General features: G+C 67.7%; 93 protein-coding genes and 1 pseudogene (1 of these 94 running past the window's edge). 27 read left to right on the top strand and 67 right to left on the bottom strand.

The window, feature by feature from the left end; all coding sequences use genetic code 11:
• The 3 genes from mftR to LQD00_RS16875 all read left to right on the top strand — a co-directional run.
• Window positions 1-139, top strand: the 3' portion of a protein-coding gene (gene mftR, locus LQD00_RS16885; protein WP_232718297.1) for a mycofactocin system transcriptional regulator. 488 nt of this gene lie to the left of the window's left edge; 139 of the gene's 627 nt are visible here — the last part of the coding sequence; the start codon falls outside the window, past its left edge; its stop codon occupies window positions 137-139.
• A gap of 127 nt (window positions 140-266) precedes the next feature.
• Window positions 267-1,325, top strand: coding sequence for a ferredoxin--NADP reductase (locus tag LQD00_RS16880; protein ID WP_232718296.1), 1,059 nt, complete (start codon window positions 267-269; stop codon window positions 1,323-1,325).
• A gap of 96 nt (window positions 1,326-1,421) precedes the next feature.
• The gene (locus LQD00_RS16875) at window positions 1,422-1,751 is read left to right on the top strand and encodes a DoxX family protein (RefSeq protein WP_269785132.1); all 330 of its coding nucleotides are present in this window, start codon (window positions 1,422-1,424) and stop codon (window positions 1,749-1,751) included.
• Window position 1,752: 1 nt separating this feature from the next.
• Here the strand turns inward: LQD00_RS16875 and LQD00_RS16870 are convergent, their stop codons facing one another.
• The 10 genes from LQD00_RS16870 to LQD00_RS16825 form a co-directional block, all read right to left on the bottom strand.
• A complete protein-coding gene (locus LQD00_RS16870) occupies window positions 1,753-2,499 on the bottom strand; it encodes a DNA alkylation repair protein (RefSeq protein WP_232718294.1) in 747 nt (248 codons plus the stop codon).
• Window positions 2,500-2,504: 5 nt separating this feature from the next.
• Entirely contained in the window at window positions 2,505-3,710 is a 1,206-nt protein-coding gene (locus tag LQD00_RS16865; RefSeq protein ID WP_232718293.1) for an NAD(P)/FAD-dependent oxidoreductase, read from the bottom strand.
• A 70-nt stretch (window positions 3,711-3,780) separates the two neighbouring features.
• Window positions 3,781-4,344, bottom strand: coding sequence for a hypothetical protein (locus LQD00_RS16860; RefSeq protein WP_232718292.1), 564 nt, complete (start codon window positions 4,342-4,344; stop codon window positions 3,781-3,783).
• Window positions 4,341-5,009 carry a hypothetical protein gene (locus LQD00_RS16855; RefSeq protein WP_232718291.1) on the bottom strand — a complete coding sequence of 223 codons (669 nt, stop codon included), beginning with the start codon at window positions 5,007-5,009 and terminating at the stop codon, window positions 4,341-4,343. The genes LQD00_RS16860 and LQD00_RS16855 overlap by 4 nt, the downstream gene beginning before the upstream one ends.
• A 92-nt stretch (window positions 5,010-5,101) precedes the next feature.
• Window positions 5,102-5,611, bottom strand: coding sequence for a hypothetical protein (locus tag LQD00_RS16850; protein ID WP_232718290.1), 510 nt, complete (start codon window positions 5,609-5,611; stop codon window positions 5,102-5,104).
• Window positions 5,608-6,204, bottom strand: coding sequence for a hypothetical protein (locus tag LQD00_RS16845; RefSeq protein ID WP_232718289.1), 597 nt, complete (start codon window positions 6,202-6,204; stop codon window positions 5,608-5,610). The genes LQD00_RS16850 and LQD00_RS16845 overlap by 4 nt, the downstream gene beginning before the upstream one ends.
• 13 nt (window positions 6,205-6,217) lie before the next feature.
• The gene (locus tag LQD00_RS16840; RefSeq protein ID WP_232718288.1) at window positions 6,218-7,117 is read right to left on the bottom strand and encodes an SDR family oxidoreductase; all 900 of its coding nucleotides are present in this window, start codon (window positions 7,115-7,117) and stop codon (window positions 6,218-6,220) included.
• Window positions 7,118-7,192: 75 nt separating this feature from the next.
• Entirely contained in the window at window positions 7,193-7,840 is a 648-nt protein-coding gene (locus LQD00_RS16835) for a TetR/AcrR family transcriptional regulator (RefSeq protein ID WP_232718287.1), read from the bottom strand.
• A 5-nt stretch (window positions 7,841-7,845) separates the two neighbouring features.
• Window positions 7,846-9,183: a cytochrome P450 gene (locus tag LQD00_RS16830; protein ID WP_232718286.1), complete on the bottom strand. Its 1,338-nt coding sequence runs from the start codon at window positions 9,181-9,183 to the stop codon at window positions 7,846-7,848.
• Window positions 9,184-9,273: 90 nt separating this feature from the next.
• On the bottom strand, window positions 9,274-10,248 hold the full coding sequence (locus LQD00_RS16825) for an o-succinylbenzoate synthase (protein ID WP_232718285.1): 975 nt from the start codon (window positions 10,246-10,248) through the stop codon (window positions 9,274-9,276).
• Between the two features lie 100 nt (window positions 10,249-10,348).
• On the opposite strand from LQD00_RS16825, the gene LQD00_RS16820 reads away from it, so the two are divergent.
• Window positions 10,349-11,287 carry an oxygenase MpaB family protein gene (locus tag LQD00_RS16820; protein WP_232718284.1) on the top strand — a complete coding sequence of 313 codons (939 nt, stop codon included), beginning with the start codon at window positions 10,349-10,351 and terminating at the stop codon, window positions 11,285-11,287.
• Here LQD00_RS16820 and LQD00_RS16815 read toward each other — a convergent pair.
• From LQD00_RS16815 to LQD00_RS16770, 10 genes are all read right to left on the bottom strand, one after another.
• Window positions 11,284-12,030, bottom strand: coding sequence for an alpha/beta fold hydrolase (locus tag LQD00_RS16815; RefSeq protein WP_232718283.1), 747 nt, complete (start codon window positions 12,028-12,030; stop codon window positions 11,284-11,286). The two genes, LQD00_RS16820 and LQD00_RS16815, sit on opposite strands and share 4 nt — an antisense overlap.
• Window positions 12,031-12,089: 59 nt before the next feature.
• On the bottom strand, window positions 12,090-12,740 hold the full coding sequence (locus tag LQD00_RS16810) for an SHOCT domain-containing protein (protein ID WP_232718282.1): 651 nt from the start codon (window positions 12,738-12,740) through the stop codon (window positions 12,090-12,092).
• A 191-nt stretch (window positions 12,741-12,931) separates the two neighbouring features.
• Complete coding sequence (gene tuf, locus LQD00_RS16805; RefSeq protein WP_232718281.1) at window positions 12,932-14,122, bottom strand: elongation factor Tu; 1,191 nt, start codon at window positions 14,120-14,122, stop codon at window positions 12,932-12,934.
• A gap of 113 nt (window positions 14,123-14,235) precedes the next feature.
• The gene (fusA, locus tag LQD00_RS16800; protein ID WP_232718280.1) at window positions 14,236-16,341 is read right to left on the bottom strand and encodes an elongation factor G; all 2,106 of its coding nucleotides are present in this window, start codon (window positions 16,339-16,341) and stop codon (window positions 14,236-14,238) included.
• 88 nt (window positions 16,342-16,429) lie between these two features.
• Window positions 16,430-16,900, bottom strand: coding sequence for a 30S ribosomal protein S7 (gene rpsG / locus LQD00_RS16795; RefSeq protein ID WP_006434721.1), 471 nt, complete (start codon window positions 16,898-16,900; stop codon window positions 16,430-16,432).
• A 6-nt stretch (window positions 16,901-16,906) separates the two neighbouring features.
• Window positions 16,907-17,278 (bottom strand): 30S ribosomal protein S12, encoded by a 372-nt coding sequence (rpsL, locus tag LQD00_RS16790; protein WP_004020596.1) that lies wholly within the window; start codon window positions 17,276-17,278, stop codon window positions 16,907-16,909.
• Window positions 17,279-17,689: 411 nt separating this feature from the next.
• A complete protein-coding gene (locus tag LQD00_RS16785) occupies window positions 17,690-18,490 on the bottom strand; it encodes a hypothetical protein (RefSeq protein ID WP_232718279.1) in 801 nt (266 codons plus the stop codon).
• Between the two features lie 8 nt (window positions 18,491-18,498).
• Complete coding sequence (locus LQD00_RS16780) at window positions 18,499-19,161, bottom strand: class I SAM-dependent methyltransferase (RefSeq protein ID WP_232718278.1); 663 nt, start codon at window positions 19,159-19,161, stop codon at window positions 18,499-18,501.
• Between the two features lie 81 nt (window positions 19,162-19,242).
• The gene (locus tag LQD00_RS16775) at window positions 19,243-19,845 is read right to left on the bottom strand and encodes a hypothetical protein (RefSeq protein WP_143932473.1); all 603 of its coding nucleotides are present in this window, start codon (window positions 19,843-19,845) and stop codon (window positions 19,243-19,245) included.
• Between the two features lie 162 nt (window positions 19,846-20,007).
• On the bottom strand, window positions 20,008-20,928 hold the full coding sequence (locus tag LQD00_RS16770) for an exodeoxyribonuclease III (RefSeq protein ID WP_232718277.1): 921 nt from the start codon (window positions 20,926-20,928) through the stop codon (window positions 20,008-20,010).
• A gap of 23 nt (window positions 20,929-20,951) precedes the next feature.
• On the opposite strand from LQD00_RS16770, the gene LQD00_RS16765 reads away from it, so the two are divergent.
• Entirely contained in the window at window positions 20,952-22,622 is a 1,671-nt protein-coding gene (locus LQD00_RS16765; RefSeq protein WP_232718276.1) for a sigma-54-dependent Fis family transcriptional regulator, read from the top strand.
• A gap of 14 nt (window positions 22,623-22,636) precedes the next feature.
• On the opposite strand, the gene LQD00_RS16760 is transcribed toward LQD00_RS16765, so the two are convergent.
• Entirely contained in the window at window positions 22,637-23,788 is a 1,152-nt protein-coding gene (locus tag LQD00_RS16760) for an HPP family protein (RefSeq protein ID WP_232718275.1), read from the bottom strand.
• A 260-nt stretch (window positions 23,789-24,048) separates the two neighbouring features.
• On the opposite strand from LQD00_RS16760, the gene LQD00_RS16755 reads away from it, so the two are divergent.
• Together LQD00_RS16755 and LQD00_RS16750 are read left to right on the top strand one after the other, a co-directional pair.
• Window positions 24,049-25,545 carry an aldehyde dehydrogenase family protein gene (locus LQD00_RS16755; RefSeq protein ID WP_232718274.1) on the top strand — a complete coding sequence of 499 codons (1,497 nt, stop codon included), beginning with the start codon at window positions 24,049-24,051 and terminating at the stop codon, window positions 25,543-25,545.
• A gap of 52 nt (window positions 25,546-25,597) precedes the next feature.
• Window positions 25,598-26,716 carry an NDMA-dependent alcohol dehydrogenase gene (locus LQD00_RS16750; RefSeq protein WP_232718273.1) on the top strand — a complete coding sequence of 373 codons (1,119 nt, stop codon included), beginning with the start codon at window positions 25,598-25,600 and terminating at the stop codon, window positions 26,714-26,716.
• 37 nt (window positions 26,717-26,753) lie between these two features.
• On the opposite strand, the gene LQD00_RS16745 is transcribed toward LQD00_RS16750, so the two are convergent.
• Window positions 26,754-28,835, bottom strand: a complete 2,082-nt coding sequence (locus LQD00_RS16745; RefSeq protein WP_232718272.1) for an FUSC family protein — start codon at window positions 28,833-28,835, stop codon at window positions 26,754-26,756.
• A 112-nt stretch (window positions 28,836-28,947) separates the two neighbouring features.
• On the opposite strand from LQD00_RS16745, the gene LQD00_RS16740 reads away from it, so the two are divergent.
• Window positions 28,948-29,574 (top strand): Pr6Pr family membrane protein, encoded by a 627-nt coding sequence (locus tag LQD00_RS16740; RefSeq protein ID WP_232718271.1) that lies wholly within the window; start codon window positions 28,948-28,950, stop codon window positions 29,572-29,574.
• 99 nt (window positions 29,575-29,673) lie between these two features.
• Here the strand turns inward: LQD00_RS16740 and LQD00_RS16735 are convergent, their stop codons facing one another.
• From LQD00_RS16735 to LQD00_RS16715, 5 genes are all read right to left on the bottom strand, one after another.
• Complete coding sequence (locus LQD00_RS16735; RefSeq protein ID WP_232718270.1) at window positions 29,674-30,318, bottom strand: TetR/AcrR family transcriptional regulator; 645 nt, start codon at window positions 30,316-30,318, stop codon at window positions 29,674-29,676.
• A 10-nt stretch (window positions 30,319-30,328) separates the two neighbouring features.
• The gene (locus tag LQD00_RS16730; RefSeq protein WP_232718269.1) at window positions 30,329-31,501 is read right to left on the bottom strand and encodes an acyl-CoA dehydrogenase family protein; all 1,173 of its coding nucleotides are present in this window, start codon (window positions 31,499-31,501) and stop codon (window positions 30,329-30,331) included.
• Between the two features lie 47 nt (window positions 31,502-31,548).
• Window positions 31,549-32,712 carry an acyl-CoA dehydrogenase family protein gene (locus tag LQD00_RS16725; protein ID WP_006866119.1) on the bottom strand — a complete coding sequence of 388 codons (1,164 nt, stop codon included), beginning with the start codon at window positions 32,710-32,712 and terminating at the stop codon, window positions 31,549-31,551.
• A 67-nt stretch (window positions 32,713-32,779) separates the two neighbouring features.
• Window positions 32,780-33,583: a TIGR03084 family metal-binding protein gene (locus LQD00_RS16720; RefSeq protein WP_232718268.1), complete on the bottom strand. Its 804-nt coding sequence runs from the start codon at window positions 33,581-33,583 to the stop codon at window positions 32,780-32,782.
• A gap of 179 nt (window positions 33,584-33,762) precedes the next feature.
• Window positions 33,763-34,704 carry a PaaI family thioesterase gene (locus tag LQD00_RS16715; protein ID WP_232718267.1) on the bottom strand — a complete coding sequence of 314 codons (942 nt, stop codon included), beginning with the start codon at window positions 34,702-34,704 and terminating at the stop codon, window positions 33,763-33,765.
• 103 nt (window positions 34,705-34,807) lie between these two features.
• On the opposite strand from LQD00_RS16715, the gene LQD00_RS16710 reads away from it, so the two are divergent.
• From LQD00_RS16710 to LQD00_RS16690, 5 genes are all read left to right on the top strand, one after another.
• Entirely contained in the window at window positions 34,808-35,269 is a 462-nt protein-coding gene (locus LQD00_RS16710) for a hypothetical protein (RefSeq protein ID WP_232718266.1), read from the top strand.
• A gap of 231 nt (window positions 35,270-35,500) precedes the next feature.
• On the top strand, window positions 35,501-37,090 hold the full coding sequence (gene fadD1, locus LQD00_RS16705) for a fatty-acid--CoA ligase FadD1 (protein WP_232718265.1): 1,590 nt from the start codon (window positions 35,501-35,503) through the stop codon (window positions 37,088-37,090).
• Window positions 37,091-37,094: 4 nt separating this feature from the next.
• The gene (locus tag LQD00_RS16700; RefSeq protein ID WP_232718264.1) at window positions 37,095-38,177 is read left to right on the top strand and encodes a TIGR03857 family LLM class F420-dependent oxidoreductase; all 1,083 of its coding nucleotides are present in this window, start codon (window positions 37,095-37,097) and stop codon (window positions 38,175-38,177) included.
• Window positions 38,174-39,229, top strand: a complete 1,056-nt coding sequence (locus tag LQD00_RS16695) for a phosphotransferase family protein (protein WP_232718263.1) — start codon at window positions 38,174-38,176, stop codon at window positions 39,227-39,229. Before LQD00_RS16700 ends, LQD00_RS16695 begins: the two co-directional genes overlap by 4 nt.
• On the top strand, window positions 39,226-40,224 hold the full coding sequence (locus LQD00_RS16690; RefSeq protein ID WP_232718262.1) for an NAD-dependent epimerase/dehydratase family protein: 999 nt from the start codon (window positions 39,226-39,228) through the stop codon (window positions 40,222-40,224). Before LQD00_RS16695 ends, LQD00_RS16690 begins: the two co-directional genes overlap by 4 nt.
• 93 nt (window positions 40,225-40,317) lie before the next feature.
• Here LQD00_RS16690 and LQD00_RS16685 read toward each other — a convergent pair whose 3' ends face one another.
• Genes LQD00_RS16685 through LQD00_RS16650 form a run of 8 tightly spaced genes read right to left on the bottom strand, consistent with a single transcriptional unit; the run spans window position 40,318 to window position 47,259 of the window.
• Window positions 40,318-41,211: an SDR family NAD(P)-dependent oxidoreductase gene (locus LQD00_RS16685; RefSeq protein ID WP_232718261.1), complete on the bottom strand. Its 894-nt coding sequence runs from the start codon at window positions 41,209-41,211 to the stop codon at window positions 40,318-40,320.
• On the bottom strand, window positions 41,208-42,476 hold the full coding sequence (locus LQD00_RS16680; protein ID WP_232718260.1) for a hypothetical protein: 1,269 nt from the start codon (window positions 42,474-42,476) through the stop codon (window positions 41,208-41,210). The genes LQD00_RS16685 and LQD00_RS16680 overlap by 4 nt, the downstream gene beginning before the upstream one ends.
• A gap of 6 nt (window positions 42,477-42,482) precedes the next feature.
• Window positions 42,483-43,028 carry a Cif family virulence factor gene (locus tag LQD00_RS16675; protein ID WP_232718259.1) on the bottom strand — a complete coding sequence of 182 codons (546 nt, stop codon included), beginning with the start codon at window positions 43,026-43,028 and terminating at the stop codon, window positions 42,483-42,485.
• Between the two features lie 11 nt (window positions 43,029-43,039).
• Window positions 43,040-43,237, bottom strand: a complete 198-nt coding sequence (locus tag LQD00_RS16670; protein ID WP_232718258.1) for a ferredoxin — start codon at window positions 43,235-43,237, stop codon at window positions 43,040-43,042.
• Window positions 43,237-44,604, bottom strand: a complete 1,368-nt coding sequence (locus LQD00_RS16665; RefSeq protein WP_232718257.1) for a cytochrome P450 — start codon at window positions 44,602-44,604, stop codon at window positions 43,237-43,239. Before LQD00_RS16665 ends, LQD00_RS16670 begins: the two co-directional genes overlap by 1 nt.
• A complete protein-coding gene (locus tag LQD00_RS16660) occupies window positions 44,601-45,434 on the bottom strand; it encodes an SDR family oxidoreductase (RefSeq protein ID WP_232718256.1) in 834 nt (277 codons plus the stop codon). The genes LQD00_RS16665 and LQD00_RS16660 overlap by 4 nt, the downstream gene beginning before the upstream one ends.
• On the bottom strand, window positions 45,434-46,678 hold the full coding sequence (locus tag LQD00_RS16655) for a cytochrome P450 (protein ID WP_154882148.1): 1,245 nt from the start codon (window positions 46,676-46,678) through the stop codon (window positions 45,434-45,436). Before LQD00_RS16655 ends, LQD00_RS16660 begins: the two co-directional genes overlap by 1 nt.
• The gene (locus LQD00_RS16650) at window positions 46,678-47,259 is read right to left on the bottom strand and encodes a TetR/AcrR family transcriptional regulator (protein ID WP_005201400.1); all 582 of its coding nucleotides are present in this window, start codon (window positions 47,257-47,259) and stop codon (window positions 46,678-46,680) included. Before LQD00_RS16650 ends, LQD00_RS16655 begins: the two co-directional genes overlap by 1 nt.
• A gap of 64 nt (window positions 47,260-47,323) precedes the next feature.
• On the opposite strand from LQD00_RS16650, the gene LQD00_RS16645 reads away from it, so the two are divergent.
• The 5 genes from LQD00_RS16645 to LQD00_RS16625 are packed head-to-tail and all read left to right on the top strand — an operon-like array spanning window position 47,324 to window position 52,166.
• Window positions 47,324-48,790 carry an aldehyde dehydrogenase gene (locus LQD00_RS16645; RefSeq protein WP_232718255.1) on the top strand — a complete coding sequence of 489 codons (1,467 nt, stop codon included), beginning with the start codon at window positions 47,324-47,326 and terminating at the stop codon, window positions 48,788-48,790.
• Between the two features lie 22 nt (window positions 48,791-48,812).
• Complete coding sequence (locus LQD00_RS16640; protein WP_232718254.1) at window positions 48,813-49,553, top strand: SDR family oxidoreductase; 741 nt, start codon at window positions 48,813-48,815, stop codon at window positions 49,551-49,553.
• Window positions 49,550-50,431: an NAD(P)-dependent oxidoreductase gene (locus LQD00_RS16635; RefSeq protein WP_232718253.1), complete on the top strand. Its 882-nt coding sequence runs from the start codon at window positions 49,550-49,552 to the stop codon at window positions 50,429-50,431. The genes LQD00_RS16640 and LQD00_RS16635 overlap by 4 nt, the downstream gene beginning before the upstream one ends.
• Window positions 50,428-50,817, top strand: a complete 390-nt coding sequence (locus LQD00_RS16630; protein ID WP_006866137.1) for a carboxymuconolactone decarboxylase family protein — start codon at window positions 50,428-50,430, stop codon at window positions 50,815-50,817. Before LQD00_RS16635 ends, LQD00_RS16630 begins: the two co-directional genes overlap by 4 nt.
• Window positions 50,814-52,166, top strand: a complete 1,353-nt coding sequence (locus LQD00_RS16625) for an alpha/beta hydrolase domain-containing protein (RefSeq protein ID WP_232718252.1) — start codon at window positions 50,814-50,816, stop codon at window positions 52,164-52,166. Before LQD00_RS16630 ends, LQD00_RS16625 begins: the two co-directional genes overlap by 4 nt.
• Before the next feature lie 167 nt (window positions 52,167-52,333).
• Here LQD00_RS16625 and LQD00_RS16620 read toward each other — a convergent pair whose 3' ends face one another.
• The 4 genes from LQD00_RS16620 to LQD00_RS16605 are packed head-to-tail and all read right to left on the bottom strand — an operon-like array spanning window position 52,334 to window position 57,421.
• Window positions 52,334-53,506, bottom strand: a complete 1,173-nt coding sequence (locus LQD00_RS16620; RefSeq protein WP_232718251.1) for an alpha/beta hydrolase family protein — start codon at window positions 53,504-53,506, stop codon at window positions 52,334-52,336.
• Window positions 53,503-54,951: a wax ester/triacylglycerol synthase domain-containing protein gene (locus tag LQD00_RS16615; protein ID WP_232718250.1), complete on the bottom strand. Its 1,449-nt coding sequence runs from the start codon at window positions 54,949-54,951 to the stop codon at window positions 53,503-53,505. The genes LQD00_RS16620 and LQD00_RS16615 overlap by 4 nt, the downstream gene beginning before the upstream one ends.
• A gap of 3 nt (window positions 54,952-54,954) precedes the next feature.
• Window positions 54,955-56,604 carry an AMP-binding protein gene (locus LQD00_RS16610; RefSeq protein WP_232718249.1) on the bottom strand — a complete coding sequence of 550 codons (1,650 nt, stop codon included), beginning with the start codon at window positions 56,602-56,604 and terminating at the stop codon, window positions 54,955-54,957.
• A gap of 19 nt (window positions 56,605-56,623) precedes the next feature.
• Window positions 56,624-57,421, bottom strand: coding sequence for a 1-acyl-sn-glycerol-3-phosphate acyltransferase (locus LQD00_RS16605; RefSeq protein WP_232718248.1), 798 nt, complete (start codon window positions 57,419-57,421; stop codon window positions 56,624-56,626).
• Between the two features lie 194 nt (window positions 57,422-57,615).
• Between LQD00_RS16605 and LQD00_RS16600 the strand changes: the two genes are divergently transcribed.
• The 4 genes from LQD00_RS16600 (at window position 57,616) to LQD00_RS16585 (ending at window position 61,207) form a co-directional block, all read left to right on the top strand.
• Window positions 57,616-58,257: a PaaI family thioesterase gene (locus tag LQD00_RS16600; RefSeq protein ID WP_232718247.1), complete on the top strand. Its 642-nt coding sequence runs from the start codon at window positions 57,616-57,618 to the stop codon at window positions 58,255-58,257.
• A 3-nt stretch (window positions 58,258-58,260) separates the two neighbouring features.
• Entirely contained in the window at window positions 58,261-59,262 is a 1,002-nt protein-coding gene (locus LQD00_RS16595) for an alcohol dehydrogenase catalytic domain-containing protein (protein ID WP_232718246.1), read from the top strand.
• 46 nt (window positions 59,263-59,308) lie between these two features.
• Window positions 59,309-60,229, top strand: a complete 921-nt coding sequence (locus tag LQD00_RS16590) for an amidohydrolase family protein (protein ID WP_232718245.1) — start codon at window positions 59,309-59,311, stop codon at window positions 60,227-60,229.
• 174 nt (window positions 60,230-60,403) lie between these two features.
• Window positions 60,404-61,207, top strand: coding sequence for a FadR/GntR family transcriptional regulator (locus tag LQD00_RS16585; protein ID WP_308195995.1), 804 nt, complete (start codon window positions 60,404-60,406; stop codon window positions 61,205-61,207).
• Window positions 61,208-61,211: 4 nt separating this feature from the next.
• Here the strand turns inward: LQD00_RS16585 and LQD00_RS16580 are convergent, their stop codons facing one another.
• The 6 genes and pseudogenes from LQD00_RS16580 to LQD00_RS16550 all read right to left on the bottom strand — a co-directional run bounded on the left by LQD00_RS16580 (window position 61,212) and on the right by LQD00_RS16550 (window position 68,953).
• Window positions 61,212-61,958 (bottom strand): amino acid ABC transporter ATP-binding protein, encoded by a 747-nt coding sequence (locus LQD00_RS16580; protein WP_006866147.1) that lies wholly within the window; start codon window positions 61,956-61,958, stop codon window positions 61,212-61,214.
• Window positions 61,959-61,961: 3 nt separating this feature from the next.
• Window positions 61,962-63,743, bottom strand: coding sequence for an ABC transporter substrate-binding protein/permease (locus LQD00_RS16575; protein ID WP_232718243.1), 1,782 nt, complete (start codon window positions 63,741-63,743; stop codon window positions 61,962-61,964).
• A 994-nt stretch (window positions 63,744-64,737) separates the two neighbouring features.
• A pseudogene (locus LQD00_RS16570) lies at window positions 64,738-66,869 on the bottom strand (TPR repeat region-containing protein).
• A 266-nt stretch (window positions 66,870-67,135) separates the two neighbouring features.
• The gene (locus tag LQD00_RS16560; protein ID WP_232718240.1) at window positions 67,136-67,432 is read right to left on the bottom strand and encodes a hypothetical protein; all 297 of its coding nucleotides are present in this window, start codon (window positions 67,430-67,432) and stop codon (window positions 67,136-67,138) included.
• Window positions 67,433-67,657: 225 nt separating this feature from the next.
• A complete protein-coding gene (locus tag LQD00_RS16555; protein WP_232718239.1) occupies window positions 67,658-67,927 on the bottom strand; it encodes a DUF2277 domain-containing protein in 270 nt (89 codons plus the stop codon).
• Between the two features lie 57 nt (window positions 67,928-67,984).
• Complete coding sequence (locus tag LQD00_RS16550; protein ID WP_232718238.1) at window positions 67,985-68,953, bottom strand: NADPH:quinone oxidoreductase family protein; 969 nt, start codon at window positions 68,951-68,953, stop codon at window positions 67,985-67,987.
• Window positions 68,954-69,002: 49 nt separating this feature from the next.
• Between LQD00_RS16550 and LQD00_RS16545 the strand changes: the two genes are divergently transcribed.
• Window positions 69,003-69,695, top strand: a complete 693-nt coding sequence (locus LQD00_RS16545; RefSeq protein WP_232718237.1) for a class I SAM-dependent methyltransferase — start codon at window positions 69,003-69,005, stop codon at window positions 69,693-69,695.
• Window positions 69,696-69,788: 93 nt separating this feature from the next.
• Here LQD00_RS16545 and LQD00_RS16540 read toward each other — a convergent pair whose 3' ends face one another.
• From LQD00_RS16540 to LQD00_RS16530, 3 genes are read right to left on the bottom strand one after another with little or no spacing between them, the layout of a single operon-like run.
• Window positions 69,789-70,556, bottom strand: coding sequence for an SDR family NAD(P)-dependent oxidoreductase (locus tag LQD00_RS16540; protein ID WP_232718236.1), 768 nt, complete (start codon window positions 70,554-70,556; stop codon window positions 69,789-69,791).
• On the bottom strand, window positions 70,553-71,494 hold the full coding sequence (locus tag LQD00_RS16535) for an alpha/beta hydrolase (RefSeq protein ID WP_232718235.1): 942 nt from the start codon (window positions 71,492-71,494) through the stop codon (window positions 70,553-70,555). Before LQD00_RS16535 ends, LQD00_RS16540 begins: the two co-directional genes overlap by 4 nt.
• Window positions 71,491-72,882 carry a flavin-containing monooxygenase gene (locus LQD00_RS16530; protein ID WP_232718234.1) on the bottom strand — a complete coding sequence of 464 codons (1,392 nt, stop codon included), beginning with the start codon at window positions 72,880-72,882 and terminating at the stop codon, window positions 71,491-71,493. Before LQD00_RS16530 ends, LQD00_RS16535 begins: the two co-directional genes overlap by 4 nt.
• Before the next feature lie 169 nt (window positions 72,883-73,051).
• Between LQD00_RS16530 and LQD00_RS16525 the strand changes: the two genes are divergently transcribed.
• Window positions 73,052-73,654 carry a TetR/AcrR family transcriptional regulator gene (locus LQD00_RS16525; protein ID WP_232718233.1) on the top strand — a complete coding sequence of 201 codons (603 nt, stop codon included), beginning with the start codon at window positions 73,052-73,054 and terminating at the stop codon, window positions 73,652-73,654.
• A gap of 26 nt (window positions 73,655-73,680) precedes the next feature.
• Here the strand turns inward: LQD00_RS16525 and LQD00_RS16520 are convergent, their stop codons facing one another.
• The 6 genes from LQD00_RS16520 to LQD00_RS16495 form a co-directional block, all read right to left on the bottom strand.
• Window positions 73,681-74,544, bottom strand: a complete 864-nt coding sequence (locus LQD00_RS16520; RefSeq protein WP_006866157.1) for a mycofactocin-coupled SDR family oxidoreductase — start codon at window positions 74,542-74,544, stop codon at window positions 73,681-73,683.
• Between the two features lie 58 nt (window positions 74,545-74,602).
• A complete protein-coding gene (locus LQD00_RS16515; RefSeq protein WP_006866158.1) occupies window positions 74,603-75,460 on the bottom strand; it encodes an LLM class F420-dependent oxidoreductase in 858 nt (285 codons plus the stop codon).
• 114 nt (window positions 75,461-75,574) lie between these two features.
• Complete coding sequence (locus LQD00_RS16510) at window positions 75,575-76,630, bottom strand: prenyltransferase/squalene oxidase repeat-containing protein (RefSeq protein WP_232718232.1); 1,056 nt, start codon at window positions 76,628-76,630, stop codon at window positions 75,575-75,577.
• Window positions 76,627-77,355: a class I SAM-dependent methyltransferase gene (locus LQD00_RS16505; RefSeq protein WP_006866160.1), complete on the bottom strand. Its 729-nt coding sequence runs from the start codon at window positions 77,353-77,355 to the stop codon at window positions 76,627-76,629. The genes LQD00_RS16510 and LQD00_RS16505 overlap by 4 nt, the downstream gene beginning before the upstream one ends.
• A complete protein-coding gene (locus tag LQD00_RS16500) occupies window positions 77,342-78,619 on the bottom strand; it encodes a glycosyltransferase family 4 protein (RefSeq protein ID WP_232718231.1) in 1,278 nt (425 codons plus the stop codon). Before LQD00_RS16500 ends, LQD00_RS16505 begins: the two co-directional genes overlap by 14 nt.
• Window positions 78,620-78,621: 2 nt before the next feature.
• Window positions 78,622-80,310, bottom strand: a complete 1,689-nt coding sequence (locus tag LQD00_RS16495; protein WP_232718230.1) for an FAD-dependent oxidoreductase — start codon at window positions 80,308-80,310, stop codon at window positions 78,622-78,624.
• A 100-nt stretch (window positions 80,311-80,410) separates the two neighbouring features.
• Here LQD00_RS16495 and LQD00_RS16490 point away from each other — a divergent pair, with 100 nt between their 5' ends.
• Window positions 80,411-81,244 (top strand): acyl-[acyl-carrier-protein] thioesterase, encoded by an 834-nt coding sequence (locus tag LQD00_RS16490; protein WP_232718229.1) that lies wholly within the window; start codon window positions 80,411-80,413, stop codon window positions 81,242-81,244.
• Window positions 81,245-81,259: 15 nt separating this feature from the next.
• On the opposite strand, the gene LQD00_RS16485 is transcribed toward LQD00_RS16490, so the two are convergent.
• The 9 genes from LQD00_RS16485 to LQD00_RS16445 form a co-directional block, all read right to left on the bottom strand.
• Window positions 81,260-81,811: a DUF3558 domain-containing protein gene (locus LQD00_RS16485; RefSeq protein WP_155225516.1), complete on the bottom strand. Its 552-nt coding sequence runs from the start codon at window positions 81,809-81,811 to the stop codon at window positions 81,260-81,262.
• Window positions 81,808-82,692: a DUF3558 family protein gene (locus LQD00_RS16480; RefSeq protein ID WP_232718322.1), complete on the bottom strand. Its 885-nt coding sequence runs from the start codon at window positions 82,690-82,692 to the stop codon at window positions 81,808-81,810. The genes LQD00_RS16485 and LQD00_RS16480 overlap by 4 nt, the downstream gene beginning before the upstream one ends.
• Before the next feature lie 182 nt (window positions 82,693-82,874).
• The gene (locus LQD00_RS16475; RefSeq protein ID WP_005201466.1) at window positions 82,875-83,069 is read right to left on the bottom strand and encodes a hypothetical protein; all 195 of its coding nucleotides are present in this window, start codon (window positions 83,067-83,069) and stop codon (window positions 82,875-82,877) included.
• A gap of 191 nt (window positions 83,070-83,260) precedes the next feature.
• Window positions 83,261-85,090 carry a hypothetical protein gene (locus LQD00_RS16470; protein WP_232718321.1) on the bottom strand — a complete coding sequence of 610 codons (1,830 nt, stop codon included), beginning with the start codon at window positions 85,088-85,090 and terminating at the stop codon, window positions 83,261-83,263.
• A gap of 220 nt (window positions 85,091-85,310) precedes the next feature.
• Window positions 85,311-86,981: an allophanate hydrolase gene (gene atzF / locus LQD00_RS16465; RefSeq protein WP_232718228.1), complete on the bottom strand. Its 1,671-nt coding sequence runs from the start codon at window positions 86,979-86,981 to the stop codon at window positions 85,311-85,313.
• Window positions 86,978-89,032 carry a 5-oxoprolinase/urea amidolyase family protein gene (locus LQD00_RS16460; protein ID WP_232718227.1) on the bottom strand — a complete coding sequence of 685 codons (2,055 nt, stop codon included), beginning with the start codon at window positions 89,030-89,032 and terminating at the stop codon, window positions 86,978-86,980. Before LQD00_RS16460 ends, atzF begins: the two co-directional genes overlap by 4 nt.
• Before the next feature lie 51 nt (window positions 89,033-89,083).
• The gene (locus LQD00_RS16455) at window positions 89,084-89,752 is read right to left on the bottom strand and encodes an urea amidolyase associated protein UAAP2 (protein ID WP_232718226.1); all 669 of its coding nucleotides are present in this window, start codon (window positions 89,750-89,752) and stop codon (window positions 89,084-89,086) included.
• A 27-nt stretch (window positions 89,753-89,779) separates the two neighbouring features.
• On the bottom strand, window positions 89,780-90,628 hold the full coding sequence (locus LQD00_RS16450; protein ID WP_232718225.1) for an urea amidolyase associated protein UAAP1: 849 nt from the start codon (window positions 90,626-90,628) through the stop codon (window positions 89,780-89,782).
• 106 nt (window positions 90,629-90,734) lie between these two features.
• Window positions 90,735-92,279, bottom strand: a complete 1,545-nt coding sequence (locus LQD00_RS16445) for an amino acid permease (protein ID WP_232718224.1) — start codon at window positions 92,277-92,279, stop codon at window positions 90,735-90,737.
• Between the two features lie 218 nt (window positions 92,280-92,497).
• Here LQD00_RS16445 and LQD00_RS16440 point away from each other — a divergent pair, with 218 nt between their 5' ends.
• Window positions 92,498-93,139 carry a TetR/AcrR family transcriptional regulator gene (locus tag LQD00_RS16440; protein WP_232718223.1) on the top strand — a complete coding sequence of 214 codons (642 nt, stop codon included), beginning with the start codon at window positions 92,498-92,500 and terminating at the stop codon, window positions 93,137-93,139.
• A gap of 96 nt (window positions 93,140-93,235) precedes the next feature.
• Here the strand turns inward: LQD00_RS16440 and LQD00_RS16435 are convergent, their stop codons facing one another.
• Together LQD00_RS16435 and LQD00_RS16430 are read right to left on the bottom strand one after the other, a co-directional pair.
• Window positions 93,236-94,225, bottom strand: a complete 990-nt coding sequence (locus LQD00_RS16435) for a hypothetical protein (protein ID WP_232718222.1) — start codon at window positions 94,223-94,225, stop codon at window positions 93,236-93,238.
• A gap of 101 nt (window positions 94,226-94,326) precedes the next feature.
• Window positions 94,327-112,623, bottom strand: a complete 18,297-nt coding sequence (locus tag LQD00_RS16430) for an amino acid adenylation domain-containing protein (protein WP_232718221.1) — start codon at window positions 112,621-112,623, stop codon at window positions 94,327-94,329.
• 882 nt (window positions 112,624-113,505) lie between these two features.
• Here LQD00_RS16430 and LQD00_RS16425 point away from each other — a divergent pair.
• The gene (locus LQD00_RS16425; protein ID WP_005201490.1) at window positions 113,506-114,009 is read left to right on the top strand and encodes a MarR family transcriptional regulator; all 504 of its coding nucleotides are present in this window, start codon (window positions 113,506-113,508) and stop codon (window positions 114,007-114,009) included.
• A 50-nt stretch (window positions 114,010-114,059) separates the two neighbouring features.
• On the opposite strand, the gene LQD00_RS16420 is transcribed toward LQD00_RS16425, so the two are convergent.
• Window positions 114,060-114,932, bottom strand: a complete 873-nt coding sequence (locus LQD00_RS16420; RefSeq protein ID WP_232718220.1) for a type IV toxin-antitoxin system AbiEi family antitoxin domain-containing protein — start codon at window positions 114,930-114,932, stop codon at window positions 114,060-114,062.
• A 130-nt stretch (window positions 114,933-115,062) separates the two neighbouring features.
• The coding region (locus LQD00_RS16415) for an NAD-binding protein (RefSeq protein WP_232718219.1) at window positions 115,063-115,343 on the bottom strand (281 nt) is incomplete at its 5' end.

The raw sequence follows: 115,343 nt of genomic DNA, 5'->3' as shown, positions 1-115,343 counted from the left end.
CGGGTGGCTGTGCCTGGGTGCCGCGCTCGCCGCCTACGAGCAGTGGCTGGCGGACCCCGACGCCGACCTCGAGCAACTGATCACCGACGGCGCGCGGACCGTCGCGAACGGTGTCGCATCGCTGACCCGCGTGCCATGATCGGCACCGCGACCACGTCGGCCCCGAGCGGGCCTCGTGGCGCACCCACCGATTGGGCTATCCTGAAGTAGAACGTGTTCTAATTCGGCCCGGTTCGCCCCGGTCCTCGACGTCGGAGAGCTGCCACATGTCTGACCTGACCCCTCACGGCTCACGAAGCGTGATCCTCACGGTGGCCGAGGTGATCGATGAGACGTCCGATGCCAAGTCCATCGCTTTCGAGGTTCCCGAGACATCGTCGTCGGCATTCACCGACTACAAGCCGGGACAGTTCCTCACGCTGCGCATCCCGAGCGAGCAGACCGGTTCGGTCGCGCGCTGCTACTCGCTGGCATCGTCGCCGTACACCGACGCTCGCCCCAAGGTGACCGTCAAGCGCACCCTCGACGGATACGGCTCCAACTGGGTCTGCGACAACCTGGCCCCCGGCTCCCAGGTCGAGGTGCTGCCGCCGTCGGGCGTCTTCACCCCCAAGTCCTACGATGACCCGCTGCTCCTGATCGCCGCGGGCAGCGGCGTGACGCCGGTGATGTCGATCCTCAAGGCGGCGCTGAAGAAGAGCAGCGCACCGATCGTCTTCTTCTACGCGAACCGCACCGAGAGCGACGTGATCTTCGCCGCCGAGCTGCGCGACCTCCTCCACGCCCACGCCGACCGGCTCACCGTCGTGCACTGGCTGGAGAGCCTGCAGGGGCTGCCCAGCGCAGCAGCTCTGGCTTCGGTGTTCGCGCCGTACTCGACCACCCACACCGCCTACATGTGCGGCCCCGGTCCCTTCATGGATGCCGTCCACAAAGCCTTGGCGCAGGCCGACTTCCCGCACCACCACGTCCACACCGAGGTGTACAACTCGCTGTCCGGCGACCCGTTCGCCGACGTCGAGCTCGAGGAGGTCAGCGAGGAGGACCAGGCGTCCGCCGCCACGGTCGAGGTCGAACTCGACGGCGAGACCCACACCCTGAGCTGGCCGCGCAAGCGGACACTCATCGACGTGATGCTGGCCGCCGGGCTCGACGCCCCGTACTCGTGCCAGGAAGGCGAATGCGGTTCGTGCGCCTGCACTCTCACCGAGGGCTCGGTCGACATGGACAACGCCGGCGCGCTCGACCCCGAAGACATCGAGGACGGGTACATCCTGGGTTGCCAGGCCCACCCGACCTCGGACTCGCTCAAGATCGAGTTCTGACCGGAAGCCCCGAACAACCCGAAGGAGCACGACGACGTGGCCACCATCCGGAAGTCTCGGCTGAACCCGCTCCAACTCGCGCGCGGTCTGGCGGTGATGCTCCTCGGCATCGGAGTGCTCCATTTCGTCGCACCCAAGCCGTTCGACGAGATCATCCCGGAGGAGATCCCCGGCGATCCGCGCACACTGACCTACCTGTCCGGTGTCGCCGAGATCGGCTTGGGCGCCGGACTTCTCGTGCCGCGTACCCGCCGCCTGTCCGGGGCGCTGTCGGCACTGTTGTTCCTCGCCGTCTACCCCGCCAACCTCAACATGGTGCGACTCTGGTGGGACAAGCCGCTGCCCTACCGGATCGTCGCCCTGGCACGCCTGCCGTTGCAGTTCCCGATGATCTGGGCGGCCATCCGCGTGGCGCGCGAGGGCTGACTCACCTCAGCCCGCGGAAGTATGCGCGCTCCTCCGGGCTGCGGTGCTCGATCGCGTAACCCAGTGCGGTGCGGCCCATCCGGGCGGCGTTCTCCTCGAGGTACGTCAGGAGTGTCTTCTCGTCGACGCGCTTGCCCGTCTCCCGGAGCATCCATCCGAACGCCTTCTGGATGAGGTCCCGACGATCGTCGCGGACAAGGGGCGCAACCGCCAGAAGTACCGATGCGTCACCGTGTTTGATGTGGGCGAAGGTCGCGATGATCCCCACACGGCGCCGCCACAGGTCGTCATCGGCGGCATGTTCGACGATGACGTCGGAATCGTCGCGCAGGTGGCAGTACTCACCGAGTACGGGATCGGCCGAGGAGTCCACGAGATCCCAGTTGTTCACCCGGCCCCGACGGACCGCGTCGAGGTACATCTCGACCCACCCCGCGGCCTCGTCCCGGTCCGGGCCGGAACGCTGCCGCAGGGCTTGTTCGAACTCGCCGCGGAGCAGGGCCAGCGCGATGAACCGATGTTCGTGGACCGGCGAATCCAGGAGGGAGACAACCTCACCGGCGTCGATGCCGCGGAAGCGTTTGGCGATCGCCCGCTGCTGCGGCACACGTAGGCCGATGAACTCGTCGCCCTCGCCGTAACCGCCTGGGCGGACCTGGAAGAACCTGGCGAGGTCGACGGCACGCTGCGGGTCGGCGACCTCGGCAGCGGCAGCGCGCACCGCCGCAGCCGTCAGCTCGGCACCCACCGGTGCTAGAGCAGGTCGGCGATGGGTGTCGGCGTCTGCAGTTTCGGCCGCGTCTTCATCACCGCACCGACCTTGCCCGCGCCGACGACGCCGGTGAGGATGCCGTCCCGGCTGTAGTAGGCCACGAACTTCTTGCCGTCGTCGGAGACGATGTGCACGGTGTCGTCGGCGCGAGGCGCACCGAGCACCTGGATCTTCACATCGAACTGGTCGCTCCAGAAGTAGGAGACCGCCGCGGTCACGGCGTCACCGCCGGTGATCTGGTGCGCGACGACCGAGGCCTGATCGACCGTGTGATTCCAGTGTTCGACGCGCTGCGGGGTGCCGTCGTCGTCGCGCCAGTTGGCGACGTCGCCGAGGGCGTAGACGTTCTCGGCGCTGGTGTGTCCGGTTGCATCGCAGGCGATTCCGCCGCCCACCTCGCGCGGCGCCAGTTCGACCCCGGAGCCTTCCAGGTAGCCGGTGACGGGCGTGGAACCGATGCCGACCACCACGAGGTCGGCGGGGAGTTCGGTGCCGTCGGCGAGTCTCACCGCGGCGACCTTCGGCCCGTTCTCACCGTCGGTGACGACGATCTCGGCCACACCGACCCCGGTGCGCAGATCCACGCCGTTGTCGGTGTGGAGTCGGGAGACCAGCTTGCCGATCTCCTCGCCGAGCGCCACCGCCAGCGGGGTGGGGGCGGGTTCGACGAGGCTGACGCTCAGCCCGCGCGAGGTGAGGCTCGCGGCCACCTCGCAGCCGATGAAACCGGCGCCGATGACCACGGCGGTCGAGGCGGAATCGATCTCCCCGCGCAACGCGACCGCGTCGTCGTAGGTGCGGATCATGTGCACCCCCGCGACGGCGTCGGCGAGGCCCGGGAACGGCCGCGGATCAAGACCGGTGGCCAGCACCAGGGTGTCGTAGGCGAGCGTGTCGCCGGACGCCAGAGTGACGGTCTTGTCCGCCGGCGACACCGAGGTCACCGCGGAGCCCAGACGCAGGGTGATGTCGGATTCGCCGTAGAACTCCGCCGGTTTGAGGTCGACGCGATCGTCCTTGCCCAGGAGCACCGACTTCGACAGTGGCGGACGATCGTAGGGCGGATGGTCCTCGGCCCCCACCAGGGTGATCGGATCGGTGAACCCGTTGTTGCGCAGGTTCTCCGCGACCCTGATCCCACCCAGGCCCGCCCCGACGATCACGACGCCCGCGCCTGATCCACTCATCTTCCGTCCCCTCTCACCCCGCGGTCACCGTTCCCCTCGGGATGCCCGATGGCACCCCGGCGACGGCGCCTCAGCGGGTCACGTCTCCGACCGGTTGCAGGTCGGACAACAGCCAATTCCCGTCGACCTTACGCATAAGTGCCCACCTCGCGGTAGGGGTCGTTTCACCCTTCGCGTCGGCTGGTTCCCCAGAGCCCGTGGATTTTTCGCCGTCGCCGACCGACACTGCCTGGTCCACGAACACGAGGACTCTCGCGCGTTCGGCGGAGCTGTCGTTCAGACCGGTACCGACGACTCGTCCGACCATCGACACCGAGGCGGCCCGCGCTCCCGGGACCACCACGTCCACGCCGCGATTGCGGTACTCGAGTCGCAACGGATCGGCGAGCAATGCGTCTGTTCGTCGACGCTGGTCGGGTGGTTCGTCGGGCCCGAACGTCATGAGCGCAGCGACCGCCCCGCCCGCAGCGGACAGGATCGCGGCGCGCTCGTCCTCTCCGGGCTCCGGGTCCGATCGCAGTACCGCGATCCACGCGACCAGCGCGACGACGAGCGCCACCACCGTGACGGCGGCCAGGATGGCGAACCGGCGACGTTGCCGGCGAGTGGGGCGCGGTTCCAGCAGGTCACTCACGGCTGACGCGCCCCCGCGATCTTCCAGCCGTCACCGGTGCGTTCCATGGTGATCAGCGCGGTGATCCGTTCGGCGGTCGTGTCGACGGAAGCGGCCTGCTCATCCGTTCCATCGGAACCCAGCAGCAGCGGATTGGTGGCGTCGGCGACGACGAGTACATCCACGGTGGTGCCCGCATCGTCCGACGGCGGATCGGTCACCAATCCGGCCGAGACCACTTGTCCGACACTGCGCCCGGTCTGTGTACGCACCTCGGTGATCAGCGCGTCACGCGCGCTCTCGATGCGGTCGCGCTGCGCGCCGGTGCTCGCCGCGAGTACGCCGTCCACGAAACCCACCGGATCGGCCGGGTCGGCGGTCAGCATGGCCGCGACGCCCGCTCGCGCGGAATCGAGCACCTCCGTCTGGCGTTCGACCTCGGCCCCCTGACCGCGGATCTGCCATCCCAGGACCGCACCCACGATCACGAGGATCGCGACGGCGACCGCCGCGGCGATGAGGACCGTCCGTAGAAGTCGGGTCCGTCGCACGGCACGTGCCCGGAGAGCGGGTGCGGCGGCAATCCGGGTCGCGCGCGCTTCCCGTCGAGCCTCGTCGACCCGATCCCGGGCGAGCTGCACACGCGCCGTGACCGCCGAGTCGGTTGTCGTCGAATCCGTTCTCACAGCATCGGTTCCAGTGGTATCGGTTCCTGCGGCATTGTTTCCTGGGGCATCGTTTCCTGGGGCATCGGTTCTCCCGGCATCGGTCACCGCCATCACCCGACCACATCGGCCGCGGCGAGGAGCCACTCGTCGTCGGCACGGATGAAGCGGGCCAGCACCGATCGGCGGATCGTCGTCGCAGCGGCGTCGGTTCGGGCGGGGGCGTCCGGCCGTACGGTCACCGCCACCCGGAGGAGCGCCTGCCCTTCGGTGGCGTCGGCGTCGACCACGCTGACGATCTCGGGCCGCCACACCACGGCGGCTGTCCCCTGCTCCGGGGGCCGGGTGAGCTGTGCACCGTAGCTGTCGAGGAAGTCGCGGGCGACGAGCGCACGAGCCCGTGACCGATCCTGCTGCCACCGTGAGGAATCCACCGAGAAGACGTCGGCGACGATCGTTCCCGCGCGTTCACGTAATTGCTCGCGGCTCTGCTGGAGAGCATCGCCCGCCGCGTGTGCACGCCACGCGAATCCCACGGCGACGAGCGCCGCGGCCAGCACCACCGCTGCCACCAGCAGCCGGAGAGCTCCGGCGCGCGCCGAGATGTATCCGGATGGGGTCATGGAAGGTATTGCACCGCCCCGAGTTTCAGTGCGCCGTCGTCCGGGGTCACGAGCACACGAAGCCGGAACCGGCGTGCCTGCCCTTCCCCGGTCTCGCCGGCGGCGTCGAACACGACGGTCGCGGCGACGAGAACCGTGGCACTGTCTCCGTCGCGGGCGGAGACCCCGGTGCCGTCCACCGAGGACTTCGACACCGATCCGTTGGCCTGCACGAAAGCGCTGTAACTGTCGGCGGACTGGGCGAATTCGTCGTAAAAGGTACCGGTGGCACCGGCGAGGATCTTGCGCGCGCGACTCGGATCGCGATGGTCCGGTCCGATCAGCACCGCGACGCGGTCGGCCGCCGCGCGCTCGAAGTCGTCGTCGGTCGGGGCATTCCGCGCGTCGGACCACGCCACCACCGCGACACCGGCGAGCACGACGGCGACGACCGCCGCCAGCGTCGCCAGAATCCACCGGCGCTGCGGCACCCGCCGACGCAGGCCGGCGTCGACCTCGCGCGCGTGCAACTCTTCGACCGCCTCGCGCAGATCACGCCGGGCGCTACGTTCCGCGGCGATCTCCGCGCCGCCCGACCGCGCCTCTCCCCTCAACGACTCGCTCTCTCTACGACGACAGGCGCGTGTTCGGCTTGTTCTCGATCTTCTCCCCGCGGATCCGACTCGCATAGGCGGCGCGCGCCTCCTGGTCGGGGCGCAGGAAGATCGAGTCCAGCTTGGTGAGCTTGCGGGTGAACCGCTTCATCGCTTGCGGGAACAGCGGACTGGAGTCGGCCCAGCGCATCGACCGCGGAGCGTACACGCGGGTCACCGGGCGGGCGATGGTCTCGACCACGATCGCCGCGACCTCCTCGGGCGCGACGGTCTGGATGAACTTGTTGGTCTGCAGGCCGGAGATCAGGGCTGTGCGGGTGAAGGTCGGGAGGACGGCGCTGACGGTGACACCCTCCGGCTCCAGCTCCGCGCCGAGGGCCTCGGAGAACTCGATCACCGCGGCCTTCGCGCCGTTGTAGATGGTCAGACCCGGGGTCGGGATGCGGCCTGCCGTCGACGCGATGTTGACGATGTGGCCGGTACGACGCGGGGCCATCCGGCGGGCCGCTTCCTGACAGCCGATGATGACGCCGAGGACGTCGATGTCGTAGGTGCGTCGGATGATCGTGTCGTCGTAGGACAGGAACGGGCCGACCGGCATGATGCCGGCGTTGTTCACGAGGACGTCGATCGGTCCGAGCCGGGATTCGACCTCGGAGAGGAAGGCGTCGAAGGACTCCCGCTTCGTGACATCGACCTCGATGCCCTCGATGCCCAGGTCGGCGGCGGCCTTGCCCACCGCCTCGCCGTCGACGTCACCGATGGCGACCTTCGCACCCGCCTGGAACAGCTGCGTCGCGGTCTCGAATCCGATTCCGCGTGCACCACCGGTCACCACGACGACCTTGCCCTTCAGCGCCGTTCGGATGGCGTCGTGATCAGGCTTCCGGGACAGCTTGTCGCGCAGGCTCATTGGTTCCCCCTCGGGTGGTTGTCGTTGAATCGAAAGCGAGCGACGGCGCCACGGCCGTCGAGAGTCAGGTGCCGATCACCAGATCATCGGGGCGAGGAATTTCGTGGCGAATACACGGGCCTGCTGCGGATCGGTACGGGCCGGGTCCGACGGCGGGGTCTCCAGGAGCGAGATCACCAGGCGCACATGAATTTCGACGGCCTCGAGCAGGTCCTCCACCGGCATCTGCGCACCCTCGTCGCGCAGCGTGGCGGCAACCCGGTCGGTGACCATGTCGATGAACAGCGACGTCATCTTCGCGGTGACGCTCTTGATCTCGGAGTCGGTGAGGACGATCCGACTCAACAACGGATCGGACTTGACCAGCTCGGCGCCCACCGCGAAGGCCTCGACCAGGGCGTCCTTGGGGCCCATGCCCTTGACCGATTCCTCGAGCTTCTTCATGCCGCGCTCATAGGCGTCGTTGGCGACGGCGTAGAGGAGGGCCTCCTTGTTGGGGAAGCGTCGGTAGAGAGTGCTGCGGCTGACGCCTGCACGGGCCGCGACCTCGTCGATGTTGGCGCGCCGCACCCCGACCTCGGCGAACTCCGAACCCGCGGCGGCGAGGATCGCCGCCTCCTGGTCGGCCGGGCTGGCGGTGTTGCGCACCTTGCGGTTGGACGAGCGAGCGCCCTTTCCCTTTGCAGCGCTGTTCACGGTGTCCTTCACGAGATTGTCCGACACGTGACTCACCGACGCCGGAGGGTCACGGGGAGCTTGTCCTTGGGCACGGGCAGCGCGCTGTAGTCCATGGGCAGCACGTAGTCGGCCGGTACCGACCACTCGTACCCGCGGAGCAGGTGATGCATGATCGTCTTGATCTCCATCTGGCCAAAATACAGGCCGATACATTTGTGAACGCCACCACCAAATGGCATCCAGGCGAACCGGTGGGACTTGTCCTCGGCGCGTTCGGGACCGAACCTCTCCGGGTCGAACATGTCAGGGTTGGTGAAGAACTCCGGATCCCGGTGGCTGGACAGAGATGACGTGGTGACGATGGTCCCCTCGGGCACATAGAAGCCCTCGATCGAGGTGTCCTTGACCGCCATGCGGGGCTGCGCCGGGACCGGCGGGCACAGTCGGAGCGACTCCTTCATCACCAGGTCCAGGGCGGTCATGCCGGCGAGAGCGTCGTAGCCGAGTTCCGGTCCGAGTTCGAGAGACTCGGCGCGGGCGCGGTCCTGCCATTCGGGATGCTTGGCCATGTTGTAGGCCATCTGGGTCATCGTGATGGTCGAGGTGTCGTGCGCGGCCATGAGCACGAAGATCATGTGGTTGACCACGTCCTCGTCGGAGAAGCTGTGCCCCTCATCGCTTTCCGCGTGACACAGGACCGAGAAGAGATCCGGTGTCTCCCGTGCACGCTTGGCCGCGATGTTGGCGTAGAAGAACTCCTCGAGGACCTTGCGAGAACGTAGACCCTTCCACCAGCGTCCACCGGGTACGGGTTTGCGCACGTAGGCAACGCCTGCGCGGACGGTGTCGATGAACGCCTTGTTGATCCGGTCCGCCTCGTCCCTGGGCAGGTTCAGCCCCAGGAAGACCTCGAGCGCAAGGTCGAGCGTGAGCGCCTTGAACTGCTCGAACAGCTTCACCGAACCGACCGGGAACTCCGCGACGCGCTCGGCGATCATCGGCTGCATCTCCTGCATGTAGCCCTTGAGCGCCGTGGTGCTGAACGCCTGCTGCAGTATCTGCCGGTGATGACGGTGCTCGTCGAAGTCGAGCAGCATGACGCCGCGGTTGAAGAAGGGGCCGATGAAGTAGCTCCACGCCGGACCGTTGGCGAAGGCCCGGTCCTTGTTCATCAGGAGCTCCTGGGCGGCGCGCGGATTACCGGTCATGACCATCTGCACACCGAAGGCGTTCAGTCCGGAGACGCTGCCGTACTGCGCCCGGCGACGGTCGGCGAAGGCGAACGGGTCACGCCGCATCGACATGATCTCGAGGAAGCTGTTGCGGTCGGAGCACGGAATGGCCTGGAGGTCGCTACCCGCCGGCGGGGTTGCCAGTACCGATGCCATGACCGTCTCCTTCCGAACGGAGTCCTACGCAATGTGATCCACATCGCATACTAGACCATATTGAGACGATTTGGGAAAAGCGTTCCTAACTCATCCCTCGGCGAGCAGGCGATGACATCGACGCAGCCGATTCACCCACCACTGCTTCCGGTCCTCCGGGGCGGCATGGGCAGCGGCGTCGACTTCGGTACCGGGCCCGATCCACCGCGGTTCGACGACGCCGTCGCGCATCAGGAACGACGGTGCGACGTCGGCAGTGAAGAGCGAGCCGGTGCCGAGTCCGCACGCGAGGTCGAGTCGAGGCAGTGCCGCGGCCGCGGCGACCCCCGCCGCGATACCGACCGCAGAATCGAGGGCGCTCGAGACCACGACCTGGAGGCCGAGGGTGTCGGCCAGTTCGAGCGTGGCTCGCATCCCCCCGAGGGGCGCAACCTTGACGACCGCGACATCGGCCGCATCCGCCGCCACCACGCGCAAAGGGTCGTCGGCCTTGCGGATGGATTCATCGGCAGCGATCGGAACGTCGACCGCACGCCGCACCTGCGCCAGTTCTTCGACCGTGCGGCAGGGCTGTTCGGCGTACTCGACGTCGCCGATCGCGCGCAGGGCGGAGATCGCCTCGCCCACCGACCAGCCGCCGTTGGCGTCGACCCGCACCCGCCCGATCACCTCACGCGTCGCCGCGACCCGCGCGACGTCGTCGTCGAGGGTCTGCCCCGGTTCGGCGACCTTCACCTTCGCGGTCCCCGCGCCGGGATACCGCTTCAACAGGTCCGCCACCTCGTCGGCCGGGATCGCGGGCACCGTCGCGTTGACCGGCACGGTGTCCCGGGCCGCGGGCGGCGGACCGAGGTAGGCGGCCTCGATGCCTGCGCGTAGCCAGGCGGACGCCTCCGCGTCGTCGTATTCGACGAACGGACCGAACTCGCCCCAACCGGCCGGGCCGGCGAAGACCATCGTCTCGCGGGAGGTCAGCCCGCGAAACCTGGTCCTCATCGGAAGGCGGACCACCACGGCCGCCGCGAGCAGGTCCTCCACGTCCGGGATCTCCCACTCGCCTGTCATCGCTTCCTCCTGCGTCACTCGCGTCAACTTTGAACGAGGGTTATGTGAATTCGATGGAACAACCTTTTCAGTTTGTTCCAAGTCCGCTACCCTCGCTCTCATGTCAGTCAACCAGGGATTCGATGCCGGTATCCGCGAGGCGGAACCGATGATCGTCGACGACACCCCGGACACCGCCGGCGAGATCGTGCGGCCGCGGCTCGGAGCCGACTCACTCGTGTGGAAGTTCTACGGCGACTCGCGGGGCATCCTCGGCTTCCAGCGCCTGGCCGGCACCGAGAACTGCATCGAGCAGCTCGGGCAGGCCGTCCTCGACCACTCGGTGATCTTCAGCGACTTCCTCGGCCGCGCGAAGCGCACCGGGCCGCCGGTGATGAAGACCGTGTACAGCACCGAACCCGAGAAGTGGGGCCGCACGGTGCGCGACTTCCATCGCGACATCAAGGGCACCATCAGCGACGGCTCGCGCTATCACGCGCTGAACCCGGAGCTCTTCTACTGGGCCCACGCGACCTTCGTCGACCAGGTCCTCTATATCACCGACACGTTCATCCGCCGCCTCAGCTACGCCGAGAAGGTCCAGATCTTCGAGGAGAGCAAGGTCTGGTATCAGCTCTACGGCGTGAGCGACCGCGGTCAGCCCCAGACGTACGAGGAGTTCGTCGCCTACTGGGAGGACATGCTCAACCGCTTCGTCCCCCACAAGACGATCGTCTACGCGACCGGCTACATCCGCCAGGGGCTGCCACGGCCGAAGAAGATCCCGGCCCCGGTCTGGAAGGTCCTGTCGGCTCCGCTCAACGCGTTCATCCGCACGGTCATCGTGGGGACGCTCCCCCAACAGATGCGCGATGTCTGCGACCTGGAGTGGAACGACAAGAAGGAGAAGAACTTCCAGCGCTTCGCCGCATTCATGCGCGCGATCAACCCGCTGGTCAACCGGCTCCCGCTCAAGTACCTCTACGTCCCCTGGGCCTACGAGGCCTGGCAGAAGGTCGGCATCGATCCCCGACCGTTGCACAACAAGCCCGCGGCCTAACGCCCCAGGAACTCCTCGACGTGCCGGATGAACTCCGCACGGCGGTCGCGGTGCACACTGTGCCCGGCGTCGAGGGTGACGAAGCGTGAGTCGGGCAGGGCCTCGCTGACGGTCCGTAGATGGTGGGGCGGCAGGAAGCTGCGCTCACCACCCGAGATGACCATCGTCGAGGCAGTGACCCGCGGCAGCTCCGACCACCACTCCGGGGCGCAGACGTCGAACTCGGCGACGATCTCGTCGCCCATCCGGCCGTCGAATCGGATGACCGGCCACGGGTTGCGTGCGAGCGCGACGAAACCGCGGATCTGCTCACCGAGCGTCGCCTTCATGGCGATGCCCTCGGACAGATCGGCCTCGTCCCGCGGCATCGGCGGGACCTCCTCGAGGACCATCCGACGCACGCGGGACGGTTCGTACATCGCCAGACGCAGCGCGGTGTGGGCACCGAGTGAATGACCGACAACGTCGGCCACGTGGATACCGAGGTTGTCGAGCACGTAGACGAGGTCGTCGCGGAAGTCGTCGAGCCGATACGGGCCCTCCGGCCGGCCGCTGCGGCCGTGACCGCGCAGGTCGACGCTGACCACACCGCGACCCTGCCGGCGCAACGACGCGGCGAGCGGCCGCCAGGTCGAATGATCCGACGCCATCCCGTGGACGAGCACCACCGGCACGCCACGGTCGGGTTCACCGGCCACCCGGACCGCCAGGTCGGGTTCGGCACGTCGACTGAGCACACGCATGGAGACGAGCCTACGAAAGGCTCCCGGGCGGACCGCGTCACACTCGGGATATGCCCGGTTCAGAGTTGATCGACTATCCGTTCACGGGCACGTCGGTACTCGTCATCGGTGAGCGCACCGCTTTGATGCAGGTCGTCCAGAGACGACAGTCGGTCGGCGACCGTACGGGACCCACTCGATGCCATCCCGGGCGACGGAATCGGACCGACCATCGATTGCGTTGCGTCCCAGTCGATCTCGAAACTCTGGTTGACGGGGTCGACCAGCACGACCAGCCTGCGCTGATACAACGCCGGCTGCCGGAAGATCGGGACCACCTTTCGGGTGTTCACCTCGAAGGGCACCAGACCCGGTGCGGAGATCCGCAGTCCCAATGACATGAGCGGCTGGTTGTTGATCTCGACGCCGGTCTGCTCGACCGACGTCACCTCGGCGACACCCCGGACGCCGGTGGCACGGAGCTGCTCGGAACGGACTCCGCCGGTGTACGTCACCGTGGCGACGACGATACCGAACAGGACATCGAGCAGAGTGATCCCGATGCCGGTCCACAGCATCCATTCGGTGCCCGGGAGGTCGAAGAGGAAGTAGCAGACGAGAAAGATCGGCCCGACTATCCCGCACAGCATGACGAACATGAAGCTGCCCACCGCACGCAGGAGAGGCGCCGAGGCCTGGGGCCCAGCCCCCGATTCGCCGAACATCGTCATGCGGGCACTGTAGTCGCCAGCAGCCCGCTGAGCAGGTCAATAGGCTGCCGGGCGCTGCTCTCGACGACGCGACATCGATCGAGGTCGCGTCGTCGAAACGAGGTTCGGCGGTGCCGCAACGACAAAGGCGCCCGGCCGCTTTCGCGACCGGGCGCCTTTCGACTCAGTGAGTCAGTGCGTCAGAGCAAGAATCACTTGTTGATCTTGGTGACTCGACCCGCACCAACGGTGCGGCCACCCTCGCGGATGGCGAAGCGCAGGCCCTCGTCCATGGCGACCGGCTGGATGAGCTTGACGCTCATCTCGGTGTTGTCGCCCGGCATGACCATCTCGGTGCCCTCGGGGAGGGTGACGACGCCGGTCACGTCCGTGGTACGGAAGTAGAACTGCGGACGGTAGTTGTTGAAGAACGGGGTGTGACGGCCGCCCTCGTCCTTGGACAGGATGTATGCCTGGCCCTCGAACTCGGTGTGCGGGGTCGTGGTGCCCGGCTTCACGATGACCTGACCGCGCTCGACGTCCTCACGCTTGAGGCCGCGGAGCAGCAGACCGGCGTTGTCGCCTGCCTGTGCGGAATCGAGGAGCTTGTGGAACATCTCGATACCGGTGACGGTGGTCTTGGTGCTCTTCTCGCGGATGCCGACGATCTCGACTTCCTCGTTCACGTTGACCTCGCCGCGCTCCACACGACCGGTGACCACGGTGCCGCGGCCGGTGATGGTGAAGACGTCCTCGACGGGCATGAGGAACGGCTTCTCGGTCTCGCGAACCGGATCCGGGATCGACTCGTCGACGGCAGCCATGAGCTCCTCGACCGACTTGGCCCACTCGGGGTCACCCTCGAGAGCCTTGAGAGCCGAGACCTTGACGACCGGAGCTTCCTCGTCGAAGTCCTGGGCGGCCAGCAGTTCGCGGACCTCCATCTCGACGAGCTCGATGATCTCGTCGTCATCGACCATGTCGGCCTTGTTCAGGGCGACGAGGATGTAGGGCACACCGACCTGGCGGGCCAGCAGCACGTGCTCGCGGGTCTGCGGCATCGGACCGTCGGTGGCGGCAACCACGAGGATCGCGCCGTCCATCTGAGCCGCACCGGTGATCATGTTCTTGATGTAGTCGGCGTGACCCGGGGCGTCGACGTGAGCGTAGTGACGCTTCTCGGTCTCGTACTCAACATGCGAGATGTTGATCGTGATACCGCGCGCCTTCTCCTCAGGAGCCTTGTCGATCTGGTCGAACGCGAAGCTCTTGTTCAGCTCCGGGTACTTGTCGTGCAGCACCTTGGTGATCGCCGCGGTCAGGGTGGTCTTGCCGTGGTCGACGTGACCGATGGTGCCGATGTTCACGTGCGGCTTGGTCCGCTCGAACTTCGCCTTCGCCACTTGATTGTCCTCCTGGACTGTCGTTCTCTACTGGGCGGATCCCAGCAGGGGTTTTCATTTACGTTGTTGCGCCCGCTTGTCGGCCAGCGCGTGTCGCCAGGGCGACCGGGGAATTACTCTCCGGTGGCCTTCGCGATGATTTCCTTCGACACGTTCGCGGGAACTTCCGCGTAGGAGTCGAACACCATGGAGTAGTTTGCACGGCCCTGGGTCTTCGACCGAAGGTCTCCGATGTAGCCGAACATCTCCGACAGCGGAACCTGTGCCTTCACGACACGAGCACCACTGCGCTCCTCCATGGCCTGGATCTGGCCACGGCGGGAGTTCAGGTCGCCGATGACGTCGCCCATGTAATCCTCGGGAGTCGTGACCTCGACGGCCATGATCGGCTCCAGGATGACGGGGCTGGCCATCCTCGCGGCTTCCTTGAGGGCCTGCGAGCCGGCGATCTTGAAGGCCATTTCCGACGAGTCGACGTCGTGGTACTGACCGTCGAGCAGGGTGACCTTCAGGTTGACCAGCGGGTAACCGGCGAGGACACCGTACTGCATGGCGTCCTGGGCACCGGCATCCACCGACGGGATGTACTCGCGCGGGACTCGACCACCGGTGACGGCGTTGTCGAACTCGTAGGTTGCACCGTCCTCGGCGTCCACGAGGGGCTCGAGCTTGATGATGACCTTCGCGAACTGGCCCGAACCACCGGTCTGCTTCTTGTGGGTGTACTCGTGCTTCTCGACCGTCTTGCGGATGGTCTCGCGGTACGCCACCTGCGGCTTGCCGACGTTGGCCTCGACCTTGAACTCGCGCTTCATGCGGTCGACCAGGATGTCGAGGTGGAGCTCGCCCATGCCGCCGATGACGGTCTGGCCGGTCTCCTCGTCGAGCTGGACCGAGAAGGTCGGGTCCTCTTCGGCGAGCTTCTGGATCGCGGTGCCGAGCTTCTCCTGGTCGGACTTGGTCTTCGGCTCGATCGAGACGTTGATGACCGGGTCCGGGAAGCTCATCGACTCGAGCACGATGGGAGCGCTCGCGTCACACAGGGTGTCGCCGGTGGTGGTGTCCTTGAGGCCGATCATCGCGTAGATGTGGCCCGCGGTGGCGTCCTCGACCGGGTTTTCCTTGTTGGCATGCATCTGGAAGAGCTTGCCGATGCGCTCCTTCTTGCCCTTGGTGGCGTTGAGCACCTGGGTGCCGGCGTTGATCCGGCCCGAGTACACGCGCACGAAGGTGAGCTTGCCGAAGAAGGGGTGAGCAGCGATCTTGAACGCGAGAGCCGAGAACGGCTCGTCGGCGGACGGCTTGCGCGAGAGGATCTCCTCCTCGTCGCCCACGGCGTGACCCTCGACCGACGGCACGTCCAGCGGGGACGGCAGGTAGTCGATGACCGCGTCCAGCATCGGCTGGACACCCTTGTTCTTGAACGCGGAGCCGCACAGCACCGGGTAGAGCTCGCGGGAGACGGTCAGCTTGCGGATCGCAGCCTTGATCTCCTCGACGGTGAGCTCTTCGCCGCCGAAGTACTTCTCCATGAGGGCTTCGTCGGACTCGGCGACGGTCTCGAGGAGCTGCTCGCGGTATTCCGCGGCCTTCTCGACGAGGTCGGCCGGGATCTCCTCGATGGTCGGCTCGGCACCGGTCGGCACGACGCCGCGCCAGGTGATGGCCTTCTGCTCGATGAGGTCGACGACGCCGTCGAAGTTGTCCTCGGCACCGATCGGGAGCTGCAGGACCAGCGGCTTGGCGCCGAGGCGGTCCTTGATGGTCTGAACGGTGAAGTAGAAGTCCGCGCCCAGCTTGTCCATCTTGTTGACGAAGCAGATACGGGGAACTTCGTACTTCTCGGCCTGACGCCACACCTGCTCGGACTGCGGCTCGACGCCTTCCTTGCCGTCGAAGACAGCAACTGCGCCGTCGAGGACGCGGAGGCTGCGCTCCACCTCGACGGTGAAGTCGACGTGTCCGGGGGTGTCGATGATGTTGATCTGGTTCTTGTTCCAGAAACAGGTCACGGCCGCGGAGGTGATGGTGATACCACGCTCCTTCTCCTGCTCCATCCAGTCGGTGGTCGAGGCACCGTCGTGGGTTTCACCGATCTTGTAGTTCACACCGGTGTAGAAGAGGATTCGCTCGGTCGTGGTGGTCTTGCCGGCATCGATGTGGGCCATGATGCCGATGTTGCGAACCTTGTTCAGGTCGCTGAGCACTTCCTGTGCCACTTAATCGCCTCGCAATTTCGCTAGAGAGCTGTTGGGTCTGAGGTGGGTCCGGCCGCGGCGACCCGTAGGCCGCCGCGGCCGGCAGTGATCACCAGCGGTAGTGCGCGAACGCCCGGTTGGCCTCGGCCATCTTGTGGGTGTCCTCGCGGCGCTTCACCGAAGCACCCAGGCCGTTGGAGGCGTCGAGCAGCTCGTTGGCCAGACGCTCGACCATCGTCTTCTCGCGACGCTGACGGCTGAAAGTGACGAGCCAGCGGAGCGCCAGGGTGTTGGCGCGGCCCGGCTTGACCTCGATCGGCACCTGGTAGGTGGCGCCACCGACGCGGCGGCTCTTCACCTCGAGGGTGGGCTTGACGTTGTCGAGCGCACGCTTGAGGGTGACGACCGGATCGGTGCCGGTCTTCTCGCGGGCCTGCTCGAGCGCGCCGTAGACGATGCGCTCGGCGGTCGACTTCTTGCCGTCCAGCAGGATCTTGTTGACCAGCTGGGTGACCAGCGGCGAACCGTAGACCGGGTCGTTGATCAGGGGGCGCTTGGGTGCGGGTCCTTTACGTGGCATGACTTATCAGTTCCCCTTCTTCGCGCCGTAGCGGCTACGTGCCTGCTTGCGGTCCTTGACACCCTGGGTGTCGAGCGAGCCGCGGATGATCTTGTAGCGCACACCCGGGAGGTCCTTCACACGACCGCCGCGGACGAGCACCATCGAGTGCTCCTGCAGGTTGTGGCCTTCGCCGGGGATGTAGGCGGTGACCTCGACCGAGCTGGTCAGACGCACGCGGGCGACCTTACGCAGCGCGGAGTTCGGCTTCTTGGGGGTGGTGGTGTACACGCGGGTGCACACGCCACGACGCTGCGGGCTGCCCTTGAGGGCCGCGGTCTTGGTCTTCGCAGCCTTGTCATGACGGCCCTTGCGGACCAGCTGATTGATGGTTGGCACTAGGTGTTCATTCCTCTTTGTTGTCTGTTGTGGTTGGTGCTCCGGGCAAACACGGTGAACTCGGTTTCTCAACCGACTTCCGGCGCGCTTCCACAACTCGCCCCACCAGCGCATTCACGCTGGTCAGTACATTTTCGCTACCCCGGGGTCGGGCGTGTCATACACTCGACAGCGGATTCGCTTGTCAGCCCACGGGCCGCCCGTGCCCCGAGTTCACTCGATCTCAGGGCCGACTCGAGAGCCGTTGGCCGGGCATGCGGACTGGCCCAGCATGGGCCGGGCACCGACGATCCACTCTACCGATCGGGTTTGCACAGGTCAAAAAACGGATCCTCCGCGCGACCTGCGGAGGAACAGGTCGTGTGCGCTGGGGTCCGGCGACGCTGAGACATGGCATTACCTTGTCCACTCTTACACCCCGGAACCCGGCGCGTCGAGACTTCGGCGAACCGCAGCCCGGCCGGTACCCGCCGGTGCCCCGTCATGGGCCCGGACCTGCGCGATCGATGCCGCGAACGGACTGTCCGGATCCATCGGCCGTCCGGTCGGCGAAGTCTGGCCGCCGAACCACCGGTCGACGATCGTCGCCTGGCGTTCGAGGTTGTGGCCGGCCCCGGCGTGGCGAGCATCACCCGACCCTCGGATGCCGTAGACGTCCTCACCGAGTTCGTGCCGCGCCTGGACCGCGAGCGCCTCGGCCAGGAACGATGCCGGAGAACGGGCTCCGACGATCTGCCGGGCGTGGACGAGTTCGTGGACCAGCAGCTGGCCGGGCACCGGATAGACCCCTGGACCGGGACCCAGGGGCGCGTCGAACGTCGCGCCGAGATTGCAGAGGATGCGTCCGTCGACCGCGGGCACGGTGAACGCGCGTCCCCCGCGTCCGGCGAGATCGGTGAGGATCACGTCGTCAAGCCATCCGGCGGGCCCGAAGACCTGTTCGACGGTTCGTCGTTCGTCGTCCGACAGGGGGCGGTGCCGAATCCCGACGCGGGCGACGAGCCCGGCACCCGCGCCGACCACCCCGGCGGCCGCGAGACCGAGGGGCCCCAACCAGACCGTGACGATCGCGACGTGCGCGGCCACCAGTACCCCGGCTGTCGACGCCGGACCCGCGGACCACCGCGGGCCGGCGCGCCGAGCGACCGACACCACGACGCCGAGGAACCACCCATAGCCTCGGGCCGCTGCGATCAGGAGTCGGTTCGGCACGAGTGTCCTCAGTCCTTGGCCGCCATGACGACCAGCCCCGGGCCGACGTGCTCGTCGGCGGGCAGTCGGAGTTCGGCGACCGGGCACAGACCGGCCAGTTCGATCAGGCCCACGTACATCTCCGGCGACCACTGATGGGTCGTCCACTCCACCGGGCCGCCGTAGGCCTCGGTGCGTCGCACGTCCTCGTCACCGACGTGCGTCCCGGTGATGAGGTGGCCGCCTGGCCTCAGCGCACGAGCGAACGACCCGAGCACCTGTGGGAGGACGTCGCGAGGGAGGTTGAACAACGACCACCAGGCCACGATCCCGCCCAGCGACGCGTCGGCGAGATCGAGCTCGGTCGCGGAGCCGACCTCGAACCGACAGGACGGGTACAACCGCCTCGCGTTCTCGACCATGCGCGGCGAGAGATCCACACCGGTCACGTCGAGCCCGGCCTCGGCGAGATATGCGGTCACTGTTCCGGGCCCGCACCCGACGTCGAGCACCGGGCCGAGGTCCCGCACGGTGTCGACGAATGCATCGACCGACGCCTTCAGCCACGGGCGAGTCCGGACGTCACCGATCCCCGTCTCCACCACCATGCGGACGTAGTTGTCGGCGATCCGGTCGTAGGACTGTCGGACCGCGTCGAGATCTCCCGGGCGATCGATGGGGTCGGCTCGCATGCGCCCACGATAGGACCCGGATACGACACCGCCCCCGGTCCGGAGAACCGGACAGGGGGCGGATCGTGGAGATCCGAGCGACTACGGGGTGTTGAACCAGGCGACGACCGACGGCCACGCCTTCGGGTTCGACTCGCCGTAGCCGATGTAGGCGCCGATGAACGCGCCCACGCCCGCACCGATCCAACCGAAGACGATGAAGCCGATGAGGCCACCGATCAGCGTGTACAAGGGCGTGTTCCCCCGCCAGCCCTTGTTCAGTTCCGCCCACATGATGTCGTAGCGCTGCGCTTTGGTGATCCGCTTGGCGACGTCCTTTCTGGCCACGCCATCGAGGAGCGCACGATGGTCCGGGCTGACGGTCGGGGTCAGAGTGGCCTGCGATCGGTCAGCGCTGACCGCGGCACGCAACGGAACAGTGAACCCGTCGATCTGCCCCGACAGCGGCATCGATGTGACTGTGCGACCGCGCCCGTCGAGGATCTGGAGCACACCCGCCGGGGTGACTGCGAGGCTTCCGCCGCGCACGTCGACGATCACGCTCTTGTGGTCGCCGGCGATCGCCGCGGACGCCGTCGGGAGCCCCACCGTCGCCGGTGCTGCATGTGCCGTCGCCACGGGGACGGCTATGAGTACTGCACCCATCATGGCCAGCGCCATGATCCCTGCCCTGAGGTGCTTCATGTGTGAATTCTCTTTCTCACGAGGAACTTCGGCCCGTACTCGGGCCGCGGTGATCATATCGGAGAAGAGACATGCGCCCGCAATCGTCTCAACAGGCGAATCCTGTGCCGCATGCTGCTGAATCACATTGCAGCACAGATCAATTGAATATAGTGAGCGGGGTCACTCCGGGGTCTGGGGCAGCTTGACCTTCGCGGCACCGGGTTTCGCCGGGTTCGACGGGGGCGGGACCACCGGCCCGATGTCTCCGTCGGGTGCCTCGTCGAGGTCGACGATGACCGGGGCGTGATCGCTGGGCTTGCTGCCCTTGCGCGCCTTCCGGTCGATCCACGCTGCTTCGACCCGGCCGGCGGCGAACTCCCCCGCCAGGATCAGGTCGATCCGCATGCCCAGGTCCTTGTGGAACATTCCGGCACGGTAGTCCCAGTAACTGAAGACCCGGTCGTCCGGCCAACGGTCGCGGACGACGTCGCGCAGCCCCAGGGCCGCGAACTCGGCGAGCGCGGCGCGCTCCGGAGGGGTGACGTGCGTGTGCCCGGCGAAGGCGTCGGGATCGAACAGGTCTGCGTCGGCGGGGGCGATGTTCATGTCGCCGCAGAGGAGCGTCGTCGACGGGTCGGCGACCGCCTTCGCGAGAGCGGCGAGCCATTCGAGCTTGTATGTGTAGTGATCGGAGTCGGGGCTGCGACCGTTCGGGACGTAGAGCGAGTGGATGCGCAGACCGCCGCACACCGCGGACACCGCACGGGCCTCGAGCGTCTCCGGCGTCGGATAGCCGGGCATGCCGTCGAAACCGACGCGCACGTCCTCGAGCCCGACCCGTGAGAGCAGCGCGACACCGTTCCACTGGCCCTGCCCCGCGTGCGCGATCTCGTAACCGCGTTCGGCGAGATCGGCGCCGAGAACCTCGTGGAAGGCGTCGTCGGAGAGCTTGGTCTCCTGCAGGCAGACGACGTCTGGGCGTCGTTCGTCGAGCCATGGGAGAAGGCGCGGAATCCGCTGTTTCACCGAGTTCACGTTCCAGGTCGCGACGCGCATGGGCCCACGGTAGTACGACGCACCGACGACGATCCGACGCGGCATCCGGGCTTTCCTTCGTCGGTGATGTGTGTCACGTTGGTCTCATCGACACTCTCCCGTCCCGTCCCGATCGCACGCCGCATCGCCCTGTCATCGAGCACTCCTGGCGTCGGTCCGCGCTGTCCGGAGTACGACCGGAGGACAACACCCCCGCGCGTCTGCACGACATCGGTTCCGCCGACCCGCTGCTCGACGCGGCGCGTCCTGTCCTCGACGACGCGGCGGCCCGTCTCGCCGGCACCGACGTGTCCCTGCTCCTCGTCGACCACGAGTGCCGCATGGTGACGCGGGTGGCGTTCGGGACGACCGTCGAACGCAGCCTCGACGCGATCGGCGCGGCGCCCGGGGTCCCGTTCGGCGAGGACATGGTCGGGACCACCGCGCTCGGGACACCCGCGGAGACGCGCGGCGGGGTGATCGTCAACAGCTCTGAGCACTACCTCGAGCAGTTCCGGTCGATCAGCTGCTTCGGACAGCCGATCATCCATCCCACGACGCGACGTCTGGCCGGGATCATCTGCATGTCCGAGATCGCCGACCGCATCAACCCGCTCGCGGTGCCGGTCGTCAACGGCATCGTGGCCGACATCGCCGACCGTCTCCTCGACCGGTCGCGGGCGCACCAGCGCCGCGTGCTCGACGCCTTCCAGCGCGCCGCCCCGCGCCGGGACGTCGCGGTGGCCGCGATCGGCGACGACCTGCAGCTCACCAATGCCCTGGCCGCCGAACTGCTCTCCCCCACCGACATCGGCGCGCTCCGAGCGATCGCCACCGACCCGGCGCTGCGCGCGACGACGCTGCCGTTGACGCTCGTCTCGGGTGCGGAGGCCGAGATCGCCGTCGAACCGGTGGCCGGCACCCGCGGCGCCGCGCTGTTCCGCTTCCGTCCCCTCCTCACGCCGACGCCGACCCGCTCGGCCACGGTTCGGGCGTCGTCGACGACCATCGCCGTGTCCGGTGAGCCCGGTACCGGGCGCACGACGCTGGCCCTCGAGCTGGCGGCAGAGACCTCGGACCCCGAGGCGGTCGACACCGAGTGCGCAGCAGTCGTGGTCGACGTCGCCGACCAGCTGATCAACGGCCGGCAGGTGGACGTCATCGCCGACCTCGGGCGGGCCAGATCGTCGGGCGTCCCACTGGTTGTCGACGGCGTCGACCTCCTCGACGACCGGTCGATCGCGCTGCTCACCCGCGCCACCGCGTCGACGCCGGCGGCGTCTCCCCTGATCCTCGTCAGCGGTCCTCGCGCGCAGGCGTCACCCGCGGTCGCCGCCCTGCTCGGTCGCTGCGCGAGACGCGTCGATCCCGCGCCCCTTCGCCACCGCAGCTCGGAACTCGCGGCCATCGCGAGCGGCGCCCTCGGTGATGTCGATCCGGAACTCACCCTGTCCGGACCGGCGACCGACGCCCTGCTCAGCCAGGACTGGCCGGGCAACTTCACCGAGCTGATCGCGGTCCTGCGTGACGCCGCGGCTGCGTGCCGGACTCGGACGGCACGCGTGATCGAGGCGGCCGATCTGCCGTCTGGTTACCGCACGACCAGTCGGGCAGCCCATCTCTCGGGACGGGAGCAGGCCGAGCGCGCCGCCATCGTCGATGCTCTCGACCGAGCCGGCGGCAACAAGGTCCACGCCGCACGGGACCTCGGGATCAGTCGCACCACGCTGTACGCACGGATGCGAGCACTCGGCATCTAGGCGACGGCCGAACGTCAGTCGACAAGCGGGTCGGCCAGGGTCTGCCGGGCGAGCGCGGCGATGAGGTCGGTCTGCGTGACGATGCCGACCAACAGGTCCCCGTCGAGCACGGGCACGGCGTCGCAATCGCTGCCGGCGAGCATCGGGAGCACCGCGGTCACCGGAGCGTCCGGCGACGCGATCGGCAAGGTCGTGTCCATGACGTCGGCTGCGGTGAGAACGCTGCCGTCCCGGCGCAGCAACCGACCGAACATGCGGTCCGGGCCGCGTCGTGCCGCACCCCCGCGTAGCCGGGAGACGAGATGGATCTGGAAGACGACCCCCAGGAACCGGCCGCCGCGCGTCACCACGGGTAGCGAGGTGAACCGGTGGGTGTCGAACATCTGGGCCAGTTCGGTGAGGGTCGAGTCCGGGCCCACCGTCACGAGGTCCCGGGACATGACGTCACCGGCGACGAGCGGGTCGGCGCGGTGTCCGGCGACCTGCAGTTCGGCAGCCCCGATGAGACGCGCGAGGTCGGCGACCCCGAGGTTGAGGGACTGGCTGTACCGGTCGAGGATGTCGGTCAACTCGGCCTCGTCCAGCCCGATCCGCGCGGTGGCCGAGGACTCGTCGTCGAACCGGCGAGCCGGGTACCGGCGCCCGGTCAGGCGTGCGTACACCGCCGCGAGCGCAACCAGCGCGATCGTCCCGACGGCAACGGGAGCCAGGGCGAACCGGAACCCGACGGCGTGGACCAGGTCCGGGCTGAGTCCGGCGGTCATCGCGACCGCACCTCCGGGTGGATGCACCGCGCGACAGAGCACCATGGCCAACACCGCCGCACCGACCGCGAGCGGGACCCGCAGCTGACTCGGCGAGACCAGCAGGGTCACCGCGACGCCGGCGAACGCCGACACGGTGTTGCCGACCACTGCCGACCACGGCTGGGCCAGCGGACTGTTGGGCGCGGCGAAGAGCAGGACCGCCGACGCCCCGAACGGCGCGATCAGGAAAAGGCCCGTCGTCAGGTCGACTCCGGACGTGGCGAGCACGAGGCCGACCAGTCCGAGGCCCAGGGTCGAACCGACCCCGGCACGCACCGCCTCGCGGGGCGACACCGACGCCCCCGACGGACCCCACGCCTGCAGCACACCGCGGAGACGATCGGCCATGCGCGCTGCCATCGGGTCCCTCTCTGCGTGAACGGGCGGCCATCGCCGCCCCCGGACACGCTAGCGACGTCGCGCCGCGCACTTTCCCCGACCTCCTGTTCACGGCAGCCGTTCAGGACAAACCGGAGGTGTTCAGTTTCTGGACACGGCAACCACCCCGATAGGTGGCAGAAATGAGTCAGGTCACAGCTATGACCCAGATCACGCCTGACCGTCTCATCTCGATCCGCTCGATCCGCCCCCGACGTCGAGCGCTTCACCAGGAGGTTTTCATGACCGCAGTCGCCACCGAACTGCTACCGAAGGTCCGCGACATCATCGGCTCCGACCGTCCGATGCTGATCGGCGGTGAGTGGGTGTGGTCGGCGTCGGGCCGCACGTTCGAGACCCTCGACCCCGCGACCGCCCGTCCCCTCACCTCGGTCGCCCACGGCGACGCCACCGACATCGACCGCGCGGTCCGCGCCGCCCGCGAGGCCTTCGACTCCGGCCCGTGGACGCGGGTGAAGCCGAACGAACGCGAACGGCTGTTGTGGCGCGTCGGCGATCTGCTCACCGAACGGGCAGCCGAGTTCGGTCAGCTCGAAGCACTCGACAACGGCAAGGCCGCGACCATCGCCGCTGCCGTGGACACCGCCTGGTCCGCCGACATCTTCCGCTACAACGCCGGCCTCGCCACCAAGATCACCGGTTCGACGGTCGACGTCTCGATGCCGTTCGTGCCGGGCGGCGAGTTCCACGCCTACACCCTCCGCGAGCCGGTCGGGGTGTGCGGGCTGATCGTCCCGTGGAACTTCCCGCTGCTGATGGCCGCCTTCAAGCTGGCACCGGCGCTGGCCGCGGGCAACACCGTCATCCTCAAGCCCGCCGAGCAGACACCGCTCACCGCACTGTTGCTCGGTGAGATCTTCGACGAGGCCGGGTTCCCGCCGGGCGTGGTCAACATCGTCACCGGTTACGGCGAGGCCGGCGCCGCCCTCGCCGCCCACGACGACGTCGACAAGATCGCCTTCACCGGCTCCACCGAGGTCGGCAAGAAGATCGTCGAGGCGGCCAAGGGCAACCTCAAGAAGGTGTCGCTCGAACTCGGCGGCAAGAGCCCCAACATCGTCTTCGCCGACGCCGACTTCGAGAAGGCCGTCGCCGGCTCGGTGGCCGCCTGGATGTTCAACCACGGCCAGTGCTGCGTCGCCGGCACCCGACTCTTCGTCGAACGCCCCATCTTCGACGACTTCACCGCGGCGGTCGCCGAAGCGGCATCCCAGGCGAAGATCGGGCCGGGCCTCGATCCCGCCACCGAACTCGGTCCGCTGGTCAGTCAGGAACAGTTCGACCGCGTGTCCGGCTATCTCGCGGCCGGTATCGCCGACGGAGCCCGTGCGCTGACCGGCGGAAAGCGTTGGGGCGACGAGGGATTCTTCATCGAACCGACGGTGTTCGTCGACGTCGAGCCGGACTTCTCCATCGTGCGGGAGGAGATCTTCGGACCGGTCGTCGCCGCACTGCCCTTCGACGCCGACACCGGGGTCGCGGCCGCCGCGAACGACTCCATCTACGGCCTCGCCGCGGGCATCTGGACCACCGACTTGTCGAAGGCCCATCGGACCGCCCGGCAGATCAAGGCCGGTTCGGTCTGGGTCAACCAGTACAACGGCTTCGACACCGCGATGCCCTTCGGCGGTTACAAGCAGTCGGGCTGGGGCCGCGAACTCGGCTCCTCGGCCATCGACCTCTACACGCAGACGAAGGCCGTGAACATCGCGCTGTGACCGGCCGTCCCGCTTACCTCCAGAGTTTCCCCCAAGTGCAAAGGAGCACAACATGACACTGACCACCAAGGCCGCTGTTCTCACCGCCCCCGGAAAGCCCTTCGAGATCGTCGAACTCGACCTCGACGAGCCCCGCGAGGGTGAGGTTCTGATCAAGTACACCGCTGCCGGTCTGTGCCACTCCGACCTCCACCTCACCGACGGCGACCTGCCGCCGCGCTATCCGATCGTGGGTGGTCACGAGGGCTCCGGGATCATCGAGGCCGTCGGCCCCGGCGTGACCAAGGTGCAGCCGGGCGACCACGTCGTGTGCAGCTTCATCCCCAACTGCGGCACCTGCCGGTACTGCTCGACGGGACGACAGAACCTGTGCGACATGGGCGCGACCATCCTCGAGGGATCGATGCCCGACGGCACCTTCCGATTCCATTCGGGCAAGGACGATTTCGGTGCGATGTGCATGCTGGGCACCTTCTCCGAGCGGGCCACCATCTCCCAGCACTCGGTGGTGAAGGTCGACGACTGGCTGCCGCTGGACAAGGCCGTGCTCGTCGGCTGCGGTGTGCCGTCCGGCTGGGGCACCTCGGTGTACGCCGGCGGTGTGCGTGCCGGTGACACCGTGGTGATCTACGGCATCGGTGGTCTCGGCATCAACGCCGTCCAGGGCGCGGTGTCGGCGGGTGCCAAGTTCGTCGTGGTCGTCGATCCGGTCGCCATGAAGCGCGACGCCGCACTGAAGTTCGGTGCGACACATGCTTTTGCCGACGCGCAGGAGGCGGCCGCCAAGGTCAACGAGCTCACCTGGGGACAGGGCGCCGACCAGGCACTCATCCTGGTGGGCACGGTCGACGAGGAGGTCGTGTCGAACGCGACGGCCGTCGTCGGCAAGGGTGGCACGGTGGTCATCACCGGGCTCGCCGATCCCGCCAAGCTCACCGTGCACGTGTCGGGCACCGACCTGACGCTGAACCAGAAGACGATCAAGGGCAGCCTGTTCGGCTCGGCCAACCCGCAGTACGACATCGTCAAGCTGCTGCGTCTCTACGATCAGGGTCAGCTCAAGCTCGACGAGTTGGTCACCACGACCTACACCCTCGACCAGGTCAACGAGGGCTACCAGGACCTCCGTGACGGAAAGAACCTGCGCGGGGTCATCATCCACGGCGAATGAGCCGATGACCGGAACACGCGAACAGCTCGTCGGCGGGTCACTCGTCGGCGAGCTGTTCGTCTGTACGAGAAGTGCCGGCGGGCCCGGCGATCGCCTCGCGCATGCGCTGCACCGATGCGATGGTCCGTCGGGCCTGCCGGGCCGGTGAGACGTCGGCGGGCTCCGTCGCATGGACGGTGTTCTCGACCTTGACGTCTTTCGTCAGCTTGCCGATCGTCGACGCCCCGGCACCGCCGTGTTCGATCGCCGACACCGTCGCGTCGGCGGCACCCCGGAGTTCGTCGACGAGATCCTGTTCGCTCTCCGGGTCGACTCGATCGCTGCTCCCGGTGTGGTCGGCGGACCGCGTCAGACCGATCGCCGACCACGCGAGTCCCCTTGCCTCGCGTGTCGTCTCGTGGAGGTGCGGCCGCAGACGACGCAACATCGATCGGTGGAACCGGCTGAGCGAGAACACCGCAGACGTCGCGGTGTCGAGCATCGCGGCCTCGGCCCCGTCGAGCACCCGTACGGCGGCCAGCGCCGCGTCGGAATCGGCCTCCCCCGGCCGGTTCTCGCCTCTGCGCAACGCGACGGAGGCCATCTCGACGAGGGCGTCGAAGTACGCCCGGAGCTTGGTGTCGAGGACGGGTGAGGTCGGCGTGCTCAAGATGAGGAAGGCCGCGGCCGCGCCGACCAGGGCACCGCAGAGGGTCTCCTCGATACGCCACTCGAGGACATGGCGGTTCAGGACACCGAGCAGGTCGTAGCTGTTGGTGAGGACGATCGTGATGAAGAGGATCGTCCAGGTGTAGGAGATCGCACCGAGATAGAAGGCGAAGAAGACCGCGCAGACCACGATCACGTACTGCACGACGGGGTGTTCGCCGATCATCAGCACGGCGGCGACGCCGATCACCAGCCCGACCGCGGTGCCTTGCACGCGTTTGACGGCCTTGGTGAGAATGGCTCCGCGAGTGGCCATCCCGTTGAAGACCATGAAGGCGCTGAGCACCGCCCAATACCAGCGGCTCGCCGAGATGAGCTCGCCGACGGCGAGTGCCACCGAGCAGGCGACCATGACCTGGAGTGCGAATCGGGTGGTGTCGGGTCTGGGTGCCTTCGTCGTCGGCGTCGGCGCCTCACCGGTCGATGCCGCCCCGGTCGATGTCCGGGGCGTGGTCGACTTTCGGTGTCCGACGGTGATCGAGCGCAGATCGGCCGTGGCCGACACGACGATACGCAACGTCTCGATGGTCGGGTCCGGCCCGACGAGCGCCGAGGAGGCAGCATCACCCGGCGACCTCAGTGCGTCGCGAACCCGGGACACCGCCTGGGCGACGGCGGGATCCGCGCGGCGCTCGGCCACCCGGAAGGCTGCTTGCTCGCTCGACAGATGCAGCATCGAGACCCGGCGCGACAGGGTCGTGTCATCCAGATCCGTGTACTGAGCGGCGTCGTAGTTCTTCTGCCATCCGGCGACCGCGCTCGTCGCGGCCGACAGTCGTGTCACCGCCGCCGCCACACGCTGCTGCCCGGTCTCCGGTTCACTCGCGACCCGGAGCAGGTCGTCGGCGCAGATCTCCACGCTCCGCAGGAGGCGCCCGAGTTCCTCGCCTGGCCGGTCGGGGATCAGCACCAGGCGCACGAAGAGTGCGGTCGCCACGGCGATGACGACGAGGCCGCACAGCACCGGCAACGTGTGCAGGTCGGCCCCCATCACCACGGCGAAGAAGAAGGCGAAGAACCCGAAGAAGCCGAGCGCACTCCCCCGCGGCCCGTAGCGCGTCGTCCAGGCGGCGAGACCGGCGATCGCGACGAAGGCGACCGCCCGCGCCGCGGGCCACGGATGCAACAGGGACGCGAGAAGTGCCGCCGCGAAGCCGGGGACGAGCAGCGCGACCGTCGTGACGATCCGGGCCCGCGCGGTCGTGTCCTTGACCGCGCCGACCGTTGCCCACAGCGACAGGAAGCCGGCCGACAGTTCCGCCGCGACCGGGATGCTCACCACCGACCGGATCGCGAGGACCACCAGTGCACCGATGGCGACGGCCGACGCACCGCGCGCGGCCTTGACCAACCTCGCCGCACCCGGATCGTGCGTCGTCAGCGGTGCGGTCAGTGCGAAGGGCGGCGCCATGAGAGGAATCTTCTCATCGCCGCGTGGGATCGCAGGAGGGCGGCGACGCATGTTCGTGCCACCGACGGCGGGGTGCATGCGCGGCGCGTGATCCCGGTGCTTCAATCAGCGTGTGACAGCGACCTGGTGGATTCGTGTTCTCCGCATCGTCTTCGCGGCTCTCGGTGCCGCCGCCCTGATCTATCAGGTCGCGGTGCGGTGGGGCGATGCCGATTTCTCGCTCGGGAACTTCTTCGGCTACTTCACGGTGCTCAGCAACATCGCCGCCGCTGTGGTCCTGCTCGTCGGCGGGCTGCTCGCCCCGACCGGACCGATGTGGGAGTGGGTGCGCGGGGCGGTGACCACCTGCATGGTGATCACCGGCATCGTCTACGCGCTGCTGCTCAGCGGGGTCGACGTCGACGTCACCTACAGCTGGGTGAACGACGTGCTCCACCGCATCATCCCGCTCGTGATGCTGGTGGACTGGGCTCTGGTGCGCGCCAAGCGGCTTCCCGAACGCAGTTGGCTGACCTGGCTGGCCATCCCGCTGGTGTACGGCATCTACTCGCTGATCCGCGGCCCCATCGTCGACTGGTACCCGTACCCGTTCCTCGACCCGCGCGAGCAGGGTTATGTCTCGATGACCATCTCGCTGGTGGTCGTGTTCGTCGGTATGACGCTCATGTCCTTCGGCGTCTACTGGGTCGGGACACGAGGACGTTCGAGGGACGTGACCCCGTCCCCCTTTGCCGCCTGATCCGAAAGAACGCAACGCACCCAGCTCTGCTGCCTGAGGTGCGAGGAGCGCAGCGACGAGCCTCGAAAGCCCGGTGAGACAACACCCCGACTCTTCGAGTCAGGCCTTCCCGTCCGCACCCAATGCGACGGCTATCTGTTCGCACCAGGTGTCGACGACCTGCGCACGACGCGCCGAATCGTCGGTCAGGGTGTCGGCCAGGCCGAGCCCGCGCGCGAAGTCGAGGGTCGCCTGCACGAGACGATGCCCCTTTTCGTCGGCCGGCGAGACCCCCATCGCCGCCATCGTGCGCTGATGGGCCGCACGGGCGAACTTCGCCTCCAACGGCAGGATCAGGGTGCGCAGAGCGGGATCGGAGGCCGCGGCCGCCCACACCTGCAGGGCCGCTTTGAATTCCGTTCCGGTGTAGACGTCGACCACGCGTTGGACGGCTGCCAGCACCCGCGCCGGGGTGATCTGCTCGTCCGGCGCGGCCGCCGCCCCGAACTTGCTGTCCGCGGCCGTCGTGAGGTCGTCGAAGACCTGCTCGAGTGCAGCGGTGATGAGCGACTCCCGTGTCGGGAAGTGGTGCTGCGCAGCACCTCGTGAGACGCCGGCGCGTTCGGCGACCGCGGCGACGGTGGCCGCCGCCCAGCCGTCCGCCGCGAGCGCGTCGATCGTCGCCCGCAGCAGACGCTCACGCGTCAGGCGTGAGCGTTCCTGCTGCGGTTCACGACGATTCGACGACACTCGCGCGGACACCATCGGTGCTACCTCAGTACGACTTCGGAAGGCCGAGGCTGGCCTGCGCGACGAAGTTGAGGATCATCTCGCGGCTGACCGGTGCAACGCGGGCGATGCGGACGAGGCTCAGCATCGGCGCGATGCCGTATTCGGTGGTCAGCCCGTTGCCGCCCATCGAGTGCACGGCCTGGTCGACGAGCTTCACCGCGGCCTCGGCGGCGGCGTACTTCGCCATGTTCGCCGGTTCGGCGGCACCCCAGTCGTCGCCCGCGTCGTACATCGTCGCGGCCTTCTGCATCATGAGCTTGGCCATCTCGAGCTCGATCTTGCCCTGCGCCAACGGATGTGCGATTGCCTGGTGCGCGCCGATCGGCGCCTTCCACACGGTGCGCTCCTTGACGTAGGCCACCGCCTTGTCGAGCGCGAAGCGTGCCATGCCGACGGCCGACGCCGCGGCCATGATCCGTTCCGGGTTCAGGCCGGCGAACAGCTGGCTGAGTGCCGCGTCCTCGTCGCCGACGAGCGCGTCGGCGGGCAGCCGGACGTCGTCGAGGAAGAGCTGGAACTGCTTCTCCGGGTTCTGCAGCTCCATGTCGATCATGGTGTAGGAGAAGTTCTCTGCGTCGGTCGGCACAATGAACAGCGCCGGCTTCAGCTTGCCGGTCTTGGCGTCTTCGGTGCGCGCCACGATGAGGACGGCCTGCGCCTGGTCGACACCGGAGATGTAGACCTTCTGACCGGACAACAGCCAGTCCGAACCGTCACGACGGGCGGTGGTGGTGATGTTGTGGGAGTTCGATCCGGCGTCGGGTTCGGTGATGCCGAACGCCATGGTGATCGAGCCGTCCGCGAGGCCCGGCAGCCAGCGCTGCTTCTGCTCGTCGGTACCGAAACGTGCGATCACGTTGCCGCAGATGGCCGGCGAGACCACCAGCATCAGCAGGCCGGTACCGGAGGCGGCGATCTCCTCCATGACGATCGCGAGCTCGTACATGCCGGCACCGCCGCCGCCGTACTCCTCGGGGAGGTTGACGCCGATGAAGCCGAGCTTGCCCGCCTCCTGCCAGAGCTCATCGGTCTTGCGTCCCTCGCGGGCGCATTCCCGGAAGTACTCCTGGCCGTACTTCGCGGCCAGACCGGCGACCGCGGAACGCAGCGCGGCGCGCTCCGGGGTCTCGACGAAGGGGTTCTCCAAGGCTGTCATCGCGTCTTTTCCTCTGTGTCGTTTCGGGTTCGGATGTTGGCGTCGGCTCAGGCGTGGAAGCCGAGTCGCTTGGCGGCCAGACCGTTGAGAATCTCGGTGGTGCCGCCGCCGATGCCGATGATGCGCATGTCGCGGTATTGGCGTTCGACCTCGGTGCCGGTCATGTAACCGAGCCCACCGTGCAGCTGAACGGCCTTGTTGGCCACCCATTCTCCGGCTTCGACCGCGGTGTTCTTGGCGAAGCACACCTCGGCGATGAGGTCGTCGTGCGAGGTCACCTTCCGCTCGACCACTGCACGCGTGTAGACGCGGGCGATGTCGATGCGACGCGCCATCTCGGTGAGGGTGTCCTGGACCGACTGACGCGCGATGATCGGCTTGCCGAAGGTCTCGCGGTCGCGGGCCCACTGCACGGTGAGGTCGAGGCATCGCTGGGCGCTGGCGTAGGCCTGCACGGCCAGACCCGAGCGCTCGGTCACGAAAGCCATGGCGATCTGGGCGAATCCGGAGTTCTCCGGGCCGACGAGGTTCTTCACCGGGACGCGTGCGTCGACGAAGGACAGCTCCGCGGTGTCCGAGCAACGCCAGCCCATCTTGTCGAGCTTGCGGGTGACGGTGAACCCGGGGGTGTCCTTGTCGATGACGAGGAGGGAGACGCCACCGGCGCCCGGTCCGCCGGTGCGGACGGCCGCGACGACGAAGTCGGCCCGGACAGCCGAGGTGATGTACGTCTTCGAGCCGTTGACGACGAAGAAATCGCCGTCGCGCTCGGCCTTGGTGGTCAGGTGGCCGACGTCGCTGCCGCCGCCGGGCTCGGTGATCGCGAGGGAGCCGATCTTCTCACCGGCGAGGGTCGGGCGGACCCAGCGGTCGATCTGCTCCGGATCTCCGGCGGCGATCAGGTGCGGCAGGGCGATGCCGTGGGTGAACAGGCCGGAGAAGATGCCGCCGGCCGCACCGGCGTAGTGCAGTTCCTCGGCGAGGATCGTCGTGTCGATGATGTCGCCGCCGGAACCGCCGACCTCCTCGGGGATCCCGAGGCCGAACAGGCCGAGCTTGGCGGCTTCGAGGTGCAGCGAACGCGGGATCTCGCCGTCGCGTTCCCAGTCGTCCTGGAAGGGCAGGATGTGCTTCTCGACGAACTTGCGGACCATCGAACGCAGTTCGAGACGTTCCGGCGTGTCCCAGACGTTGGGGCTGGCAATGGGCACCCGAGGCTCCTTAGGTGATGTGACGGTGAGAGATGGTGTGGATCGAGCAGAGGGTTCGACGCTGCGTTCAGGCGCCGCGCGGTTCGCGGCCGGCTCCCGGAGGGCCGGCGAAACACTGTGCGATACCGGACCATTCGAGCGCGTCGTGGCCGACGAACTCCAGGTCGAGGTCGGCGACGGCACGTCGCTGGGTGACGAGCTGGCAGAAGTCCAGTGCCGAGCCGCGCACGATGTTCGACGCGTCCTCGGGGCCCCAGGTCCACAGCTCACCCGACGGCGAGGTGAGGGCGTAGTGGAACGGTTCGGCCGGCGGGACCTTGTTGTTGACGATGTAGGCGAAATCGCGTGTGCGCACGCCGATGTGCGCGACGTGGCGGATGCGGTCGCTGGGCAGCACCGTCACCCCCAGGGCGTCGGCGACGTCGAGACCGTGCGCCCAGGTCTCCATCAGCCGCGCGGTCGCCATGGACGCCGCCGACATCGGCGGGCCGAACCACGGGATCTTCACGCCCTGGGGCACTTCCCGGAGCGCGTCCGCCAGCTTCGCTCGCGCGAGCCGCCAGCCGGCGAGGATCTCCTCCACCGGGGCACCCGCCCCGGCCTCGGCGGCATCGTCGACGTAGGTCTCGGGACTGTTCTGCAGGGCCTCGGTCACCAGCTCGGTGAAGCGGTCGGGATCGGTCGCGGCGATGGCGGCGACCTCGTCGGTCCACGCGAGGTGCGCGATCTGGTGGGCGATGGTCCACCCCGGGGCTGGTGTGGGCGTGGCCCATCCCGCGTCGTCGAGGTCGGCGACCAGTGCATCGAGCTGGTCGGACTCGGCTTCGAGGTCTGCCACGACGCCGTAAACGGCCGCTGCTCGATCGGTCATGCGCCATAGCGTCACACAGGACCGCAGAAGAATCAAGCGTGCTTGATTGTTTCTTCGTCGACGCACAGAAAACCGCCCCTGCGATCCACCCTCAGGAGCGGGTCCGCCGGCGATATGTCGACAGCCTCGCTACAGGGGGTGCAGCTCAGGGGCGGTTTCGGAACGGAGGTGCCCCGCCCTCAGTGGTAGTGGACGTCCAGCGTCGCGCGGCTCAGCAAGACGTCGTCGTATGAGGTCATGGTCGCCTCGAACGAGGAGATCCGACGCCCGGTCTTGATCGGCGTCACCTCGACGGTCACCTCGCTGCCGTCGACCGCCGGCGATCGGTAGAAGCCGATCGCCATGTCACCGATCGAGTACTCCTGCCCTGCCCCGGCGTGCAGGTGCCCGGCGAAGGAGCCCGCCTGGCCGACGATCGTCGCGATGACGCCGCCGTGCATGGTGCCGAACATGTTGCCCATCCAGGGGTCGGTGGCGCTGCGGAACCGGATGCCGGCGTCGCGCTCGGTGGTCCCGTCGAGCACCTCGACCGTCCCGTTGAGCATCTCGACCATCGGTCCGGGATCTCGCTGCTTGGTGGCGATCTCCTCGACCACCGCCCGCCCGGTCAGATCCGCGGGGATGGCGGCCGGGAGCGTCACGCCGTGGTCGTCGTCGCAGCCGGGCATCGCCATCCCGATCTCGGTGGACGGAGTCTGACCCGTCAGTGCACGCCCGACGCGAACATTGCGGGCGGTGCCCACACAACACAGTTGCCCTGCCCCGGAGCGGATCTCGACGTATGTCGAGCCCCAGCCGTCGTCGTGCATCACCACCTCGGCACGCGCCGCGAGCAGGTCACCGATGTTCGCGCGACCGTGCGTCGACAACGACAACCGCGCCTGCAGCGTGGCGGCCGCCGGGTCGTCGTGGGTGCGATGGAACGGGATGCCGCCGCAGTGATCGAACAGAACGGCGAGCGCGGGCAGCTCGATCAGGCCGCGATGGTCGGCGAACTGCGAGCAGAGCAACTGAGCGGCGCGCACGCCCTTGCCCTCGACGGCGAGGTCGCCGAGATGGAAGGCGGACAGCGGGTCGTGTGGCCCCGGGTTCGATGACTCGGCGTGATGCGGATCGCTCATACGTCTTCTGTATCAGCAGAATGCCGCCGACCTCACCTTGAGGAGTCCAACATCACTCCCGTACGCTGTGGATTCGAAGTGTCCAAAGTGACGGGAGATACACATGGGACGCAAGACCATTGCTGGACTCGGAGCCGTTGCGGCATTCGGTGCGATGACGCTGGGCGCTGCGACCGCGCAGGCCGCCCCGGGTGAGCAGGCGCTGAGCGTTGAACAGGTCCCGAACACGGGCATCACCGTCGGCTCGAACGGCGTCAGCGGAGGCTTCCTCGCCTCGATCCTCGCATCCGCGACCGAACCGGGTGTCACCCAGGTCGCACTGAACACGACGCCGACCGAGGCCTGCGCGACCAACCTCAAGGACGCACGCGTCGGCATCAGCTGGACCAACAAGTCCACCGGCCGGTCCGGCAGCGACGTCTTCGACGCCTGCAGCGACGCACGCCCGTCGGACGGCGTGGCCCTCGCGACCGGCGCCGGCTCGATCGAGTTCACCACGACGATCATCGGCAAGAACGACCGCACGTTCACCGTCGTGCCCGGTAGCGGCTCGTTCAAGCGCTAGCAGCAGACAGCAACACCTGTTCGGTCGGGGACGCTTCGGCGTCCCCGACCGAGTTGTTTCCGGGGACCCCGGCCGTGGTGCGCGAACGTCTCCGACTGTCCTGCCCAGGCGTCTCGGACTGTCATGCCCAGGCGTCTCCGACGGCCACACCCAGGCGTCTCCGACGCGGCGCAGTAGACAATATTTCAGATCTGTACACGCACCTGGTGAACACGTTCTAGATTTGGCCGCATGGCCGAGACAGTGACCCAGCTCCTCCAGGCACGAGCCGACGACGACAACCTGGCGATCACCTACGAGGGACGCCGCTGGACGTGGCGCGAGTACGTCCGCGATGCGGAGAAGACCGCTGCCGCAATACTGTCCGTGGCCGACGCCTCTCGACCGATGCACATCGGCACCCTGCTGGGGAACACCCCGGACATGCTCATCGCCCTCGCGGCCGGAGCCCTCGGCGGCTACGTCACCGCCGGCATCAACAACACCCGACGCGGCGACGGCCTGGCCGCCGACATCCTGCGCGCCGACTGCCAGATCCTGATCACCGACGCCGAACACCGCCCCCTTCTCGAGGGCCTGGAACTCCCCGGCGTGACGGTCCTGGACACCTCGACCTCCCAGTGGACCGACCTCATCGCCGGGGCGGGTGACCTCACCCCGCACTCCGTGCCGGGAGCGATGGACACGTTCATGCTGATCTTCACCTCGGGCACCAGCGGCAACCCCAAGCCGGTTCAGTTCGCGCACATGATGATCCCGTTCGCCGGCCCCGTCCTCGCCGACAAGTACGACATCGGACCCGGCGACGTCTGCTACCTGTCGATGCCGCTGTTCCACAGCGCCGCGCTGATGGGTGGTTATTGCGTCGCACTGTGCGGCGGTGCCGCGATCGCACCGGCCAAGTTCTCCGCGTCGACCTTCCTCGACGACATCCGCCGCTACAACGCGACGTACATGAACTACGTCGGCAAGCCTCTCGCCTACATCCTCGCCACCGAGGAGAAGCCCGACGATGCCGACAATCCCCTGCGCGTCGCGTTCGGCAACGAGGCCACCGACCGGGACATCGACGAGTTCTCGCGCCGCTTCGGCTGCACGGTCTGGGACGGGTTCGGCTCCACCGAGCTCGCGATCATCATCACCCGCGAACCGGGCACCCCGCACGGTTCGATCGGCCGCGGCTTCCCCAACGTCGCGGTGTACAACTCCTCCACGATCACCGAGTGTCCGACGGCCGAATTCGACGACACCGGAGCACTTCTCAACCCCGACGAGGCGATCGGCGAGCTGGTGAACGTCGAGGGCGGCGGGATGTTCATGGGGTACTACAACGACTCCGACGCCACCAGCGAGCGTCTGCGTCACGGGATGTACTGGTCCGGCGACCTCGCCTACAAGGACGCCGACGGATGGATCTACCTGGCCGGCCGTACCGGCGACTGGATGCGGGTCGACGGTGAGAACCTGGCCGCCGGGCCGATCGAGCGAATCCTCCTCCGGGTACCCGAGCTCAACCGTGTCGCGGTGTACGCGGTGCCCGACGAACACGTCGGTGACGCCGTGATGGCCGCCGTCGTACTCCAGGACGGCGTCGAACTGAGTCCGGAGTCCTTCGCCGAACAGCTTGCCGCGCAGGCGGACCTGTCCCCGAAGGCCTGGCCACGGTACGTCCGGATCGCCGACGACCTGCCCACCACCGCCACCAACAAGATCCTCAAGCGCACCCTGAAGCAGGAAGGTGCGACCGCCGGCGACGGCACCCTCTGGGTGCGCGAGGCGCGGTCGCAGGAATACCGCGAGGCCGTCAGCGCGAGCGCCTGAGTACATGGATCAGCTCACCGAGCTCGGGTACTACGCACTGTCCCGCCACCCGGTCGCCCCGCGCGAGCTCGCCGGCGAGGCCCGGTTCGCCGACGAGATCGGACTCGGCACGGCCTTCGTGTCAGAACGGTTCAACGTCAAAGACGCGGCCACCCTGTGCGGCGCCCTCGCCGGAGCCACCGAGAACCTCGGGATCGCCACGGCGGCAACCAACCACAACACCCGGCACCCCATCGTCACCGCGACGATGGGCGCCACCCTGGCCGAGGTGTCCGGCGGCCGTTTCGCTCTCGGACTCGGACGCGGGATCACCCCGCAATGGCAGATCCTCGGCGTCCCGCTCGTCACCGGCGCGGCGCTACGCGACATCACCGGGCTGCTCCGCAGGCTGTGGGCCGGCGAGATGGTCGTCGGCCACGACGGGCCCGTCGGCTCGTACCCGTTTCTCAGCCTCGGGGTGACCCTGGACTCCCCTCCGCCGATCCTGCTCGTGACGATGAGTCCGAGGACACTCGAGCTGGCCGGCGAGATCGCCGACGGCGTGGTGCTGCACACGTACTTCAGCGCCGACGCCACCCGGCGGGCCGTCGCGCATGTGCGCGATGCAGCCGAACGTGCCGGCCGCGATCCGGCGTCGATCCGGATCTGGTCGGTGGTGGCGACGGTGTCCGACGATCTGGACCCGGCCGACCGGATGCGCCGCTTGTACGGGCGCCTCGCGACCTACCTGCAGGGTTACCCCGACCAGCTCATGGGCGCCAACCAGTGGGATCCCGCCGACCTCGAACGCGTTCGCGCGACAACCGCTTTCACCGGCGCCCGCGGGCCGATCGATGCCACCGCAACCGACGACGAACTCGCCGAACTGGCCGAGACCATCCCCGAGGGGTGGGTAGCAGACTCCGCGACCGGGTCGCCGTCGGACTGCGCGAAGACGGTCGCCGAACAGTTCGACCTCGGCGTCGACTCGGTGATCCTGCATGGCGCGACGCCGACCGAACTGGCGCCGGTGGTCTCGGCGTACCGCGACATTCGTCCCGACCGCGCGGTCGGACTACCGGCCAACCCCGGAAGGATGCCCTCGTGACGGAAACCCTCGAGATACCCACGAGCGTCGAGCAACTCACGGCGACGTGGCTCACGGATTTCCTCGGCGAGAACGGCCACGACGCGGCGATCACCGCGGTGACCTCCGAGGCCGTCGGGACCGGACAGATGGCCGGGTCCTATCGCCTGAAACTCGAGCACTCCGGTCCCACGGACCTCCCCGACACCATGGTCGCCAAGCTGGCCACCGGCGCGCCCGAGCAGCGGGAGTTCGGGTCCGGGGTGTTCCGCAACGAGGTCCGCTTCTACCGCGATCTGGCCGCCGGTTTCACCGTCCCGATGCCGCAGTGTTACGCGGCAACGATCTCCGATCCCGGCACCGAGTTCGTACTCCTACTCGAGGACATCGACGAGGCGGTCCAGGGCGATCAGATCATCGGATGTACACCTGCTCAGGCGGAGTCGGTCGCTGTGGCCGCTGCCGGTCTGCACGCACCGCGCTGGAACGACGCCGCGCTGCTGGAGGAGATGCCGCTTCCCGGTGCCGCCGAACGCGAGATGATGGAGTCGATCCTCGAGCCGATGGCCGACGTCTACCGCGACCGATTCTCCCCCGACGCACGGAGTTCTGCCGCCATCGACTGGCTGGTCCGCGAGGCCGGCGACTGGCTCGTCGCGCCACTGCGGAACACCGCACTCATACACGGCGACCTCCGTGTGGACAACGTGCTGTTCGGCCCGTCCGGCGAGGTCACCGTCATCGACTGGCAGACCATCACCACCGGTAACCCGCTGCGCGACATCGCCTTTCTGCTCAGCACCAGCCTGACCACCGAGGATCGTCGGAAACACGAGCGAGGCATCGTCGCGTCGTATCACCGTGCGGTCGTCACCGAAGGAGTCGCCGACTACACGCTCGACGAGTGCTGGGACGACTACGTCGCCAACCTCATCCAGGCACCGCTGATCATCGTCTTCGGTTCGGCCGCCGCGCAACCCACCGAACGCGGCACCGCCATGTTCTACGCAATGCTGTCGCGCAGCGCAGCCGCAATCGAGGACCTCGTGCCGGGTGGTCTGGCCGGCCGATGAAGCTCGTCATCGGCGGCAACGGTTTCCTCGGTTCCCGACTGGTCCGACAGCTCGTCGAGAACGGCGAGGACGTCCGCGTCCTCACGCGAGAAACCAGCGATCTCCGCACACTGTCCGGCCTCGACTTCGACCACGCCACCGGCGACCTCTTCGACGCCGCCTCGGTGCGCACGGCGATGAACGGCTGCGACGTGGTTTTCCACTGCGCCGTCGACACCCGTGCGTGGCTGCGGGACCCGGCACCGCTGTACCGCACCAACGTCGACGCCCTGCGGGCGGTGCTCGATGTCGCCGCCGGTCAGCCGCTGCGCAAGTTCGTGTTCACCAGCACTGCCGCCACCATCGGGCGGGTGCAGGGGCGCCGGGCCACCGAGGACGACGCCTTCAACTGGGCGGACCACGCACCCGAGTACGTGAAGAGCCGTGTCGCCGCCGAGGACCTACTGCTGGACCGCGCCCGCGACGGGGCGGTGCCGGGGGTCGCGCTGTGTGTCGCCAACACCTACGGTCCCGGCGATTGGCAACCCACTCCCCATGGTTCCTTCGTCGCCGGTGCGGCACTCGGCAAGCTGCCGTTCACCATTCGCGGCTGCCGAGCCGAGTCGGTGGGCATCGACGACGCGGCGCGCGCACTCGTCCTGGCGGCCGAGCGAGGTGAGGTGGGCGAACGCTACATCGTCGCCGAGCGGTTTCTCGACACCGGCGAGATCGTGGAGATCGCCGCCCGCACCGCCGGCCGGGAACCTCCCCGGCTCGTGCTCAACCGGGCGGCGCTCTACGCAGCCGGTGCGGTCGGCTTGGCGCGGGCCGCCATCACCCGCAAGCCCGTCCAGCTGACCGTGCCGTCGGTGCGGCTGATGCACTTCATGTCCGAGATGGACCACGGCAAGGCCGAACGCGATCTGGGCTGGCACCCGCGGCCCGTCACCGAGGCGATCGCCGAAGGCGCCAGGTTCTGGCTGGAGCGTAAGCGACCTGCACCTTCTGCTGGTTGAGTAGGTCCGAGCCGCCAGGCGAGGACTGTATCGAAACCAGTTGCCGAGGATCTTCTGCGCGCCAGTTGGTTTCGATACGAACCAGCAGGATACTCAGCCGAGCAACTCCGCCAGCTCGCCGAGGCTGTACGGCGAGGTGTCCTGGTGATCCCGGTAGGCGATGAAACTCGCCTGCTGTTCCTCGTACCGGCCGATGAAACCGCCTGCGGCAGAGAAGATGTTGCCGGTGAGGTGGTCGGCGGCGTCACTGGCGAGGAACACGTACAGCGGGGCCACGTACTCGGGCGGCGCCGGGTCCAATGCGGCCTCTCGGGTCAGGTCGTCGAGAATTCCCCGACGATGCAGGGCCTCGATGTGGGCGACGTAATCCGCTCCGGTCGACAGTCGCGACTTGGCGCCGGGCATCACGACGTTGACCCGGACGCGGTGTTCGGCGAGGTCCGCGGCGGCGGCGAGGGCCAGCGCGTTGACGCCACCCTTCGCTGCGGGATAGCCACTGCCGCCGAACATCCCGAGCGATGCGGCCGAGCCGGTGAGCACGATCGACCCCGAACCCTGCTCGACGAAGACCCGTCCCGCGGCCTGGAGCAGGTGGAACGCCGACATGAGGTGTGCGTCCAGCTGCGTCCGGAACTCGTCAGGGGTGATGCTGAGCACCGTCGACCCGGCGGGTTCGGCGATGCCGGCGCAGTTGACGGCGATGTCGAGTGCGCCGAACTCGGCGAGGGCGGCATCGACCATCTGCTGGGCGACGCCGTCGTCGCCGGCCGAGCCCCGGATGCCGACGGCCTGTCCCCCGCCGCCGCGGATCTCCGCGACGGTCTCCTCGAGCGCATCTGCATCGCGCCCGTTGACGACGACCGAAACCCCCTGACCTACCAGCGCATACGCCACCGCGAGGCCGATGCCGCGGGTGGCGCCCGCGATCACGGCGACCCGGCCGCCCAGTCCGGCAGCCCCGGGGGACCAGCCGCCGTTCGGATTCACGCCGAGCTGCCGACCGGCGTGATCGGGATCGAACGGCCTCGGTCGACGAACTCGAAACTCGCGCCGCCGCTGAACCGGGCGACGGCCACCTCGCCGCTCTCCTTCTGCGCGGTGTCCGACGTGACGATGCGGATCTCGAGCGCATCGTCGGTCTCGACGGCACCCTCCACGCTCAGGTACTGGCTGACTCCGGTGGCGGCAGCCTGCAGCGGTTCCAAGTGGTCCGGTGTGAGGATCGACAGCCACCCGCCGTCGGTCATCGCGTCGGACTCACGGGGCAACCGTACGACGACGGTGTCGCCGTCGGCCGTTGCGGTCAGACCGGTGTACTGCGCCGGCCCGAAGCACGGATGCAGGGCCAGGACCTGCGCCAGGCCTTCGGCGTCGGTGGACAGATCGAGGGCAGCGCGAATACGGTCCGCCGCGAGTCCGGCGATCCCGATCAGCTGCTTACGGAAGATCTCGACGACCTGCTCTTCGCTCTCGGCATACCGCCGCAGGCTGATCAGGAAGCCGAGAGACAGCAGCTGATGTTGCAGCGCAACCTCTTCGGCGATCCGCACCAGTGCCGACGTCGACCACTCCGCGAACTGCAGATCCTCGACGAGTGGGCCTCGGTAGTCGACCCAGCCGTCGGTCGCCGACGCGTCGATCGCGGACAGTTCGATCTGGCCGGCGCGCGTCCCGAACATCTCCTCCGCGTCCGGCGGAAGCGGCAGCTCCTCGCGGTCCGGTTCGATGGTGACCGTCCACTCGCAGTGCGGTGTCCGATCGACGGGGCGTCGAGGCGGCCGATGTACCGGTCGGATTCGCGCTCGGCGGTTGGTCGCGATGGCGGTCGCGTCGAAGGTCGGGTCCTCGATGTCATGGCACATCGTCGTGACGTAGTCGTCACCGAGCGGTTCGACGTCGAGCAGGGCGCCGCAATGATCGAGGACGAACGAGCCGTGGTACTTGTCGTCGACCCGGTACCGGAAGTCCATGAACTGCGGCGGTGCACCGATGTCGAGCTGGAGACACTTGAACATGTCCTCGACTCCGTCGCCGTCGACGCCGAACACGGTCCGGACGCGGCTCGTGTAGACCGGGCTCGCGGCCATCCATTCCTCGATCGCGATCCGGCCCATGACGTCCCGCCCGAAAGCGCTGATGAGGTGCGCCATTCCGCTGCGGTCGATCATCTGACCGGACAGCAGGAGTTCGGGGACCAGGACGGCGAGCTGTTCCTGACCCAGACCTGGATACGTGGGGGCTGTGGTTGTCATGTCAGGTCACCAGAACGCGACCGGCGCCTTACCGAAGTCGTACCACCCCGGCAGGTTGCCCGGCGCCGCCTTCTCCACCCGCTTGAGCATGCCCGCGCTCATGGCGTTGTTCTGCATCATCTCGATGAACAGTGCAGAGACGTTGCCGTAGTCGAAGAAGTCACGCTGCCAGGAGAACTGGAAGTTGCCACCGTATTTGAACCAGCTGCCCTGGATGCCCTCCAGCGCATAGTGGCTGCCGTCCTCACGGGTGCCCTCGTAGATCTGCTTCCAGAGCCCGATCATGTCGCCGGTCTTCTCGTCGATGACCCATGCCTGATACGGGTACTCCCAGCCCTCGAGACCTTCCATCTCCTGGCCGAGGGCGAGTTCGCGGATCTCCTCGCGACCCACGGCCATGAAGTCCTTCTTCGGGCCGTAGTTCCAGCCGTAGGTGGCATCCTCGGTGTAGAACTCGGCGAGCGGCTTCCAGTCCCCCGCCTTCTCCGCCTCGATGTTGGCGGCGAGCCACCGCTCCTTCATCTCTTCCAGTTCCGCACGGTCAAAAGACATGTGTTCCACCTTCACTCGTCATCTTCGATGAGACGCAACGCTTGCGTCGGGCAGTACTGCACGGCGGCCTCGACCTCGGCTCGCCGGGATTCGTCGGGGTTGGCGTCGAGGATCTCCACGTGGTCCGTCTTCGCGGCGAAGACCTCGGGGGCCTCCAGCTCACACATGCCGTGCCCCTGGCACAGATCCAGATCGACCTCGATGCGCATCAGCGATCCTGACGCTTACGGTAGGCAACGCGGCACGGCTGCTGCAGCTGAACGACCATCTTGGAGTGGTCGTTCCGGTAGGTTTCCGAGGGCTGCAGCATCTCGAACTCGTAGTTCTGGAACAGGACCGAGAAGATCGCCTTGAGCTGCATGATCGCGAACTGCGCACCGACACAACGATGACGACCCGCACCGAACGGAATCCAGGTCCAGCGGTTGACCAGGTCCTCCTGCCGCGGCTTGTCGTACCGGTCGGGGTCGAAGGCACCCGCGTCCGGGAAGTCCTCGGGCAGACGGTTCGAGATCGCCGGCGACACCGCGATCGACTGACCGGCGGCGACCTCGTAGTCCTCGACGTGGAAGTTCTTCTGCACCACGCGCATCAGGATGATCAGCGGCGGGTGGAGTCGAAGTGCCTCTTTGAGCGCGTTCTCGAGCTGCGGCATCTGTCGGGTGTGCGCGAACGTGTACTCAGGACGCTCCCCGTCCGGGGTGTCGCCGTAGATCTCGTCGAGTTCGTCGTAGACCCGCTTCATGTACTCCGGGTTGCGCAGCAACTCGATGAGCGTCCACGCCGCGGTGCCCGACGTCGTGTGGTGGCCGGCGAACATCATCGAGATGAACATGCCGGTGATCGTGTTCGCGTCGAAGCCGACCTGGACCAGGACGTCCATCAGGTCGCGATCTTCCTTGTCCTCGGTCGGATTCGCGATCCGCTCGTCCATCACACCCTGGATGAACTCGACCAGCTCGGCCCGTGCCTCGTCGCGCTTGCGGAAGCTCTCGATGTCGGCGTTGTAGTCGACGTAGGCGATCGGGTCGGTGCCCTTCTCCAGGTCGTGGAAGAGATGGGCGATGTGCCCGTTGAGCCGCTCGCGGAACTTGCGCCCGATGAGGCACGCCGACGAGGTGTACAGCGTGAGTTCGGAGAAGAAGTCGAGGAGATCGATCTCCCCCTCGTCGCCCCACTCGGCGATGATGCGTTCCGCCTCGTTGGGGATCGTCACCGCATGCTGCTTCATGTGGGCGCCCTTGAGGGCGGAGTTGTGGATCGCCTTGGAGCGTTCCTCGGGACTCGCGTCGAACACGACGCCCTCACCGAACACCGGGGTCATGAACGGGTAGGCGGCCGCCTGGTCGAGGTCCTCCTCCGGTGCCCGGAAGAACTCCTCGTTGGCCGCGGCCCCGGACACCAGCACCACCTCGCGGTCGGCGAGCTGGAACAGGCCGACGTCGCCGCATTCCTCGCGGACGCGCCAGAACAGCGAAATCGGGTCGGAGGCGAGTTCGTCGAGATGTCCGTGTTCGCCCTCGCCGCCGGAAACGCGAGGCGGCTTCTTCAGGCCTGATTCGGTGATGGCGGTCATCGATCGGTCCCCTTGTCCTTCGTCGACTGTGGGTCTGCTGTCTTGCCGGAACTCCGGTCGCGGGGGACGGCCCCTTCGGCCTCCACCTCGACCGCGCGCATGTGGGCACCGCGCGGCATGGTGACCATGGCTGCGACGGCGAGCGCGATGTGGTGCGGTTCGAGGAAGTTGCCGTGACGCGCCAGACCGTGCTTGATCCAGTCGTTGAGCATGTCCTCGGTTGTCTTCGGATCGAGGTTCATGCCCATGCCGGTCAGGGTCTGTCCCGGCCGGACCACGCCCGCACGCACGCCGGTGCCCTCGAGTTCGAGCTGGATGGTCGCGACCAGGCCGTCGATGCCCGACTTCGCGGCCACGTAGGCCGACGACCAGGGTCGCGGATGAAGCACCACATCGGAGCCGATGAAGACGAAATCGCCGCGCGCACGGTCGATCATGCCGCCGATGACCGCGCGGTAGATGCGGTAGGCGCCGGTGAGGTGGATGTTGACCTGGTCGGCGAAATGCTCCGGGCTCGTCTCGTAGGAGAGCCCGACCGCGAGGTCTCCGGCGCCGGCGACCACGATCTCGAGTTCACCGAGGGCGGCCTCCGCCTTCGCGACGCAGTCGACGACCGACTGCTCGTCGGTCACGTCGAGCGGCACCGCGACCGCTTCGCCACCCGCCGCGCTGATCTTGTCGGCCAGCTCCTGGAGCTTCTCGACGCGTCGGGCTGCGAGGGCAACCGGATGGCCGGCGGCGGCGAGGTGTTCGGCGGTTGCCGCGCCGATACCCGAGGACGCTCCTGCTACGAGGACCGGTCGACGCTCGGGGTGGGGACGAAAAGCCATCAGCGCACCGTCACTTTCACGGGGAGTTCGGCGAAACCGCGCACGTTGACCGAGTGCACCCGGACCGCCCTGTCGATGTCGATGTCGACCGCGCGGATCGACCGGATCACCTCGCCGAGACCGATGTTGGCCTCGAGACGGGCGAGGTGGGCTCCGAGGCAGAAGTGCGCACCGAGGCCGAAGCTCATCAGTGCCTGCCCGTTGTCGCGTCCGATGTCGTACTTGTCGGCGTCCGGACCGAAGACCTCTTCGTCGCGGTTCGCCGAGCCGACGAGGAGGAGCACGCGGTCGCCGGCCGGGATCACGTGATCACCGTAGGGAGCGTCCTCGAGCACGCGACGCACGACGATCTGCGTCGAATTGTCGTAGCGGAGCGTCTCCTCGGTCCACTGCGGGACGGCGAGCTCGGGGTCGGCGAACACCTTGGCCAGCTCGTCGGGATTGCGCCAGCCCCAATACAGGGCGTTGGCAAGGAGTTTGGTGGTCGTCTCGTTGCCCGCGACCACCATCAGCACCATGAAGCCGACGATCTCGTCCTCGGTGAGCTTGATCCTCTCACCGGTCTCGTCGTCGTCGATCTCGGCCTCGATCAGTGCCGAGACCAGATCCTCGCCGGGGTTCTTCCGCCGGTCGGCGATGAGTTCCGAATAGTACTTGTGCAGTTCGATGTACGCGTAGATCGCGGCCTCGGGGATGTCGAGGACGCCGTCCTCGCGGTGGAGTAGCAGATCGGACTGGTGACGCAGGTGTGTGCGGTCGGCCTCGGGGACGCCCAGCAACTCGGAGACCACATCCATCGGCAGGAGCGCGGCGAAGTCGTGGACGTAGTCGAACTCGCCCATGTCGAGGCACTTGCTCCAGTGCTGGTGGGTCAGCGCCGTGATCCGGCCGGTGAGGTCGTTGACCCGGCGCGGCGTGAACCCCTTCGACACCAGCTTGCGGATCCGCATGTGCTTCGGGTCGTCCATGGCGAGGAAGGACATCGACTTGTGGGCGTCGGGTCCGTACGCCGACGGGTCCATCGACACGCCCCAGCTGTTCGAGAACCGTTGCACGTCACGGAATCCCGCGCGGACGTCGGCATGGTTGGCCAGCGCCCAGAAATTCATCTCGGCGTTGTAGTAGACCGGCGACTCCCGGCGGAGCCGCGCGTAGGTCGGATACGGATCCTCGTGAAAGTCGTAGGCATACGGGTCGAAGGGGAGCGCTCGCTCCATCCCCGGCACCGATGTCGTTTCGGTCATCACTTCTCCATCAGTAGATGTGCTGCGGCAACAAGTCTTTCGGAGGTCTGCTCGTAGGTCATGTGGCCCATGCCGGCGTAGACGAGGCCGCCGGAGTAGATCATCTCCAGGGCGTCGAGCAGCGGTCCGGGATTCTCCGGGTCCACCTCCAGCGCGGCTGCGAGGCGTCGGCGGATGAACACACCGATGCGCACGCGGAGGTGCTCGACGTCGGGATCGGTACCCAACAGCGCGACGGTGACCGCGCCACCGAGTTGCCCCTCGCCGGCGACGACCAGCGCGACCTCGCGGAGCACCTGGGCGACCCGCTCCGCGGGCGTCGCAGCGGGGTCGGGTTCGGACACGCCCGCGGACAGCCGACGCCAGAACACCTCGGCCACAAGGTGACTCTTCGACGAGAAGTAGGTGTACGCCGTGGCGGGCGCGACCCCCGCGAGCTTGGCCACCGAGCGCACGGTGAGCCCGTCGAACCCCTCGGCGTTCAACACGTCCACCGCCGCATCCGTGAGTCGCGCGACCGTCTCGGCTTGCTGCTGTGTCAGGCGGCGACGTGTGGATTCCTGGGACACGGGGCTGGACATGTGAGCCACGCTACACTAGGTTTGAACGCGAGTCCAGACACCTGTCCAGATGGAGTTCCAGCTCATGCCCCTTCGCCCCGAATCCGCGTCGGACCTGTTGATCGACGGCAAACTCACCCCCGGAAGCGGTGGTGTCTTCGACGTCGTCAATCCGGCGACCGAGGAGGTCATCGGGCAGGCCGCCGAGGCCACCGCGGCCGACATGGACGCCGCGATCGCCGCCGCCCGCACCGCTTTCGACACCACCGACTGGTCGCGCGACCACGCCTTCCGCGCCCGCTGCCTCCGCCAGCTCCGCGACGCCCTGCTCGCCCATGCCGACGAGTTCCGGGAGCTGACGATCGCCGAGGTCGGTTGTCCGTCGTTCCTCACCCACGGTCCGCAGTTCGAGGGTCCTGTCACCGACCTCGGTTACTTCGCCGACCTCGCCGAGAGTTACGAGTGGACCCGCGATCTCGGCACGGCCAAGCCGATGGGCATCAAGAACCATCGCGAGCTGCGGTCGGAGGCGGTCGGCGTCGTCGGCGCGATCACCCCGTGGAACTTCCCGCACCAGATCAACTTCGCCAAGATCGGGCCTGCCCTCGCCGCCGGATGCACCGTCGTCCTCAAGCCCGCGCCCGACACCCCGTGGTGCGCGGCGCTGGTCGGCAAGGTCGTCGCCGAGGAGACCGACTTCCCGCCCGGCGTGCTCAACATCGTCACCTCGACCGATCACCGGCTCGGTGAGCAGCTCAGCACCGATCCACGCGTCGACCTCGTCTCCTTCACCGGCTCCACCGCGACCGGAAAGAAGGTGATGGCGGCCGCATCGGAGTCGCTGAAGAAGGTGTTCCTCGAGCTGGGCGGCAAGTCCGCGTTCATCGTGCTCGACGATGCCGACATCGGTTCCGCCTGCGCGATGGCGGCTTTCAACGTCGTCACCCACGCCGGCCAGGGGTGCGCGATCACCACCCGACTGGTGGTCCCCCGCACCGCGCTCGACGAGGCGATCACCGCGACCCGCGATGCACTGGCAGGCCTCCCGGCCGGGGACCCGACGAGTTCGGGAACCATCTGCGGGCCGCTGATCTCCGAGCGCCAGCGTCAGCGCGTCGAGTCCTACATCGAACTCGCGAAGCAGGAGGGCGGGACGATCGAGATCGGCGGGGGTCGCCCGAACGACAAGCCCAAGGGCTTCTTCGTCGAACCGACACTCATCTCCGGACTCGACAACTCGGCACGCGTCGCACAGGAGGAGATCTTCGGCCCGGTGCTGGTCATCATCGCCCACGACGGCGACGACGACGCCATCCGTATCGCGAACGACTCCCCCTACGGATTGTCGGGGATGGTCTACGGCACCGATGAGGACCGGATCACCAAGGTGGTCAACGGTGTTCGCACCGGAACCATGGGCGTCAACGGCGGCATCTGGTACTCCGCCGACGTCCCGTTCGGCGGTTACAAACAGTCCGGCATCGGTCGCGAGATGGGCGTCGCCGGATTCGAGGAGTACCTGGAGACCAAGGCCGTCGCCCGGCCCGCCTAGTACCTACACAGAAAGCAGGACAATGAGTTCCAAGCGTTTCGAGAACAAGACCGTCATCGTGACCGGGGCCGCGGGCGGTATCGGTGAGGCCTATGCGCGGGCACTGGCCGCGGAGGGCGCGAACGTCGTGGTCGCCGACCTCGCCGACGACAAGGGCAAGCAGGTCGCCGCCGACATCGGTGGCCTGTACGTCAGCACCGACGTCGCCGACGAGGACTCGGCGAAGGCTCTCGCCCAGGCGACGGTCGACGCCTACGGTTCGATCGACGGCCTGGTCAACAATGCCGCCATCTACGGCGGCATGAAGCTCGACTTCCTCATCACCGTGCCGTGGGACTACTACAAGAAGTTCATGAGCGTGAACCTCGACGGTGCGCTCAACGTGACCCGCGCGGTCTACCCGCACATGACCAACGGCGGCGGCGCGATCGTCAACCAGTCCTCCACCGCCGCATGGCTGTACAGCGGTTTCTACGGCCTGGCGAAGGTCGGTGTCAACGGCCTGACGCAGCAGCTCGCCACCGAGCTCGGCGGGCAGAACATCCGCGTCAACGCCATCGCACCCGGCCCCATCGACACCGAGGCGACACGCACGACCACTCCCAAGGAGATGGTCGCCGACATCGTGAACCGGCTCCCGCTCAAGCGGTTCGGCACACCTGAAGACCTCGTCGGCATGTGCCTGTTCCTGCTGTCCGACGAGGCCGGCTGGATCACGGGGCAGATCTTCAACGTCGACGGTGGGCAGGTCATCCGGTCATGAGCGAGGACACCCCGATCCGCCTGGGGTATGTCGGCCTCGGCAACATCGGTGGCCCGATGGCCGGCAGCCTCGCCGCATGGCCGGGCGGTCTCACCGTGTTCGACCTGTCCGACGAGGCGATCGCGAAGGTCGTCGACAAGGGCGCGAAGGCGGCCGGTTCGCTCGCCGAACTCGCCTCCGGTGCCGACATCATCGGCATCTGCGTTCTGAACGACGAGCAGGTCCGCTCGGTGGTCACCGGTCCCGATGGCCTGCTGTCGACGGCCCGCCCGGGCACCATCATCACGGTCCACTCGACCATCGGTCCGGACACCGCGATCGATCTCGCGAGACAGTGTGCAGAACGCGAGGTCATCCTGCTCGACGCCCCGATCTCCGGCGGCGCGATGGGCGCGGCGTCGGGACGGCTGGCGATCATGGTCGGCGGCCCGCGGGAGGCCTACGAGAAGCTGAAGGAACCCTTCCGGCTCACCTCGGACATGCTCGTGCACGCGGGGGCCGAGGTCGGCGCGGGCACCAAGATGAAGCTCGCCCGCAACCTCCTGCACTTCATCTCGTTCACCGCCACCACCGAGGCGGCTCGTCTCGCCGAGGCCGCCGGGCTCGACATCACCAAGCTGGGCAAGGTCGTTCGGCACACCGACGCCATCACCGGCGGTGCCGGCGCGATCATGCTGCGGGAGACCACGGCGACGCTCGACGCCGACGATCCGTGGTACGGCATCTTCACCGGCGTTCGTACACTGGGCGAGAAGGACCTGTCGTTGGCACTCGCACTCGCCGACGACCTCGGCGTCGATCTGCCCCTCGGCCAGATCGCACTCCGCGAGCTGGCCCCCGGACTCGGTGTCCCCCATCTCGAAGGAGAAACCGCATGACCCGATCCAACATCTCCGACGAAGCACCCGACGAGGTGCGCAAGCGCGGTCTCAAGCGGATGTCCGAGGTCTACGGCTGGGAGATGAGCGACGGTCCCGGCGACTATTTCGCGCACACCGCCGATCAGGTGTTCGCCAACGTGTGGGCGCGCGAGGGCCTCTCCGACCGGGATCGGCGACTCATCCTGCTCGGCGCTCTCGCTGCGAGCAACAACATCGACGTCGCCGAGATCCAGGCCGGCGCCGCGCTCGGCAACGGCGAACTGACGCCTGAGCAGCTCGAGGAGATCAGCCTCTTCCTCTGCTACTACATCGGCTGGCCCCAGGGAACCAAGATGCACTTCATGTTCGGTGAGGTCATCAAGAAGCACCGGAAGCAGAAGTGAACCGACAGATCACGTTTCGACCCCTGACCGACGGCAAGGGCTCCTCACTCCTGAGCGCCTCGCCGCTCCCCGACCTCGCGGCCGCCGGATACACCGACACCGAGTACGCGGCGTCGGGAATTGCCCGTCGCCTCATCGGCGACGCCGACGCCCTGCCGGCCGAGTTCACGACCCGGCTCGTCGTCCGACGCCCCGCCGACGCCGCGGCGTTCAACGGCTGCGTCGTCGTGGAGTGGCTGAACGTGAGCAGCGGCAGCGATGCCGCACCGGAGTACTCGTATCTCGCCGCCGAGCTGGTGCGTGCCGGCTACGCCTGGGTGGGGGTGTCAGCGCAGTACGTCGGCATCGAGGGCGGCGCCGGATCGGTGGGCGTCGCGACCGGCGAACCCCAGAGCCTCGCCGCCAAGGACCCCGATCGCTATGCCGGACTACATCATCCCGGCGATGCGTACTGCTACGACATCTTCCGTTCGATCGGCATCGCGGTCCGCGGTGACCACTCCGGCGAGAGTCCGACCCCGGACCACCCGCTCGCCGGGCTGGCCGTCGGCTCGGTGCTCGCGGTCGGCGAATCCCAGTCCGCAATGGCCCTGACCACCTACGTGAACGCTGTCGCAGGCGACGGGGATTTCGACGGGTTCCTCATCCACAGCCGTGCCGCTGCAGGGTTACCCGCGGGCGAGGTCGGCACCGGTATCGACGTGAGCACCGTGTTCAGCGGCGAACCCACCACGATCCGCACCGATCTCGACGCACCGGTCCTCGTCGTGCAGACCGAGACCGATGTGCTGACCAACTTCCGCTACCACCTGGTGCGCCAGCCGGACACCGACCGTCTGCGCGTCTGGGAGATCGCCGGTACCTCACACGCCGACCTGCATCAGATCGGCGACTTCGAGGAGTTCCTCGGCTGCCCCGACCCAGTGAACCGGGGCCAGCAGCGCTTCGTGCTGCGCGCCGGACTCCGCCACCTCCGCGCCTGGGCCGACGGCGGGGACCCGCCACCGTCCGCCGACCCGTTGCGTCTGCGAGGTGTGACGACTCCCGAACCCGAGTTCGAGGTCGACGACATCGGCAACGTCCTCGGCGGCGTCCGCACCCCCTGCGTCGACGCACCGGCCCAGGTGTTGAGCGGCGTTGTCCCTGAGCCGATCTCGCGGATCTGCCTGCTCTTCGGGTCGACCCACCCGGTGCCGGAGCATCTCCTCGCCGAACGCTACGGAACCCGCGACGAATACGAGAAGCACTACCGCGACGCTGCCGACGCGGCCATCGCCGCAGGGTTCGTACTCGTCGAAGACCGCGACGAACTGATCGCCGACGCGAATCCGGAGTTGGTGCCCGAGTAGGCGAACCCCCGCCGAAATCCGCCCCCGAAAAGCACCCTGTGTAGCGACGCCGGCGACATATCGTCGCCGGCACTCGCCTGGAGGGTGGTTATCGGGGGCGGATTTCAGACGCGCTTTTCGAGGGCGGATTTCAGACGCGCTTTTCAGGGGCGGATTTCAGACCAGGCTCAGAACGCCGCGCGCTTGCCTTCCTCGGCCGGTCCGGCGGGGCGGGCGGGTTCGCTGAGGAAACCGTCCGTCGCGTGCCGAATGCCGGTCGAGATGGCGTGGCCGACATGGCTTCCGGGGTACCAGTGGATACGTCCGCCCCAGTGTTCGTGGAGTTGTTGTGCCGCCGACACCCAGGTCACCCGGTCGTTGAGAGCCGCGACGACCATCCGACGATCCGGCGGCGCGATCGGCGTGACCCGCAGCGGGCTGATGACACTCGCGACCTCGCGTACCGACTCGTCGCGCATCAACGACGCCAGGTGCTCGCCCTTGGGTCCACCGCGGGACATGTGATGGGCCAGCGTCGCGTGCATGTCCAGCATCGGGACCACCGCGAGAACGGTGGCGACCCGCGGGTCCATCGACGCGACCAGCGCGGCGATCGGCCCGCCGAGAGATGTTCCGGCGATGGCGATCTCGGCAGGTTCGTGCTGCTCGATCCAGGAGACCAGCGACCGGATCTCGGCGACGGCGCGGATGGTGATGAGCGTGTTCACGAGCGGGTCGAAACCCGGGTAGGACACCTTCGCCATGCGCCGACCACCGTGTGCGGGCAGCACCGGGAAGGCGACGTCGTAGCCGAGCTTCTTGTGCAGGTGGGCCGCCCGGAAGGCGTAGAGATCGTCCGGCCGGCCCTGTGCCGCACCGTGCACCCAGATCAACCATCGTGCTCCGGGCCTGTTCTTGGTCATCACCCGGACCGACGAGATGCCGTCGACATACGGGTCCAGTGACGCCACCGACGCCGGCAGCTTCGCGTCGACGGAGTAGTCGATGTGCTCGAACGTCGTGGTGCCGAAGGTCTTCCGGTCGCGCGACAGGATGCGGGGCGGACCCGGATCGCGGTGCACCCCGGCAGGTCCGAGGCGTACGAATTCGTCGGCGACGTCGGCGCACCGCGCCACCATCTCCTCGACCGACTCCATCGGCGGGATGTCCCGGATCACGGAGTTGATCGCGATGAACATCTCGTCGATCGCGGTCTCCCCGACCTGGCGCGGCCCGCAGCCGGCAGCCGGGATACCCGTTTGCGGATTCCCTCGTCGCGCGGCCAGCGAGCTGCCGATCGCGCGGGGCAATACGCCCGCGAACAATCCCAGCCGGGCGCGCTCGGTCTCCCAGTCGATCAACTGGCCTCCTGTGCCATGGCACCGATACCGAGCGCATCGGTCGCCTCGTCGACGGCCTCGACGACCCGCCGGAGGAACCCGGCCGGGTCCGGCATCGATTCCGGTGTCGCGATGAGTCCCATGCTCAACCGTCCGGCGTAACTGTAGGTCGTCAGGTTCACATCCGCGGGCGCAATGGCCAGGGCGAAGGAGATCCAGTCGACCACTTCGATGTCGCCGATCCAGCGCGTCGTCCGCGGGCCGGGCATGTTGGCGGTGGTGATGTTGTTCATCACCAGCGGCATCACATTGGCAGCCAATCCGCGGAACAACGGGCCGAGCCGGCCGGTGTAGGTCGAGAGCTTCTCGGTCAGTTCGAAACCGACCTCTCGACGGCAGGCGACGGTGGCCCCGCAGCTCTCGCCGGTCGCGACGATCCGCTCGACGGGATCGGCCAGGTCGGAGCGCAGGTACGCCATGGCGGTGGCGATCTCGTTGCCGTGCACGCGGTTCGACGCGAGGTCCTTGCAGACCCCGAAGATGGTCACCGAGTTACCCGGCTCCTCGCCGCGGGCGAGAAGCTCGTTGCGGATCGCGCCGGCGATCACGCCGTGCAGTGCACCGTTCACCGTGGTGCCGGCGGCCAGGGCGATTCGCTGGATGTCGGCGAGCGCGATGTCGGCCGACGCGCACACGCGGTCCGCCCCGCTACGTGCGTTGAAGCTGGTACGACGCACCGTCAGCGGCTTGGGGATCAGGTCGCCGTCGGCCACCCGGCGTCGTGCCCGCACAGCGCGCCGCCCGGCCGAGATCGCAGCCGGCACACCGCGGAACAGTCGTCGCGACTCGGCGCGGGCCGCCTTCGTGAGGCTCTTCGTGTCCGGGGCGAGGGCCTCGGGGATCGGTGCCGGGTGAACCCGCTCGCCGGGTTCGGCGGTGGCCGCCATGAAGGTGTTGAGCGCAGCCAGCCCGTCGGCCACCGCGTGGTGGACGCGGACCACGATCGCCTGACGGCCTCCCTCGAGACCGTGGACGAGGGTGAGCCCCCAGAGCGGTAGCTCGCGGTCGAGCTGCCGCACGGCGAGTTCGGACAGCACCGCGTCGAGCTCGGCGCGCCCTCCCGGGGCGGCGACCTCCGTCTCGTCGATGTGACGCGTGATATCGAAGGCGGTGTCGTGCACCCAGAACGGGCGAGCAGAGCATCCGGGTACCCAGCGCACCCGCTGGGTGGCGCGCGGGAACATCCCGAGATGGCGCGGGATCACGTCGGCGATCTCGTCGAGTGTGAGTGGACGGTCACGCCGGCTCGTGTCGAGCACCGCGACCTTCAGCGTGTGCATCGGATTCGACGGGGACTCCATGTTGAGCATCAGCGAATCCGGACCGGTCATCCGCTCGGCGTCGTGCGGGACGCCGCCGGCGCCGGCGAACAGCTCGGTGACGCGAGGCGTGTTGCGTGCGTTCATCGTTCAGCTCACCTTTCGTTCCGGGACGGCGGAGAGCAGATCACGCTTGAGGATCTTGCCGGTGGCGTTGCGGGGCAGCTCGTCGAGGAAGTGGACGTCGCGGGGGACCTTGAACCCGGCCAGCTGTTCCTTGACGTGCTGTCGGATCTGGTCGGCACCGATGAGGGTCTGCGGGGCGCGCACCACGTAGGCGGCCAGGCGCTGGCCGAACTTCTCGTCGTCGACGCCGATCACCGCGACCTCGTGGACCTCGTCGAGCGCGCCGATGACCTGCTCGACCTCGAGCGGGTAGACGTTCTCGCCGCCGGACACGATCATCTCGTCGTCGCGGCCCACGACGAACAGCCGGCCGTTCTCGTCGATCCGTCCGACGTCACCGGACACCATGTGCCCGTCGCTGAACGCCTTGGTGTCGGCGGTGGTGTAACCGTCGAACCCGGAGTTGTTGGCGACCACGATGCGACCGATCTCGCCGGTCGGCAGCCCCCGATCGTCGTCGTCGAGGATGCGGACGCTGGTGCCCGTCAGCGGGCGACCCGCGGTGTCCGGCGCGATGCGCAGGTCCTCCGGGGTGGCGGTGCTGATCAGGCCGGCCTCGGTGGCGTTGTAGCTGTTGTAGACGACGTCGCCGAAGCGGTCGAGGAACGCGATCAGGGCGTCGGTCCGCATCCGCGAACCGCTGGCCGTCGCGAAGCGAAGACTCGGCACCGGGTGGGCGTCGAGAACGTCGTCGGGCAGATCCATGATGCGTTCGAGCATCACCGGCACGACGGCGAGCCCGGTCGCCTCGTGGTCGCGGACGAGGTCCAGTGTGGCCTCGGGGTCGAAGCGCCGACGCATGATCATCGTGCACGTCATCGTCGCCGAGATCGCCACCTGCCCGAATCCCCAGGCGTGGAAGATCGGTGCGGCGATGACCGTGGACTCACCTGCGCGCCAGGGGATGCGGTCGAGCATGGCGGCCAGCGACGCGATGTCGGTGCTGCCACCCCGCCGCGCACCCTTCGGGGTGCCGGTGGTGCCCGAGGTCAGCAGCACGATGCGGCCTGCACGTTCGGGGCGCGCGGGGCGTCGACCGAGGTTCGCCGCGATGAGCGAGTCGGTCGTGTCCCCGGCCACCGGGCCGGTCTCGGTCCAGGCGTGGATGCGACGGATCTTCGGAAGCCGTTCTGCCGCAGGGGCGATGACCGCGTCGAACTCATCGTCGGCGATCAGGACGTCGGCGCCCTCGCGTTCGAGGACGTCGGCGAGCTGCGGCCCGGCGAACCCGGTGTTGAGCAGCACCGCGTCGGCGCCCAGACGCGATGTCGCGGCAAGGGCCTCGATGAGCCCGCGGTGGTTGCGGCAGAGGATGGCGACGGTGTTCACCGCCGTGTCGGGAAGCTCACGCAGTCCGACGGCCAGTGCGTCACAACGCGCGTCGAGTTCTCCCCAGGTGAGTTCGCCGGCCTCGTCGACGAGGGCGAGCCCCTTCGGGGCGCGGGCTGCGGCCAGGCCGATGCCGCTGACCGGGGACGCACCGCCGTGGCGACGCAGGTTGAGCCCCATGCGGATGTACCGGTCGAGTCGCAGTGTGCCGAGGAAGCCACTGCGGATGAGGGTGCGTACGAGCCACGTGTAGGTGGTGATGCGATCGCGAAGGCGCGTGATCATCGTCGATCTCCTTTCGTGGTCAGCCGAGAACCGGGAACCGGCGCTCGCGGGCAAGCCCGTCGAGGGCGTGCTGCATGCGCTTGCGGATCATCTGGTCCACCTCGTCGTGGTCGGGATTCGTTCCGAACTCGGCGGTGATGTCGATGGGGTCGAGCACCTCGGTGACGAGCTTCGAGGGCAACGGGATGTTGGGCGGGAAATGGGCGGTGAGGCCGAACGGGAAGCCGAAGGCGAACGGCGCGCTGTCGATGCGCAGCAACTTGTCCAGCTTGAGCAGCTTGGCGAGGCTGTCACCGCGGTTGAGGAAGAGCTGGGTCTCCTGGCCGCCGATGGTGACGATGGGGACGATCGGGACACCCGCCTCGAGGGCCGTGCGGATGTAGCCGGTGCGGCCGTGGAAGTCGATGGTCGCCGACTCGCTGGTGGGACGCAGCACCTCCCACTCGCCGCCGGGGAACACGATGGTCGCGGCGCCCGCCTTGAGCGCGGCGACGGCGTTCTTCGGATGGGCCGGAAGAAAGCCGAACTTCCCGAAGACGTCCTTGCCCGCGCCGGTGAAGATCAGGTCGTGGGCCAGCGTGTAGAGCGGGCGGTCGGCACCGAACTCGTCGGCGAAGGCCACGCTGATCACCGGGACGTCGAAGGCCATCAGGCCACCCGAGTGGTTCGAGACCAGCAGGACGCCCCCGTCGGGGACCTTGTCCATGCCCCGGACCTCCGAACGGAAGTACTTCTTGGCCACGAGCTTCAGGACGGGCAGGACCCGCTTGACCCATGTCTCGTCGCGGGCGGTGAGGTCGAAGGTGCCGGCACTCATCGTCGTAACTCCTGTGGTTGCGTTTCCGGGTTGGGGATCACCGCCCCGGAATGTCACCCACGGGCTGGATGACCTGGTGGTCGATGTCCACGAAAGCGGAAAACTAGAACACGTTCTAGTGTTGAATTAGAACACGTTCTAGTGGGAGTCGCCACTCGGCGTTACCTATGCCACACCTACTGATGGGTAGCCATATGCAGTTCATCCTCGAGGACATCACCGAAGCCGAGGTCGAGCGCCGTCGCGGGGTCTACACACCGCTGACCGACACCGTCCGCGACCTGGTCGACGCGGTGATCAGGACCGAGGTCGGCGAGGACGCCCTCGCCGACGCCCAGCGGCGGATCGCCGAGATCGTCGCCGACCTGCGGTCGGAGCAGATGGACGGGCCGTACGGGGTCCGGCACACGCGCGAGAACACCGGGATGGCCTGGGGCAATGCTGTGATCGGGGTACGCAACGCCCTTGCGCCGCCGCTGAATGTCGAGCATGTCGACGACGGGGTGCGCTGCGACTTCACCCTGGGCGCGGCCTACGAGGGGCCACCGGGATGTGTGCACGGCGGGGTGTGCGCGATGCTCCTCGACCATCTCCTCGGCAACGCCGCCAGCTACGAGAGCGCCTGCTACACCGGGACCATCACCATCCGCTACCTCCGTCCGACGCGCCTGGGCGCGCTGACCGCGCGGGCCTGGGTCACCGAGGAGACCGGCCGCAAGCGGATCGCACGCGGCACCATCTCCGACGCCGAGGGCGTGACCTGCGAAGCCGAGGGCGTCTTCATCGTGCCGCGATCGGCGGTCGACACCCCGCGGGTGCGCTGGTCGGCGGGCTGAGTCATGAGGGCTGCAGTGACCTCGGCGGACGGATTCGAGGTCGTCGAACTCCCCGATCCGACACCCGGCCCCGGTGAGCTCGTGCTCCGGGTCGCCGCGAACGGCATCTGCGGCTCGGACCTGTCGACCGCACCGTTCCTGCCCGCCGGCACCGTGATGGGTCACGAGTTCGCCGGCGAGGTCGTCGCGATCGGTCTGGATGTTCCCGACGTCGCGCCGGGGTTCCGCATCGGTGACCAGGTCGCGTCGATGCCCGTCCGCGGCTGCCACCGGTGTCGCGCCTGCCTGACCGGCGACATCGCCCGGTGCCCGGCCGCGCGCACGCTGGGACTGGGCGTGCTGCCGGGCGCGTTGGCCGAATACGTCGTCGTCGGTGCCGCCGAGAGCGTGCTCGTCGACGGCATCGACCCGGCCGAGGGTGCACTGGTCGAACCCCTCGCGGTCGGCCTGCACGCCGTGACGCGCGCCGCGGTCGAACCCGGCGACCGCGTCCTCGTGCTCGGCGCCGGGCCGGTGGGAACGGCTGTGCTGCACTGGTTGTCGCGCAGTGTCGCCGGCGAGGTGACCTGTTCCGACCCCTCCCCCGGTCGTCGCGCCGCGGCACTCGACGTCGGCGCATCCGAGGTGCACACACCGGAATCGGTGACCGCGCAGATCCGGGACGGCTTCGACGTCGTGATCGAGTGTGTCGGCAAACCGGGGATGATCGCCGCGGCGCTCGATGCGGTGCGCACCCACGGGCGCATCGTCGTCGCCGGCGTGTGCCTGCACGACGACCACTTCATGCCCGTCGCCGGCATCGTCAAAGAGGCCTCGATGGACTTCGTCTCGTACTACACGAAGGCCGAGTTCGGCACCGCTGCTGCCGAACTGAACCGCGGCGCGGTCGGCTCGTCGACGCTGGTCAGCCAGATCGTCGGGCTCGACGCCGTGAACCGCGTCTTCGCCGAACTGTCCGCGCCCAACGACCACCGGAAGGTGCTGATCGCCCCGGCCGTCGGCTGACCGGCCTCCGTGTCCCGGGCCGGGCGCCGGGCGTACCGTCGTACGGGTGAACAGTGCCGTTCCAGAGTCCCCAGTACCGTTCAGTTCCCACGAGGCGGAGCGCGTCCGCGCGGTCTGGCAAGACCTCGATCTGCCGGGCATCGTCGACGTCCACACGCATTTCATGCCGCGTCCGGTGATGGACAAGGTCTGGGCCTACTTCGATTCCGCGGGTCCGCTCGTCGGACGCGAATGGCCGATCACCTACCGCGCCGACGAGGACGTCCGGGTGTCGACCCTGCGCGATTTCGGGGTCCGCGCCTATTCGTCGCTGGTCTACCCCCACAAGCCCGACATGGCGGAGTGGCTCAACGGCTGGGCGAATGATTTCGCCGCCCATCACGAGGACTGTCTGCACACCGCGACCTTCTATCCGGAGGAATCGGCCGCCGCGTACGTCTCCCGTGCGATCCAGGCCGGGACGCGGGTGTTCAAGTCCCACATCCAGGTCGGCGACTACTCCCCGATGGACTCGCTGCTCGACGGCGTGTGGTCGCAGATCGCCGACGCGCAGGTGCCGGTGATCATCCACTGCGGTTCGGGCCCCGCACCCGGGCACCACACCGGCCCGGAACCCATTCGCGCTCTGTTGCACCGGTTCCCGTCGCTGCCGCTGATCATTGCGCACATGGGCATGCCCGAATACGAGCCGTTCCTCGACTTCGCGCTCGAGTACCCGAACGTCCATCTCGACACCACGATGGCGTTCACCGACTTCGCCGAGGAGAACGCCCCGTTCCCCGACGGCCTGCGCTCACGTCTCGCCGACGCCGGGGACAAGATCCTGTTCGGCAGCGACTTCCCCAACATCCCGTACGGCTACACACATGCGCTCGAGGTGATCACCGGCCTCGGCGTGGGCGATGACTGGCTGCGCAATGTGTTCTACCGCAACGCCGCTCGGCTGTTCCGCCTCGAGGAGCAGTGAACCGCCGGCTCCCACGTCCTCTGCACGGATGACAGGTGCGTGCTAGAACGGTGCGGGGGTTTCATCCACTCATACGATTTATCCCGGTCTCGTCCCGCGACCACGTAGAGTGCAACCGATCGGATTCCAGCCAGCGGCTCCGTGCCAGTTTCACCGAATCTGAAGAGGTCGATGATGACACGCGAAATCGTCCGCGCGGGCCTGCCGATCATCTACCGGCCGGGCGACATCCATTCGTCGGCGAAAGCCGGCGAGACCACCCGTGCCCCGAAGGCGTCGGAGACCACCGCTGCGGCCATCGTCTCCGACATCGTCAGCCTCGGCCTACGACGCGGCGACCGACTCCCCGCCGAGAGCGACATGCTCGCCAACTACTCGGTCAGCCGGGAGAGCCTGCGCGAGGCGCTGCGCATCCTCGAGGTCCAGGGCCTGATCACACTGAAGCGCGGTCCGGGTGGCGGCCCGTTCGTGAGCGCACTCAACGCGTCGTACCTCGCCCGCACCGCGACGCTCTACTTCCACCTCGCCGGTGCGACCTACGAAGAGGTCTTCGACACCTGGAAACTCCTGGAACCGCAGCTGGCGGCCAAGGTGGCCCGAATCGAGGACCGCAAGACGAAGGAGGCCGCCTTCGCGCGGTTCCTCGACCACCACGTCGAAGCACACCGGGACGGCGAGATCCTCGGCGAGCTCACCAACTTTCACGCCGTCATCGCCGAACTCAGCGGCAACCGGGTTCTCACCCTGCTGACCCAGGCCATCAACCACATCGTCGTCGAGCACGTCCTCGCAGCCGGCCGCGACACCGCAGCCGGGGACGACGCGGTGCGACACGACCACGCCGACATCGCCAGGGCGATCATCGCGGGCCGCCCACGGAAGGCCGAGACACTGATGCACGATCACATCAGCGAGGTCGTCGGACGGTTCCGGGAACGACACCCGGAACGGTCCGACGAACTCGTCCAGTGGATGTGAGGTCTCAGAGCACCTGAGACAGGAAGGTGCGCAGGCGGTCCGACTTGGCGTCGTCGAAGAGCTGCCCGGGGTCACCGGTCTCCACCACGGCGCCGTGGTCCATGAACAACACGTTGTCACTCACGTTGCGGGCGAAGCCCATTTCGTGGGTGACCACGACCATGGTCATCCCCTCGGACGCGAGGTCGGCCATCAGCGCCAGCACGCCCTTGACGAGCTCGGGATCGAGGGCCGAGGTCGCCTCGTCGAAGAACATGACCTCCGGCGTCATCGCGAGCGCCCGGGCGATGGCGACGCGCTGCTGCTGACCGCCCGACAGACGCGCCGGCCGCACGTCGGCCTTCTGGGTCAGGCCGACGATCTCGAGCTGCTTGAGCGCGACCTCGCGGGCCTCCTCCTTGCTGAGCCCCTTGAGTTTCCGGGGTCCCAGGGCGACGTTCTCGACAACCGTCTTGTGAGGGAACAGGTTGAAGTGCTGGAACACCATGCCGATTCGGCGGCGCAGTTCATCCGGGTTGTCCTTCAGGACGGACCGGCCGTCGAGCAGGATGTCACCCTTGTCGGGCTCGTGCAGGCGGTTGAGCACGCGCAGGAGCGTCGACTTGCCCGACCCCGACGGCCCGATGACGGTGGTCGTCGTCCCGGCGTCGACCTGGATGTCGACGCCGCGCAGCACATGATGCTCGCCGAAGGACAGGTGTAGGTCGGTGCCGGTCAGTGACACCGCTTTTCGTGTGGTGGTGGCAGTCATGGCCTATCCCTTCTCGACGGCGGTGGCGGGCAACGGGTCATCGTGGACCTCGGTGGGCCTGCCGGTGCGGAGGCGACGGTCGATGTAGTTGACCAGGTGCGTCAGCGGGATGGTCAGGATGAGGTACATGATGCCCGCGGCGACCAGCGGCGACAGGTTTCCGGTCTGCGCGTTGAGGTCTCGGCCGACGGCGAAGAGCTCTCGCTGGCTGGCCAGCAGTCCGAGGAAGTAGACCAGGGAGCTGTCCTTGATCAGGCTGATGAACTGATTCATCAGCGCGGGCAGCACCCTCCGGACGCCCTGCGGCACCACGACCAGCCGCATCGACTGGCGGTAGCTGAAGCCGATGGCACGGGACGCCTCGAGTTGACCGTCGTCGACGCTCTGGATACCGGATCGGAAGATCTCGCCGATGTAGGCGGCCGCAAGCAGGGCCAGGGCCACCGCTCCGAGCCAGTACGGGTTGTTGCCGGTGATGCCCTTGACCACCGGGCCGACGCCCAGGCCGACGATGAGGATGACGACCACGGCCGGCAGACCGCGGAAGATGTCGGTGTACACGCGTGCGAGCCAGCGCAACCAGCGCGACCGGGAGATGCCGCAGATCGCCAGGATCATGCCCAGGATGGTGCCGAGCACACCGGACACGACCGAGAGGATCAGCGTGTTCACCAGGCCGGTCTTGACCAGTTCGGGGAAGGACTTCCCGTACAGGTCCCAGTTGAAGAAGGTGTCGCCGAGCTGCTGGAGCGTGCTCTTCGGCTTGGTGGTCTCGGTCGGGCCGGCCTTCTCGGCGTTCTCCGCGGCGATGGCGGCGATGTCGGAGAGTTCGGGTGTCGGCGCGGCCTTGCTGCCCGGCTTCCAGCCCTCCGGCAGTTCTCGCGGCACCCAGTCCTCGTACAGCTTGGCGTAGGTGCCGTCGGCGATGATGGCGTCGAGTCCCGAGTTCAGCGCCTCGACGAGATTGGGCTTGTTCTTACCGACCGCCCACGCGATGAAGTTGTTGACGCTGAAGGTGTTCTCGACGATCGCAGTGCTGTCGCCCTCGCGGACCGCTCCCTCGGCTTGCTGTGACGGCGCCACCCAGGCGTCGACCTGACCGCTCTTGAGGTTGGCGTAGGCCGTCGCGTAGTCGGGGAACTTGACCGGGTCCAGGCCGAGGGTGTTGATGACGTAGTCGTCCTGCACGGTGCCCTGCACGACCGCGATGCGGGTGGCTTCCGAGAGATCACCGAAGCTCTTGACGGAACCGTTCGTGGGTGCGACGAGCGAGAAGTAGCCGAAGTCGTAGCCGTTGGTGAAATCGACGGTCTTGCGGCGGTCGTCGGTGGTGGTGATCGATGACGACCCGACGTCGAACCGGTTGTTGGCGACCTGCGAGAGCAGACCGGCGAACTCGGTGCCGTTGAACTCGACCTGCAGACCCAGTTTCGCGGCGACGGCCTTCAGAAGCTCGTTGTCGAAGCCGGTGAAGTCACCGGCGCTGTTGACGCAGATGCTGGGTCCGGCGTCGGACAGCGTGCCGACGGAGAGCTTGCCCGGCGCGAGCAACTCGAGCGCATTCAGGTCGAGCTGATCGATCGGCGTCGTGTTCGGGGTGGTGTATTTGTCCTCCCCGCCCTGTTCCGCCGCGGCCAGGTTGACCGGAGCGGCCGACGCGGATGCGAGACCAGCCGGGGCACAGCTGTCGTCAGGTGCTGCCTGAGCGTGCGGCGCAGGTCCGCCGAGGATGGACAGAAGGCCGATGATGGCGGCCGTCAGCGCGAGCGCTAGGAGACGAACCACGCGCGGTACGGCTCGAGCGCGGTGAGATCGGTGGTTGGACACCACTCCGAGACTATCTGCGGCGCCACGCGAGGTCCCAATTTTTCGCTCGCCGGTGGTTCTAACCGCGCTGAACTGGGGTTTGTCCGGGTTGTCGGATTGCCCGTCGCTCAGCCATCAAGCAGCCCCACCGAGCGAAACCTGTGGCTGGGGTTTTACTCGGCACGCTGACAACTCTCATCTATCGCGGCGCGCTGACATTCAAACTTCGCTCCCCGACCACCCGGGATAGGACGGCCCGGGAGCGGTCAAGTCGCCCATGTCACCGCAGATACTCGGGTCAGGCATCGGTTCCCGCCCCCACTCGTCCTGACCCGACGTCGGCGCCCAGGAATCCTTGTACTCCGAGATCCACCAGTCTCCGAATACGTCATACCCGGGAAACAGCTTGGGACCGGGCCGACTTTCCGGCGGAGACTCGCCCTCCCGGTGAAACGTCAAGCGGTCGACCGCCACGAATCTGTTGTGGGCATCGGGGATATTTTTCGAATCGAAATAGGGCGGAAAACTCGCTGGATCGGAGCTTACCTTTCCGGAAGTGCAGACAAGCGCGACAGCTGAATTGTCGCCGATGTCACGAACGTCAGCTATCTTGTGGATCTCATCCACTGTCTGGTAGTCGCTGCTTCCCAATGGGGGCATCCAATCCTTCCGCCCAGGGATCGCGTCTTTGATGCCCGGAAACTCACCGTCAACATTCCAATCGAAGAGCAGAAGGGCCTCTCCTTCGATTACCCCACGAATGAACGTTCCCGTCGGGGATGACAGGTCGACAGCACCGTTCTCAAGCCATCGGGTTCTCCACTGCAAACGGTCGGCTGCACGGGCCTCCGAGGGGGACGCCGTTCGGACTGAACTCGACGTGGTGCTGCCTGCAGACCCCGAGGACGGGGACCGATCAATGTCACCGCAAGCAGTCACAAGCCCAAGACACAGAACAACTATCGCAGCAACGTCAGCGCGGCGCACGATCTACTACCTCCATGGACTGGTCAGAATCGTTGATCGTCGGGTCTTCGAGTGATTCACCGAAGTGGTCGTTGTATTCGAAACGAATACTCACCGCACCGATCTCCTTCGAGAATCTCGTGAATTCTCGGCCGTTGGCCTGAACTATTTCTAGGTCAAGGGAACCGTCTGGCCTCACGAACGTTATCTGAGAACCGTCGCGCGCAGTCCACGCCTTACCCCAAAGATCTGGCCGGTCCTCGACGTATCCGGACGTCACATGAACAACCCGGTCCTGCCCGGCCGTCAGTTTGTCGAGGCTGGTCCCAAGGTCCCCAAGCTCTGTCTTCCATGCAGCCTCGTTATCTTGCGGATCGGCAGTTGGCAACGCGACCTCATCCATCTTCACGAGTGGTACTGCCGAACCTGCGACCTCCGAAAGCCCAGGAACTTTTAAGCCGCCGGCAGCCAAGAGTCCACCTGCTGAATCGATCAGAAAAGACTTCTCGTTGCACTCGCGCACCCGCTCCCATTGGTCGTTGTCGGCGAGGGTTGTCAACGCATTGGTAAGGCCGTCATCCATGGATTTGTGCATCTTCGCCGCTGCAGTGGCCAACTCCGCGTTGTCTGGGTCGCTGCCGTACTCATGCGCAAGGAAGTTCTCCCACTGCACCGCAGCACTCAACGCCACTCGACCGGCACCAGGATCCGTTGACAGAACCCCGATCAGCTTCGAGAACTCGACCGTGTCTTCAAGCTGACCGGCCGTGTGGTTGGTCAACACCTCGTCCGGAGCGCCGGCAAAGTTACCGAAGTACGGCGCCAGATTCTTGGCAAGTACTTGCGATAGCAGGGCATTCCGGTCACCGAATGTCTCGTACTTGTTGTTCCCCGCGGAGTCTCGTTCGACAACCAAGGAGTCGAGTTCGTTCTCGTGGTCAATTATGACGCGTGCCAATGCATTTGCTGCCTTGCCACCAAGCTGTCCCTCGAACCCGTCTGCAGGCGCCGCGGCTCCGATCCAATCGAACAGATCTCTACCGCCCGACAAGTCGCCCTCTTCACCGATCTTCGCGCCGTCGATAGACCACCGCTCAGACAGGATGTTCAACACGTGCGCGTCGGCGTCGTACCTATGCCCCTCGGCAACAGTCGCGGCCATCCGTTCCCCTGTGAGAAAGTCCGTCACCGCCTGCCGGTCGTGACTCGAGTTGGTAAGCATTGAGCTCGCAAGCTTCCGAACATCCTCGACGCATTGGTTCTCGTCACGCATGCCAAAGAGCTTGTCTTCGTCGTCCGGAAGAGCGCCTACGATCTCAGAGGCCTGTTTGAGCATCCCGCGATCGACATCCGTTCCGAGTTGTAGACCACGGTCGGTGCGGTCACTCAGTATCGTGTTCAAAGTTTTGAAATCATCCAGGCGTGGGACCCCAGCGAATGAGTACGGAAATCCCGTCGATATACCCGCGGTCGTGTACTCGATTGGGTTGTCGCGCAGTAGCGAGACAACCGAGTCAGGTAGGCGGTCGAGCCCGCCCGTTGAACCCGCGTTCGTATGCAAATTCGGATTCGACATGATGCGGAACGCATCTCCGATAGCCCCGGCGCAGCGTTATTGATACTGAGTAGCTCGTCCATGTTCGCCGTCTTGAGCTCGTTCATGATGCTGCTCAGGTAGTCGTACTGCCCCTGAGGGATCTCAGTAGCTTGCCCATCACTCAGCGCTTCGAGCTGCTCAGGACTCAACGACGCCGCTTGCCTCAGTCGATCTCGGGCCGCGGGAGACAGCTTGCCGTCCCTGAGTGCCTTCAGGTCGATCTCTGACTGGCGGACACTGAATCCCGCGGTGACGGGCGTAAGTGTTCTGATGAGTTCTTCTGCTTCACTGATCGCGCGCTTCGTGTCGAGGTCAGCGGTGTGCAACTCTTGGGCGAGTCTTTGCAGTCGAATGGTCTCGTTGGTAGCTTCTTCGCCCCGAATTCGACGGGCTTCGGCGATCGCCGACAGTGCTGTGGGGTCGCCCTCGTTGCGTTTCTCTTCTGATGCGTAGTCTCGCAAGTCGCGGACTGTCCACTCCTCCGAGACTGAGAACTGGTCGTTTTCGAGGTTGGTAGCCGACGTATTGAGGCTCGCGACCATCGGAGCCATCCGGCTGCCACCCGACTTGAACGCTTCGCCGAGTTGGTCGACGGCGTCCGCTGCGCGGGTCATCTGTGTCTTTTCTCGGTCCGCGCGGGTCAACGCCCCGTCACGAGCGGCCCCCTTCCAGTCGAGGCCGGTTACCTTTGCATGCAGCTGCTCGGCTTTACCCTCGATTGCGGAGGACACCGGTACCAGTGCGGACGCCGCATGAGCGAGTATCTCGGGGTGTGCATCGCGGACAACACTGCGCGTCTTCGCCACCATCACTCAGGACGCTGATTGAGGTCGCCAAGCGCCTCTAGTAGTCGGGCGGCCACATAGTCCGCGTTGACCATCGCGATCGAAGCGGACTCCAGCGCATCGCCAAACTGCTCGTGTCGACCTGCAATCGTTGTAAGAGCCTGCTTCACCGACCCGTCGACCCAGGCGGCGGCGGATGCGGTCTCGAAACCCGCCAATGAGTTCCCGATCGCTCCAAACGCCGGCGCTTCGATTCCCCGAATCGACGCCCCCAACGAATGCAGGTGAGTCGCCGTCTCAGCAAGGCTGCCCGTGTTCACCTCTACAGTCTTCGGTGTCACTATTCCCCCACCCAACCGCATGGCCACGCACGGCATGGCCATGATCAGCACAAATGTCTTCGCGATCCTAACCCGGCCAGAACGCGGGTGCACCTAGGTACTCCCCAGGGCTGGCGGCGGACATGCTTTCGTTGCCCGCTCCGCCCCGATTCGCAGGTGTCGCGGTTCGTATCGGCGGGCGTTACGAACCGCGACATCTGGCTGCTAGCCGCGCGCGGCGATCCGCGCCTGGACCTCGGTGCGCCGAAGCGGCGGCACCGTCTTCGGCGGCTGGCGTCGCTCGGGCAGGGCGTCGAGCAGGGTGCGGGTGGCCGCGGTGACGGCGGTTACCGCGGCTTCGAAGGCCTCAGCGTTGGCCGGCGACGGGTGCCGCACGCCGCTCACCTTGCGGACGTATTGCCGCGCGGCCGCCTCGACCTCGTCGGCCGTGGCGGGCGGTTCCAGTCCGCGCAGTTCGGTGATGTTGCGGCACATGGCGGTTCCCTTCGCAGGTGGGTTCTCCTGCGGTCGTCGCCGGCCGAGCCGATGTCCTCAGTCGCCGATCTTGACGACCGCCTTACCCAGGATCCGCCCTTCGGCGAGATCGGTCAACGCCTCGGGCAACTGATCCAGCGAGTAGGTGACGTTGACCTGCGGGGTCATGCCGTCGGCGATCATCTGCGTCAGCTCCTGGTGCAGGATCGCCGGGAGGTCCGGGTGGGTGCGCACGTATTCGCCCCACGCAGCACCGACTACGGCGATGTTGCGGAAGAGCACGCGGTTGAGCTTGACCGTCGGGATTCCGCCCGCGGCGAAGCCGATCACGACGTAGCGGCCGTCCGGCGCGACCTGACGCAGCGCCTCGTCGAAGACCTCACCACCGGACGGGTCGATCATGACGTCGACGCCCTTGGGCGCGACCTCTCGGAGCTTGTCGCCCCAGCCCTCTTCGAGCTGCACGATCGCGTCGGCGCCCGCGCTGCGCAGCAACTCCTCGGCCCCCTTGCGATGGACGATGGCGACGACCTTGGCGCCCATGGCCTTCGCGACCATGATCGAGGCGGTGCCGACGCCGCCGGCCGCGCCCAGAACACCGACGACCTCGCCGGGCTGGGTGTGCGCGCGGGTCTTCAGGGCGAACAGGGCGGTCTGATAGTTGATGCCCATCGCCGAACCCTGCTCGAAACTGAGCCCCTCGGGCAGCGGCAGCAGCTGCTCCGGCGCGGCGGCGACCTGTTCGGCGAAACCGCCGACGATCGATGCGACGAGGACCTTGTCCCCCACCTTCACCGACGAACCCTCGGGCGCCGACCGCACCACACCGGCGACCTCGGTACCCGGGGTGAACGGGGTGGGCACGCGCAGCTGGTACTTCCCCTGGCTCATCAGGAGGTCCGGGAAACACACACCGCAGGACTTGACGTCGACGACGACCTGGCCGTCGGCGGGAGTGGGATCGGGAACCTCGGTCAATTCGAGTCCGGAAGGGCCTGTCTCTGCACTGAGTACCTGAGCTTTCATACCGGTCACCCTACGCGGCGCCGCTCACACACCCGATAGGATCTGTGCCATGTCACAGTCCACGGCGCCGTCGCCGAACGCACCGTCCCCCGAACGCCGCAAAGTCGCCGACGAAACACCCGGCTTCATGCCGCTCGACGAGGCACAGACGCTGTTCGAGATCGCCGGAGAGTATCTGTCCCAACCGGATTCGACGAAGGTCGGCGTGGAGATCGGCACCTACTGCGGAAAGTCCACGGTTTTCCTGGGTTCCGCCGCCGAGGCCAACGACGCCGTCATCGTCACCGTCGACCACCACCGCGGTTCCGAAGAACACCAGCCCGGCTGGGAGTACCACGACGAGTCGCTGGTCGACCCGCACACCGGCACGCTCGACACCTCGGCACGCTTCCGCCGCACCATGTTCGACGCCGGGCTGGAGAAGACCGTCGTCGGACTTCTCGCCCCCTCGACCGTGGCCGCGCGAGTCTGGGGCAAGCCGGCCGACTTCGTCTTCATCGACGGCGGCCACAGCATGGAAGCCGCCCAGAACGACCTCGACGGCTGGGCGCCGTGGGTCCGTATCGGCGGCGCACTGCTGATCCACGACGTCTTCCCCGACCCCGCCGACGGCGGACGCCCGCCCTACGAGATCTATTGCCAGGCACTGGAGACCGGCCAGTTCACCGAGGTCCGGGCCGAGGGCTCACTGCGCGTGCTGCGCCGCGACTCGGGCGAGATCGGGGCACCGCTGAAGGGCTAGTCCCTTCGATACGCTCGCCGGCTCGCTACTCAGGGAGCAGAACAACGCTCGCCGGCTCGCTACTCAGGGAGCAGAACAACGCTGGCCCGCTCGCTACTCAGGGAGCGAACCGGCGAGCATCGCACGCGCCTTTCCGAGGACGTCGGGATACCGCTTGAGGTGGGCCCCGCCGTTCACGTCGAAGGCCGCGCCGGTGATCCATCGGGCCTTGTCAGAAGCGAGAAAGACGATGGTGTCGGCGATCTCAGCCGGTTCGCCGCTGCGTCCGAGCGGAGTGTTCTCGATGTACTCCTCGGTGAGACCCGGCACGAATCCGATGCCCTCGGTCAGGGGCGTCTGCACCAGGCCGGGCGACACGGCGTTGACCCGTATCCCTCGCTCCGCCAGCTCCAGTGCGGCGACTTCCACGAGCATCAGTACACCCGCCTTCGACGCGCAGTACGAACCCATCCCGGCACCCGGTTGACGGCCGTTGAGCGAGGCGATGCAGGTGATCGACCCGCCGTCGGCAATCCGACGACCGGCGTGCTTGATCACCAGGAACGTGCCCGTCAGGCAGACATCCACGGTGTGCTGCCACGCGCTGAGCTCGAGTTCGGTGAGCGCACCGGGATCGGACAGTCCCGCACAGTTCACCACGGTGTCGAACTTCCCGATCGCGTCGAACGCCGCGATCACCGAGTTCTCGTCGGTGACGTCGAGATGCAGTGCGCGGACGGTGTCGCCTCGCTCGGCGGCGATCGTTTCCGCACGGTCGGCGTCGACGTCGGCGACGACGACCTCCACGCCCTCGGCCGTCAGGGCGTCGACCGTCGCGAGCCCGATGCCCGACGCCCCGCCGATGACGACGGCGCGCTTCACCGGGCGCTCACCGTCTGGTCGGCGAGGTGGCGGGTGAGGAACGAGATCGCGTGCCCGACACACGGTTCGAACCAGTCGTTGCCCTCGAAGACATCGAAGTGATCGCATGGGTAGTGCCGCACCTCGGCGCGTGCCTTGAAGGCCGTCTTGGCCGCCGCGTGAGGCGGCGCAGCGGAATCGTGGTCGGCGATCTGCACGAGCACAGGAGCGTGAATATCACTGACGTGCTTGTCCGCGCGGAACCCGCCGATCTCCAGGCCGACCGACGCGTCGACCTCGTTGCGCCACGACGGTCCGGCGATCGCGAGGTAGCTCTCCAGGAATCCCGGTGCGGTCAGTGCCGCATCGCGATCGCCCGGCTCTCCGACGACCCGCATCATCTTCGGGCCGCGACCCAGCTTCGAGGAAACCGCGCTCGCCACCGCCGACGCCGTCGAGCGCGCGATGGCCGCTCCCCCGACCTGGTCGTAGGCCACGCGACCGGCGGCGAGGCCGTTCACCAGTGGGATCACCGAGATCACCGCGGCGATGTCGGCGCGGCCGCTGGAGACCGTCAGTGCGTGACCGCCCGACTGGGAGACTCCCCAGAGGATGACCCGATCCGGGTCGACGCCGGGCTGCTTCTTCGCCGCGACGATCGCTGCGCGATAGTCGTCGGCCTGGCGTTCGAGCGAGATCTGCTGTCGCGGTTGCCCTCCCGACAACCCGAAACCGCGGTAGTCGAAGGCGAAGACCGCGAGCCCGGCCTCCGCGAAGCGCTGCGCGAATGGCGCGAGACCCGAATCCTTGGTGCCCGCGAAACCATGCGCCATCACGACGACGGGACGTTTGCCGTCGACCTCGAAGGGCGAGTCCGACGATCCGGTGAAGAACCATGCATCGCAATCGATGCCGGACGATGGGAAACGAACGGTCTGAGCTCCGGACGGTGTGGTCATGCGGTGGCCTCCGCTTCCGAGATCGTGCCGACGGACACGGACTCAGCAACGCCGGCCCAGGTCATCGGACCCTGCTCCTGCGCGCGGCGTCGACCGTCGGGAATCTCCTTGGTTCGCATGTTGTGTTCGTACAGATAGTGGTCGAGCTGCTGCGTGTGTCGGGCGCTCTGGACCATGTGACCGGTGAAGAACTCCGTGTCCGCTGCGATCGTGGCCCGCATCTCCGCCACCGACGGCGGCCGGTAGTGGCCGGTCGCGTACGCGCCGATCAGGCGCGACTGACATTCGACGAACGGGAAGAGCGTCGGGACCGCCTGGGCGAAACCGGCGAAGACGAGGTCGTCGATACCCGGATAGAACATCCGCTTGTAGAGGTCGATGCGGTTGCCGGGGGCGGAGATGAAGTCCGGGTCGAAGAACGGGAAGGTGATGTTGTATCCCGTTGCATAGATGATGATGTCGAAGTCGTCGGAGGTGCCGTCGTCGAAGTGCACCGTCGACCCGTCGAGGCGACTGACGTTCGGCTTGGCGATGACGTCGCCCGATCCGAGTCGTAGTGGCAGCTCCACCGACTGCGTCGGATGTGCCTCGAAGAACTTGTGATTCGGCGTCGGCAGGCCGTAGTCCTCGGGTCGGCCGGCGGTCACCGGCTGCATGATCTGCACGAACTTGCGCTGCCAGGCCATCGGGATGTGCGGTGAGGTCCTGTAGTACTTGTCGGCGGGCTTGCCGCCGAAGTACTTCGGCACGATCCAGGCACCGGAGCGGGTCGACAGCGTCAGCTTGTTGTCGAGAGCCTTCGACGACAACTCGACTGCGATGTCGGCCGCGCTGTTCCCCAGGCCGACGACCAGGATGCGTTTGCCCATGAAGTCATGTGGGGTCCGCGGATCGATGTAGTGGTGGGCGTGCATCTCGATGCCGTCGAACTTGCCCGGGAAGTTCGGATACCGCGGGTCCCAGTGGTGCCCGTTGGCGACGACGAGGAGATCGAAGCGGCGTCGTTCACCGCGCTGGGTCTCCAACTCCCAGCCCCCGCCGTCGAGTCGACGGGCGTGCTCGACGCCATTGGTGAACTCGATCGAGGAGGTGAGGTCGAAGGCCTCCGCGTAGGAGTCGAGATAGGCCTTGATCTGCGTGTGGTGCGGAAAGTCGGGGTACTCGTCGGGCATCGGGAAATCCCGGAAGGACAACTGATGCTTGGAGGTGTCGATGTGGAGCGACCGGTATGCGCTGCTGTGGCCGTTCGGGTTTCCGAAAGCCCAGTTGCCGCCGATGCGGTCGGAGCTCTCGAAGCAGGTGTACGGGACGCCGTAGTCGGTCAGCATCTTGCCCGCGGTCAGGCCGCTGATCCCGGCTCCGATGATCGCGGTGGTTGGTAACGGCACACTGCCCCCCTCTGGACAAACATGATCTGTAGACACAATCTGGTTTGTGTCTACACCCATGGCCCCGGCCGTGTACACAGATTCCGCGAACTGTCTACGGGCTTGTTAGTCTTCGGCGGAGCGCTGACGACGGCGCACGCCCAGGCGACGAGCGACGCAGGAGATCCCCGTGACCGAGACAACCAACCCGTCGGTCCACGACCGGTTGCTCGACGCCACCGAGAAGCTGCTGGCCGAGAAGGGTATTCGGGCGACGACGATGCAGCAGGTCGCCGAGTCCGCCGGCGTCTCCCGGGCGTGGTTGTACCGGCACTACCCCGACAAACCGTCGATGATCGGCGCGACCATCGTTCGGCTGACAGAGTCGTTCTGGCGCGACGCACGCGCGACGCTCGACGGCATCGGCGATCTCGCCGGACAGCTGACCGCCGGCGTACGGATCGGGCGCGGCGCCTACGACGACCCCGGAACCCTTCTCATGCGATTGCGCACCGACGAGCCGACGGAGTTCGCCGAATGCGCGGGCGTCGGCGTCGTGAAACTGGTCCCCGACCTCGCCGGCTTCTGGTTCCCGTACGTCGAGGCAGCCGCGCGGCGCGGGGAGATCCACGCCGGACACGACCTGCACGAGGTCGCCGAATGGGTTGCGCGCGTATTGATCAGCCTCGGCACATCGCCGGGCGAGACCGTCGACATCGACGACGCCGAACAGGTTCGCCGCCACCTCGACCGCTTCGTTCTACCCGGCCTGCGCACCGACCCGAATCCCTGACGCTCGCAGGCGTTTCAGGGTTGCTGTCAGTCGGGCACGCCCGGCGGGACCGAGTTCAGCAGTGCACCCGCCTCCAGACGCAACTGCTGTCCGGTCATGTAGCGGGAGGCATCGGACGCCAGATACACGACGGCCTCGCTGATGTCCTCCGGCGGGATGAGATCGACCGGCATGCCGTGCAACGCCGCGAAAACGCCCTTGACGTCGTCGTACGTCGGCTTCTCGAGGTCGGGACGGAACAGATGGTAGATCTCGTCGTGGTGCACCATCGGGGTGTCGACGTTGCCCGGGTGAATGGCGTTGACCCGGATGCCCTTCGGCGCGAGGTTGCGTGCCAGGTCGTTCACCAGCCGCGCCACCGCCCGCTTCGAGTGGCTGTATCCCGAGGCTCCCGGTCCGGCCTCCTTCGACTCGAATGAACCCATGAACGCCGCCATTGATCCGATGCAGATGATTGACGCGCCCGACTCCAGGTGGGGCACAGTCAGTTCGAGGGTGTTGATGACTCCGCCGAGGTTCACCGCGACCGTGTTGAGCCACGTCACGGACGGACTGTCGGGACCGAGCGGACTCACCCCGGCGTTGGCGACCACGATGTCGAGACGCCCGAACTCGGCCACCGCGTCGTCGATGGCAGCCTTGAGCGCATCCCGGCTGCGCACGTCGGCGATCTTGGTGATGACGCGGCGATCGAAGGAGTCGACGATCTTCGCCGTCTGCGCCAGATCGTCCGGTGTGCTCATCCCGTAGTTCACCGTCGGGATCTGGTCGCAGATGTCGATCGCGATGACATCGGCGCCCTGCTCGGCCAGGCGAGCGGCGTGGCTACGTCCTTGTCCGCGCGCCGCGCCGGTGATCAGGGCGACCTTGCCGTCGAGCCGTGTGTCCACTTCCTTCTCCTCTGGTGTGCAGACTCTCGGCCGGACGACGCCGACCGCGTTCGGTGGTTCAGACGGTTGCGGGGACCAGGTCGAGCTTCCCGGCCAGCTTCGCCAGGTAGCCCGTCGCGCGTTCCACCGAGTCGTCGGGCAGGCCGTAGAGCACGGTGGTCACGCCGATCTCACGCCACTTCGCGAGCTTCTCCGGGACCGGTTTGAAGTCGAGGACGACGATCTCCGGCTGACCTTCGCGGCCGGCGTCGGACCAGATCTGCTTGAGCAGTGCGACAGACCCCTCGATGTCCTCTTCACCCGGCGTGGTGATCCAACCGTCGGCACTGCGAGCGATCCACTTGAAGTTCTTCTCGTTGCCGGCCGCACCCACCTGCACGGGGATGTGACCCTGCGTCGACTTGGGCCACGCCCAGCTCGGCCCGAAGTTCACGAACTCGCCGCTGTACTCGGCTTCTTCCTGCGTCCACAGTGCGCGCATCGCCTCGAGGTATTCGCGCAGCATGGTTCGACGCCGCTTCGGCGGCACGTTGTGGTCGGCGAGTTCGTCGAGGTTCCAACCGAATCCGACGCCGAGGGTCACACGACCCCCGGAGATGTGGTCGAGAGTGGCGATGGTCTTGGCCAGGGTGATCGGGTCCGACTGCACCGGGAGCGCCACGGCGGTCGCCAGGCGGATGCGTTCGGTGACCGCGGCCGCGGCGGCGAGCGACGTCCACGGGTCGAGGGTGCGCATGTACCGGTCGTCGGGCAGGGTCTCGTCACCGGTCTGCGGGTGCGCGGCATCGCGGCGGGTGGGGATGTGCCCGTGTTCGGGAACGTAGTACGACGCGAAGCCGGCGTTCTCGATCAGCGGTGCCAGCACATGCGGCTTGAGCCCGCGATCGCTGGTGAACTGCACGATTCCGAAATCCATGTGGCCTCCCCGGGCACCGTTGCTGCCGCCCGGGACAGAATCGGACGGTTGACTGGACACCAGTCTAGGTGATGGGCGCCACAGAGACCAGGGGTTCGCGCGTCGCGAGGAGGCCTAGGGCGCGACGGTCAATCGCTGCCGGACGTCGCGGAAGATGCCGTTGGCGACACTGGTGCGACTCACGGCATCGGCCGCCAGGACGACGGCAGCCGACGTCCAGCAACTCTTCTCCACCGGCCAGCGTTTGCCGTCGGCGAAAACCAGTCCCGTCCAATACGATCCGTCGGGATCGCGCAGATGCTGGATCGAGGCGATGAGTCGGATGGCGTCGGCGGTGTCGCCGAGGGCGTCGAGAGCCAGTGCCAGCTCGCAGGTTTCGGCACCGGTGACCCAGGGGCGGTGATCGACGCACCGCACACCCTTGCCGGGTACGACGAAGTCGTTCCAGCGTCGGGCGATCAGTTTCTGCCCGGCTTCTCCGCGCACCGCGCCACCGAGGATCGGGTAGTACCAGTCCATCGAGTGCTCGGACGGGGGCGTGAAGATCTCCCATTCGGAGTCGCGCGCGGTGTCCGTGCGGATGGCGTCGCCGAGCTTGGTGTGCGCGGCGGTCCACGCATCGTCGGGCTGATCCAGCTCGGCGGCGATCCGGATCGCGCAGTCGAGGGCCTGGAAGATGCTGGCGTTACCGGTGATCAGGGCCTCGCCGAACATCGCGCCGGTGCGGTGGTCGCCGCCCCAGCGGAAGGCGCCGTCGTCGCGCTGGAAGCGCAGCACACAGTCGATGGCCGACCAGACGACCGGCCACATCCGCTGGAGGAAGGCATCGTCGCCGGTGATCAGGTAGTGGTGCCAGACCCCCACCGCGATGTAGGCGCAGAAGTTGGAGTCGGTGCCGGCGTCCTCCACCTTGCCGCAGACGGTGCGGATCGGCCACGAGCCGTCGGCGCGCTGCTTACGCCGCGACCACTCGTAGGCCGCCTCGGCCTCGGCGTGAAAACCGGTCACCGACAACGCCATCGCCGATTCGATGTGATCCCACGGGTCGGTCTGCCCACCGGGGAACCACGGCAGTGCACCGGATTCCTCCTGCATGCCGACGATGGCCGCGCCGGTGGCGCGCATCTGCTCGGCGGTGACCACTCCAGGGACAGCCGGAGCGGCCGTCATGAAGACGCGGCGGTCTCGGGCTTACGGAGATACAGTGCCACGGACTTGCCGATGATCGGGTTGAGCACCTGCTCGCCCACACGGGTCAGCCACGGCTTGCTCATCATGTCCCAGACGAGCAGCTGGTGGTATCCCTTGACCAGTACGTTGTCGTTGTTCTCCACGCCGACAGCACATTTCAGCCACCAGTACGGTGCGTGGAGGGCGTGTGCGTGATCGGTTCCGGTGACCTCGAGGCCCGCCTTGCGCAGCTTGTCGGACAGTTCCGAGGCCTTGTAGATGCGGACGTGTCCGCCCTCGACCTCGTGGTACTCGTCCGACAGGGCCCAGCAGACCTTCTCCGGCCAGTACCGCGGCACCGTCACGGCGGCAACGCCACCGGGCTTGAGGACGCGGACCATCTCGCTGATCGCGCCCTCGTCGGTCGGGATGTGCTCGAGGATCTCGGACATGAGGACCACGTCGAAGCTGTTGTCCGCGTACGGGAGACGCAGGGCGTCGCCGACCTCGGCGCGAGCCTTGGCCGACGCGGGCACATGCCCCTCGGCCGTCATGGCGTCGAACATCTCCGCGACGTCGGCCATGTCGCTCTCCGACATGTCGAAGGCGATGACATCCGCTCCCCGACGGAACATCTCGAAGGAGTGTCGTCCCTGACCCGCCCCGATGTCGATCGCCTTGGTGCCCGGGCCCACGCCCAGACGGTCGAAATCAACTGTCAGCACTCGATGTCCCTTCTGTTGCTCGCCGATGACCGGCCAGCACGGTTTCGTAGTGAGCCGCCGTCTTCGCGGCCACTGCGGCCCAGCTGTAGTTCTCCTCGGCGCGGCGTCGACCGCCCGCACCGAGACGAGCCCGCAGCTCGGAGTCGTCGAACAGTCGCCCGATCGCCTGGGCCAGGCGTCCGGAATCCCGTGGCGGGACCAGCAGCGCGGCTTCCTCTGACGTGCCGACGACCTCCGGGATCGCACCGGCGCGAGTGGCCACGAGCGGTGTCCCACAGCTCATCGCCTCGACCGCAGGCAACGAGAAGCCCTCGTACAGCGACGGCACACAGGCGACCTCGGCCGAGGCCAGGAGTTCTGCGATCTCGGAGTCCTCGAGTCCCGAGACCACCGACACCCGGTCGCCGATTGCCAGATCCTCGATCATCTTGGCAGAAGGCCCATTCGGGTCCAACTTGGACACAAGTACCAGTTTGACGTCGTCACGTTCGGCAGCGAGCTTCGCCACCGCCTCGAGCAGGTAGGACACACCCTTGAGCGGCGCGTCGGCGCTGGCGACACAGACGATCCGGCCCGGGACGCGTTCTGCACGTGGGGTGAAGATCTCGGTGTCGACGCCGAGCGGGATCGTGGTGATACGGCCCGACGGGATGTCGAAGGCCTTGCGGATGTCGACCTCGCTGCTGCGAGAAACGGTGAGCAGCTCCGGGATCCGGCGAGAGACACGCCCCTGCATACGCAGGAAGGAGTGCCAGCGCCACGCGGTGATCTTCCGCCAGCCCTTGGCCGCCTTGACCGCGAGGGTGCGGTCACGCGTGATCGGGTGGTGGATCGTCGCGATCAGCGGGAAGCCCGCCTTCTGGATCTCGAGCAGTCCGTAACCGAGACACTGGTTGTCGTGCACGATGTCGAAGTCGTCGCGCCGTTCCTTCAGCAACCGGGCGACCCGCAGGCTGAAGGTGAGCGGTTCGCCGAAACTCGCCGTCCACATCGATCCGACCTCGAGCAGATCGATCCAGTCGCGGTACTCGTTCAGCTTCGGCGTACGGAACGGGTCCGGCTCGTCGTAGAGCCCGAGGCTGGGCACCTTGGTGATCGTGACACCGGCGTCGATGGCCGACTGGTCCAGCTCCGGATACGGCTGCCCGGAGAAGATCTCGACGCTGTGCCCGAGGAGCGCGAGCTCGCGGGAGAGGTGACGGACGTAGACGCCCTGCCCACCGCAATGAGGTTTGCTGCGGTAGGACAGCAGTGCAACCCGCACGGTTACTGCGCTCCGGCGGTGGCAGCCGCCTCGAACTCGGAGATGCTGACGAACTTGGCCCGCGCTCGACCGGCGGCCTTGCCCGCGGACTTCTCGGCTGCGTCGATGGCCTTCCATCCCGCCAGGTCGATGCGATTGGCACCGCGGTCGGCGCACAGCGCGGCGACGTCGTCACGCGGGGTCGACGGGTCGCCGATGCTCCCGGCGACGAAGTCGTCGATCACGGCGCGTGCCGTCTCCTGACCGCACAGTCGATTCATGCCGATACCACCTGTCGCTCCACGTTTGATCCAGCCGGTGACGTACAGCCCCGGCATCACGTCGCCCTCCGTCGCCGCCTGCACGCGTCCCTCGGCGTTCGGGACGACGCCGCGCCCCTCGTCGAAGGGGAGGTCGGTGACCGGGACGCCGCGGTACCCGATGGCCCGCAGGACCAGGCCGGTCTCGAGGTCGAATTTCTCGTCGGTGGCCTTCACGGCCACGCGGCCGGCGGCGTCGTCGTCGGCTTCGGTGTAGGCATTGCGCACGCACGTCAGCGTAGTCACTTCGCCGTCACCGGCAATTTCTACCGGAGATGCGAGGAACCGGAAGACGATCCGCTTGTTGCCGGGGGTCTGCGGACGTTCGGAGAACTCGCGGGCCAGCCGGATCTTGGTGGCGATGGTCGAGTCGAGTGTGTCGTCGGCCAGTGCCGCCTCGGACGACTCGTCGAGGACCAGGTCCTCGGGATCGATGACCACGTCGACGCCCTCGACGTCGCCGAGGGCGAGGAACTCGCTGTTGGTGTAGGCCGCCTGCGCGATGCCGCGTCGGCCCAGCAACACGACTTCGGAGATGTTCGACTCGCGCAGCTTCGCCAGGGCGTGGTCGGCGATGTCGGTCTTGGCCAGTTCGTCGGGATCGGTGACGAGGATCCGCGCCACGTCCAGGGCGACGTTGCCGTTGCCGACGACGACCGCCCGCTCCGAGGAGAGGTCGACATCGAGGTCGGCAAAGTCCGGGTGGCCGTTGTACCAGGCGACGAACTGGGTGGCCGCGACGGAGTTGCGCAGGTCCTCGCCCTCGATGTTCAGCCGCTTATCGGTCGCGGCGCCCACCGCGTAGATGACCGCGTGGTAGCGGGCGACGAGTTCGTCGTGGCTGATGTGCTTGCCGACCTCGACGTTGAGGTAGTAGTCGAAGTTCTTCTTGGCGGCGACCGACGCGAAGGTCTTCTCGACACCCTTGGTGGCGGCGTGGTCCGGGGCGACGCCCGCGCGGACCAGGCCGTAGGGCGTGGGCAGACGGTCGAACATGTCGACCTTGATGGACGGTTTGCGGACGAGTTCCTCGGCGGCGTAGAACGCGGCCGGACCGGCCCCGATGATCGCGACGTGCAGTTCCCGGTCGGGCAGCTGCGGCGCCTTACGCGGCGGGACGAGCCCGCCCTCGACGTCGTGGTCCTTGTAGTAGTCCGCGTTGATCTGCAGATAGGGCTCATCGCGCTCGGTGAGCTGATCGTCGGGAACGATCGCCTCGACCGGGCACTCGTCGATGCACGCGCCGCAGTCGATACAGGTCTCCGGGTCGATGTAGAGAGCCTCGGCAGTCAAGAACTCCGGCTCGTCCGGCGTCGGGTGGATGCAGTTCACCGGACACACGCTCACGCAACTGGCGTCGTTGCAACATGGACGGGTAATCACATGCGCCATCTGCTGTTTCTCCGTAATTCCACACGTAGAACGTGTTCTAGTTTCAGCCTTGACTGTATCTTAACTGCAAAGATACCTGCGACCCATCGAAGGGACCCGAGTGAGCCAGGTTACGTCAGACGTGAGAGCGGGGTCACTCCCCGACCGCAAGGAGGGCGCCCGGTTCTACCAGGCGGAGTACCGGGTCCGGACCGGTGATGTCGACCAGGACATGCGGGTGCGGCTCGACGCCGTCGCGCGGTACCTGCAAGACGTCGCCAACGACAATCTCGAGGCCACCGAGTTCGGGAAGACCGAGCCTTTCTGGATCGTCCGGCGCACCATCATCGACGTCATCCGGCCCATCTCCTGGCCGGCGACGGTCACCGCCCAGCGCTGGTGCGGCGCGCTGTCGACGCGCTGGACCAACATGCGGGTGCGGCTCACCTCCGAACACGAGACCAACCGCTTCAATCCCGACGACCGCCCCGCGGGCCTCATCGAGACCGAGGCGTTCTGGATCAACGTCAACGACAAGGGCGTGCCGTCCCGACTCTCCGACGAGGCCTTCGAGATGTTGTCGTCGATGACCGACGAGCACCGTCTGCGATGGAAGTCGATGAACCCGGAGAAGGCGCCGGCCGCCGAGGACATCCCGTTCCCCGACCGCGAGCACGTCCTGCGGATCACCGACTTCGACCCCTTCAAGCACCTCAACAACGCCGCCTACCTCGAGGCCATCGAGGACGAGCTGGTCGAGCACCCCGACCTCGTCGACATACCGCATCGCGTCGTCATCGAGTACCTGCGGCCCATCGTGCCGGGGACCCGTCTCACCCTGCGTCGTGTCCGCGAGGGCGATCAGCTGACCGTGTGGCTGATGATGCCCGGCACCGGCGACGAACTCCTCGTCGCGGCGAGTGTGGTGGTGGGTCCGCTGCCCACCGATCGGTAGAAGAAATCCCGGGGGCTACTGACCGCCCTGGAGCAGTAGCTCCATCAGCTTGATCGGCGCCTCGCACGGGTCGCCCGCGGGTGCGCTGCGGGGTTCGACGAACCAGGTGAAGATCCCGCGGCTGGGAGCCCGCGCGGTGACCCCGCAGACGCCGGGACGGTTCGGGTCGCGTTGCGTGAAGGCGGACTGGCTGGCGACCTTGATGTTCTCGGTCTGGAAGCCGAGCTTCTTGGCCGTCTCCTTCTCGAGGTTGACGTTGCCCCACTCGAACCAGTTGAACGTCACGCTGACGACGTCGGTCGCGCCGGACACCAGCCACCGGCAGATGGCGCCGCTGAAGGACCGTTCGGCGAAGCCGCCGCCGGCCACCACGTCGGCGATCATCGCGTCGGGTAGCACGTCGCATTCGAGGAGCAGTTTGTCGAACTGATCGGTGTCGATGTCGCTGCTGCCGGACTGTCCGGCGGCGCCCACCGGCACCGGCTCACCGTCGACCGTGCGCGCGCAACCGACGAGTGCGGTCAGGCCGAGGAGGAGCGCGACGAGGACTGCGAGTGACCGCCTCATGAGGCACGCTCGATGGACAGCTTCGCCAACTCCCGTGCGGCGTCACAGATCTGCTCGATGGGCCGCGCCTCGACCGCGTCGCCCCGGATGGACCACTCGAAGAAGTCGGCGCCGAATCCCATACCGACCTCGCAGATCTGGCCGGACTGGGTGTAGCCGATGAACCCCTGGTGGCCGTCGATCTCGAGTTTGTTGGTCACGTCGCGCGACAACTTGACGTTGGCCTCTTCGCGGCCGATCGGCGAACCGCGGTACCAGTTGAACGAGGCGACGGCACCCGTCCGCGAACCGGTGGTGTCCCACTCGCAGACCGAGGTGTTGTTGACGGTCTCGGTGAGTCCACCGAAGCCGGTGATGCGGGTGACCTCTTCCAGCGTCACGCCGCCGCATTTGCCGAAGAACGGCCCGGAACCGGCCTGTGCGGGCGCCTCGGGGGTGTTCGGCCGGTTCGGGTCGGCCGGCTCGTCGTCCGAACAACCACCGACGAGCAGCACGACGACGGCGAGGAAAGCCACGAGAAAGCTCGAGTCGCGGAGCCGATCGAGTTGTCGCCGTTCGCGTTTGGTGGGCCGACCGGCACCGCGGTCGCGGCGCGGCTGGCTCGCCAGGATCTCCTTGGGCGGTGGCGGCGGCGACCGGTCGATGAAGCATTCGGCGGCCAACGGTGCCGACACCCGCTTGTTGATGGTCTTGGTGACCTCGACGATGCGTTCGCCCCCGGCGAGCCGGACCCGGACCTCGTCACCCGGCACCACCGGCTGTGCGGGTTTCGCGGTCACACCGTTCACACGGACATGGCCACCGCGGCATGCGGCGCCGGCCGCGGATCGGGTCTTGGTCAGGCGGATGGCCCAGATGTAGGCATCGACGCGCGTGGACATGGTCAGTGACCCGGCCGCCAGGCCGTCCGGCCGTGGTGACGTCCCGAATCGTCGATCATGCGCCCGCACTCCCTTCACCCGCATGCGCCCGCCGGCACCGCGCAGCGATGCGGTCGCGCTCATTGGCCACCACTGTAGCCGCGCCCATCGTCGAGTCGGGGTTCACCGCGCGGGCGTCATGCTCAGCGCTTGCGGGACAGCAGGTACACCCCGCCGCCGACGGCCAGAATGGCGAAGAGGATCGCCAGGAACGTCTGGTCGAGCAACAGCAGGACCACGAACACGGCGATACCCGGCGACACCGCGACCAGACTCATCACCGGATGCTGCCGGACGACCTCCGACACTGCCCTGCTTCTGTCGCGATCGATCGCCATCACGGCCTCCCTGCTCGGCTCCGCTGTCATCCAGCTTCAGTTGCGTCCAGGGTAGTTCCTACCCGCGCGCAGCCGCCGGAGGTCGACCCGGCGACCGACGGTGAGTCCCGAGCCCAGGGGGTCGGAAGATGGTCGACGCCCCGGCACGGATCGAGTCCAGTGCCGGGGCGCCGGTCTGTGGGCGGCCGGTGTCAGGCCGCTTCTGCGCCGGAGCCGCTCGACGAGCCCGAGTCGCTGTCGGAACCGCTTCCCGAGCCGGAGTCGCTGCCGGCGCCGGAGCCACCGCTTCCGCTGTCAGAGCCGGAGCCGCCGGCCGAGCCGGAACCGCTGTCCGAACCGCTGCCGCCGTCGGAGCCCGGGTCCGAGCCCGGGTCCGAGCTGCCCGAATCCGAGTCACCGCCGCTGTTGTCGGAGTCGGTGCCAGAGTCGTTGTCGGAGCCGTTGTCCGAGCCGGCGTCGGAATCCGCGGCGGGCACCTCGGGGGCGCGATGCTTGCCCTCGTAGCCGTCATCGGCCGCACGATGCTTGCCGACGTACTCCTCGGTGATGTCGCTGCCCGAGCCGTCGGACGCGATCTCGGGTGTTGCGTACTCGGGGCCCACGAACTCAGCGGTCTCCGGTTGCGCGAAGGTCGACGCCGCGAACTCGGCGGGAGCCGAGGTCGCAACCCGGGCGACGGTGTTCGACTGCGGGATCACGGCGTCGTCGGTTGCCGGGATGCCGAAGGGGAACTCGTAGCTCGGGATGTGGATGACCGGGATGATCTCGCCGGTGTCGAGCTGCCCGAACGTGATGACCGGGAGGCCGAGGCGGTTCGGGCGGTACTCGCCGTTCACCTCGACCAGCGGACGGAACGTCACCTGGGAACCCAGCCAGTCGACGGTGATCGGCCCGGTGAAGCCATAGTCACTGGTGAGGCGGAGGAAGTTGCCGCTCAGCAGGCCGTAGTCGCCACCGATGCTCAGGCGGGCGAAGTCCTTGGAGAGCGAGAACCAGTCTCCGTCGAAATCGACCCCCTCGCCGCCGAGTAGTGCAGACGCCAGACCGGACAGGATCTCGAGTCCGGCACCGCCCAGGACACCGGTCGGGTCTGACAGGAGCGCGGTCGGGTCGGTGAGCGCGAACTGCACTTCCCGGTTCGGTTGCCGGTAGCGGAAGTCGAAGGTTCCGGCCACGTTCGCACAGGCACCGACGCCGTCGGCGTAGCCGGCGGTGAGCCCTCCGTAGCAACCGACACCGGTGACACCCGGGATGGTGGCAAGCGGTTTACCGAGAACGGTCACGTCGAGATCCCCGGTGTTCCACGCGTGGGCGGAACCGAGGACCGCGAAGGCGAACGACGACCGGCCGTCGCTGGCCCCGGCGGTTGCGATGCTCAGCGGGAGGTACGAGACGGCGGTCGCGTTCCCGTCGCGGTACGCGAGTGCGAACTGGAAACCGTTGCCCTTGACCGTCGCCGAGCCGGTGGTGTCGGGTTCGGGCGTGATGTTCGACGGCAATTCCGTCTTGAAGATCGGCACGAGAATGACATTCGCGCCGTCCTTGATCCACTGCGGGATGTCGTCGTAGAAGTCCTTGAACGCGCCGTACACGCCGACCGGGACCAGCTCTAGGCTGTCCGGCAACACGACGGCGACGCCGAATCCACCGAGGCCGGTGGAAGAATCGGAGCAGTCCGCGCCACCTCTGTCGCCGCCGGAGGCACAGAGTTCGACCCGCCAGGCCTCGACGAGCTCAGCCAGCGCCTCGTTGTTGATGTCGGCGAGGAGTTCACCCAGAGGGTTCGTGCCGTACTCGTTTTTCAGGTCCTTGATCTGGTTGGCCAGACCGGTACCGGTCGTCGGGGTCGGCCACCACCACGAAGCCGCCTCCGCGGCTGCCGGTTCCATCGCCTGCCCGGCGCCGATCGCGGCCACCGTGGCGATCGCGGCAGCGCCCGCGACGACGCGGTGCTGACGCTTCTGCTTGCGGTCCGCGCGTCGCGCGACCTTCTCCGAACGCTGAGTTCCGTTCCGCCCCATGCTGGTCACTCGTCCAACTTTCTTTCTTCCCACCCCTTGCGCTGAGCAAGTTAAGCATCGGAAATCGAAAATTGGTAGCCGGGACGAGACACGTGCACAAAACCGTCCCGTTGGACAAACGACCAGGTGGGAGCAGCGCTCGGAGGACGTTCGAGTTCCGTATGACGCCAAGCCCGGTTTCCGGGTTCGACGTCATACGGAACTCACCTGGACACTCGCTCTACCAGCGGTCGCGATCCAGTTCCGTTCCCGCAGCACCGGCGTCGGCCGCGCAACCGAAGCCGACGATCCACCGCGCGGGTCCAGTCTCCCCGGCGGCCACCTCGACCTTGCCCAACATCATCGGTTCCGGGAGGGCGGCGAGGAACTCGCCCAGCGCGGCCGGGGACAGGCGCCAAACCTCGCCCCGGATCACCCGTCCCACAGCGGGATCGCGGATGAGTCCCGGCTTCGGAGGGACGGTGTCGAGCGCGACGAGGCGGTAGGCCGGGGTCGTCGTGATCTCCCCCGCCCAGCGGGCACCTCGTTCGCTGAGCTCGTGGGTGAGCGGACCGCCCCGCATGTGCGCACCGAAAACCGCGAGTTCGATCGCCTCCTCGGTCTCCACCCACGACGCCCCGAGATCGGGAACACCGAGAAACCGGGCCGCCACGTCGACGAGAACCGCGTCCTCATGCGCAGCACCGAGGAAGGTGACGCCGAATTGCGCTCGGCTACCATCACTTTCGGGCACTTCACCGCTCGGCACGGCGAGCCCGCACAGGTCGAAGAGGTTGCAGAAGTTGGTGTACGTACCCAACCGCGAGTTGACGCCGACGGGGTCGGCGGCGACCGAGGCGATCGTCGGGTGCGCAGGCGCGGTGGGAACCATCAGCACGGCGGCGTCGCCCCACTCCCCCATGGCCTCTGCCCGGAGTTCGGCGAGTCGACGTCGGGCGCGCAGCAGGTCGACCGCGCTGAATCGCGAAGCGGCACCGATGATCCCGGCGACAGTGGAGTCGATTCCGGCGGCTGCCGGGTCCGCCGAGTCCAGGAAATCGCCGACGGCGTCGTGCCGTTCGGCGACGAGCGCGTCCTCGTACAGCAGCTTCGCTGCCGCCAGGAACGGCGACAGATCGATGGTCTTGGTCACGAAGCCTGCGGCCTCGGCCCGCAACACCGCTTCGGCGAACGCGGCATGCCACGCCTCGTCGAGTTCGGGCAGTTCGGCGGGTACGGCGACGACGGGTCGTTCCGGCGCGGCCAGCGGCACCGACGACCCGAACGGCCGGGGGCCCTGTGCGGCGGCCATCGCCGCCATCGCCCGATTGGCGAGCGGCAGGTCTGCGGCGAAGATCGTCACGGCGTCGTAGCTCGCACAGGCCGGCACGACACCGTCGGTGGAGATCGCCCCGACCGTGGGTTTGACCCCGACGAGCCCTGCGAATCCGGCGGGTACGCGCCCGGACCCGGCGGTGTCGGTGCCGATCGCGATGTCGGCGAATCCGAGTGCGACGGCCACCGCGGAACCTGAGCTCGAACCGCCCGAGACGCGGTCGGGTCGTCGAGAATCCCGCACCGCGCCATAGGGACTGCGTGTCCCGACGAGGCCGGTGGCGAACTGGTCGAGGTTCGTCTTGCCGATCACCACCGCACCGGCGGCCCGTAGTGCCGCGACCACGGGGGCGTCGGTGGCGGGTGTGTAGGCGTAGCCCGGGCATGCGGCCGTGGTCGGCAGCCCGGCGACGTCGACGTTGTCCTTGACCGCGAGGACCGTACCGGCCAGGTCTCCGCCCGTTGCGAGGGCTGCGTCGAACTCGGCCGCGACCTCAGCCTGCGGACGCAGCGTGATGAAGACCTCCGGACGGTCCGCCTCGGCGATCCGCGTGTAGATCTCGTCGACCTTGCTCATGCCACCCGCTCCTCGTTCTCGGCCCCGGCCGTGCTCAGATCGGCGGCGAATTCACCCTGCGCAGACCATCTCTGACGTTCCTCGGCGCGGGCGATCTCCATCTTCTCCCGCCGGAAGGCGATGTCGCCGGCGTTGGCGTCCAGGAACCGCTGGTGTTCGGCCAGCGAGAAGACACCGTCGGCGATCTTCGTGCTGTCCCCGCGGCCGGCCGCGACGTCGGCGCGCATGTCGAGGAGTTCCTCGGCACTGACCGGATACCAGGAGATGCGGTCGAAGAAACGCAGTAGCCAGGGATGCTCGGGATCGAAGCCGGGTGCCGGCAACGGGTGTCGGTGGTTCCACACCTGCGTGGTGCGTCCGACGAACTGATAACCGCCGGGGCCTTCCATGCCGTAGATACACAGGTAGGCGCCGCCGATGCCGACCGCGTTCTCCGGGGTCCAGGTTCGGGCGGGGTTGTACTTCGTGGTGACGAGCCGATGCCGAGGGTCCAGTGGAACCGCAACGGGCGCACCGAGGTACACATCCCCCAGGCCGAGCACCAGGTAACTGGCGTCGAACACGGTCCGGTAGACGTCGTCGACGGAGTCGAGTCCGTTCATGCGGCGGATGAACTCGATGTTCCACGGGCACCACGGAGCGTCGGAGCGGACGCCGAGCATGTAGCGCTCGATGGCCTCACGGGTGGCCGGGTCGTCCCAGGACAGCGGCAGATGCACCGTTCGGCTGGGCACCACGAGGTCCTCGGCCGCGGGCAGCTGGCTCTCACATTCGGTGAGCCACTCGAGCATCCCGGACTGGGACCACACGTCCGGATCGGCCTTGACCTGCAGCGACCGGATACCGGGTGTGAGATCGATGAGGCCCCTGGGCTTCTCGGCGGTGATGCGCTCGCTCAGGGCATGCACACGAGCACGCAGGGCCAGATCGAGCTGCATGTCGCCGTATTCGACGAGGATGTTGTCGTCACCGGAACGCCGGTAGGTCACCGAGGTGGTCCCGTCGGCGGTCGTCGTCGAGCCGAGGATGCCGTTGTCGGCGTCGCCGCCCGAGGACAGGACGTCGACGAAGCTCGCACGCCGGCCGAGACCGGTCTCCTTGGGCGACGCGGTCTCCTCGCTGCGCACCGCCACGAAGCGGATCGTGTCACCGGGCTTGAGCTGGCCGAGCTTCCACCGCTGGGCGGTCACGACCGTCACCGGGCACACGAACCCGCCGAGGCTGGGGCCGTCGGGACCGAGCAGGATCGGGGTGTCACCGGTGAAATCCAGCGCACCGACGGAATACGCGTTGTCGTGGATGTTCGACGGGTGCAGACCCGCCTCGCCGCCGTCGTTGCGCGCCCACCGCGGCTTGGGACCGATGAGCCGGATGCCGGTCCGATCGGAGTTGAAGTGCACCTCGTAGTCGGTGGCGAACACGTCGGCTATGTCTGCCTCGGTGAAGAACTCCGGCGCGCCGTGCGGACCGACGGTCACCGCCAGCTGCCAGGTGTTGGTGAAGGCGGGCTGCTCGTCACCGAGGATGCGCCGCGCCGGGCCGGTCGGGGCGCCGAGCAGCGCGAGCTGATCACCGGCCGCGAGCGGGCGGCCGTCCAGACCGCCGAATCGACCCATCGTGAACGTGGAACGGCTCCCGAGGTAGTCCTCGGCGTCGAGACCGCCGGACACCGCGATGTACGCCCGCATGCCGAGCGACCCCACCGTCCCGACGTCGAGGACGTCACCGGCCGAGACCGTCAGCGGAACCCATTGCGGCACAGACTTTCCGTTGAGGCTCACGGTCACCGGTGCGCCGGTGACCGCCACGACGGCGTCGGCGTCGAACCGCAGCGCCGGGCCCATCAGGGTGACCTCGAGACCGGCTGCCGTCTCGGGGTTCCCGACCGCGAGGTTGGCCAGACGGAATGACAAGTCGTCCATGGGGCCGGACGGCGGAACCCCGACCTTCCAGTACCCGATACGACCGGGCCAGTCCTGGATGGTGGTCAGCGGACCGGACCGCAGGACGGTGACGGGGGCGGGCGTGGCGGCCCCGGTGGCGGCAGACATGGTGTGGTTCCTCGCAGGTCGGAGTGCAGTAAGGGTGTCGGCGCGACGGTCCTAGGCCGCGGGTCGGGTCACGATCACGCGGACCGCGGTCGGATCGAATCCGTTGCAGGGATTGTTGATCTGCGGGCAGTTGGAGATCAGCACCAGGGTGTCGGCGTCGGCCCGCAGGGCGAGGCGTTTGCCGGGGGCCGACAGACCGTCGACGATGCCGAGGGAGCCGTCGGGATCGACCGGCACGTTCATGAAGAAGTTGACGTTGCCGACCAGATCGGCCTTGCCGAGTCCGTGCCGACTGCCCTCGATCAGGAAGTTCTCGACGCATGCGTGCTGATGCTTGGTGTGGTGGCCGTAGCGGAGCGTGTTGGATTCCTGCGAGCAGGCGCCGCCCACGGTGTCGTGGTTGCCGACCTCGTCGGCGACGATCGTCATCAGCGGTTCGCCCTCCTGGTCGCGGATGACGGTGCCGGTGGTCAGGAAGATGTTGCCCTGCGCAGCGATCGTGGCCTGCGCCGAATAGCGCTTGGCGTGGTCGGCCGCACCGTAGAAGAGCGTGTCGACGGCCTGGTTCCCGTACAGGTCGACGATGGTGAGCACGTCGCCGGCGGCGACGATCCCCGACCAGGGTCCGCGTTCGCCGACCAGGCCGTCGTGGACGACGGCGCCGGACACGAGGGCCAGGTCCGCGGCAGGGGCGGTGGCGAGATCGATGGTGGTGGTCATGAGTGTGTTCCTCTCGGGTCGGGACGCTCAGAAACGAGCTGCGGCCCAGGCGTCTTCGGAGTTGGCGACGGCACGCTGGTATTCGGGATCGCTGTCCGCGACACCGGCGAGCAGGGAGTCGAGATCAGGCCGGGCCTTCCACGCGAGCACCTCGAGCGAGGTGGTGTCGAAGGTCGGCGACGGATCGACGGGATGTGCGGTGTTCGCGATCGCCACGACGCACGGCAGGTGCAGGATCAGGTCGACCGACGTGCCGGCGCCCGCGGAACCGGTGGAGTGCAACGAGCCGTCGTCCTCGACCTTCACCCCGTGGAAGAACGACACCGACGGGGCGACGTCGGTCGGGGTCAGGCCGTGCTTCGCCGCGGCGAGGGTGAACATCTCGCGTCCTGCCGGGCTGGCCGAATGAACGTGTCCGTCCCCGTACTTCGCGGTGTTGGCGGCGAGGGTCGTGGTGCCGCAGAGAGCGTCATGGTGTCCGGAACCGTCGGCGACGATCGTCGCGAGGACGCGGCCCTGGTCACTCAGCAGCGGGTGCCCGGTGCCGAGGTAGGCCTGCCACGGAACCTTCACGGTGTCGGCGACATTCAGCCGCTCCCACGGTGCGTCGGCACGCCACAGCAGGAGGTGCGCGCAGGCCGACCCGGCGACGTCGTGCAGGCGCAGCCGTGTGCCACGGGCCAGGACCTTGCTCGTGTACCGCCCACCGGGCACGGTCTCGGCCCAGGTGAGGCCGGCGGGGTCGACGTCGGCCGGCGGGTTCGGCCAGTTCGACGCCGGGACGACGGGCATGCTGTCGGTGATGCGACCGGCCTGCGACCGGGCGTGTTCACGGGCTCCCGCGGTGGTGCCGGTGCCGGTGGCGGTGATGGTCATGTCGGATGTCTCCTCAGAATGTGGTTGTGGTTGCGGGTGTGATCGCGAGTCGCCAGGCCTTCGAGGCTCGTCGCTTTCACTCCTCTCACCTCAGGCAGCAACGGGCTCAGGCAGCGAGTTCGACGGGCTTCGGATGTTCCTTGCCGCGCGGGAAGCACGCGATGCCGGCGATGACGGTGACCGCGATGACGATCGGCCCGGCCCAGCGCAGGACCGGCATGTCACCGGCCGGGTCGAAGACCTCGGCACGCGGCCAGGCGAGGTTGACGACCATCAGCGCGCCGTAGAGCACGGCGAGGAGATTCACCACGATCCCGAAACGGCCGAGGCCGAACAGTTTCCGGCCGCCCGCGTCGACACCGCCCTGGTGCGGCCAGCCATGGAACCGGCGGTAGAGCATCGGACCGGTGACGGCGAGGTAGGCCAGGTAGATCAGGATGATGCACACGCTGGCGAGCGTCGCGAAGATCGCGGAGTTGCCTACGTTGACCACCAGGACGCCGATGCAGAGCACGCCGATGAGGATCGACGGGGCGATCGGGGTGCCCGTCCGCGAGTTGACGTGTGCCAGTTGCTTCGAGAACGGCAGCCGGCCGTCGCGGGCCATCGAGAACATGAGGCGGGAGCATGCGGTCTGGATGGCGAGGGTGCAGATGAAGATCGCGACCGCGACGTCGCAGAGCAGGACCTTGCCCCAGAAGCTGCCGAGCACCGAGTCGAGCACGTAGGGCAGGCCCCCGATGGCGAGTTCCTCGCTGAGCGTCGGAGCGGCCATGAGTGCGCCCAGCAGCATCAGGCCGCCGCCGATGGCCGAGACCGTCAGTGCCATGCGGATCGTGCGCGGTGCGACGCGACGCGGGTCGCGGGTCTCCTCCGCGAGCTCGCCGGCCGAACCGAATCCGACCATCACGTAGGCGGCCATCAGGCCCGAGACGATGAACGCCCAGATGTAACCGGGCTGCTGACCGGGGGCGCCGGTGTCGAAGACGACGCCCGGACCGCGCTGAGCGTGGGTGAACAGCGCCAGGATCACCGCGACCACGCCGACGAGTTCGCAGACCACGCCGATGCTGTTGACGCGGCTCATCCAGGTGACACCGACGCAGTTGATGGCGGTGACGATCACCAGCAGGATCGAACCGAGCAGCACCGCGTTCGACGCGCCGCTGGTGCTGGTGAGCGTGGGATCGTCGCCGACTAGCTGGAAGCCCATCCACACCGACGGCAGCACCACCTGGAGGGCGATGGCCGCCGCGGCGGCGGTAACGACCTGCGCGATCATCATGAACCAGCCGCCGAACCAGCCGATGACCTCACCGCCCATGCGGCGCGACCACTGGTAGATCGCGCCCGAGATCGGGTAGCGCGCAGCGATTTCGGCGAAGCACAGGGCCACCAGGAACTGGCCCGCGTAGACGATCGGCCACGTCCAGAAGAAGGCCGGGCCGCCGAACCCGAAACCCAGGCCGAAGAACTGGAAGACCGTGGTCAGGATCGAGACGAAGGAGAAGCCGGCCGCAAAGGAGGCGAACTTGCCGAGCGACCGGTGCAGCTGCTGGTCGTAACCGAACTCGGAGAGGTCATCGGCGTCGTGGTCGCCGGCCGGCGTGGTGACCGGTTGCGCGACGGTCTTTTCCGGGGTTGTGGTCATGATGCGTTCTTTCTGTCGAGGAGCTCCTCGTTGAGCGCGTATCTGTCAGGTGATAGATAAGCGAACGCACATTTCTTTCGGTTGACAGTTTTGTTCCGTCCGCGAAAACGTGGGTAACGACTGCGTTAATCGGCCCAGGTCGCGGGATCGCACCGTCATCCGAGGGTTCCAGGGCATGGTCAACTATGTCGAGAACATCCACCACAGCAGGAGGAATCATGACGACCGGCACGCGCACGGCCTCCCAATCCGGCGGCCCCGGACGCCCGCGTCTGGTCCCGTCGAGACGCCGTGGCGAGACCGCCCGGGACGAGATCCTCGACGCCGCGGCCGAGCTCTTCACCCGTCACGGTTACACCGGGACGTCGACCCGGATGATCGCCGAGGCGGTGGGCATCAGGCAGGCCTCGATGTACCACTACTTCGGCACCAAGGACGACATCCTCGCGCATCTCCTGGAGACCACGGTCGTCGGCTCGGTGGAGCAGGCCCGCGCCCTGCTCGATGCCGACGGGCCTGCGCTCGGGCGACTGCTCACCCTCGCCCGCTACGACGTGGAACAGCTCGCACGCGCGCGCTGGAATCTCGGGGCGCTCTACCTGTTGCCCGAGGTCGGGGAATCGCGCTTCGTCGATTTCCGCACCGCACGACAGGAACTCGCGGCCGGGTACGCGGCACTGACGGCAGCGGCCCTCGGGGATCCCGCCGACAAACGCTGTCTGCTGCCGTTCCGGCTCGTGGAGTCGGTCATCATGATGCGCGCCGACGAGCAGCGCGGCGAACTCGGCGGCAACACCGCCGAAGGTCTCGTCGACACGATCGTCGGCGCGATCCGGATGCTGATCGAGCATCAGCCCTAGTCAGGCAGGAAAGCGGCTGCAAACGAAGCGGCCGGCACAGAAAGCGGCCCTGACGCAGTCCGCGACTGCGCCAGGGCCGATCCTTTCGGAAGTGACTCAGCAGCTGCCGATGCCACCTCCCTGTAATGCGACCTCGGCCATCCGAGCCCACGTGCACGGCACCGCGTCACGACGGGCAGGCGCCGACGGCGCGACCTGCTTCACCGCGGGTGTCGGCGTCACGCGCTTCACCGCGGGCGCCGGGGCCAGCTGTTGCTGCTTGACGGCGGGCACCGGCGTCAGCTGCTTCAGGGCGGACACCGGCAGCGGCGGGGCCACCTGGGCCGGGGCCCGATCGAGCGAGGCCGCCGTCGGCTGGGGCCGCTTGGCCGGCTTGCGGTTGAGCGGCACCTTCCACCCCTTGTCGTAACCGTGCGCCGCGCCGATGGCGACACCGGCCGCGACGGCCGGGAGTGCCACCAGGGTCGCGACCACGGCTGTTCCGATCAGCGGTCCGAACACCAGACCGGTCGGCCAGAGCGGCAGCGTGAGGAGGAGCCCGAGCCCACCACCGACCACACCGCCGACGGCGAGGGCCAGCGGAGCCGCGACCCCGGCACCGATCACGCCACCGACCGCGGCGTCGCCGACCATCTGTTCGGCGACCTTGTCCGCACGTGCGGTCGAGACCCCGTTGCTCCGAAGGACATCGGAGATGCCCGCGACGAGTTCACCGGACCCCGCGCTGATGTCCGAGGCGAGTTGCGGAGACACTGCGCGCGGGCGACGCAGTTCGAGGTTCCCGATCCGCACCACGTCACCGGCCGCCGCGGTCTGATCGGCGACGCGATGGGCGGGGCCCAGTGGCGTCGGGAGAACCGTCCTCTCACCCGTGGTGACCCGCGGCCAGGTCGACGTCACCACCGATTCCTGTTTGGTCCCAACCGAAGTGGACACCACCACCTGGGACACCGGACGGAGATCCGGCAGCGCTCCGGACGGGAGCGCCATGGTGGGGATACCCACCGTCGCGATCCCCGGTGTCGGCGGACCGGCCGCCGGGGTGGCGGCGTGGGCGGGCACGGTCACCGCGAACGACGCGGCCATCGCACACCCCAACATCGCGACCGCTGGGCGTCGAACACGCAAGCCCTGGAAGCGCGTTCGGCGTAGCTCGGTCGAAGTCCTTGACCTGCTCATGGACTACCTCATTTCTGGATGGTGAATCTCCCATTGTTGAAAACGCTAGACCCGGAACGGCCGGCTTCGTGACCGTTTGCGCGAGTCATGTATTCGTCGAGAATCCCGGCGATCCGGATGATCGCCTCGTTCTCGGTCATCCCGAGGTGGTGCACGTCGACGTCGACATTCGAGATGTCGCCGCGGACGTAGGGCGCCCACCCGTCGTGACCGACCGCATCAGCGCGCCGATCGCGAACCGCGGTGAAGTACCGCAGGTCGACGTCGACGGCCGGTGGCTGCCAGTCACCCAGTGCCCGGAGCAGCATGTTGTATGTCTCGGTGAGGTTCTCGATGGACTCGGCGTCGATGCCGAGGCCGCTCCCGAGACGCTCGGCGATCTGTTCGGCCGCCTCTTCCGCGGTCGCGTCGGCACTGACGAAGTCGATGCCGAGAACCGGGCCGAGGTTGCTGATCAGTTCACCGGCCGTGATCGTCTGGATCGCGTCGGTGTCGACGGCGTCGGCCTCGGTGTCGAGCATCGCGAGCAGCGCGACCTCTTCGCCGGCGGCCCGCATCTCGGCGGCCACGGCGTGCGCGATGGTGCCGCCCAGCGACCACCCCATCAGGTGGTACGGCCCGTGCTGTTGCACCGTCCGGATCTCGTCGAAGTAGCGACGGGCGAGGCCGGACACCGTTGTGGGACCGTCCTTCTCGCCACCGATCTGCGGTGCCTGCAGACCGTACACCGGCCGTCCGGACGCGAGGTGCCGGCCGAGGGTGTGGTAGGCCCACGAGAGGCCGGATGCGGGATGGACGCAGAACAGCGGCGGCTTCTCCCCACCCGGTCGGATGGGCAGCAGGACGTCGAACCCGAGCGGCGGCAGCGCATCGAACTCCATCGACGCGTCGGCGCCTTCGCCGTTGCCCATCCAGTCCTCGATCCGCCGGGCCAGATCGGCCGGGCTCGAGGCGGAGAGCATCCACCGGACCGGGATGTCCATGTGCAGTTCGCTCTTCAGGTCGTTGACCACCTGCACCGACCTCAGCGAGTTGCCGCCGAGCTCGTAGAAGTCGTCGTCGACTCCCACCCGCTGCACGCCCAGGACGTGTTCGAAGGTGCGGACGATCTCACCTTCCAGCCACGTCGACGGTTCGCGGAACTCCGCGGTGTTCAGCGTCGGCTCGGGCAGTCGCTTGCGGTCGAGCTTGCCCGACGCGGTCAACGGGACCGTCTCCAGCACGAGTACCGCGGTCGGCATCATGTAGCCCGGCAGCTCCGTCGACGCGAAGGCCGTGACCTCCTCGGTGTCGAGCGATTCGGCGTCGCCGTTTGCCGGCACGAGGTACACCGCGAGGAACTCGACGGTCTCGGTCGAGGTGACCGTGGCGACCGCGCGGGCGACCTTCGGGTGTTCGGCGAACACCGCCTCGATCTCGCCGAGCTCGATGCGCAGACCGCGCAGCTTGACCTGGAAGTCGCTGCGGCCCAAATACTCGAGGTCACCGGTCGGGCGTCGACGCACGAGGTCGCCGGTGCGGTACATCCGCTCCCCCGGTGCGAACGGGTCGGCCACGAACCGTTCCGCGGTCAAGCCCGGCCGGCCGTGGTAGCCGCGGGCCACCTGCGTTCCCGACAGGTACAGGTCGCCGGTCACCCCCATGGGCACGGGCTGCAACCTCGAATCGAGGACGTAGGCCCGGGCGTTCCACACCGGCTTGCCCATCGGCACGGCACCGGTGTCGTCGGGACGGGCGGCGTACGCCGTGGCGTGCACCGTGAACTCCGTCGGGCCGTAGAGGTTGTGCAGTTCCACTCCCGGCAGCATCCGCCGCGCCGCGGCCACCACGTCCGGACCGAACGCCTCGCCCGCCACCAGCAGCGCCCGCAGCGAGTCCAGCGCAACGGTTCTCGCGGAGTCGGCGAACACCGCGAGCATCGACGGCACGAACGAGGTGATGGTCACGCGCTCACGGGCGATCGTGTCGGCGAGGTAGTCGGGGTCGGTGTGCCCGTCCGACCGTGCGATCACCAGTCGTGCTCCCACCACGAGGGTGGCAAAGAGCTCCCACACCGAGACGTCGAAGGTGGCGGGGGTCTTCTGGAGGACGACGTCCGCGACGTTCAGGTCGTATTCGTCGCTGATCCAGAGCACCTGGTTCACCACCGAACGATGCGACACCGCAACACCCTTCGGCCTGCCGGTGGACCCGGAGGTGAACAGCACGTAGGCGAGGTTCGCCGGGGTCAGCGGACCGAGCCGGTCCGCGTCGGACAGCGGCGCGTCGTCGAAGGCGTCGAGATCGACACCGTCGAGCGAGGCGAGGACCACCACCGGATCGGCGCACTCGAGCATGTAGTCGATCCGCTCGGCCGGGTGATCGGGGTCGACCGGCACGTAGGCGCCGCCGGCGGCGTGCACCGCGTACATCGCGGTGACCTGATCCAGCGAACGCCGCATCCGCAGCGCCACCAGCGAATCCGGACCGACCCCGCGGGAGACGAGCCACCTCGCCAACCGGTTGACGCGACCGGCGAATTCACCGTAGGTGAGGGTGACGTCGCCTGCCGTGATCGCGGGACTGTCGGCGAATCGGGTTGCCGAGTCCGCGAAGAGCGACGCCAGCGTGGCGGTGGGGTCGATGGCGTGAGCGGTCTCGTTGCACCGCACCAGGACCGCATCGCGTTCGTCGTCGTCGAGCAGGTCGACCTCGTGGACCAGGCGTGCCGGGTCCTGCGCGAGCGCGCTGAGCATCCGCACCAGGCGTTCACCGAAACCGACAACCGTCGACGCGTCGAACAGGTCGGTCGCGAAGGTGATCCCGCCGCGGAGTCCGGCCGGCGCGCCGCTCGCGTCGTAGGTGTCCGACACCGTGACCTGCAGGTCGAACAACGACATCCCGGTGTCGGGTTCGACGGCGGACACCGACAGCTCCGGCAGTTCGATGTCTGCCGAGGAGATGTTCTGGAACGCCAGCATCACCTGGAACAACGGGTTGTAGGCGTCGGACCGGACCGGGTTGAGCTCCTGCACGAGTCGCTCGAACGGGACGTCCGCGTGCCCGAAGGCCGCCAGATCGGTGTCCCGCACGTCGTCGATCAGTTCGCGCAACGTCATGTCCTGGCGCAACCGCGTGCGGAGGACCAGCGTGTTGACGAACATGCCGATCAGATCATCGAGTTCGCGTTCGCCGCGTCCGGCGTACGGGGTGCCGATCGCCACGTCGTCGGTGGCCGCGAGCCGCGCCAGCAGTGCGGCCAGCGCCGCATGGAAGACCATGAACAGCGTCGTGTTGTGGGCACGCGCGACCTGCTGCAGCGCCGCGTGCAGGTCGGCGTCCACGGTCAGCGGGACGTTGCCGCCGGTGTAGGACTGTGCCGGCGGCCGCGGGCGGTCGGCAGGCAGTTCCAGCAGAGCAGGCGCGTCGGCCAGTTGCTTTGTCCAGTAGTCGATCTGCGCGCGGAGCAGCGAGTCGGGGTCGTCGGTGGCACCGAGGACCACCCGCTGCCAGATCGCGTAGTCCGCGTACTGCACCGGCAGCGGTTCCCAGCCGGGTTCGCCACCGTTGGTGCGGGCCGCGTACGCGTTCATCAGGTCCCGGGCGAGCGGCGTCAACGACGAACCGTCGGCACCGATGTGGTGGATGACCACCGCGAGCACCCACTCGTCGTCGCCGAGCGAGAACAGCCTGATCCGTACCGGGACCTCCGACGTCACGTCGAAGGGCTGGGCCAGCAGCTGCGACATCGCCCGCGGCATCTCCGATTCGGGCACCGAGGTGACGACCACCGGGACGCGGTCGGCGGCCGGCGGCAGGATCACCTGCGTCGGTTCGGCATCGATGTACGGGTACACCGTGCGCAGGATCTCGTGGCGGTCGACGACGTCGCCGATCGCCGCCTGCAGAGCATCGACGTCGAGGTGCCCGGACAGCCGGACGACGATCGGGATGCTGTAGGCGGGCGAGTCGGGCTCGATCCGGCTGAGGAACCACATCCGCTGCTGCGCGTACGAGAGCGGGATGCGCTCCGGACGGTCCAGCGATCCGAGCGGGATCCGGCCGATGGCCGTGTGGGATTCGGCTCGGGCCGCCAGCTTCGACACGGTCGACGCCTCGAAGATCATCGACACCGGGACGTTGGTGCCCAACGCTGCGCCGATCCTCGAGACGACACGGGTGGCGGCGAGGCTGTTGCCGCCGAGGTCGAAGAAGTCGTCGTCAGCACCGACGCCGCCCTCGATCCCGAGAACGTCGGCGAACACACCGGCCACGATCTCCTCCACCGGGGACGCCGGGGCGCGGAAGCGACGGGTCGTGATGAGCGGCGCGGGAAGGGCCTTGCGGTCGAGCTTGCCGCTCGGCGTCAGCGGGATCTCATCGAGGACCATGACCGCCGCCGGGACCATGTAGGGCGGCAGCGAGTCCAGGAGCAGGGCCCGCAGCTTCTCGCCCGAGACGACCTCGCCGGGAGCCGGCACCACATAGGAGACCAGGCGCATGCCCACCCCGCTGTCGCGCCGCGGCACCGTGACCGCGAACGACACCCCGGGATGATCACCCAGCGCCGAGTCGATCTCGCCGAGCTCAACCCGGAATCCGTGGATCTTCACTTGGAAGTCATTGCGTCCCAGGAACTCCAACGATCCAGCCGCATTCCAGCGGACGACGTCGCCGGTACGGTACATCCGCTCGCCGGGCTCGCCGAAGGGATGGGCCACGTACCGCGACGCGGAGACACCGGGGCGGTTCAGGTACCCCCGGGCCAGCGCCGGACCGGCCAGGTACAGCTCACCGGCCACGCCGACCGGCACGGGCTGCATCCACGGGTCCAGGACCAGCGCCTGCATCCCGGCCAGCGGCGTGCCGATGGTCGACCGCTCCCCCGCGTCCAGCGGTTCGGTCGCGGTCGCGACGATCGTGGTCTCGGTGGGGCCATACAGCACCCGGAATCGGCGGGCCCGGGCCGGGTCGTCGCCCACCCAGCGGGTGATCAGATCGGTCGGCACCTCGTCACCGCCGGACATGACCTCGCGCAGGTCGTCGAGGCCCTCGGGATCGACCGACGCCAGCGCGGCGGGGGTCACGAACGCGTGGGTGACGCGCTGATCGCGGAGGAAGTCGCCGAGCTCGTTGCCGCCGCGGACGTCGGTGGGCGCCACCACGAGCGCCGAGGACGAACTGATCGACAACAGGATCTCGAGCAGGGAGGCGTCGAAGGACGGCGACGCGAAGTGCAGGACCCGGGAGATGGGACCGCTCTCGGGATCGACGAACAGCGAGGACAGGTAGTCGGCGACACCGGCGTGGCTGACCGCGACGCCCTTGGGCACGCCGGTCGATCCCGAGGTGAAGACCACCCAGGCCGTGTTCTCCGCACGTACCGGCCGGATGCGTTCGGCCTGCCCGATCTCGGCGTCGTCGAGCGCGTCGATGCGTTCGGCGTCGGCGGGATCGTCGACGACGACCCAGTCGATGGTCCCGGGCAGCCCGGCTCGGGCGCCGAGCGTCGTGATGCCCAGCGACGCGCCGGAATCGGTGACCATCTGGTCGATGCGGGCGGTCGGGTAGTGCGGGTCGACCGGAACGTAGGCGGCACCCGACTTGACCACGGCCCACCAGGCGATCACGGAGTCCAGGGACCTCTCGACCGCGACGGCCACCGGCCGCTCCGGCGCCGCGCCCAGTCGAATGAGATGGCGTGCCAGACGATTCGAACGACGGTCGAGTTCGGAGTAGGTCAGCTCGACGCCGCCGGCGATCACCGCAGATCCGCGCGGGTTGCGGCGGACTGCAGCGGCGAAGACCTCCGGCAGGAGCACCGGCGACGGTCCCTCGGCGACGAGACGCCGACGACCGACGCGCGACAGCAGGTCGGTACGTTCGGCGGCGTCGAGCCAATCGATCTCGCCGACCGGGGTCTCCGGATCGTCGACGATCGCCTCCAACATCCGGCACAGTCGCTTGACGAAGCCCTGGACTGTGGCCGGGTCGAACAGGTCGTTCGCGAACATCATCGCGCCCGAGATGCCCTGGGCAGTACCGTTTGCGCCGTACGAGTCGGCGACGACGAGCTGCAGGTCGAACTGGCAGACACCGGTGTCGGCCTGCGCCCGGGACACGGTCACCTCGGGCAGCACGACGTCGGTCTTCGAGAGGTTCTGGAAGGCCAGCGCCACCTGGAACAGCGGATGGTGTGCCGTCGAGCGCTGCGGATTCAGCTCTTCGACGATGCGCTCGAACGGGACGTCGCCGTGTTCGTAGGCGTGCAGGTCGGTGTCCCTGACCTGACCCAGCAGATCGACGAAGGACCGCTCACGGTCGAGCGGCGTGCGCAGGGCGAGGGTGTTCACGAACATCCCGACCAGCGGTTCGAGTCCGGGCTCACCGCGGCCGGCGACCGGGGTACCGATGACGATGTCGTCGCCACCGCTGAGGCGGCCGAGAAGCGTTGCGAGCGCGGCGTGCAGGACCATGAACAACGATGCGTTCCGCGAGCGTGCGAGTTCCATGAGGCGGTCGTGCAGCTGCGCGTCGATCTCCACCGGGACGTGGCCGCCGGACAGGCTCGCGACCGCGGGGCGCGGACGGTCGGTGGGCAGATCCAGGACATCCGGGATCTCTGCCAGCGTCGACCGCCAGTAGTCCAGCTGGGCGTGCATGAGGGACTGCGGATCGTCGGGCTCGCCGAGGACCCGACGCTGCCACAGTGCGTAGTCGGCGTACTGGACCTCGAGCGGTTCCCAGGCGGGTTCCTGTCCTTCCAGCCGGGCTGCGTAGGCGATCATGACATCGCGGGCCAGCGGCGCCATGGACTGCCCGTCCCCCGCGATGTGATGGACGACGAGGACCAGCAGGAATTCTCCGGCCTGGTCCAACCGGCCGCCGGCCGGCTTGCCGGGCTCGTCGATGCGCAGCAGGCCAACGCGAATCGGCACCCTGGTGGTCACGTCGAAACCGCGTCGGACGAACTCGGTCACCACCTCTTCGACCGCGCTCTCGGGCACGTACCGCACCTCGACGGCGGCCGCGACGTGGTCCAGCACCACCTGATGCGGTTCACCGGCGTCGTCGGGGTAGATCGTCCGCAACACCTCGTGCCGGCCGATCACGTCGGCGAGCGCGTCCTCGAGTGCCGCGATGTCGAGGCGTCCGGTCAGCTTCAGCAGGACCGGGATGTTGTAGGCGGGCGACTCCGGCTCCATGCGGTTGAGGAACCACATGCGCTGCTGTGCGAGCGACAGCGGAATCCGCTCCGGTCGAGGGCCGGCGACGAGCGGTGCGCGTTGCCCTTCCTGCAGCGATCCGGCGAGGCCGGCCAGGGCTGAGACGGTGGGCGCCTCGAACAGGGCACGGACCGGGACACGCACTCCCAGCGCCGAACCGACCCGCGCCGCCACCACCGAAGCACTCAGCGAATCGCCACCGAGGGCGAAGAAGTCGTCGTCGGCGCCGACCCGGTCGATCTCCAGGACCTCTTCGAAGGCGGTGGCCACCGCGGACTCCGCGGGGGTCGACGGTGCGCGGAATTCCGTTGCCGCGAACACCGGTTCGGGCAACCGGCCCCGGTCCAGCTTGCCGGTCGGGGTCCGCGGGACCTCGTCGAGGACGACGACCGCGGCCGGGACCATGTATGCGGGCAGGCTCTGCGAGAGGAAATCCCGCAGTTCGTTGCCGGACAGTTCCTCGCCCGGCGCGGCCACCACATAGGACACCAGCATCTGCGGCATCCCGTTGTCGCTGCGGGCGATGGTGACCGCGTAGGCGATGTCGGACCGGCCACCGAGGGCCGCGTCGATCTCCCCGATCTCGATGCGGGTGCCGCGGATCTTGACCTGGAAGTCGTTGCGTCCCAGATACTCCAGTTGATTGTCGGCGGCCCGCCGGACCAGGTCGCCGGTGCGGTACATCCGCTCACCGGCGTCGCCGAACGGGCACGCGACGAACCGGGCCGCGGTCGTCGTCGGCTTCCCGACGTAGCCGTCGGCCAGTCCGGGCCCGAAGAGGTAGAGCTCGCCGACGACGCCCTGGGGCACCGGGCGCATCCACGTGTCGAGCACGACTCCGGCGACCGGTCCGATCGTGCGGCCGATGGTCACCGGGCCGTGCGGATCGAGCGGTTCGCTCGCGGTGGCCCAGACGGTGATCTCGGTGGGGCCGTAGATGTTGATCATCTTGCGTCCCGGCGCCCACCGCGCGACCAGCTCCGGGCCGACGGCCTCACCGGCGGGAGCGAGCACGCGCAGCGTGTCGAGATCCGCCTCCGGCACGGTCGACAGTGCCGACGGGGTCACCACCGCGTGCGTCACGTGTTCGCGTCGGATCAGTTCGGCCAGTTCGGGACCGCCGTAGACGTCGGGTGGTGAGACCACCAGGCGGCCGCCGGCACCATGGGCCATGAGCAGCTCGAACACCGAGGCGTCGAAGCTCGGCGAGGCCACCTGGAGAACGCTCGCGGTGTCGTCGGCGAAGAGGACGCGGTGCTGCGCCTCGACGAGACGCGCGAGGCCGCGATGGCTCACGATCACGCCCTTGGGCATGCCGGTCGAACCGGACGTGTAGATGACGTAGGCCGTCTGACCGATCCGGATCGGACCACCGCGCTCGGCGTCGGTGATCGGTGCGTCCGATTCGGCGTCGAGCAGGCACGGGTGCCGTTCGTCGTCGAGTTCGAGCCACTCGATGCCGGGGGGCACGCCGGGACCGTCCAGGGTAGCGGTCCCGGCGTGCGTGAGACCCAGCCTGACATCGGCATCGGAGAGCAGGTATCCGATCCGTTCAGCAGGCAGGGTCGGGTCCACCGGCAGGAATGCCGCGCCCGTCTTGGCCACCGCCCAGATGGCGACGACCGCGTCGAGCGATCTCGGCAACACACAGGCGACCACATCTTGTGATCCGACTCCCCGGCGCAGGAGAAGTCTGGCCATTCGGTTCGACCGCTCGTCGAGCCAGCGGTACGACACCGACGCGCCGCACGTCACCGCGATGGCGTTCGGGTGGCGGGCAACGGAAGCGGCGAGGATGTCGGGCAGCGTCGCGGGCCGGAGGGTCCGCGGTGACGCGGGCAGATCCAGTTCGCCGCCGCCGTGCGCGAGCACGCCCACCCGGGTGTCCGGGTCGTCGGCGATCCGGGCCAGGCACTCGACGAAGAGGTCGAGGATCTCCCGTGCCCGGGTGGGGTCGAAGTCGCCGCGGCGGAAGCGCAACGTGATCGACAGCCCCGGTTCTCCGTCTCCGACATCGTTCTTCGGTGCGACGACGAGACTCAGCGGATACGGCGTGGCATCGACGCCGGTGATCCCGTCGACGCGGAGTCCCGCCGAGGACACGAGCTCCTGGAGGGTCGACTCGCGCAGCGGGAAGGACTGGAAGGCCAGCGCGGTGTCGAACATCTCCGACAGACCCACCGCCCGGTGGATGGCCGGGAGGCCCACGTAGTGATGGTCGAGCAGTTCGGCGTTGCTGTCCTGCGCACCGATCAGCAGGTCGCGCAGTGACGCCGTGGGATCGAGGCGGACCCGGACCGGGACGGTGTTCAGGAACATCCCGAGGGCGCGCTCGACACCCGGCAGCTCCGGCGGTCGCCCGGCGACGGCCGAGCCGAGGATCACGTCGGTCTCGCCGGTCAGCACGCGCAGGACGAGTGCCCATGCCGTCGACACCGCGGTGCCGACGGTGACCGCGGAATCAGCTGCGACGGAACGCAACCGCAAGTACTCCTGGGCCGGTAGCTCTGCACCGACCTCACCGGCCAGGTCGCCCGACATCGCCGGATCACGCCGGCTGACGCGGGTGGCCCCGTCGACGTCGGCGTAGGCCCGTGTCCATGCGGCGAGGGACGCCTCCTGGTCCTGCTGCGCCAGCCAGCGCAGGTAGTCGCGGTACGACGGTGCGGACCCGGCGTGCTCGATCCGCTCCGGTTCGCCGTAGAACTCGAGGAGTTCGCCGATGAGCAGCGGCATCGACCAGCCGTCGAGGATGACGTGGTGGTTGGTGATGTGCAGTTCGAACGCCTCGGCGGCGAGGCGGATGAGGGTGAACCGGATGAGCGACGGGATGCTGAGGTCGAAGCCTGCCTCCGCGTCCTGGACCGCGATGCGCTCGGCGTCCTCCCGGGCGCGGTCGGCGTCCCGGTCGGACAGGTCGATCTCGCGGAAGGCGACCTCGGCGTGGCCGACCACGACCTGGCGCGGGCCACGAGAGGTCTCGACGAAACCTGCACGCAGGATGTCGTGCCGATCGACCAGCGCCTGCGCGGCACGACGCAGCCGTGCCCCGTCGAGATGTCCGGACAACCGGATCGTCGACTGCACGGTGTAGTTGTCCGCCGTGTCGGGGTCGAGCGTGGAGTGGAAGTGGATGCCGGACTGCGTCGGCGACAGCGGCCAGATCTCGGTCAGCTCCGGGTATCGATGACGGAGGTTCTCCGCATCGGAGTCGCACACGTCGGCGAAGTCGTCGGCGGAGAGCACCTCGTGATCGTCGAGACGGGACTCGACCGCAGCGCCCGGCCGGACAACGTCGTCGTGCCCGGCGCCGTCCGGATCCACGAGAGCTGCCAGCGCGGCGACCGTCTTCGCCTCGAAGACCTGACGACCGGTGATGTTCAGTCCGGCCGCCTTGGCCAGGGCCACCAGTTGCATCGAGACGATGGAGTCGCCGCCGAGGGCGAAGAAGTTGTCATCGGCGGTCACCGTCTCGAGGTTCAGGGACTCGGCGAACAGTTGCGCGATGAGCTCCTCGGTGGGTGTCGAGGGCGCGCGACCGCCGGCACTCTCGGCGCGGAAGTCCCACGCGGGGAGAGCCTTCCGGTCGACCTTGCCGGTGCGGGTCACCGGCATCGCCGGCAGCTCGAGAATGGCGGTCGGAACCATATAGCGCGGCAGCGATTCCGCGAGATCGGCGCGTAGCGCGGAGACGTCGAGCTGCTCCCCCGGCGTGCCGACGACGTAGGACACGATGACCGGCTGACCGGTCGGCCCCGGCTGGACCAGGGTGACGGCCTGGGCCACGGCGTCGTGCCGTGCGAGATGGGCGTCGATGTCCCCGGTCTCGATCCGCAGACCGTGGATCTTGACCTGCTGGTCGTTGCGTCCCAGGTAGTCCAGTTCGAGTCCGTCGCGTCCGCGAATCCATCGCACCTGATCACCGGTGCGGTAGATGCGTTCGCCGCTCGCCGACCGCGGGTCGGCGACGAACCGGGAGGCGGTGAGGCCGGGCCGGTCGAAGTACCCGCGGGCCAGACCCGGTCCGCCCAGGTAGAGTTCGCCGGCCACGCCGACCGGGACCGGACGCAGCCACGCGTCGAGCACCACCGCGGACACTCCGCGGACCGGTTCGCCGATGGTCACCGGCTCCCCGGGCTGAAGGTCGTCGGCTGCGGTGCCCCAGATGGTGGTCTCGGTGGGTCCGTAGTGGTTCATCAACCGGCGGCCGGGTGCCCAGCGGTTCACGATGTCCGCGCCGGTGGCCTCGCCGACCACCGCGATCGTCGCCAGCGACGGCACCCGTGCGGGGTCCATCGTGTTGAGCGCGGTCGGCGTGATGATCGCGTGCGAAACCTGTTCCGCGCGAACCAGTTCCTCGAGGTCGACGCCACCGTAGACATCCTGGGGGGCGACCACGAGGCAGGCCCCGTTGCCATGGGCGAGCAGGACCTCGGAGACACAGGCGTCGAAGCCCGGGGAGGCCACCTGCAGGACTGCCGAACCCGACTGCACACCGAAGTACTCGGCCAGTGCGGTGACCCGGTCTCGCAGCCCCCGATGGGCGATGTGGACCGCCTTCGGCCGTCCGGTCGACCCGGAGGTGAAGATCAGGTACGCACTGCTGTCGGCCTCCACCGGGGTCGTCGGCCGGTCCGCCGTCGCCCCTTCGTCATCCGACCGGCCGGCGGCGTCGAGGACGAGCCAGTCGACGGAATCCGGCAGGTTCTTCGTGACCTCCTCGACCGTCACCCCGAGCGCGCACCGCGAGTCGGCCAGCAGCTCGGCCAGCCGGTAGGCGGGGTTGCCCGGATCGAGGGCGACGAATGCCGCACCCGACTTCGCGATCGCCCACATCGCGACGATGAGTTCGACCGACCGCGGGACGGCCAGCGCGACGAAGCGCTCGGGGCCGGCGCCACGACGGACGAGTTCGCCGGCGACACGATCGGCCCGTTCGTCGAGCTCACGGAAGGTCAGGGTGTCCCCGCCCGACCGCACGGCGGGGGCGTCCGGATACCGGCGTGCGGTGTCGGACAGGATGCCCCGGAGCGTCCGCGGTGTCATGGCCGGCGGACCCTCGACGCGAGCCAGTTCCGCCCATTCGGTGTCCCAGCACGGGGCGACCGTCGCGACCTTCCGGCCCGGGTCCGCCGCGATCTGACCCAGCAGCATCGCGAAGCGCTCGAGCAGCAGTCCGGCGGACTGGGCGTCGAGACGATCGGAGGCGTACTTCAGGATCAGCTCGTAGTGTCCCGGCTCGCTTCCGGCCCGCGAGGGCCGCGGCGGCGTGACCTGAAGGCTGACCGGATACGGCGTCGCATCGTGGGCGACGATGCCCTTCCACTGCAGCCCGGCATCCGCGAGCGCACCCGCCACACCCTCGGCGTCGATGGGATAGGACTCCAGAACCGTTGCGGTGTCGAAGATGTCGGCCATCCTCGCGGCCCGCTGGAGTTCGGCGAGACCGATGTTGCGGTGGTCGAGCATGGCGGCCTGCTCCGCCTGTGCCCGCGTGAGCAGCTCGGTGACGGTCTCGTCGGGATCGAGCCGGACCCGCACCGGCAGGGTGTTGATGAACAGACCGATCATCCGCTCGATCCCCGCGATGTGCGCCGGGCGATCGGAGACCGTGTTGCCGAACACCACGTCCGACCGGCCGGTCATGGTGGAGAGCAGCAGCGCCCAGGCCACCTGGATGGCGGTGTTGGGGGTGACGCCGTGGGCGCGACCGAGTCCGAGGACCGCGTCGGTGGTCGCGGCGTCGAGATCGAGGTCGACCTGTGCGACCTCGGCGGTGGCGACCCGCTCCGGGTTGCCGGTGAGCCGGGTCGGGCTCTCGATGTCGGCCAGCATCTCCTCCCAGGCCTCGACCGTCGCGTCGTGGTCCTGGGAATCCAGCCACTGCAGGTAGTCCCGGAAGGACCGCGGTGTGGGCAGCCCGGCCGCGGCGCCGTCCGTCGAGTCGGTGATGTAGAGCGCCAGCAGCTCCTGGACGACCAGCGGCATCGACCAGCCGTCGAGCACGATGTGGTGGTTGGTCAGCAGGAGCATGAACTCGTCGTCGTCGACGCGGATGAGGTGGAACCGCATCAGCGGCGGCCGCGTCAGGTCGAAGGGGGTCGCCGACTCGGTGATCAGCCGGCGCAACTCGCGGTGCCGCTCCTCGGGATCGGCGATGCCGGTCAGGTCGGAGTCCGTCCAGTCGACGGCCACGTCACGCAGCAAGAGCTGACGCGGACCGGCCGCGGTCTCCACGAACGCGACCCGCAGGCTGTCGTGACGGTCGATGAGCGCCTGTGCGGCGCGCCGCATCCGCTCCGCTCGCAGCGATCCGCCGAGGGTCAGTTCGGCCTGCACGACGTAGCCGTCGGCGCCGCTGACACCGCCCGCGGCGTTGGTGTCGATGCCGTCGTAGGTGGCGTGGAACAGGAGTCCGGCCTGCAGTGCCGTCAGCGGCCAGACGTCGACCATCGACGGGTGATCGCGCAGCCAACCGTCGATCTCGTCCTGCGTGGTCTGCACGAGCGGGAAGTCCGACGGGGTGTACCCGCCGGCGTCGTCGGCCCGGGCATGGCGGGCGAGCGCCTCGAGGGCCTGCACCCACAGCTGCGACAGTTCTTCGACCTCGCCGCTGTCGAGCACCAGCGAGGCGAACTCCCACACCGCGTCGAGTTCGAGTCCGTCCGGGCCCGGCTCGGCGATCGCGTTGATGTCCAGGACGGCCGGGAGGGCCATCCACGGATCGGCGGTGCCCGCCAGCGCGTCGAACTCACGCGACGGCGTCCACGGTCCGAAGACGTCGCGGGTACCCGCGCGGCCCAGGTAGTTGAAGCTGATCTGCGGTTCGGGACGGTTCTGGAGTTCATTGCAGCCGACCGGGTCCAGGTGCCGGACCATGCCGTAGCCGATGCCGTTGTCGGGCACCGCGCGCAGGAACTCCTTGACCCGCTTGATCGCCGTACCGGCCGCCGCCCCGCCGGCGAAGGCGTCGTCGAGGTCGATGTCGTCGACGTCCAACCGGACGGGGAACCGAGAGGTGAACCAGCCGACCGTGGCGGTCAGATCGGCGCCGGGGACGGCCGACTCCTCGCGGCCGTGTCCTTCGAGCGCGATCAGTTCGCCGCCCGGAGCCTCGCCGTGCAGCGACCGCCAACGGGCGAGCGCGAGTCCCAGGGCCGCCAGCAGCGGGTCGTTGGGGCTGCCGTGGAACCGGCCGGGGATCGTCGTGACGATGGTCTCGGTGACGTCGGCGGGGATGCGCATGCGCACGCGTCCCGCCGTGGCGGTGATGTCCCGGTCGGGGTCGAGTGCGCGTGCGCCGAGCGGACGGTCGCCGGCCGCGAGGGTGTTCGACCAGAGGTCGAGCTCGGCGGCGGTACGGCCGGAGGACCGCTCGACCAGGCCGTGGACCCAGCGGCGCACGGAGGTCGTGGGCGTGCTGAGCTGCGGGTCACCGCCGGCGGCGATCTGACCGTGGGCGACCGCGAGGTCGCTCAGCAGGATGCGCCAGGACACGCCGTCGACGGCGAGGTGGTGGATGACCAGCCACAGCAGATCCGGCTTCGTGCCGTTGCGGTCCCGCAGCCAGACGAAGCGCGTGAGCAGCCCGGCGCGCGGGTCCAGCAGATCGGCGGCCGCCTGCAGTTGCTGGTCGATCTCGTCGGCGTCGCGACGTTCGAGCCACACCTCGGTCAGCGTCTCCTCGACGTCGACCGAACCGTGCTCCCGGACCTCGACGAAGCCCTCGCCCGCGTGGTCGTCGCGCAGGACCGCGCGCAGGATGTCGTGGCGGTCGACGAGCGCACCCAGGGCGCGCACGAGGTCGGCGCGGCGGAGGTCGTCGGGGAGTTCGATCAGCGCGGCCTGCGCGAAGCGGTCGATGTGTCCCCGCTCGAGCATCGCGTGCATGATCGGCGCCAGCGGGAACGAACCCACGCCGGCGCCGGGGAGCTCGTGCAGCGTGTCGTCGGTCGACGCCTCGGTCGCCCGGACCGCGAGAGCCGCGACGGTCTTGCACTCGAACACGTCCTGGGTCGAGAACGCCAGTCCGGCGGCCTTGGCCCGGCCCACGAGTTCGATCGAGGAGATGCTGTCGCCGCCGAGAACGAAGAAGCTGTCGTCGGCACCGACCTCGTCGACACCGAGGACCTCGGAGAACAGCTGTGCCAGCCGGTATTCCGCGGGCGTCGACGGCGGCCGTCCGGTGCGGGCGGCCGCAAAGACCGGAGCGGGCAACGCCTTGCGGTCGACCTTGCCGAACGCGTTGAGCGGCAACGCGTCGAGCGTGGTGATCACCGCCGGGACCATGTGCGGCGGAAGCGATTCGCGGGCGAACCGGCCCAGCTCGGGCACATCGATCCGATGGTCGCGGACCGGCGACACGTAGGAGGCGAGAACGGTCGCGCCGGCGTTGTTGCGGACCGGCACCGTGATCGACGCCTCGACGTCGGGGTGGCCGATGAGAGCCGCGTCGATCTCGCCGGGCTCGATCCGGTAGCCACGGATCTTCAGCTGGAAGTCGGTGCGACCCAGCAGTTCCAGCGACAGTGCGGAGGGCTTCCCCACCCAGCGCGCGAGATCGCCGGTGCGGTACATCCGCTCACCGGGTTCACCGTGGGGGTTGGCGACGAACCGGCCGGCGGTCTGGCCGAACAGGTTCGCGTAACCGCGTGCGAGACCCGGCCCCGCCAGATACAGCTCCCCCGCGGTACCGATCGGGACCGGCTGCAGTGCACGGTCGAGGATCATCATCGACGCACCGCGTACCGGCCGGCCGACGGTCAGGTCCTCGGCGGGGTCGATGACACCGCTGGCCGCGGTGATTGTCGCCTCGGTGGGTCCGTACTCGTTGATCATCCGCGCACACCGCGTCCAGCGTTCGACGATGCGCGGCGCGGTCTTGTCACCGCCGACCATGACCGCCCGCAGGTCGGTCAGGGCTTCCGGCTCGACGGTCGCCAGCATCGCCGGTGTCAGCGTCAGGTGGGTGACACCCTCGTCGGCCAGCAATCGGGTGAGCCGCTCCCCGCCGATCACGTCCGGCGGCACGACGATCAGTGCGGAACCGTTCGCGAAGCAGGTCAGCAGCTGTTCCATCGACGCATCGAAGCTCGGTGAAAGGGCGTAGGACACCCGTGATCCCGAGTCGAGACCATAGACCTCGGACCGATCGGAGATGAGGTTCGCGAGCCCGTTGTGCGTGACCTGGACGCCCTTCGGGACACCGGTCGAACCCGAGGTGTAGGTCATGTACGCGACGTTGTCCGCACGCAGCGGGCGGATGCGGTCGCGGTCGGTGATCACCTCGTCCGGGGCGAGGGCGGCCCCCTCCCCGAGACCGCCCTCGCCGTCGACGAGCACCGTGGGCATCGACTCCGGGAGTCGGTCGGTGAACTCGTCGGCTGTGATCGCCACGTCGGCGCCGCTGTCGGCGACGATGTGCTCGATACGCTTGCGTGGGTAGTCCGGGTCCAGCTGGACGATGGCAGCCCCAGACTTCGCAACCGCCCACGCGGCGGTGACGGACTCGGCGGACCGTCTGAGAAGAATCGCGACCGACGTGTCGGGCCCGCAGCCCATGTCGATCAGGCGGCGTGCCATCCGCGACGAGACGCCGTCGAGTTCCCGGTACGTCAGCCGGCGACCGGCCGACGAGATCGCGACGCGGTCGCCATGACGGGCCACACTGTCGGCGAGGATGTCCGGGAGAAGTCGCGGCGCAACACCTTCCGAACCGTGTACGGGCAGGAGAGCCCTCCGCTCGTCCTCGTCGAGCAGCTCGAGCAGACCCACCTGATCGTCCGAGCCGCCTACCAGGAACTCGTGCAGGAACATCAGGAACCGACGGTGATGATCGGCGAGCTCGGCGGGCGTGTAGACGTTCGGGTTGCCCTGGAAGTCGATGTGCGTGCTGTCGTGTCCCGCACCGGGATAGATGTTGACGAACAGGTCGGAGGTCGGGCCGGATGTCAGCACGTGCAGGCGACCCGCCACGTCGCCGAACACGACCTCGCTGTCGATCATCATCAGGTTCACGGCCGGACCGAACGACGACGCCTCGTCGCGCGCGATCCCCATGTCGCGGAAGATGTCCTCCTGGCGGTAGCGCTGCCGCCGGAGGGCACTCAACAGCTCACCCTTCACCGCGGTGACGACCTCGTCGAGCGTGCGGCCCGCGACCGGGACGCGCAGCGGCACGACGTTCGCCACCATGCCGCCGGAGCGGCGCAGAACTGCCGAGTGCCGGCCCGAGACCGGCAGGCTCAGGAGGACTTCCGGGCTCCCGGTCATCCGGGCGAGGTAGACGGCGAAGGCCGCGACGATCACCGGGGTGACACCGCCGTCGTGCGACGCGTCGTCGAGCAGACGCGCGGTCTCCTCCGGCAGCGGCGTGGACACGAGCGTCGGGTGCAGCGTGGGCTTGCCGAGCCGGCCGGCGAGACTGACCACCGGAGGGGCGCCTTCGAGGTGTTCGCTCCAGTACTTCCGGTCGTTCTCGTAGCGGGTCGACCCGGGGTAGGACGCGTCCTGCTCGATGATGTCGGCGAGATCGCTTGCCTTGCAGGGTGGTGGCTCTTCACCGCGGATTCCGGCGTTGTACCGCTCGGTGATCCGCCGGACCATCGTGACCGCACCGAATCCGTCGAGCGCGATGTGGTGGGCGCGCAGATACCAGAGGTAGTGGTTCGTCCCGACCCGATAGACGACGCTCGTCATGAGGTGGTCGACGAGAAGGTCCAGCGGCCGCGAATAGTCCTCGGTCATCAGGCGATGCGCGGTCCCGATCGGGTCGGGATCCTCACGCAGGTCCACGGTGTACACCGGGGCGCCGTACGCCTCGTCGACGTACTGCCGCGGCTCGCCGTCGACCTCGATCAGCCGCAGGTATCCGGAACCGAACTCTCTTCCGGTCGCCCGTGCGGCGTCCTCGAGCACGTCGGTGTCGAGGTCGCCCTCGATCTCGACATACTGCGCCACCGAGATCGGCAGGTCACCTGCCACGTGCTGCGCGAACCAGATGCCCCGCTGCGCCGCGGACAGCGGCAACGTGCCGACCCGTGACCGAGAACCCGACTGGTCGTCGAAGGTTGACTCGAAATTTCTCTCTGAGATGGTCACGCGGCCTCCCCATGCGTCCTCATCGACTGCGTCCACCGGGCCTGGGGGCATAACCCGGACGGAATCGTCAGACCACAAATTGCTCGTCTCGCGCCTGAAGCGAGAATGGGCAATGCAGCCCCCCTGGATAGTTGTCGCCCCGCCGACAAGAACTGACCGTACTCTCGCGAAACTTTCCGCCACAACGATTTCCGAGAAGCTAGATCAGTCGTACGACCCCGGAGAGAAAGGTCTCGGAATGATGACATTCGGCAATTGGTCCGATCGGATGACATTCGTCGGACCGAGTGTTTTTCCCGAATATCTCTGCATCTCGCGTGCTACCGAAGCAGATTCGGATCCAGATTCACATCCGCCCCGGTATGGTGCCGAATCTGTATGCACCGGTACACTTTTCGGTACATTCACGAACCAGGATAAGTCTCTCAAATCGCCCATAGTACCCAAACCGCGATTTAATTAGATTGAGTAGCTAATGGGTATGGAGAATCCAGCTAACGGCGCCGTGACCTTTTCGAGATTCGAGCTACACCTTCATTCCCGAACGGCCCAGATGGTCTCGATTCGGGGGTTGTCGTTCCAGGAAACGACAAAGCATCAAGAGATCCTCTCGAGATGGCAAACACATTGTTTCGTTGCCGCGGAGGCCATTTGTCACTTTCGTAGGGACCTTTGTCACTCGGAAGGGGACGTTGGTCACGGGCACCACTGCGCGTCGAGTTGATTCCGCCGGCGCGGATTCCGCCCGCGTCGTCGTCGGATCGGTTCCGCGGACCGTCCTTCTCCTGCCCCGCCGGGACCGGTCCGGACGGCATCACCCGCGGGCGGTGATGGCTGGCGCGCCGTCGATCGGTGACGCGACAACCCGATTAGGGTGTGTTCATGGCAGGGCGCAGCATGGACTTCGATCCCATCGCCGAGGCACGGGACAACTGGACCGAGGCCGGGTGGGGCGACGTCGCCGACGGCATGGTCGCGGTGACCTCGGTGATGCGTGCCCATCAGATCCTGCTGGCCCGCGTCGAGGCCACGTTGCGCCCCTTCGATCTGAGCTTCTCCCGATTCGAACTTCTCCGGCTGCTCGCGTTCTCGCGCCAGGGCGCACTCCCGATCACCAAGGCGAGCGACCGACTCCAGGTCCACGTCACCAGCGTCACCCACGCGATCCGTCGCCTCGAGGAGGGCGGCCTCGTCCGCCGCGTCCCCCACCCCACCGACGGTCGCACCACCCTCGTCGAGATCACCGACCTAGGCCGCTCCACCGTCGAAGACGCCACCAAGACCCTCAACGAGAAGGTCTTCGCCGACGTCGGCATGACCGACGACGAGATGGCCGGCCTCGTCGGGGCCATCCAGTCACTGCGGAAGCACAACGGCGACTTCTGAGTCCGATCCGTTGCGGTTTGTCGCGGAAAGCGGGACAAAACGCAACGTCGTCACGACGCGGCTCGCAGTAGAGCACTCCGAACCGCCTCGACGACGTGCTCTGGCCGTTCGGTCAGGTCCGCCCATGTGAAGTTCAGGACTGTCCACCCGTCGGCCACGAGCGCATTGCGCTTGGTCCGGTCCCGCTGGAATGTGTCGGCGTCGCGGTGGAAGGCGAAGCCGTCGATCTCGACGGCGAGCCTGGACCGGAGGAACACGAAGTCGAGCAGGTACCCGCACACCGGGACATTGGCCGTCCAGCCGTCGATGTCCGCGTCGCGAAACAGCAGTGCGGTTCGCCGTTCTGCCTCGGATCTCGTTCCGTCCTCGAGTTGATCCAGATACCGGGACACCGGCCCCGCTCCCCGTCGGTTTGGGTACCGCTCATGTGCGGACCGGAGGTCCGCGAGCGTCAGGTCCTTGGAGAGCAGCGCTGAATCGAGGACGCCGATGCCGAGAACACCTGCCGCGTCCAGAACGGACAGTGCGGGCGTGGTGATGCGGAGGTCGTCGACCACGGTCACGTCTTCGTCGGCGAGGTCACGGTGCCGGACGACGGCGGTCGCCGAGGATCTCGCATGCCGACCGTGACGTCCGGTGAACACATGGTGCTTGGCGGGCTCCTTGAGATGCAGTCGGTGCCACCAGCACGCCGCGACGCCGCCGAGCACCGCGTCCTCTCCGACCGAGAGCACCGCGATCCGGGCCTGCGCCCGTGCCGAACGAAGGTGCCCTGACACCAGGTAGACAGAAGGAGCGACCGCGGTCCACTCCCCCGAGGCCCTGCGTCGACTGACAGCGGACCGGCTCAACCCGGCGGCCTGCGCCTGCGACGTTGTCAGCACGCCGTCCTGTCGGATGATGAGCTCGTTGAGATCGACCACGAAAGTTCGACGCAGCGCGCTGCACCTAGGTTCCATCCGTCAGAACGCAAAAAGATCCCGTTGCGTTCTGTCCCGCAAACCGGGACAGAACGCAACGGGATCTCAGGAGCCGTACGGCAGGTACTGCGACCTAATGCAGCGAGGTGATGATCGCGCTGAAATCGAGGTCTCCGTGCTGCTCGGCGAAGCCGCGGTACAGCTGTGCGGCGTGGGAACCGAGCGGGGCGCGGGAACCGGTGCTGGCGACGGCGTCCATCGCGAGGCCGAGGTCCTTGTTCATCAGTGCGGTGGCGAACCCCGGCTTGAAGTCGTTGTTCGCCGGCGAGGTCGGGACCGGGCCCGGGACCGGGCAGTTGGTCTCGATGGCCCAGCAGTTGCCGGTGGCGCCGGTGACGACGTCGTAGAGCGCCT

Source organism: Gordonia metallireducens, assembly GCF_021245825.1.
GTDB classification, from domain to species: Bacteria; Actinomycetota; Actinomycetes; order Mycobacteriales; family Mycobacteriaceae; genus Gordonia; species Gordonia namibiensis.
Note: the sequence above shows the minus strand (reverse complement) of the source record. Positions and strands in the feature narration are given on the sequence as shown.

Bases quoted from the DNA above. Each gene is read 5' to 3' on its own strand.
- LQD00_RS16880 (WP_232718296.1), top strand. From the start codon at position 267: ATGTCTGACCTGACCCCTCACGGCTCACGAAGCGTGATCCTCACGGTG.
- LQD00_RS16875 (WP_269785132.1), top strand. From the start codon at position 1,422: ATGCTCCTCGGCATCGGAGTGCTCCATTTCGTCGCACCCAAGCCGTTC.
- LQD00_RS16865 (WP_232718293.1), bottom strand. From the start codon at position 3,710: ATGAGTGGATCAGGCGCGGGCGTCGTGATCGTCGGGGCGGGCCTGGGT.
- LQD00_RS16850 (WP_232718290.1), bottom strand. From the start codon at position 5,611: ATGACCCCATCCGGATACATCTCGGCGCGCGCCGGAGCTCTCCGGCTG.
- LQD00_RS16840 (WP_232718288.1), bottom strand. From the start codon at position 7,117: ATGAGCCTGCGCGACAAGCTGTCCCGGAAGCCTGATCACGACGCCATC.
- LQD00_RS16830 (WP_232718286.1), bottom strand. From the start codon at position 9,183: ATGGCATCGGTACTGGCAACCCCGCCGGCGGGTAGCGACCTCCAGGCC.
- LQD00_RS16825 (WP_232718285.1), bottom strand. From the start codon at position 10,248: ATGACAGGCGAGTGGGAGATCCCGGACGTGGAGGACCTGCTCGCGGCG.
- LQD00_RS16820 (WP_232718284.1), top strand. From the start codon at position 10,349: ATGTCAGTCAACCAGGGATTCGATGCCGGTATCCGCGAGGCGGAACCG.
- LQD00_RS16815 (WP_232718283.1), bottom strand. From the start codon at position 12,030: ATGCGTGTGCTCAGTCGACGTGCCGAACCCGACCTGGCGGTCCGGGTG.
- LQD00_RS16810 (WP_232718282.1), bottom strand. From the start codon at position 12,740: ATGACGATGTTCGGCGAATCGGGGGCTGGGCCCCAGGCCTCGGCGCCT.
- rpsG (WP_006434721.1), bottom strand. From the start codon at position 16,900: ATGCCACGTAAAGGACCCGCACCCAAGCGCCCCCTGATCAACGACCCG.
- LQD00_RS16780 (WP_232718278.1), bottom strand. From the start codon at position 19,161: ATGCGAGCCGACCCCATCGATCGCCCGGGAGATCTCGACGCGGTCCGA.
- LQD00_RS16775 (WP_143932473.1), bottom strand. From the start codon at position 19,845: ATGAAGCACCTCAGGGCAGGGATCATGGCGCTGGCCATGATGGGTGCA.
- LQD00_RS16770 (WP_232718277.1), bottom strand. From the start codon at position 20,928: ATGCCGCGTCGGATCGTCGTCGGTGCGTCGTACTACCGTGGGCCCATG.
- LQD00_RS16760 (WP_232718275.1), bottom strand. From the start codon at position 23,788: ATGGCAGCGCGCATGGCCGATCGTCTCCGCGGTGTGCTGCAGGCGTGG.
- LQD00_RS16755 (WP_232718274.1), top strand. From the start codon at position 24,049: ATGACCGCAGTCGCCACCGAACTGCTACCGAAGGTCCGCGACATCATC.
- LQD00_RS16750 (WP_232718273.1), top strand. From the start codon at position 25,598: ATGACACTGACCACCAAGGCCGCTGTTCTCACCGCCCCCGGAAAGCCC.
- LQD00_RS16745 (WP_232718272.1), bottom strand. From the start codon at position 28,835: ATGGCGCCGCCCTTCGCACTGACCGCACCGCTGACGACGCACGATCCG.
- LQD00_RS16735 (WP_232718270.1), bottom strand. From the start codon at position 30,318: ATGGTGTCCGCGCGAGTGTCGTCGAATCGTCGTGAACCGCAGCAGGAA.
- LQD00_RS16730 (WP_232718269.1), bottom strand. From the start codon at position 31,501: ATGACAGCCTTGGAGAACCCCTTCGTCGAGACCCCGGAGCGCGCCGCG.
- LQD00_RS16720 (WP_232718268.1), bottom strand. From the start codon at position 33,583: ATGACCGATCGAGCAGCGGCCGTTTACGGCGTCGTGGCAGACCTCGAA.
- LQD00_RS16715 (WP_232718267.1), bottom strand. From the start codon at position 34,704: ATGAGCGATCCGCATCACGCCGAGTCATCGAACCCGGGGCCACACGAC.
- LQD00_RS16710 (WP_232718266.1), top strand. From the start codon at position 34,808: ATGGGACGCAAGACCATTGCTGGACTCGGAGCCGTTGCGGCATTCGGT.
- fadD1 (WP_232718265.1), top strand. From the start codon at position 35,501: ATGGCCGAGACAGTGACCCAGCTCCTCCAGGCACGAGCCGACGACGAC.
- LQD00_RS16700 (WP_232718264.1), top strand. From the start codon at position 37,095: ATGGATCAGCTCACCGAGCTCGGGTACTACGCACTGTCCCGCCACCCG.
- LQD00_RS16690 (WP_232718262.1), top strand. From the start codon at position 39,226: ATGAAGCTCGTCATCGGCGGCAACGGTTTCCTCGGTTCCCGACTGGTC.
- LQD00_RS16680 (WP_232718260.1), bottom strand. From the start codon at position 42,476: ATGACAACCACAGCCCCCACGTATCCAGGTCTGGGTCAGGAACAGCTC.
- LQD00_RS16675 (WP_232718259.1), bottom strand. From the start codon at position 43,028: ATGTCTTTTGACCGTGCGGAACTGGAAGAGATGAAGGAGCGGTGGCTC.
- LQD00_RS16670 (WP_232718258.1), bottom strand. From the start codon at position 43,237: ATGCGCATCGAGGTCGATCTGGATCTGTGCCAGGGGCACGGCATGTGT.
- LQD00_RS16665 (WP_232718257.1), bottom strand. From the start codon at position 44,604: ATGACCGCCATCACCGAATCAGGCCTGAAGAAGCCGCCTCGCGTTTCC.
- LQD00_RS16660 (WP_232718256.1), bottom strand. From the start codon at position 45,434: ATGGCTTTTCGTCCCCACCCCGAGCGTCGACCGGTCCTCGTAGCAGGA.
- LQD00_RS16655 (WP_154882148.1), bottom strand. From the start codon at position 46,678: ATGACCGAAACGACATCGGTGCCGGGGATGGAGCGAGCGCTCCCCTTC.
- LQD00_RS16650 (WP_005201400.1), bottom strand. From the start codon at position 47,259: ATGTCCAGCCCCGTGTCCCAGGAATCCACACGTCGCCGCCTGACACAG.
- LQD00_RS16645 (WP_232718255.1), top strand. From the start codon at position 47,324: ATGCCCCTTCGCCCCGAATCCGCGTCGGACCTGTTGATCGACGGCAAA.
- LQD00_RS16640 (WP_232718254.1), top strand. From the start codon at position 48,813: ATGAGTTCCAAGCGTTTCGAGAACAAGACCGTCATCGTGACCGGGGCC.
- LQD00_RS16635 (WP_232718253.1), top strand. From the start codon at position 49,550: ATGAGCGAGGACACCCCGATCCGCCTGGGGTATGTCGGCCTCGGCAAC.
- LQD00_RS16630 (WP_006866137.1), top strand. From the start codon at position 50,428: ATGACCCGATCCAACATCTCCGACGAAGCACCCGACGAGGTGCGCAAG.
- LQD00_RS16615 (WP_232718250.1), bottom strand. From the start codon at position 54,951: ATGAACGCACGCAACACGCCTCGCGTCACCGAGCTGTTCGCCGGCGCC.
- LQD00_RS16610 (WP_232718249.1), bottom strand. From the start codon at position 56,604: ATGATCACGCGCCTTCGCGATCGCATCACCACCTACACGTGGCTCGTA.
- LQD00_RS16605 (WP_232718248.1), bottom strand. From the start codon at position 57,421: ATGAGTGCCGGCACCTTCGACCTCACCGCCCGCGACGAGACATGGGTC.
- LQD00_RS16600 (WP_232718247.1), top strand. From the start codon at position 57,616: ATGCAGTTCATCCTCGAGGACATCACCGAAGCCGAGGTCGAGCGCCGT.
- LQD00_RS16595 (WP_232718246.1), top strand. From the start codon at position 58,261: ATGAGGGCTGCAGTGACCTCGGCGGACGGATTCGAGGTCGTCGAACTC.
- LQD00_RS16585 (WP_308195995.1), top strand. From the start codon at position 60,404: ATGACACGCGAAATCGTCCGCGCGGGCCTGCCGATCATCTACCGGCCG.
- LQD00_RS16580 (WP_006866147.1), bottom strand. From the start codon at position 61,958: ATGACTGCCACCACCACACGAAAAGCGGTGTCACTGACCGGCACCGAC.
- LQD00_RS16555 (WP_232718239.1), bottom strand. From the start codon at position 67,927: ATGTGCCGCAACATCACCGAACTGCGCGGACTGGAACCGCCCGCCACG.
- LQD00_RS16550 (WP_232718238.1), bottom strand. From the start codon at position 68,953: ATGAAAGCTCAGGTACTCAGTGCAGAGACAGGCCCTTCCGGACTCGAA.
- LQD00_RS16545 (WP_232718237.1), top strand. From the start codon at position 69,003: ATGTCACAGTCCACGGCGCCGTCGCCGAACGCACCGTCCCCCGAACGC.
- LQD00_RS16535 (WP_232718235.1), bottom strand. From the start codon at position 71,494: ATGACCACACCGTCCGGAGCTCAGACCGTTCGTTTCCCATCGTCCGGC.
- LQD00_RS16515 (WP_006866158.1), bottom strand. From the start codon at position 75,460: ATGGATTTCGGAATCGTGCAGTTCACCAGCGATCGCGGGCTCAAGCCG.
- LQD00_RS16510 (WP_232718232.1), bottom strand. From the start codon at position 76,630: ATGACGGCCGCTCCGGCTGTCCCTGGAGTGGTCACCGCCGAGCAGATG.
- LQD00_RS16495 (WP_232718230.1), bottom strand. From the start codon at position 80,310: ATGGCGCATGTGATTACCCGTCCATGTTGCAACGACGCCAGTTGCGTG.
- LQD00_RS16485 (WP_155225516.1), bottom strand. From the start codon at position 81,811: ATGAGGCGGTCACTCGCAGTCCTCGTCGCGCTCCTCCTCGGCCTGACC.
- LQD00_RS16480 (WP_232718322.1), bottom strand. From the start codon at position 82,692: ATGTCCACGCGCGTCGATGCCTACATCTGGGCCATCCGCCTGACCAAG.
- LQD00_RS16475 (WP_005201466.1), bottom strand. From the start codon at position 83,069: ATGGCGATCGATCGCGACAGAAGCAGGGCAGTGTCGGAGGTCGTCCGG.
- LQD00_RS16470 (WP_232718321.1), bottom strand. From the start codon at position 85,090: ATGGGGCGGAACGGAACTCAGCGTTCGGAGAAGGTCGCGCGACGCGCG.
- atzF (WP_232718228.1), bottom strand. From the start codon at position 86,981: ATGAGCAAGGTCGACGAGATCTACACGCGGATCGCCGAGGCGGACCGT.
- LQD00_RS16460 (WP_232718227.1), bottom strand. From the start codon at position 89,032: ATGTCTGCCGCCACCGGGGCCGCCACGCCCGCCCCCGTCACCGTCCTG.
- LQD00_RS16455 (WP_232718226.1), bottom strand. From the start codon at position 89,752: ATGACCACCACCATCGATCTCGCCACCGCCCCTGCCGCGGACCTGGCC.
- LQD00_RS16450 (WP_232718225.1), bottom strand. From the start codon at position 90,628: ATGACCATCACCGCCACCGGCACCGGCACCACCGCGGGAGCCCGTGAA.
- LQD00_RS16445 (WP_232718224.1), bottom strand. From the start codon at position 92,279: ATGACCACAACCCCGGAAAAGACCGTCGCGCAACCGGTCACCACGCCG.
- LQD00_RS16440 (WP_232718223.1), top strand. From the start codon at position 92,498: ATGACGACCGGCACGCGCACGGCCTCCCAATCCGGCGGCCCCGGACGC.
- LQD00_RS16435 (WP_232718222.1), bottom strand. From the start codon at position 94,225: ATGGCCGCGTCGTTCGCGGTGACCGTGCCCGCCCACGCCGCCACCCCG.
- LQD00_RS16425 (WP_005201490.1), top strand. From the start codon at position 113,506: ATGGCAGGGCGCAGCATGGACTTCGATCCCATCGCCGAGGCACGGGAC.